The sequence below is a fragment of the Stenotrophomonas sp. TWI1149 genome (assembly GCF_039673155.1).
Lineage (GTDB): Bacteria > Pseudomonadota > Gammaproteobacteria > Xanthomonadales > Xanthomonadaceae > Stenotrophomonas > Stenotrophomonas maltophilia_AA.
In genome coordinates, this window is sequence record NZ_JBDJLB010000008.1 from 114,438 (window position 1) to 220,027 (window position 105,590).

Annotated in this window: 91 protein-coding genes (1 of these 91 only partly in view); 55 read left to right on the plus strand and 36 right to left on the minus strand. The window is 68.2% G+C overall.

From position 1 onward, the window contains the following. Nucleotides 1-602, plus strand: partial view of a 2-dehydro-3-deoxy-D-gluconate 5-dehydrogenase KduD gene (gene kduD / locus ABE424_RS10930; protein ID WP_128095343.1) — the 3' portion only. It extends 154 nt beyond the left edge of the window; only the last 602 of its 756 coding nucleotides appear in the window; its start codon lies off the left edge, out of view; its stop codon occupies nucleotides 600-602. 101 nt (nucleotides 603-703) lie between these two features. Further along, complete coding sequence (locus tag ABE424_RS10935; protein ID WP_346491438.1) at nucleotides 704-1,807, plus strand: GDSL-type esterase/lipase family protein; 1,104 nt, start codon at nucleotides 704-706, stop codon at nucleotides 1,805-1,807. A gap of 111 nt (nucleotides 1,808-1,918) precedes the next feature. On the opposite strand, the gene phhA is transcribed toward ABE424_RS10935, so the two are convergent. Beyond that, nucleotides 1,919-2,815 (minus strand): phenylalanine 4-monooxygenase, encoded by an 897-nt coding sequence (phhA, locus tag ABE424_RS10940; protein ID WP_346491488.1) that lies wholly within the window; start codon nucleotides 2,813-2,815, stop codon nucleotides 1,919-1,921. Nucleotides 2,816-2,942: 127 nt separating this feature from the next. Between phhA and ABE424_RS10945 the strand changes: the two genes are divergently transcribed. Next, nucleotides 2,943-3,425 carry an Lrp/AsnC family transcriptional regulator gene (locus ABE424_RS10945; RefSeq protein WP_123730980.1) on the plus strand — a complete coding sequence of 161 codons (483 nt, stop codon included), beginning with the start codon at nucleotides 2,943-2,945 and terminating at the stop codon, nucleotides 3,423-3,425. Between the two features lie 107 nt (nucleotides 3,426-3,532). On the opposite strand, the gene ABE424_RS10950 is transcribed toward ABE424_RS10945, so the two are convergent. Further along, on the minus strand, nucleotides 3,533-4,531 hold the full coding sequence (locus ABE424_RS10950; protein WP_346491439.1) for a patatin-like phospholipase family protein: 999 nt from the start codon (nucleotides 4,529-4,531) through the stop codon (nucleotides 3,533-3,535). Between the two features lie 239 nt (nucleotides 4,532-4,770). Between ABE424_RS10950 and ABE424_RS10955 the strand changes: the two genes are divergently transcribed. Beyond that, on the plus strand, nucleotides 4,771-7,038 hold the full coding sequence (locus ABE424_RS10955) for a TonB-dependent receptor (RefSeq protein ID WP_346491440.1): 2,268 nt from the start codon (nucleotides 4,771-4,773) through the stop codon (nucleotides 7,036-7,038). A gap of 275 nt (nucleotides 7,039-7,313) precedes the next feature. On the opposite strand, the gene ABE424_RS10960 is transcribed toward ABE424_RS10955, so the two are convergent. Both ABE424_RS10960 and ABE424_RS10965 read right to left on the minus strand, forming a co-directional pair. After that, nucleotides 7,314-8,162, minus strand: coding sequence for a phosphatase PAP2 family protein (locus tag ABE424_RS10960; protein ID WP_346491441.1), 849 nt, complete (start codon nucleotides 8,160-8,162; stop codon nucleotides 7,314-7,316). A gap of 135 nt (nucleotides 8,163-8,297) precedes the next feature. Then, nucleotides 8,298-9,128: an ATP-binding cassette domain-containing protein gene (locus ABE424_RS10965; RefSeq protein WP_346491442.1), complete on the minus strand. Its 831-nt coding sequence runs from the start codon at nucleotides 9,126-9,128 to the stop codon at nucleotides 8,298-8,300. Nucleotides 9,129-9,278: 150 nt separating this feature from the next. Here ABE424_RS10965 and ABE424_RS10970 point away from each other — a divergent pair, with 150 nt between their 5' ends. From ABE424_RS10970 to ABE424_RS10995, 6 genes are all read left to right on the plus strand, one after another. Beyond that, nucleotides 9,279-10,481: a fatty acid desaturase gene (locus tag ABE424_RS10970; protein ID WP_346491443.1), complete on the plus strand. Its 1,203-nt coding sequence runs from the start codon at nucleotides 9,279-9,281 to the stop codon at nucleotides 10,479-10,481. A 3-nt stretch (nucleotides 10,482-10,484) separates the two neighbouring features. Then, nucleotides 10,485-10,862 (plus strand): hypothetical protein, encoded by a 378-nt coding sequence (locus ABE424_RS10975; RefSeq protein WP_346491444.1) that lies wholly within the window; start codon nucleotides 10,485-10,487, stop codon nucleotides 10,860-10,862. 73 nt (nucleotides 10,863-10,935) lie between these two features. Then, on the plus strand, nucleotides 10,936-11,748 hold the full coding sequence (gene mutM / locus ABE424_RS10980; RefSeq protein WP_346488445.1) for a bifunctional DNA-formamidopyrimidine glycosylase/DNA-(apurinic or apyrimidinic site) lyase: 813 nt from the start codon (nucleotides 10,936-10,938) through the stop codon (nucleotides 11,746-11,748). Nucleotides 11,749-11,813: 65 nt separating this feature from the next. Continuing rightward, entirely contained in the window at nucleotides 11,814-12,377 is a 564-nt protein-coding gene (locus ABE424_RS10985) for an ECF-type sigma factor (protein WP_346491445.1), read from the plus strand. Between the two features lie 30 nt (nucleotides 12,378-12,407). Next, complete coding sequence (locus tag ABE424_RS10990; protein ID WP_346491446.1) at nucleotides 12,408-15,239, plus strand: protein kinase; 2,832 nt, start codon at nucleotides 12,408-12,410, stop codon at nucleotides 15,237-15,239. A gap of 92 nt (nucleotides 15,240-15,331) precedes the next feature. After that, nucleotides 15,332-16,933, plus strand: a complete 1,602-nt coding sequence (locus ABE424_RS10995) for a glucan biosynthesis protein D (protein ID WP_176990297.1) — start codon at nucleotides 15,332-15,334, stop codon at nucleotides 16,931-16,933. Here ABE424_RS10995 and ABE424_RS11000 read toward each other — a convergent pair whose 3' ends face one another. Next, nucleotides 16,934-17,554 (minus strand): thymidine kinase, encoded by a 621-nt coding sequence (locus ABE424_RS11000; protein ID WP_176990296.1) that lies wholly within the window; start codon nucleotides 17,552-17,554, stop codon nucleotides 16,934-16,936. Nucleotides 17,555-17,686: 132 nt separating this feature from the next. Here ABE424_RS11000 and ABE424_RS11005 point away from each other — a divergent pair, with 132 nt between their 5' ends. Together ABE424_RS11005 and ABE424_RS11010 are read left to right on the plus strand one after the other, a co-directional pair. Then, nucleotides 17,687-19,663, plus strand: coding sequence for a UvrD-helicase domain-containing protein (locus tag ABE424_RS11005; protein ID WP_176990295.1), 1,977 nt, complete (start codon nucleotides 17,687-17,689; stop codon nucleotides 19,661-19,663). 73 nt (nucleotides 19,664-19,736) lie between these two features. Then, on the plus strand, nucleotides 19,737-20,270 hold the full coding sequence (locus tag ABE424_RS11010) for a GNAT family N-acetyltransferase (protein WP_346491447.1): 534 nt from the start codon (nucleotides 19,737-19,739) through the stop codon (nucleotides 20,268-20,270). Between the two features lie 55 nt (nucleotides 20,271-20,325). Here the strand turns inward: ABE424_RS11010 and ABE424_RS11015 are convergent, their stop codons facing one another. Beyond that, nucleotides 20,326-20,997, minus strand: a complete 672-nt coding sequence (locus ABE424_RS11015; RefSeq protein WP_346491448.1) for a DUF480 domain-containing protein — start codon at nucleotides 20,995-20,997, stop codon at nucleotides 20,326-20,328. Nucleotides 20,998-21,108: 111 nt separating this feature from the next. Here ABE424_RS11015 and ABE424_RS11020 point away from each other — a divergent pair, with 111 nt between their 5' ends. The 4 genes from ABE424_RS11020 (at nucleotide 21,109) to plsB (ending at nucleotide 26,587) form a co-directional block, all read left to right on the plus strand. Further along, nucleotides 21,109-22,032 carry a 5'-nucleotidase, lipoprotein e(P4) family gene (locus ABE424_RS11020; RefSeq protein WP_346491449.1) on the plus strand — a complete coding sequence of 308 codons (924 nt, stop codon included), beginning with the start codon at nucleotides 21,109-21,111 and terminating at the stop codon, nucleotides 22,030-22,032. Continuing rightward, nucleotides 22,029-22,754 (plus strand): orotidine-5'-phosphate decarboxylase, encoded by a 726-nt coding sequence (pyrF, locus tag ABE424_RS11025; protein WP_346491450.1) that lies wholly within the window; start codon nucleotides 22,029-22,031, stop codon nucleotides 22,752-22,754. The genes ABE424_RS11020 and pyrF overlap by 4 nt, the downstream gene beginning before the upstream one ends. Nucleotides 22,755-22,904: 150 nt before the next feature. Beyond that, entirely contained in the window at nucleotides 22,905-23,873 is a 969-nt protein-coding gene (locus ABE424_RS11030; protein WP_346491451.1) for a hypothetical protein, read from the plus strand. Beyond that, nucleotides 23,873-26,587: a glycerol-3-phosphate 1-O-acyltransferase PlsB gene (gene plsB, locus ABE424_RS11035; protein ID WP_346491452.1), complete on the plus strand. Its 2,715-nt coding sequence runs from the start codon at nucleotides 23,873-23,875 to the stop codon at nucleotides 26,585-26,587. The genes ABE424_RS11030 and plsB overlap by 1 nt, the downstream gene beginning before the upstream one ends. Nucleotides 26,588-26,702: 115 nt before the next feature. Here plsB and ABE424_RS11040 read toward each other — a convergent pair whose 3' ends face one another. Continuing rightward, nucleotides 26,703-26,906 (minus strand): DUF465 domain-containing protein, encoded by a 204-nt coding sequence (locus ABE424_RS11040; RefSeq protein ID WP_176990288.1) that lies wholly within the window; start codon nucleotides 26,904-26,906, stop codon nucleotides 26,703-26,705. A gap of 97 nt (nucleotides 26,907-27,003) precedes the next feature. On the opposite strand from ABE424_RS11040, the gene ttcA reads away from it, so the two are divergent. The 3 genes from ttcA to ABE424_RS11055 are packed head-to-tail and all read left to right on the plus strand — an operon-like array spanning nucleotide 27,004 to nucleotide 29,714. Beyond that, a complete protein-coding gene (gene ttcA, locus ABE424_RS11045) occupies nucleotides 27,004-27,912 on the plus strand; it encodes a tRNA 2-thiocytidine(32) synthetase TtcA (protein WP_346491453.1) in 909 nt (302 codons plus the stop codon). Between the two features lie 50 nt (nucleotides 27,913-27,962). Continuing rightward, nucleotides 27,963-28,868 carry a recombination-associated protein RdgC gene (locus ABE424_RS11050; RefSeq protein WP_019184123.1) on the plus strand — a complete coding sequence of 302 codons (906 nt, stop codon included), beginning with the start codon at nucleotides 27,963-27,965 and terminating at the stop codon, nucleotides 28,866-28,868. 57 nt (nucleotides 28,869-28,925) lie between these two features. Beyond that, nucleotides 28,926-29,714 (plus strand): SprT family zinc-dependent metalloprotease, encoded by a 789-nt coding sequence (locus ABE424_RS11055; RefSeq protein WP_346491454.1) that lies wholly within the window; start codon nucleotides 28,926-28,928, stop codon nucleotides 29,712-29,714. A 113-nt stretch (nucleotides 29,715-29,827) separates the two neighbouring features. On the opposite strand, the gene ABE424_RS11060 is transcribed toward ABE424_RS11055, so the two are convergent. Further along, on the minus strand, nucleotides 29,828-30,700 hold the full coding sequence (locus tag ABE424_RS11060) for a methylglyoxal synthase (protein WP_346491455.1): 873 nt from the start codon (nucleotides 30,698-30,700) through the stop codon (nucleotides 29,828-29,830). Between the two features lie 174 nt (nucleotides 30,701-30,874). Between ABE424_RS11060 and ABE424_RS11065 the strand changes: the two genes are divergently transcribed. After that, entirely contained in the window at nucleotides 30,875-31,168 is a 294-nt protein-coding gene (locus tag ABE424_RS11065; protein ID WP_346491456.1) for a hypothetical protein, read from the plus strand. A 6-nt stretch (nucleotides 31,169-31,174) separates the two neighbouring features. On the opposite strand, the gene ABE424_RS11070 is transcribed toward ABE424_RS11065, so the two are convergent. The 3 genes from ABE424_RS11070 to ABE424_RS11080 all read right to left on the minus strand — a co-directional run bounded on the left by ABE424_RS11070 (nucleotide 31,175) and on the right by ABE424_RS11080 (nucleotide 37,732). Further along, on the minus strand, nucleotides 31,175-32,620 hold the full coding sequence (locus ABE424_RS11070; RefSeq protein ID WP_346479595.1) for an FAD-dependent oxidoreductase: 1,446 nt from the start codon (nucleotides 32,618-32,620) through the stop codon (nucleotides 31,175-31,177). Nucleotides 32,621-32,708: 88 nt separating this feature from the next. Next, a complete protein-coding gene (gltB, locus tag ABE424_RS11075; protein WP_346479596.1) occupies nucleotides 32,709-37,163 on the minus strand; it encodes a glutamate synthase large subunit in 4,455 nt (1,484 codons plus the stop codon). Between the two features lie 167 nt (nucleotides 37,164-37,330). Then, complete coding sequence (locus tag ABE424_RS11080; RefSeq protein ID WP_313211184.1) at nucleotides 37,331-37,732, minus strand: I78 family peptidase inhibitor; 402 nt, start codon at nucleotides 37,730-37,732, stop codon at nucleotides 37,331-37,333. A 134-nt stretch (nucleotides 37,733-37,866) separates the two neighbouring features. Here ABE424_RS11080 and ABE424_RS11085 point away from each other — a divergent pair, with 134 nt between their 5' ends. Then, complete coding sequence (locus ABE424_RS11085) at nucleotides 37,867-38,931, plus strand: DNA topoisomerase IB (RefSeq protein WP_176990280.1); 1,065 nt, start codon at nucleotides 37,867-37,869, stop codon at nucleotides 38,929-38,931. A gap of 9 nt (nucleotides 38,932-38,940) precedes the next feature. Here the strand turns inward: ABE424_RS11085 and ABE424_RS11090 are convergent, their stop codons facing one another. Beyond that, a complete protein-coding gene (locus ABE424_RS11090; RefSeq protein WP_176990279.1) occupies nucleotides 38,941-39,282 on the minus strand; it encodes a hypothetical protein in 342 nt (113 codons plus the stop codon). Between the two features lie 207 nt (nucleotides 39,283-39,489). Here ABE424_RS11090 and ABE424_RS11095 point away from each other — a divergent pair, with 207 nt between their 5' ends. After that, nucleotides 39,490-40,599 carry an SDR family oxidoreductase gene (locus ABE424_RS11095; protein ID WP_346491457.1) on the plus strand — a complete coding sequence of 370 codons (1,110 nt, stop codon included), beginning with the start codon at nucleotides 39,490-39,492 and terminating at the stop codon, nucleotides 40,597-40,599. On the opposite strand, the gene ABE424_RS11100 is transcribed toward ABE424_RS11095, so the two are convergent. Then, on the minus strand, nucleotides 40,556-41,701 hold the full coding sequence (locus ABE424_RS11100) for a serine hydrolase domain-containing protein (protein ID WP_346501907.1): 1,146 nt from the start codon (nucleotides 41,699-41,701) through the stop codon (nucleotides 40,556-40,558). The genes ABE424_RS11095 and ABE424_RS11100 overlap by 44 nt on opposite strands. A gap of 207 nt (nucleotides 41,702-41,908) precedes the next feature. Between ABE424_RS11100 and ABE424_RS11105 the strand changes: the two genes are divergently transcribed. Further along, nucleotides 41,909-42,295, plus strand: a complete 387-nt coding sequence (locus ABE424_RS11105) for a BlaI/MecI/CopY family transcriptional regulator (RefSeq protein WP_070472651.1) — start codon at nucleotides 41,909-41,911, stop codon at nucleotides 42,293-42,295. Between the two features lie 15 nt (nucleotides 42,296-42,310). After that, a complete protein-coding gene (locus tag ABE424_RS11110; protein WP_346491459.1) occupies nucleotides 42,311-44,140 on the plus strand; it encodes a M56 family metallopeptidase in 1,830 nt (609 codons plus the stop codon). Between the two features lie 16 nt (nucleotides 44,141-44,156). Here the strand turns inward: ABE424_RS11110 and ABE424_RS11115 are convergent, their stop codons facing one another. Next, a complete protein-coding gene (locus ABE424_RS11115; RefSeq protein WP_176990276.1) occupies nucleotides 44,157-44,492 on the minus strand; it encodes an I78 family peptidase inhibitor in 336 nt (111 codons plus the stop codon). Nucleotides 44,493-44,524: 32 nt separating this feature from the next. Between ABE424_RS11115 and ABE424_RS11120 the strand changes: the two genes are divergently transcribed. Beyond that, complete coding sequence (locus ABE424_RS11120) at nucleotides 44,525-44,965, plus strand: hypothetical protein (protein WP_346491460.1); 441 nt, start codon at nucleotides 44,525-44,527, stop codon at nucleotides 44,963-44,965. 13 nt (nucleotides 44,966-44,978) lie between these two features. Here the strand turns inward: ABE424_RS11120 and ABE424_RS11125 are convergent, their stop codons facing one another. From ABE424_RS11125 to ABE424_RS11135, 3 genes are all read right to left on the minus strand, one after another. Beyond that, nucleotides 44,979-46,073 carry a ribonuclease H-like domain-containing protein gene (locus tag ABE424_RS11125; protein WP_346491461.1) on the minus strand — a complete coding sequence of 365 codons (1,095 nt, stop codon included), beginning with the start codon at nucleotides 46,071-46,073 and terminating at the stop codon, nucleotides 44,979-44,981. Further along, the gene (locus ABE424_RS11130) at nucleotides 46,070-48,550 is read right to left on the minus strand and encodes a DEAD/DEAH box helicase (RefSeq protein ID WP_319210249.1); all 2,481 of its coding nucleotides are present in this window, start codon (nucleotides 48,548-48,550) and stop codon (nucleotides 46,070-46,072) included. Before ABE424_RS11130 ends, ABE424_RS11125 begins: the two co-directional genes overlap by 4 nt. Before the next feature lie 109 nt (nucleotides 48,551-48,659). Further along, nucleotides 48,660-50,768: a hypothetical protein gene (locus ABE424_RS11135; RefSeq protein WP_346491462.1), complete on the minus strand. Its 2,109-nt coding sequence runs from the start codon at nucleotides 50,766-50,768 to the stop codon at nucleotides 48,660-48,662. 361 nt (nucleotides 50,769-51,129) lie between these two features. Between ABE424_RS11135 and ABE424_RS11140 the strand changes: the two genes are divergently transcribed. Then, nucleotides 51,130-51,606, plus strand: a complete 477-nt coding sequence (locus ABE424_RS11140; protein ID WP_346491463.1) for a hypothetical protein — start codon at nucleotides 51,130-51,132, stop codon at nucleotides 51,604-51,606. 19 nt (nucleotides 51,607-51,625) lie between these two features. On the opposite strand, the gene ABE424_RS11145 is transcribed toward ABE424_RS11140, so the two are convergent. The 9 genes from ABE424_RS11145 to ABE424_RS11185 all read right to left on the minus strand — a co-directional run bounded on the left by ABE424_RS11145 (nucleotide 51,626) and on the right by ABE424_RS11185 (nucleotide 64,206). Further along, nucleotides 51,626-53,455 carry a hypothetical protein gene (locus tag ABE424_RS11145; protein WP_346491464.1) on the minus strand — a complete coding sequence of 610 codons (1,830 nt, stop codon included), beginning with the start codon at nucleotides 53,453-53,455 and terminating at the stop codon, nucleotides 51,626-51,628. Next, nucleotides 53,452-55,623 (minus strand): hypothetical protein, encoded by a 2,172-nt coding sequence (locus ABE424_RS11150; protein WP_346491465.1) that lies wholly within the window; start codon nucleotides 55,621-55,623, stop codon nucleotides 53,452-53,454. The genes ABE424_RS11145 and ABE424_RS11150 overlap by 4 nt, the downstream gene beginning before the upstream one ends. Then, nucleotides 55,620-56,738 carry a BatA domain-containing protein gene (locus ABE424_RS11155; RefSeq protein WP_346491466.1) on the minus strand — a complete coding sequence of 373 codons (1,119 nt, stop codon included), beginning with the start codon at nucleotides 56,736-56,738 and terminating at the stop codon, nucleotides 55,620-55,622. The genes ABE424_RS11150 and ABE424_RS11155 overlap by 4 nt, the downstream gene beginning before the upstream one ends. After that, nucleotides 56,735-57,631, minus strand: coding sequence for a DUF58 domain-containing protein (locus ABE424_RS11160; protein WP_346491467.1), 897 nt, complete (start codon nucleotides 57,629-57,631; stop codon nucleotides 56,735-56,737). Before ABE424_RS11160 ends, ABE424_RS11155 begins: the two co-directional genes overlap by 4 nt. A 10-nt stretch (nucleotides 57,632-57,641) precedes the next feature. Then, complete coding sequence (locus tag ABE424_RS11165) at nucleotides 57,642-58,625, minus strand: MoxR family ATPase (protein WP_176990267.1); 984 nt, start codon at nucleotides 58,623-58,625, stop codon at nucleotides 57,642-57,644. A 61-nt stretch (nucleotides 58,626-58,686) separates the two neighbouring features. Next, complete coding sequence (locus ABE424_RS11170; protein ID WP_176990266.1) at nucleotides 58,687-59,388, minus strand: DUF4159 domain-containing protein; 702 nt, start codon at nucleotides 59,386-59,388, stop codon at nucleotides 58,687-58,689. Between the two features lie 67 nt (nucleotides 59,389-59,455). Continuing rightward, entirely contained in the window at nucleotides 59,456-60,790 is a 1,335-nt protein-coding gene (locus ABE424_RS11175) for a TldD/PmbA family protein (protein WP_346491468.1), read from the minus strand. A gap of 20 nt (nucleotides 60,791-60,810) precedes the next feature. Continuing rightward, the gene (locus ABE424_RS11180) at nucleotides 60,811-62,445 is read right to left on the minus strand and encodes a TldD/PmbA family protein (RefSeq protein WP_346491469.1); all 1,635 of its coding nucleotides are present in this window, start codon (nucleotides 62,443-62,445) and stop codon (nucleotides 60,811-60,813) included. Nucleotides 62,446-62,577: 132 nt separating this feature from the next. Next, complete coding sequence (locus tag ABE424_RS11185) at nucleotides 62,578-64,206, minus strand: TldD/PmbA family protein (RefSeq protein WP_346491470.1); 1,629 nt, start codon at nucleotides 64,204-64,206, stop codon at nucleotides 62,578-62,580. Between the two features lie 144 nt (nucleotides 64,207-64,350). Between ABE424_RS11185 and ABE424_RS11190 the strand changes: the two genes are divergently transcribed. The 3 genes from ABE424_RS11190 to ABE424_RS11200 all read left to right on the plus strand — a co-directional run bounded on the left by ABE424_RS11190 (nucleotide 64,351) and on the right by ABE424_RS11200 (nucleotide 66,733). Continuing rightward, entirely contained in the window at nucleotides 64,351-64,974 is a 624-nt protein-coding gene (locus tag ABE424_RS11190; RefSeq protein WP_346491471.1) for a DUF938 domain-containing protein, read from the plus strand. Nucleotides 64,975-65,066: 92 nt separating this feature from the next. Next, complete coding sequence (locus ABE424_RS11195; RefSeq protein WP_346479612.1) at nucleotides 65,067-65,705, plus strand: tetratricopeptide repeat protein; 639 nt, start codon at nucleotides 65,067-65,069, stop codon at nucleotides 65,703-65,705. Between the two features lie 110 nt (nucleotides 65,706-65,815). Further along, nucleotides 65,816-66,733, plus strand: coding sequence for an AEC family transporter (locus tag ABE424_RS11200; RefSeq protein ID WP_346491472.1), 918 nt, complete (start codon nucleotides 65,816-65,818; stop codon nucleotides 66,731-66,733). Between the two features lie 10 nt (nucleotides 66,734-66,743). Here ABE424_RS11200 and ABE424_RS11205 read toward each other — a convergent pair whose 3' ends face one another. Next, the gene (locus ABE424_RS11205) at nucleotides 66,744-68,228 is read right to left on the minus strand and encodes an AAA family ATPase (protein ID WP_346479614.1); all 1,485 of its coding nucleotides are present in this window, start codon (nucleotides 68,226-68,228) and stop codon (nucleotides 66,744-66,746) included. Nucleotides 68,229-68,360: 132 nt separating this feature from the next. Between ABE424_RS11205 and ABE424_RS11210 the strand changes: the two genes are divergently transcribed. The 9 genes from ABE424_RS11210 to ABE424_RS11250 all read left to right on the plus strand — a co-directional run bounded on the left by ABE424_RS11210 (nucleotide 68,361) and on the right by ABE424_RS11250 (nucleotide 77,387). Further along, nucleotides 68,361-68,993: a ParA family protein gene (locus ABE424_RS11210; protein WP_176990258.1), complete on the plus strand. Its 633-nt coding sequence runs from the start codon at nucleotides 68,361-68,363 to the stop codon at nucleotides 68,991-68,993. A 13-nt stretch (nucleotides 68,994-69,006) separates the two neighbouring features. Then, complete coding sequence (locus tag ABE424_RS11215; protein ID WP_176990257.1) at nucleotides 69,007-69,483, plus strand: histidine phosphatase family protein; 477 nt, start codon at nucleotides 69,007-69,009, stop codon at nucleotides 69,481-69,483. A gap of 42 nt (nucleotides 69,484-69,525) precedes the next feature. After that, nucleotides 69,526-70,083, plus strand: coding sequence for a YceI family protein (locus ABE424_RS11220; RefSeq protein ID WP_346479631.1), 558 nt, complete (start codon nucleotides 69,526-69,528; stop codon nucleotides 70,081-70,083). After that, nucleotides 70,080-72,146 (plus strand): phospholipase D family protein, encoded by a 2,067-nt coding sequence (locus ABE424_RS11225; RefSeq protein WP_346491473.1) that lies wholly within the window; start codon nucleotides 70,080-70,082, stop codon nucleotides 72,144-72,146. Before ABE424_RS11220 ends, ABE424_RS11225 begins: the two co-directional genes overlap by 4 nt. A 25-nt stretch (nucleotides 72,147-72,171) precedes the next feature. After that, nucleotides 72,172-72,609 carry a hotdog fold thioesterase gene (locus tag ABE424_RS11230; protein ID WP_346491474.1) on the plus strand — a complete coding sequence of 146 codons (438 nt, stop codon included), beginning with the start codon at nucleotides 72,172-72,174 and terminating at the stop codon, nucleotides 72,607-72,609. A gap of 180 nt (nucleotides 72,610-72,789) precedes the next feature. Then, the gene (locus ABE424_RS11235) at nucleotides 72,790-73,581 is read left to right on the plus strand and encodes a lysophospholipid acyltransferase family protein (RefSeq protein WP_179460572.1); all 792 of its coding nucleotides are present in this window, start codon (nucleotides 72,790-72,792) and stop codon (nucleotides 73,579-73,581) included. A gap of 57 nt (nucleotides 73,582-73,638) precedes the next feature. After that, entirely contained in the window at nucleotides 73,639-74,634 is a 996-nt protein-coding gene (locus tag ABE424_RS11240; protein WP_176990310.1) for an alpha/beta fold hydrolase, read from the plus strand. A gap of 61 nt (nucleotides 74,635-74,695) precedes the next feature. After that, nucleotides 74,696-76,765: a tetratricopeptide repeat protein gene (locus ABE424_RS11245; RefSeq protein ID WP_346491475.1), complete on the plus strand. Its 2,070-nt coding sequence runs from the start codon at nucleotides 74,696-74,698 to the stop codon at nucleotides 76,763-76,765. Between the two features lie 10 nt (nucleotides 76,766-76,775). Then, nucleotides 76,776-77,387: a YbhB/YbcL family Raf kinase inhibitor-like protein gene (locus ABE424_RS11250; protein WP_346491476.1), complete on the plus strand. Its 612-nt coding sequence runs from the start codon at nucleotides 76,776-76,778 to the stop codon at nucleotides 77,385-77,387. Nucleotides 77,388-77,560: 173 nt separating this feature from the next. Here the strand turns inward: ABE424_RS11250 and ABE424_RS11255 are convergent, their stop codons facing one another. Then, complete coding sequence (locus ABE424_RS11255) at nucleotides 77,561-78,385, minus strand: META and DUF4377 domain-containing protein (protein WP_346491477.1); 825 nt, start codon at nucleotides 78,383-78,385, stop codon at nucleotides 77,561-77,563. Nucleotides 78,386-78,456: 71 nt separating this feature from the next. Next, the gene (locus ABE424_RS11260; RefSeq protein ID WP_179460568.1) at nucleotides 78,457-79,251 is read right to left on the minus strand and encodes an undecaprenyl-diphosphate phosphatase; all 795 of its coding nucleotides are present in this window, start codon (nucleotides 79,249-79,251) and stop codon (nucleotides 78,457-78,459) included. A 223-nt stretch (nucleotides 79,252-79,474) separates the two neighbouring features. Between ABE424_RS11260 and glnA the strand changes: the two genes are divergently transcribed. From glnA to ABE424_RS11310, 10 genes are all read left to right on the plus strand, one after another. Beyond that, complete coding sequence (gene glnA, locus ABE424_RS11265; RefSeq protein WP_179460567.1) at nucleotides 79,475-80,884, plus strand: type I glutamate--ammonia ligase; 1,410 nt, start codon at nucleotides 79,475-79,477, stop codon at nucleotides 80,882-80,884. Between the two features lie 365 nt (nucleotides 80,885-81,249). Then, complete coding sequence (locus tag ABE424_RS11270; protein WP_019184907.1) at nucleotides 81,250-81,588, plus strand: P-II family nitrogen regulator; 339 nt, start codon at nucleotides 81,250-81,252, stop codon at nucleotides 81,586-81,588. 18 nt (nucleotides 81,589-81,606) lie between these two features. Beyond that, nucleotides 81,607-83,040, plus strand: a complete 1,434-nt coding sequence (amt, locus tag ABE424_RS11275; protein WP_346491478.1) for an ammonium transporter — start codon at nucleotides 81,607-81,609, stop codon at nucleotides 83,038-83,040. Nucleotides 83,041-83,194: 154 nt separating this feature from the next. Next, complete coding sequence (locus ABE424_RS11280; protein ID WP_346491479.1) at nucleotides 83,195-83,944, plus strand: N-acetylmuramoyl-L-alanine amidase; 750 nt, start codon at nucleotides 83,195-83,197, stop codon at nucleotides 83,942-83,944. 41 nt (nucleotides 83,945-83,985) lie between these two features. Next, on the plus strand, nucleotides 83,986-85,116 hold the full coding sequence (locus tag ABE424_RS11285; protein ID WP_346491489.1) for an MltA domain-containing protein: 1,131 nt from the start codon (nucleotides 83,986-83,988) through the stop codon (nucleotides 85,114-85,116). Nucleotides 85,117-85,177: 61 nt separating this feature from the next. Further along, nucleotides 85,178-85,528 (plus strand): VOC family protein, encoded by a 351-nt coding sequence (locus tag ABE424_RS11290; RefSeq protein ID WP_346491480.1) that lies wholly within the window; start codon nucleotides 85,178-85,180, stop codon nucleotides 85,526-85,528. A gap of 54 nt (nucleotides 85,529-85,582) precedes the next feature. Then, a complete protein-coding gene (locus ABE424_RS11295) occupies nucleotides 85,583-86,641 on the plus strand; it encodes an ATP-binding protein (RefSeq protein ID WP_176990245.1) in 1,059 nt (352 codons plus the stop codon). Continuing rightward, nucleotides 86,634-88,085, plus strand: coding sequence for a nitrogen regulation protein NR(I) (ntrC, locus tag ABE424_RS11300; protein ID WP_346491481.1), 1,452 nt, complete (start codon nucleotides 86,634-86,636; stop codon nucleotides 88,083-88,085). The genes ABE424_RS11295 and ntrC overlap by 8 nt, the downstream gene beginning before the upstream one ends. Before the next feature lie 93 nt (nucleotides 88,086-88,178). Next, nucleotides 88,179-88,745, plus strand: coding sequence for a superoxide dismutase family protein (locus tag ABE424_RS11305; protein ID WP_179460552.1), 567 nt, complete (start codon nucleotides 88,179-88,181; stop codon nucleotides 88,743-88,745). 53 nt (nucleotides 88,746-88,798) lie between these two features. After that, nucleotides 88,799-89,434 (plus strand): superoxide dismutase family protein, encoded by a 636-nt coding sequence (locus ABE424_RS11310; RefSeq protein WP_176990242.1) that lies wholly within the window; start codon nucleotides 88,799-88,801, stop codon nucleotides 89,432-89,434. 113 nt (nucleotides 89,435-89,547) lie between these two features. Here ABE424_RS11310 and ABE424_RS11315 read toward each other — a convergent pair whose 3' ends face one another. Beyond that, the gene (locus ABE424_RS11315; RefSeq protein WP_176990241.1) at nucleotides 89,548-90,435 is read right to left on the minus strand and encodes a hypothetical protein; all 888 of its coding nucleotides are present in this window, start codon (nucleotides 90,433-90,435) and stop codon (nucleotides 89,548-89,550) included. A 92-nt stretch (nucleotides 90,436-90,527) separates the two neighbouring features. Here ABE424_RS11315 and ABE424_RS11320 point away from each other — a divergent pair, with 92 nt between their 5' ends. Beyond that, nucleotides 90,528-91,823, plus strand: coding sequence for an acetyl-CoA C-acetyltransferase (locus ABE424_RS11320; protein WP_346491482.1), 1,296 nt, complete (start codon nucleotides 90,528-90,530; stop codon nucleotides 91,821-91,823). A gap of 100 nt (nucleotides 91,824-91,923) precedes the next feature. Here the strand turns inward: ABE424_RS11320 and ABE424_RS11325 are convergent, their stop codons facing one another. The 3 genes from ABE424_RS11325 to ABE424_RS11335 form a co-directional block, all read right to left on the minus strand. Further along, on the minus strand, nucleotides 91,924-93,288 hold the full coding sequence (locus ABE424_RS11325) for a heme biosynthesis HemY N-terminal domain-containing protein (RefSeq protein ID WP_346491483.1): 1,365 nt from the start codon (nucleotides 93,286-93,288) through the stop codon (nucleotides 91,924-91,926). A gap of 3 nt (nucleotides 93,289-93,291) precedes the next feature. Beyond that, nucleotides 93,292-94,269, minus strand: a complete 978-nt coding sequence (locus ABE424_RS11330) for a uroporphyrinogen-III C-methyltransferase (protein ID WP_346491484.1) — start codon at nucleotides 94,267-94,269, stop codon at nucleotides 93,292-93,294. A gap of 108 nt (nucleotides 94,270-94,377) precedes the next feature. After that, entirely contained in the window at nucleotides 94,378-95,154 is a 777-nt protein-coding gene (locus ABE424_RS11335; RefSeq protein WP_346491485.1) for a uroporphyrinogen-III synthase, read from the minus strand. A gap of 43 nt (nucleotides 95,155-95,197) precedes the next feature. On the opposite strand from ABE424_RS11335, the gene ABE424_RS11340 reads away from it, so the two are divergent. The 5 genes from ABE424_RS11340 (at nucleotide 95,198) to ABE424_RS11360 (ending at nucleotide 98,316) form a co-directional block, all read left to right on the plus strand. Then, nucleotides 95,198-95,668, plus strand: coding sequence for a YiiD C-terminal domain-containing protein (locus tag ABE424_RS11340; protein WP_026070058.1), 471 nt, complete (start codon nucleotides 95,198-95,200; stop codon nucleotides 95,666-95,668). Between the two features lie 30 nt (nucleotides 95,669-95,698). Further along, nucleotides 95,699-96,133, plus strand: coding sequence for a hypothetical protein (locus tag ABE424_RS11345; RefSeq protein WP_176990235.1), 435 nt, complete (start codon nucleotides 95,699-95,701; stop codon nucleotides 96,131-96,133). 78 nt (nucleotides 96,134-96,211) lie between these two features. Beyond that, nucleotides 96,212-96,649: a rhodanese-like domain-containing protein gene (locus ABE424_RS11350; RefSeq protein WP_176990234.1), complete on the plus strand. Its 438-nt coding sequence runs from the start codon at nucleotides 96,212-96,214 to the stop codon at nucleotides 96,647-96,649. Nucleotides 96,650-96,754: 105 nt separating this feature from the next. After that, entirely contained in the window at nucleotides 96,755-97,270 is a 516-nt protein-coding gene (gene secB / locus ABE424_RS11355; RefSeq protein WP_019184891.1) for a protein-export chaperone SecB, read from the plus strand. A 20-nt stretch (nucleotides 97,271-97,290) separates the two neighbouring features. Further along, nucleotides 97,291-98,316, plus strand: a complete 1,026-nt coding sequence (locus tag ABE424_RS11360) for an NAD(P)H-dependent glycerol-3-phosphate dehydrogenase (RefSeq protein WP_088434819.1) — start codon at nucleotides 97,291-97,293, stop codon at nucleotides 98,314-98,316. Nucleotides 98,317-98,521: 205 nt separating this feature from the next. Here ABE424_RS11360 and ABE424_RS11365 read toward each other — a convergent pair whose 3' ends face one another. After that, the gene (locus ABE424_RS11365; protein ID WP_172407593.1) at nucleotides 98,522-99,094 is read right to left on the minus strand and encodes an Ax21 family protein; all 573 of its coding nucleotides are present in this window, start codon (nucleotides 99,092-99,094) and stop codon (nucleotides 98,522-98,524) included. Between the two features lie 1,263 nt (nucleotides 99,095-100,357). Here ABE424_RS11365 and ABE424_RS11370 point away from each other — a divergent pair. Then, nucleotides 100,358-103,864, plus strand: a complete 3,507-nt coding sequence (locus tag ABE424_RS11370) for an autotransporter outer membrane beta-barrel domain-containing protein (protein ID WP_346465370.1) — start codon at nucleotides 100,358-100,360, stop codon at nucleotides 103,862-103,864. Nucleotides 103,865-104,422: 558 nt separating this feature from the next. Here the strand turns inward: ABE424_RS11370 and ABE424_RS11375 are convergent. Next, nucleotides 104,423-105,238, minus strand: a complete 816-nt coding sequence (locus tag ABE424_RS11375) for a hypothetical protein (RefSeq protein WP_346465372.1) — start codon at nucleotides 105,236-105,238, stop codon at nucleotides 104,423-104,425. A gap of 114 nt (nucleotides 105,239-105,352) precedes the next feature. Then, nucleotides 105,353-105,590 (minus strand): DUF1214 domain-containing protein (locus ABE424_RS11380; RefSeq protein WP_346491486.1); only part of this gene is annotated, 238 nt, incomplete at its 5' end.

The following is a 105,590-nucleotide window of genomic DNA, read 5'->3' on the forward strand; positions in this document are numbered from 1 at the left end:
CCGCGCTGGGCCGCCGCTGCCTGGCGATCGAAGCGAACCTGATCAGCATCGAGCCGGTCGAGCGCGTCATCCGCGAAACCATCGAAGGCCTGGGCGGCCTGGACATCCTGGTCAACAACGCCGGCCTGATCCGTCGCGCCGACGCGGTGGATTTCAGCGAGCAGGACTGGGACGACGTGATGAACGTCAACATCAAGTCCGCGTTCTTCATCTCGCAGGCCGCCGGCAGGCATTTCATCGCCCAGGGCCGCGGCAAGATCATCAACATCGCCTCGATGCTGTCCTTCCAGGGCGGTATCCGCGTGCCGTCGTACACGGCCAGCAAGAGCGGCATCGCCGGCATCACCCGCCTGCTCGCCAATGAATGGGCCAGCAAGGGCATCAACGTCAACGCGATCGCCCCGGGCTACATGGCCACCGACAACACCGCCGCGCTGCGCGCCGATGAGGACCGCAACAAGTCCATCCTCGACCGCATCCCGGCCGCACGCTGGGGCACCCCGGAAGACCTCGGCGGCACGGCCGTGTTCCTGGCCTCCAGCGCCTCGGACTACGTCAACGGCGCGGTCCTGCCGGTTGATGGCGGCTGGCTCGCTCGGTAACACCATCGCTACGCGCTGGCGCTCCCACGATCTGCGCTGCAGATCGTGGGCTCCGGTAGTGCCGGCCGCTGGCCGGCAGCTCTCCACCCAGGAGCATGACCATGCTGCGTTTGCTGCTGTCCCTGTCGCTGCTGCTTGCGGCGCCCAGCGCGCTGTGCGCCCCGCACCGCATCTTCATTGCCGGGGATTCCACCGCTGCCGGGTACGGCCCGGAACGCGCGCCACAGGCCGGCTGGGGCCAGGCCCTGCAGAGCTATCTCGATCCCGCTGTGTGGGAGGTCCGCAACCACGCCAAGGGCGGCCGCAGCACGCGCAGCTTCATCGATGAGAAACGCCTGGACGCGATCGCCGCCGAGCTTCAGCGGGGTGACGTGCTGCTGATCCAGTTCGGCCACAACGACGCCAAGTTCGAAGATCCCAGCCGCTATACCGATCCTGCCGTTGCCTACCCGCAGTTCCTGATGCGCTACGTGCAGCTGGCCCGCGACAAGGGCGCCACGCCGGTGCTGATCACGCCGGTGGCGCGGCTGCTGTATGACTTCGGCTCGCTGCTGGATACGCATGGTGTGTACACCCAGGCGGTGAAAGCGCTGGCCACGCGCGAGCAGGTCGCGCTGATCGATCTCAACGACAGTTCCACGCGCTGGATCCGCGGGCTGGGCGAACAGGGCGCCAAGCCGTATTTCCTGTTCGTGCCCGAGCAGAACAAGGCCGATGGCACGCACTTCAGCGTGGCCGGTGCGACGGCGGTGGCGTGCCTGGTGATGCGCGACTGGGTGGCGTTGCAGCCGGCGATGAGGCCTGCGCTGAAGCGCGACATCGACTGCGAGGTACGCAGTGCAGGGCAGGGCGGCGATGGCGCGAAGCCCTCGCGCGTGGTGCACGAGCGCGATATCGCCGTGACCCAGCCGGGTCCGCATGGTGGGGCGGGGCCGACCACGGCGTATCCGTTCTTCGCCGAGGACATGGACATCCCGTTCGTTCTACGCAAGCGCGTGCTGCATAAGGGTGCGGGCATCGGCCTGCATCCGCAGCACAAGGACGAGATCTACTACATCGTCAGCGGGCAGGGCAGCTACGTACTGGATGGAAAGCAGTACGACGTGGCGGCGGGGGATGCGCTGCTGACGCGGGTGGGCAGCTCACATGCGCTGCAGCAGGTGGGGGAGCAGGATCTGGTGGTGCTGTTGGCGTATCCGCGCTGAAAGGCAGCCGGGCATGACCGGGCTGCCTACGTTGATAACCTTCAAAAGCTGAGGAAGCTTTTGAAGGATAGGTGTCCAAACTTCAACAGCCCGGTGAACTGCGTCATGACGTCACACGTCGCCGCCGTCTTCCCAGCCTTCCCCCGTGCCCTTCTGGAACACATGGTCACCGTCCTGCACCTCACCGGCGGGCAGGTGGTCCCTGGCTTCCAGCGCCGCATAGATCGGGGTGAAGTCCGGCGCCGTCGCCTCCATCAGCTGCTCGAAGCTGTCGATGACGAAGTAGGTCTTCTGGAAGGTGTCGATGCGGTAGCGGGTGCGCATGATCCGCTCCAGATCGAAGCCGATCCGGTTCGGCGCCGCCGACTCCAGCGAGTACAGCGATTCGCCCTTCGATGACACGATGCCGGCGCCGTAGATGCGCAGGCCCTCGTCGGTGTTGATCAGGCCGAACTCCACCGTGTACCAGTACAGGCGGGTCAGGTGCTGCAGCGCTTCCGGACCGATCGCATGCGCTTTGACGCCGCCGCGGCCGTAGGCGGCCATGTAGTCGGCGAACACCGGGTTCATGAGCAGCGGCACGTGACCGAACAGGTCATGGAACATGTCCGGCTCGGCGATGTAGTCGATCTGGTCCGGGCGGCGGATCCACCACGTCACCGGGAAGCGGCGGTTGGCCAGGTGGTCGAAGAAATCCAGCTCCGGCAGGAGGCCTTCCACTCCGACCAGGGTCCAGCCGGTGGCGGCGCCCAGCACTTCGTTGAGCTGGTCGAAGCGCGGGATCATGTGCGCGCTCATCCCCATCTCGTCCTGCGCGTGCAGGAATTCCTTGCTGGCACGGCCTTCCAGCAGCGCGCGCTGGCGCTGGTACAGCGTGCTCCAGGTGGCGTGGTCGTCGGCGGTGTAGCTGTCCCAGGGCTGTTCCACGATGGCGGTGGTATAGACCGGCACGTACCCCTTGTCGGTCTGCTGGTGTTCGACGCGGCGGGGGGCGGTGGCGGTTTCCATCGTGGTGGTCTCCTGGGAAGTCATCTGTCGATGCTAGGGCAGGGCGCGCGCAAGAGGTTTGCAAAGTTGCGCGGATATGGCCTTCTGGCGCAAGATCATTGCGTCCACCTCATGTTGCGGGGCAGCAATGACCGGAATTGCCCAGTTCGACCGCACGGATCTGCGCCTGCTGGCGGAAATCCAGCAACACGGCCGCGCGACCAACGCCGAGCTGGCCGCACGGGTGAACCTGTCCCCGTCCGCCTGCCTGCGGCGCGTCCAGCGGCTGGAGAGCGAGGGCGTGATCGCCGGGTATGGCGCGCGCCTGGAACCGCGCCAGATCGGGCTGGGGTTGCAGGCCTTCGTCCGCGTGCAGCTGGAGAAGCACGACCAGCACGCCATCGGCGTGTTCGCCGACAGCGTCCTGATCTGGGATGAGGTGGTGGCCTGCCATGCGCTCACCGGCGACATGGACTATCTGCTGCACATCTATGTGCGCGACCTGGAGCACTTCTCCAGCTTCCTGCTCGACAAGCTGCTCAATGCCGCCGGCGTGGCCGACGTCAATTCCAGCTTCGTGCTGCGCACCGTGAAGGACTTCCGCGCGCTGCCGTTGTCGCAGCTGGAGTGACGCGGATCGCCCTCCCGATCGCACGGTAGAGCCGACCGTTGGTCGGCTTCGTGGAGACCAGAGCCAGGAGCAGCCGACCAACGGTCGGCTCTACCGGTGGCGGGGCTTCAACCCTCGCACTTCTCCTTGCGCCCCATCAGCCGGCCCACGCGCGAGGGCTCATCGCACTTGGGCTTGGCCGGCGGCGGGGCCAGCGCGGCAGCACGCGCCTTCTGCAGCTGCTGGACCTTGGCGCGGATCTGCGGCATCGCCGCCATCGCGGCCTTCTCGCCTTCCAGGATCGCGTTGTTGCGCTGGCCGAAATCGGCGGCACCGATGTCGAGCACCTTGGGCCGGATGATCACGTCCGCGCGTGCCAGCTCCTGTTCGCCCAGCCGCTGGCCCATGATCGAGATCGACTGGTTGACGATCCCGAGCATGCCGGTCGGCGCCTTGCCGCTGGCCTTGCTGGAGATGTCCACGGCAATCACGATGTCCGCGCCGAGCTGGCGCGCCGCATCCACCGGCACCGGGCTGACCACGCCGCCGTCGATGTAGTTGTACTTGCCGATCTTCACCGGTTCGAACACGCCGGGGATGCTGCTGGACGCACGCACCGCCTGGCCGACATTGCCGCGCACGAACACCGTGCGCTCACCGGTTTCCAGCTGGGTGGCGACCGCGGCGAAGGGCTTGCTCAGCTTTTCGGCGGGGCGGTTGTCGACCTGCGCATTGACGTAGTCCTGCAGCTTCTGGCCCTGCACCAGGCCGCCGGAGAACAGGCGCACGTCGCGGATGCTGGCTTCATCCAGGGCAACCGCCCTGGACTGCATCTGGAACGCGTCCATGCCGCTGGCATACAGCGCGCCGACCACGCTGCCGGCGCTGGTGCCGGACACCACCACCGGCTCGAAGCCGTTGGCCTCCAGCATCTTGATCACGCCGATGTGGGCGAAGCCCTTGGCCGCGCCGCCGCCCAGCGCGATGCCGATCTTGACCGGCTTGGCCGGCGTCACCGGAACGGCCGCCGGCGGCGGGGTCGGGCGCACGGGATCACCGCCACAGCCGGCCAGCAGGCCGAGCAGGGCAACGGACAGCGTCAGGCGGGTACGGCGCAGTGAAGTCATCGGCGTGGCAACTGAATGGGCATCGAGGGCCGCCAGCATACCGAAGCGTTGTCGGGACCGGCAGGACAGCGGAGCAGGGCATTCAGGCCGTGACGGGGGATGCCGGGCCGCGACCGCCGTCACAACGCGCGCTCCCGGAAGGGGGTAATGAATAGCGGTTGTTTGCGGCTCTGTTGCTGTACTGCAACAATTGTCTGGTAGCGCCGGTCCACCACCCCTCCCAACACAGCCTAAACGCCATGTTCCCGAACCGCACTGCCCACGGCCGTTTCCCGTCCGTGCACCCGCTCGTTGTCGCTCTTGCCGCCCTGCTGCCATTGACGGCCGCAGCCCAGGATGCCCCCGCCACCAAGGATCCGGTTGCCCTCGATACGCTGCAGGTCACGGCGCAACGCCGCGTCGAAAACGCCAAGGACGTGCCGGTCTCGATCTCGGCGATCCAGGGTGAAAAGCTCGACGTGCTCGGTTCGGCCGGCGATGACATCCGCTTCCTGTCGGCGCGTGTGCCCAGCCTGAACATCGAATCGTCCTACGGCCGTGCCTTCCCGCGTTTCTACATCCGCGGCCTGGGCAATACCGATTTCGACCTCAATGCCTCGCAGCCGGTGTCGCTGGTGTATGACGACGTGGTGCAGGAAAGCCCGCTGCTGAAGGGCTTCCCGCTGTTCGACCTGGCCGGCGTGGAAGTGCTGCGTGGCCCGCAGGGCACGCTGTTCGGCCGCAACACCCCGGCCGGCGTGGTGAAGTTCGATTCGGCGCGTCCCTCGCAGGATGCCGACGGGTACATCAAGGTCGCCTACGGCAGCTACAACACCTGGAATACGCAGGGCGCCTACGGCGGCCCGCTGACCGACCGCTGGTCGGCCCGCGTCTCCGCGCTGTACCAGCGCCGCGACGACTGGGTCACCAACACCCGCCAGGGCGCACCGGCACAGGGCTTCGAAGGCTATGACGAAGCCGCCGCCCGCGTGCAGTTCCTCTACGAAGGCGATGATGTCGAAGCGCTGTTCAACCTGCACAAGCGCAAGCTCAACGGCACCGCGCGCCTGTTCCGCGCCAACATCCTCAAGCCGGGTACCAACCAGCTGGTCGAGAACTTCGACCGCGATGAGGTCTCCACCGATGGCCAGAACTTCTCCGACCTGGAAACCTGGGGCGGCAGCGCGCGCCTGAAGTGGGACCTGGGCCGCGTGACGCTGCACTCGATCACCGGCTACGAGACCGCCGAATCGCTGAACCATGGCGACATTGATGGCGGTTACGGTGCCAGCTTCCTCGGCGCCGACAACTACGGCCCGGGCAACATCCCGTTTGCCTCCGAATCGGCAGATGGCCTGCCGCACCACCGCCAGTGGACCCAGGAATTCCGCGTGGAATCCAATGAATGGGGCCGCTTCGACTGGCAGGCCGGCGTCTTCTACTTCGATGAAGACGTCACCATCGACAGCTTCAACTACGACTCGCTGACCCCGGGCAATCCGCAGACCGGTCACGCCGTGCAGCAGCAGCGCAACAAGGCGTGGGCCGCCTTCGCCTCCGGCGATTTCGACGTGACCGAGCGCTTCAAGCTGCGCGGTGGCGTGCGCTACACGCAGGACAAGAAGGACTTCAGCGCCAGCGTGCTGCAGGCCGTGCCGTTCGGCACCCCGGTCAGCGGCCCGTACATCGCCAAGACCGACGTCAACGACGTCAGCTGGGACCTGAGCGGCGTCTACCAGATCACCGACAACCTCAACGCGTACGCCCGCGTGGCCAAGGGCTTCCGCGCACCGTCGATCCAGGGCCGCCTGGCCTTCGGTGGCGTCTCGCAGGCGGATTCGGAGAAGGTGATCTCGTACGAGGCCGGCATCAAGGCCGACCTGTTCGACCGCCGCGCACGCCTGGGCTTCAACGTGTTCCGCTACAACGTCGACGGCCAGCAGCTGATCGCCGTGGGTGGCACCAACAACACGGCGACCCTGCTCAACGCCGACAAGACCCTCGGCCAGGGCGCCGAGCTCGACTTCGAAGCCTACCTGACCGACCACGTCCTGCTGACCCTGGGCAGCAGCTACAACGACACCGAGATCAAGGACAAGGATCTGGCGGTGGCGATCTGTGGCGGCGGCTGCACCATCACCGACCCGACCACGGTCATCGATGGCGGCACCTACGCACTGGTCAACGGCAACCCGCTGCCGCAGGCGCCGAAGTGGATCCACAACCTGACGCTGCGCGCGGGCTTCCCGGTCAACGATGCCAGCGAGTTCTACGTCTACACCGACTGGGCCTACCGCAGCGAAGTGAACTTCTTCCTGTACGAGTCGCCGGAGTTCCGCAGCCGCTCCTCGCTGGAAGGTGGCCTGCGCCTGGGCTACAACTGGGATTACGGCCAGTACGACGTCGCCGTATACGGCCGCAACCTGACCGACCAGGTCCGCGTGGTCGGCGCGATCGACTTCAACAACCTGACCGGCTTCCTCAACGAGCCGCGCACCTTCGGGCTGGAGTTCACCGCGAAGTTCTGATGCACGTCATGTGGTAGGTGCCCACCGTTGGCGGGCACGCTGTTGAAACAGAAACGGCGCGGAGAAATCCGCGCCGTTTTCTTGTGTGCCGCCATCTTCGCGCCGACCGCCGACCGCCGACCGCCGACCGCCGACCGCCGACCGCTGTATCGCCAATCGGTACCGCCGTATCGGTAGTGCCGGCCGCTGGCCGGCTCTGCACCCTGTTGGGCACCGCGAGGCGCCGGCCAGCGGCCGGCTCTACCCACAATGCCATGCCATCGACAGGTGTCGCCTTACAACGCGCTCGCCGGCCGCACCTTCAACACCGCTTCCTCGGCCGCGCAATCCCGTGCCGAATGCAGCCCCGCCCTGCGTGCCGCGGCGATCTCCTTGCGCGCCGCCAGCAGGTCGCTGTTGAACGCGGCGTTGTCATGCAGGCGTGCCACGGCGGCCGCGCCCATGAAACGGCCTTCCAGGATGTCACTCTGCCAATGCACGTTGCAGACCAGACGGCTTTCGCCGTAGTTGCGGCCGCGTGCCTGGATCGCATCGGCGCGGTCCGGAACGATCTCCGACAGGATCAACGCCCACGCCCAGCCGATCGAGGTGTGGCCGGAGGGATACGAGCCGTTGCCGCGCAGGTCCTGCTCGTCTTCCGGCGAGCAGGTGGGCTCACCATTGACCATGAACGGCCGCGCGCGCTGGTAGTGCTTCTTCGCGGTGCGGGTGGCGGCGCTGGCATCGATCCGGCTGCGTTCCAGCAGGCGGTACAGCGCCGGCGTCTTCACCGCGTCCACATCGACATCGATCGCGCACGAGAACTGGTTGGCGCCGGCCGGGAAGGCGAGTTCGGCGTCGCGGTGTGCCTGCTCGAAGCGCGGGCTGCCGCGCAGGGCACGGGCTTCACGGCTGACCTGTTCGTCCAGCGCGAAGCCGGCCGATCCGGCGGCCGGCGGCGCCGGTACCAGCGCCAGGCTTGCCGGCACGGCAGCGCCCTGCAGGTAGCCGACGGCCTTGGTGGTGACCGAGGCTTCCACCGCCGTGGTGCGCGGCACAGCCGTCGACGAACAGCCGGCGAGGGCGGCGAGCAGGGCGGTCGCCAGCATCGGGCGAACGGCAGCGGAGCGCAGGGACGAGGACATCGGCAGGTCTCGAAGAAGAGGGGAGCGGCATGATCGCAGCTTCATCCTTCAACGACAGCGGCCGTTCGTCATCCGGCCAGATCCGGCATGGCGTGCCCACGTGCACCCCACATGGCCGGCGTGGACCGGGGCTGCTCAGCCCGCGAACGCACTCAACCGGCCGGCCTGCTCCACCACCCGGATCGGGCCGCCGAACAGCTCGGACAACGGCGCATCGCACAGCAGCTCGGCACGCGCGCCATCGGCGAGGATCTTGCCGCCGCGCAGCATCACCACCCGTTCGATCTCGGGAATGATCTCCTCGATGTGGTGGGTCACCAGCACCAGGGTGATGCCCTGGCGGGCGAGATCACGCATGGTGGCGATCAGCTGCTCGCGGGCGATCAGGTCCAGCCCGGTGGAGGGCTCATCCAGCAGCAGGGCCTGCGGCCGATTGACCAGCGCGCGGGCGATCAGCACGCGCCGGGTTTCCCCGGCAGACAGCTCGGCATAGCCACGCTGCAGCAGGGGCAGGGCACCGGTCATGGCCAGGGTTTCACGCGCGCGGTCGCGCATCTCCGCGCTCACTTCACGGAAGGCCGGCACCACGAAGCTGGCGAAGAAGCCGGTCAGCACCGCTTCTTCCACGGTCAGCCTGGGCATGTCGGAGAGATTGCTGCTCAGATCGCCGGTGACGATGCCCAGCTGCGAGCGCAGCCGGTCGACCTGCCAGCGGTTCTGGCCGAGCACGCGCACCGCCACCGTGCCATCGCCATGCGCCAGCGGGTAAAGCTCGCGGGTGATCAGCTTGATGAAGGACGACTTGCCGCAGCCGTTGGGGCCGAGCAGGGCGGTGTGCTGGCCCTGTTCGATGCGCAGGCTGAGATCGTGCAGGACCCGGACCTGGCCGCGGATGACACAGGCGCGGTCGAGCTCGATCAGGGGGACGGGGGAGGCCGGCACCACCGGCGAGGCTGCGACTGTCATGAATGCGGTGGCATGCTCACGAAGGTAAGGGAAGAACTGAATGACTGCGCAAAAATGGCATCAGAGGGATGAAGTTTGCAACGTCAGGCCCCATCATGTCCGAAGGTAGCCCTGTTTCCTTGACGGCCGACTGCGGCCCGGAGTCCTGCGATGTTCGATACGCTCCTCAACTTCCTGACCGGCGGTGTCGTCGGCCTCGGCTGGTGGGGCATGGGCCTGGTGCTGCTGGTGTTCACCCAGCTGACCATCTTCGCCGTGACCCTGTATCTGCACCGCAGCCAGGCGCACCGCGGCGTGGATTTCCACCCGGTCATCGCGCACTTCTTCCGCTTCTGGACCTGGCTGACCACCTCGATGATCACCAAGGAGTGGGTGGCGATCCATCGCAAGCACCACGCCAAGGTGGAGACCGATGAAGACCCGCACAGCCCGGTGACCAAGGGCATCGGCATGGTCTTCTGGCGCGGCGTGGAGCTGTACCGCGAGGCCCGCGCGATGCGCGCGGACATCGAGCAGTACGGCCGTGGTGCCCCGGACGACTGGATCGAGCGCCAACTGTATACCCCGCACGCCAATCTCGGCCCGGTCGCGCTGCTGGTCATCAACAGCGTGCTGTTCGGCCTGCCCGGCGTGGCCCTCTGGGCGATCCAGATGGCGTGGATCCCGTTCTGGGCCGCCGGCGTCATCAATGGCCTGGGCCACTGGTGGGGCTACCGCAACTTCGAATCGGCCGACACCTCCACCAACCTGACGCCGTGGGCGTTCTGGGTGGGCGGTGAAGAACTGCACAACAACCACCACGCCTTCCCGAGCTCGGCGCGCTTCTCGATGCGCCGCTGGGAGTTCGATATCGGCTGGGCGGTGATCCGTGGCCTGCAGGCCCTGCGCCTGGCCAAAGTGCTGCGCGTGGCACCGAGCATGGACGTGCGCCCGAACATCGCCGTGCCCGATGCTGAAACCCTCAAGGCCCTGCTGTCGCACCGCTTCCAGGCGATGACCGACTACCAGCGCAACGTGTTCGTCCCGGCCCTGCGCGAAGAGGCCGCGATGGCCGGCGCCAAGCTGCGCAAGCTGCTGCCGCGTCGCATGCGCCGTGGCCTGGTCAACGACGGCCGCTGGCTCAAGCCGGATTGCCGCGCCCAGCTCAGCACCTGGGTCGAGCAGCGCCCGCGCATCCGCGTGCTGGTCGAACACCGCGCCCGCCTGGCCGCCCTGCTTGAAGCCCGCGGCAACGACGCCGCCGAGCGCCTCAAGCTGCTCCAGGCGTGGTGCCATGAAGCCGAAGCCAGTGGCATCGCCGCGCTGCAGAACTACGCCGCGCGCCTGAAGGGCTACGCACTGACGGCACACTGATCGATGCGCCTCCCGCCCGGGAACGTGTCCGCGAAACGCCGCCTTGTGCGGCGTTCTGCGTGTCTGGGCCTGGCCGTGGGCCTGTTCGGCGCGACGGCCCATGCGCAGGTCACCGACACCGGCAGTTACCTGCAGCGCATGGACACCGACGGCGATGGCCGGGTCAGTGTGGAGGAGTACGTGCAGTGGCTGCTGTACGCCTTCGATCGCATGGACCGCAACGGCGATGGCGTGCTCGGCGCCGATGAGCTGCCCGGTGGCAAGGGCCCGCCGATCACCCGCGAGCAGCAGCGGCAGACGCTGGTCCAGCGGTTCCACAAACAGGATGCCAATGGCGATGGCTATCTGAGTGCGCGCGAACTGGCGGCACCGCCGCGCTGAGCCTCGCTCGGAACGTAGCGGGGCAGCGCGCCGCTCTACCGCGGTTCATCGGGGGACGCCTTAGAATTGCGCCATGCCCGAGCTCCCCGAAGTAGAAACCACCCGCCGCGGCCTTGCGCCGCATCTGGAAGGCCGCCGCGTCCACGGTGTGATCCTGCGTCGCCCGGACCTGCGCTGGCCGATCCCGCCGGAGGTCAGCGAGCAGCTTCCCGGCCAGGCCATCGAGGGCGTGCGCCGCCGCGCCAAATACCTGTTGCTGGATACCGCCGTCGGCAGCGCCGTGCTGCACCTGGGCATGTCCGGCAGCCTGCGGGTGCTGCCCGGCGATACCCCGGTGCGGGCGCACGACCATGTGGACATCAGCCTGGACAACGGCCGGCTGCTGCGCTTCAACGACCCGCGCCGGTTCGGCAGCCTGCTCTGGCAGCCGGCCGGGGAGACCCATCCGCTGCTGGCCGGACTCGGCCCGGAGCCGCTGGATGAGGCGTTCGACGGCGACTATCTGTTCGCCCGCAGCCGCGGCCGCAGCGCCTCGGTGAAGACCTTCCTGATGGACCAGGCCATCGTGGTCGGCGTCGGCAACATCTATGCCGCCGAGAGCCTGTTCATGGCCGGGATCAACCCGCTGCGCGAGGCCGGGCGGATTTCGCGCGAGCGCTACCAGCGCCTGGCCGACGCGGTGAAGCAGATCCTGACCCACGCCATCACCCGCGGGGGCACCACCCTGCGCGATTTCATCAATCCGGACGGGGCGCCGGGGTATTTCGAGCAGGAACTGCTGGTCTACGGGCGTGAAGGCGAGCCCTGCCGCCAGTGCGGCCGGCTGCTCCGCCACGCCACCATCGGCCAGCGTGCCAGCGTCTGGTGCGGGCACTGCCAGCGCTGAATCGTCGCGCGGCTGTCGCTCCCCCGGCGGTATAGTCCGCCCAACATCACCGGCGGGGGTGTGCGATGGACGAAGGACCGGATATCACCGTGTGGCTGGATTCGGCCCGGGCGGGCGACCGCGCCGCGCTCGACCGGGTCCTGACCCTGCTCTATCACGAGCTGCACAGCATGGCCCGCCGGCAGCTGGCCGGGCAGCAGGGACGCACCCTGGATGCCACCTCGCTGGTGCACGAGTCGTACCTGAAGCTGCTCGGCTCCCGCGGCGCGGCCCGCTTCGAGGATCGTGCGCATTTCTTTGCCTATGCGGCCTCGGCGATGCGCAGCGTGGTCGTCGATTACGCACGCAACCGGCTGGCCCGCAAGCGCGGCGGCGATCTCAAACGGGTGGAGCTACCCGAGAACAGCAGCAGCGGCGTGCGCCTGGATGAAGACCTGCTCGCCCTGGATGTCGCGCTGGCACAGCTGCATGCGGTGGATGCGCACCTGGCCAAGGTGGTGGAACTGCGTTATTTCGCCGGCCTCTCCGAGCAGGAGATCGCCGATCTGTGCCAGCGCTCGGAGCGCAGCATCCGCCGCGACTGGCAGAAGGCGCGCATGTTCCTGCTGGCCTGGGTCGGGGAGTCCTGAACAGCCACGCATCGTCCGGGGAGAGGAGCGATGGAGGCGTCACGCTGGCGGCAGCTGTCCTGCCTGCTGGATCAATTGCTGGAACTGCCCGAACCGGCGCGTGAGCAGCGGCTGCTGCGCCTGCGCGCGGAGGATCCCGGCCTGGCCGACGACGTGGAGCGCCTGCTCGTCCACGAGCGCGACAGCCACGAGTTCCTGGCGCAGCCGCTGTGGACCGCCGCGCCCGAAGACAGCCGGGTCGGCACCCGGGTCGGCCCTTACCGGTTGCTGCGTCCGCTTGGTGAGGGTGGCATGGGCGAGGTCTGGCTGGCCGAGCGCGCCGACGGTCTGTACGAGCGCCAGGTCGCCCTGAAGCTGCTGCGCAGCGGCTACGCCGACCCCGGCCTGCGCCAGCGCTTCAGCCGCGAGCGCGAGATCCTGGCCCGGCTGCAGCATCCCAACCTGGCCCAGCTGTTCGATGCGGGCGTGGACCTGCAGGGGCAGCCGTACCTAGCGCTGGCCTATGTCGAAGGCGAGCCGATCACCGACCACTGCCAGCGGCTGGCGCTGCCGCTGGAGCGCCGCCTGCAGCTGATGCTGCAGGTGTGCGCGGTGGTCAGCCACGCGCACGCCAACCTGATCGTGCACCGCGACCTGAAGCCCTCCAACATCCTGGTCACCGCCGATGGCGAGGTGAAGCTGCTGGACTTCGGCATCGCCAAGCTGCTGGACGACGACGACGGCAAGCCGCCCGCGCATCCGCCCACCGAAGCGCGCGCCTTCACCCTGCACTACGCCGCGCCGGAACAGGTGCGTGGCGAGCCGGTCTCCACGCTCACCGATGTCTATTCGCTGGGCGTGGTGCTGTTCGAAGTGATCACCGGCCAGAAACCCTACCGGTTGCGCCGGCACAGCGATGCCGAGTGGGAACGCTCGATCCTGGAGGTGCAGGCACCGCGTGCCTCGTCGGTGATGGCGCGCCTGGCCGCCGCCGGTGGCGAGCACGCGGTGGCCGCCAGGCGCCTGTCACGGCGCCTGCGCGGCGACCTCGACACGATCCTGCTCAAAGCCCTGCAGAAGGAGCCGGCACAGCGCTACCCCTCGGTCGAAGCATTGGCCCAGGATCTGCGCCGTTTCCTCGAAGGCCGGCCGATCCATGCGCGTCCACAGCACGTGGGCTACCGGCTGCGCAAATACCTGGGCCGGCACCGGTGGGGAGTGGCGCTGGGCAGCGTCGCGGTGCTGGCCCTGCTTGGACTGGCACTGACCGCGCTGTGGCAGATGCAGCAGGCGCGCCGCGAGATCGCGCGTGCCCAGGCCATGCAGGATTTCACCGTGGGGTTGTTCGACCGCGCCGCCGGCGTGCGCCACGGCAGCTTCGATCTTCGCCAGCTGCTGGCGACCGGACAGCAACGCGGCGAGGCCGAACTGCGGGATCAGCCGCTGTCGCTGGCCGAGCTGGAAGGGGTGATCGGCCGGCTCCGGATCGGCATGGGCGACTACCAGCTGGCACTGCAGACACTGGACCGCCAGCGCGCGCTGCTGGAAGAGGTCGGCGAGGTGCCGCCGACGCTGCAGCTGGAGGCCGTGACCCAGCGCGGCCGTGCGCTGCGCATGCTCGGCCGCTCGCGCGACTGCGTGACCCACCTCACCCCGATGCAGTCGCTGGCCACGGCGTACCGCCTGCGGCTGCCGGCGGCCGTGGCCGCGTACCACACCCAGCTCGGCCGCTGCCAGCAACTCCTCGGCTACCGCGACAACGCGCGCGCCGCTTTCGGCCAGGCGCTGGTCCTGCGCCGCGACATCCTCCGCGACACGCCCGGCACCGCCGAGAGCCTGGCCGACCTTGCCGCGCTGGACAGCGACGATGGCCGCGCCCCGGCGGCGCTGGCCGGTTACCGGCAGGCGCTGCAGCTGCTGCAGGCCGATGCCACGATGCGGTACCCGCAGCTGATCGCGCTGCGCCGGCACATGGGCGAGAGCCTGGCCGCGCAGGGGGATGTGGACGCCGCCGAGCAGGCACTGCGACTGGCAGCTGCCGATGCAGTGACGCTGTATGGACCGGACCATCCCGAGACCCTCTCGATCCGCCGCGTGCGCGCCCTGCTGGCGATGCAGCGGGGCGACCTCGAGCAGGCACAGGCCGAGCTGCAGCAGATCCATCGCCTCACCCGGCAGGCGCTGGGTGAGCAGCACCGCGATACCGGGCTGACCTGGCACGCGCTGGGCCGGCTGGCCATGGAGCGCGGCGACAGCGCCACCGCCCTCGATGACTTCGCCCGGGCCGTGGCGATCTGGCGGCAGCCCGATTGCGTGGGCCTGCTGCCGCAGGGCCTGTACGACCAGGGCGAGGCCTTGGCCCGGGCCGGGCGTTGGCAGGCCGCCCTGGCCGCCCTGCACGAGGGGCGGCAGTGGCAGGCCGCGCAGCGCGGCGATGACGATGCCTCGGTGCAGCAGGCCGACCGCCGCATGGCCGAGCTGGTCAGTGCGCACGGCGACCCGCGCCAGGCCGGGGAGCAGCTGGCCGCGCTCATGCCCCGGGTGGACCGGGCCGGGTCCGCCGGCCCGGCCCTGCAGCGTGCGCTGCAGCTGGCCTGGGGGCGCAACCTGGGCCGCATGGGCCAGACCGTGGAAGCCCGCCGCGCGCTGGCGCCCCTGCTGGTGGGCGACACGGCCGACCCCGAGAGCCGCGCGCTGCGCTGGCGCGCCCGGGCGGCGATGGCCGAACTCGACTGCCCCGGCGCACCGGCGCGTGCCCGCGAGGCGCTGGGGCAGCTCCACCAGACGCTGAAGGCGCAGTTCCCGCAGGGGGGACAGCTGGTGGCCGAGGTGGAGCGGGCACGCCAGGCCTGCGCATCGGCGCAGGTAGCCGCTGCTCCCTGAGCATGCTGGCTGAACGCTGCGCCGTATTCACTTCGGCGAATTAACGTCTGCGTGCCTATGATGGCCGGCCCTTCCCTGCCATCGCTGCCTGCATGCAACGACGCGACTTCCTCCGCAATGCCTCCGTGGCCCTGGCCGCCTTCGGCCTGCCCGCACTGCCGGCCTGCGCCGCGCAGGGCAACCAGGTCGGCCTGCGCCGGCTCGGCCAGCCGCAGCCGTTCGACTTCGCCTCGCTGAAGGGGCAGGCCCGCGCGCTGTCCCAGGCCGCTTATCAGAGCCACAAGCGCACGCTGCCCGGCCCGGTCGAAGCGCTGGACTGGGACCAGTACCAGTCGATCCAGTACCGCCAGGACCATGCGTTGTGGGCCGACCAGCCCGGCCGCTACCAGGCCAAGTTCTTCCACCTCGGCCTGTACTTCCACTCGCCGGTGCGGATGTTCGACGTGACCGACGGCAAGGCGCAGGAGCTGGCCTATGACGGCGCGGCGTTCGATTACGGCAAGAGCGGCCTGAAGGGCAGCCACCTGCCGGCCGACCTCGGCTTCGCCGGTTTCCGCCTCAACACGCGCAAGGACACCAACCGCGACTTCGCCGCGTTCCTCGGTGCCAGCTATTTCCGCGCGGTCGGCAAGGAAGGCCAGTACGGCCAGTCCGCGCGCGGCCTGGCGATCGACACCGGCATGGGCAAGCCCGAGGAGTTCCCGGACTTCATCGCCTACTACCTGGAGCAGCCGGCGGCGGACTCCGACACGCTGGTGGTGTACGCGCTGCTGGATTCGCCGAGCACCACCGGCGCCTACCGCTTCGCGATCACCAACGGTGACGTGCTGCTGATGGACATCGACTGCGCGCTGTACCCGCGCAAGGCGATCGAGCGGCTGGGCATCGCGCCGTGCACCAGCATGTACCAGGTGGGCGAGAACGACCGCCGCATGGCCTGGGACTGGCGCCCGGAGATCCACGATACCGACGGCCTGTCGATGTGGACCGGGGCCGGGGAATGGATCTGGCGCCCTCTGTGCAACCCATACAACCTGCGCTTCAACATGTTCGTGGACAACAATCCGCGCGGCTTCGGCCTGCTCCAGCGCGACCGCAACTTCGATCACTACCAGGACGACGGCGTCTTCTACGAGAAGCGGCCGTGCCTGTGGGTGGAACCGAAGGGGCAGTGGGGCAAGGGCTCGGTGCAGCTGGTCGAGATCCCGACCGTGGATGAGACCTTCGACAACATCGTGGCGTTCTGGAATCCGGAGGCCAAGCCACAGCCCGGCCAGGAGCTGCTGCTGGGCTACCGCCTGTACTGGGGCGCCGAGCCGCCGGCCCGCACGCCGCTGGCGCACTGCGTGGCCAGCCGTACCGGCCTGGGCGGGGTGATCGGCAAGAAGCGCGCGTATTTCTCATGGCGCTTCGCGGTCGATTTCGAAGGCGGCGAGCTGGCGGCGTTGATCGACAAGGGCGAGGTCGAAGCCGTGGTCCAGGTCAGCCGTGGCCGCACCGAGATCGTCTCGGCGCGTCCACTGCGCGAGATCAAGGGCTACCGCGCCATGTTCGATGTCGTGCCGCCGGAGGATTCCACCGAGCAGATCGACATCCGCCTGTACCTGCGCAGCGGCGGCAAAACGCTCACCGAAACCTGGCTGTACCAGTACAGCCCGCCGCCGAAGGGCGCGCCGGAACGCACGTTGTATTGATCAAAGCGGCAATGGGACCTGTGCCGGGTCGATTCTTCCCTCGCCGCGCGTGATCTTCTTGAACTCCGCGCGGCTCACCGACACGTAGCGCTCGTTGCCGCCGATCTCCACCTGCGGGCCGTCCTGCACCGCGTGGCCGTGCTCGTCCACGCGGACCGTCATCGTGGCCTTCTTGCCGCTGTGGCAGATGGTCTTGATCTCCTGCATCTCGTCGGCCCAGGCCAGCAGGTACTGGCTGCCTTCGAACAGCTCGCCGCGGAAATCGGTGCGCAGGCCGTAGCAGAGCACCGGGATGCGCATCTGGTCGACCACCTCGCTGAGCTGCCAGACCTGGCTGCGGGTCAGGAACTGCGCTTCATCGACCAGTACGCAGCCCAAGGGGCCGTGCGTGCCGATGTCGTCGGCGATCAGCTGCTGCAGGTCGGTGTCCTGCTGGAACGCGATCCCGTCGGCCTTCAGGCCGATCCGCGAGGCGACCACGCCGCGCCCCGCGCGATCATCCAGCCGCGGGGTCAGGATGGCCACGCGCATGCCCCGCTCGCGGTAGTTGTGCGCCGACTGCAGCAGGGTCGTGGTCTTGCCGGCGTTCATCGCCGAATAATAGAAATAGAGCTTGGCCATCGGCCAATTCTAGACGCCCGGCCGCCTCTCGTGGCCGCCGGGCCCCAAAGGAGCGGACGCTTTCGTCCGCTGCCGGCGATCACCACGCTCCGGCCGGGCGGCCCGCTACAATGCCCCTCCCCTGGAGATGGCATGCACGGTCTCAATCCTCCCCAACACGCGGCAGTGATGCACTGCGAAGGTCCTCTGCTGGTGCTCGCGGGCGCGGGCAGCGGCAAGACGCGCGTGATCGTGGAGAAGATCGGCCAGCTGATCGCCAGCAAGCGCTACCCGGCGCGGCGGATCGCGGCGATCACCTTCACCAACAAGTCGGCCAAGGAAATGCGCGAGCGCGTGGCCAAGCGCCTGCGCGGTGACGATGCCGATGAAGTGACGATCTGTACCTTCCACGCGCTGGGCCTGAAGTTCCTGCAGATCGAGCACGCCGCGGTGGGGCTCAAGCGCGGGTTCTCGATCTTCGATGCCGACGATTCGACCGCGCAGGTCAAGGACCTGATGTACGGGGCCAAGCCGGACGACATCGAGGACGTGAAGAACCTGATCTCGCGCGCCAAGAATGCCGGCCTCTCGCCCGAGCAGGCGATGGCGGCCGCGCGCAGCACGCGCGAGAAGGAAGCGGCCAGCGTCTACGAGCGCTACCAGCTGCGCCTGACCGCGTTCAACGCGGTCGATTTCGATGACCTGATCCGGCTGCCGGTGCAGGTGCTGGAAGAGAATCCCGAGATCGCCATCGCCTGGCGCGAACGCATCGGGTATCTGCTGGTCGACGAATGCCAGGACACCAACGATGCGCAGTACCGGCTGCTCAAGCAGCTGGCCGGCAGCAAGGGCAACTTCACCTGCGTGGGCGATGACGATCAGTCGATCTACGCCTGGCGCGGTGCGAATCCGGAAAACCTGCAGCAGATGGCGCGCGATTATCCCGCGCTGGAAATCATCAAGCTGGAGCAGAACTACCGCTGCTCCAACCGCGTGCTGCGCGCGGCCAATGCGTTGATCGCCAACAACCCGCACGAACACCTGAAGAAGCTGTGGAGCGACCAGGCCGACGGCGAGCGCATCCGCGTGTGGGAGTGCCGCAACAGCGAGCACGAGGCCGAAAAAGTAGCGGCGGAAATCTCCTTCCTGGCCACCTCCAAGAAGATTCCGTGGAGCGATTTCTGCATCCTGTTCCGCGGCAATTTCCAGTCGCGGCCGCTGGAAAAGGCGCTGCAGCTGGTGCGCGCGCCGTACCACATCACCGGCGGTACCGCGTTCCTGGAACGGCAGGAGGTCAAGGACACGCTGTCCTGGCTGCGCCTGCTGGTGAACCCGGACGACGATACGGCCTTCATGCGCGCGGTGCAGTCGCCCAAGCGTGAAGTGGGCGCCGGCACGCTGGCCAAGCTGGCCGAGCTGGCGTCGGAAAAAGACCTGCCGATGGCGCATGCCGCCGAAGCGATCGGCGCGCTCTCGCAGCTGCCGCCGCGTGCGGCCAACGGCCTGAGCCGCTTCACCGACATCCTGCGTGACCTGCGCGCGGAGATGCCCAAGCTCAGCTCCGGTGACCTGGTGCGCAAGCTGGTGAAGGACTCCGGGCTGGTCTCGGACCTGCGCAGCGCGTGCAAGGAAGAGTCCGTGTACCAGCGTCGTCTCGGCAACCTGGAAGAACTGGCGCAGTGGTTCGAAGGCGGCCCTCGGGGTGCCTCCACGGCGGATCTTGCCGCGCAGTTGGCGTTGCTGTCGCGCAACGACAAGGACGACGGCGGCAACCAGGTGCGCATGATGACCATGCACGCCTCCAAGGGCCTGGAATTCCCGTACGTGTTCATCATCGGCTGCGAAGACGGCGTGCTCCCGCACCAGGTCAGCCTGGACGAAGGCAACCTGCAGGAAGAGCGGCGCCTGCTGTACGTGGGCATCACCCGCGCCAAGGTGCAGCTCTGGATGAGCTACAGCAAGCTCACCCGCAAGTTCGGCGAGCACGTGCGGCTCAAGCCCAGCCGGTTCTTCGATGAGATACCGGCCGAGGAAATGCAGCGCGATGGTGCCGATCCGGTCGCCGATGCCGCGCGCAAGAAGGAACGCGCGAGCGCCGGGTTGGCGGCGATCCAGGCCCTGTTCGACTGAGCGTCGCCGGGTAGGGCCACCCCATGGGTGGCTCTACGGCACAATCAGGCTATCTCCCTCAGCCGGTACCCGCATGTCCGCCGTGATCCAGACCGACCGCCTGCACCTGCGCCTGATCGACCCCGACCATGACGCGGCCGACATGCTGGCCCTGCTCAACGAGCCCGGCTTCATCCGCAACATCGCCGACCGCGGCGTGCGCACCTTGGCGCAGGCGCGTGACTACACCGCCGAACGCGTGCTGGGCAGCTATACCCTCAACGGCTTCGGCATGTACGCGATCGTCCGCCGCGAAGACGGCGCCTGGCTGGGCAACGCCGGCCTGGTCCGTCGCGACGGACTGCCGGCACCGGATATCGGCTATGCGCTGCTGTCGCAGTACGAGGGCCACGGCTACGCATTCGAAGCCGCGCGCGGGGTGATGCACTATGCGCGCGACGTGCTGGGCTACACCGATCTGTACGGCATCGTTTCGCCGGACAACGTGCGTTCGGCCGCGCTGCTGCGCAAGCTGGGCATGGAGGATCGCGGCGACCTGCTGCTGCCGCCGCCGCATGGCGGCGATGTGGTGCTGCTGTTCGCCACCCCGGGCGCGCCAGCCGTCTGACCCGGTAGAGCCCGGCCGTCTGACCCGGTAGAGCCACGCCATGCGTGGCTGCAGTTCACCCCCCCAACTGCGCGCGCAGCTCCGCCAGCTGCTCCTGCAGCTCGGCCACCGTGGCTTCCAGCTGCTGCACACGCGACTCCAGCGCCGGATGGGCGGCACCGCCACCGCCACCGCCGGACGGCGCCGACCTGTACTGCTCCGCCAACGCCTGCACGTCCACCGGGCCGGCCAGCAGGTGCATGTAGCGGTCTTCGCGCTGGCCGCTGGCGCGTGGCAGCTGGACCGCCATATCGCGCTGGATCATGCGCTCCAGGTGATGGCGCAGTTCGTCCACGTCCTGGAAGCGGACCAGGCGCTCGCTGCGGGTCAGCAGCTCGTTGAGGGTCTGCGGGCCGCGCAGCAGCAACAGGCCCAGGATGGCCAGCTGCTGGCGGGTCAGGTCCAGCGCGGCACCGGCGCGATGCTCGTAGCGCTCGGCGCGCGAGGAGTACTGCTGGCGCGCCAGGCCCAGGGTCTCCAGCTGGCGCAGCGCGTGGTGCACGTCGCCGGCCGACAGCGCCATCACCGGCTCGCGGGCGGTCTTCTGGTTGGCGGCCACCTGGGCGGCGTTGACCGTCAGCGGGTAGGCGTCCGGGGTGGTCGCCTCCTTCTCGATCAGGCAGCCCAACGCGCGGGCCTGGGCCGCGCTGAGCACGGGCAGGGCAGGGGTCTGGGTGTCGTCGGTCATGGGGCGCTCCGCGGTGTTTCAGGGGCGTGCAGCATAGCCGAGCCCCGCCGGCCACATGAATGCCGCGGGACAAGCCGGTAAACTGGCGCGAATCTGTTGCCGGTGAATGCCATGCGTCGTAGTGCTGTTTCCCTGTCCGTGCTTGCCTGTGCCGTGCTGGCACTGAGTGCCTGCAAGCGCACTGAAACCCCGGCCGATGCCGCCCCGCCGGCAGCCGCTGCCGCGGCGAGCGCCCCGGCTGCCACCGGCGATGCCGCCGCGGCCGCCAATGACAATCTCAATGCCGTGCTGTGGATGCAGCGCGCGCAGGAATACCGCGCGATCACCGAGCAGACCTACCGCGCCGCCGCCGATCACCTGGACAAGGCCCTCAAGGAACCCAACTGGGACGCGCTGGTGCCGGACGAACGCGGCAATGCCGCCAAGGGCCTGAAGCCGGCCGTGGTGCTGGACGTGGATGAAACCGTGCTGGACAACTCGCCGTACCAGGCGCGCCTGGTGCGCGATGGCAAGGAATACGACGAACTGAGCTGGGACCAGTGGGTCGCCGAGAAGAAGGCCAAGGCGATTCCGGGCGTGGTCGATTTCGCCAAGGCCGCCAACGCCAAGGGCGTCACCCTGCTGTACATCTCCAACCGCGCCGTGCACCTCAGGGACGCCACGCTTGCCAACCTGCGCGAGCAGGGCCTGCCGGTGGCCGACGACAGCGTGTTCCTCGGCCTGGGCACCGTGGTCGACGGCTGCGAGCAGGCCGGCAGCGAGAAGAACTGCCGCCGCCGCCTGGCCGGCCAGCAGTACCGCGTGCTGATGCAGTTCGGTGACCAGCTGGGCGACTTCGTGGAGGTCACCGCCAACACCAACGATGGCCGTGACGCGCTGCTGCAGCAGTACCACGACTGGTTCGGCGAACGCTGGTGGATGCTGCCCAACCCGACCTACGGCGGCTTCGAGCCGGCCCAGTTCAACAACGACTACAGCCAGTCGCGCCAGGCCCGCCACGACGCCAAGCGTGCCGCGCTGGATTACGCACCGTGAGCCGCGCGCCGCTGCCGCTGCGTGACGAGGAGCGCCTGATCTTCGCGCTCGACGTGCCCGGCCGCGACGACGCGCTGGCCTGGGTCGATCGCCTGGGCGATGCCGTGTCGTTCTACAAGATCGGCATGGAACTGCTGGCCTCCGGCGAGTACTTCGAGGTGCTCGACGCACTCGCCGCGCGCGACAAGCGCGTGTTCGTCGATCTGAAGTTCTTCGACATCCCGGCCACCGCCGCGGCGGTGATCAAGCGCTTGTCGCAGTGGCCGGTGAGCTACGCCACCATCCATGGCTGGCACCCGGCGATGATGGAGGCCTGCGCGGCCGCCAACGGCAGCGACATGCGCCTGCTGGCGGTGACCGTGCTGACCTCGATGGGACGCAGCGACCTGGCCCGGATGGGCATCGACCGCGAGCCGGTGGAGGTGGTGGTCGAACGCGCGCTGGCTGCCCAGGCGGCCGGCATCGATGGCGTGATCGCCTCCGGCCAGGAGGCCGAGCCGATCCGCGCCGCCACGGGTGCCGGCTTCTCGATCGTGTGCCCGGGCATCCGCCCCGGCGGTCCGGTCGGCGATGACCAGAAGCGCACCGTCGGCGTGGCCCAGGCGTTTGCCGACGGCGCCGATGCGATCGTGGTCGGGCGCCCGATCCGGCTGGCCAGCGACCCGCAGGCCGCCGCGCGCGCCATCCAGGCCGAGATCGCTCAGGCCCTGGCCGCGCGCTGAGGCGACGACGGGGCGGAGCCGCCCCGTCACAACCGGTTTTTCTGTACATTCAACGGCTTGCGCATATGGCGCGAGGTCGGCGGGGTTGCCGGCTTGCCGCTGTCACTGAACAGGCCGCAAGATGCGGACCGGTCCGGGGAGTCCGAATTCATGTCCATGTCGTTGAAGCCGTGGCAGTACCGAGGGCAGGCGTTGGCGCTGGCCCTGTGCGGGGTGGTGCTGCTCAGTGCCTGCAAGGACAAGCGGATCGATCCGGATGCACCGGCGTCCGAGCCGGTCGCCGCCCTACAGCAGCTGGCGCAGCGGGTCGCCGACAATGATCTGGTCGGCTACGCCAAGGCGGCGGTGCCACCGGCCCAGTACGCGCGCCTGCAGGGCGCCTGGAACCAGGGCCACAGCCGCTGGCCGTTGACCGAGCTGCCGCTGGATGGGCAGCTGCTGCCGATGCTGGCCGCGCTGTCGCGGCCGGATGCGCCACAGCGGCTGCAGCGCTCGTTCGATACCCAGATCGCCGGCCAGGCCTCCCAGGTCCGCCAGGCGGCCCACTCGATGGGATTGTTCGGCGAGCAGTACCTGCGCAACCAGAGCGAGTACAGCGACAGCGAGCGCGCCCACTACACCCAGGTGGTGAACGCGCTCAGCCGCTGGGCCGCCGCGGCGCCACTGACGGACAAGCAGCGGGCGAAGACGACCATCACCCTGCTCACCGCCACCGCGCGTACCGCCGGGCTGTCCACCGATGCCGAGCTGCAGGCGGCAGGCATGGAAGAGAGCCTGCGTCGGCTGGGCCCCTTCATCAAAGCCTTCAAGACCGCGCTGGCCAGCTACGGGCTGTCGCTGGACGGCGCGTTGACCGAGCTGCGCGGCGAACTGACCTCCGAACTGGGCGACGACGCGGTGGTGCGCATCCAGTACACGCTGGCCGGTGAGCAGATCGAAGCGCAGGTGCGGATGACCCGCCGCGATGGCCACTGGTATGTGACCCGCACGCTGGAAGACACCGATGCGCTGCTGCAGGCCGCCGACGCCGCGCAAGCTGAACATGACGCCCGGCAGGCGGCCGAAGCAGAGGCCGCCGCGACGGTCAAGGACGGTGCTTCTGCACCGGCTAAGCCATAATGAAGCCGATGCCGAACCAGAATCCCCTGCCTTTCCCCGGCGAAGAGCCGCCCAAGACGCCGGACGCCACGTCCTCGTCGCCCGCTACCGTGCCGTCCGACGGTGCCGCCGCCCCGCTCCCGCCGGTCGCTGGCGCGCCTGTGGATGCCGTTGCGGTCGATGCGGAGCCGTCCACCGTCGTGCCGTCCGCGATCGTGCCCGGCACGCGTCCGCCCAGTGGCCGCCCGCCGTGGTGGGCGCGCCTGCTCGGCCGCCTGGTCGAGCCGTGGCTGTCGCTGAAGATCGAACCCGAACACCCCGGCCAGTACAACGACGGCCGCCCGGTGGTCTACGTGCTGGAGGACTACGGTCTGTCCAACGCGCTGATCCTGGACAAGGCCTGCCGAGAAGCCGGCCTGCCCTCGCCGCTGGTGCCGATCGCGGGTGACCCGACCGGGCGCAAGCGCGCCTACCTGGCCCTGTCGCGCCGGAGCAGCAGCAACTCGCTGATTCCCGAGCAGCGCGGCGCCAAGACCCACTCCGACTCGCTGGCCAAGGTCCTGCAGGCGCACCGCGCCCGCGGCGAGCTGGACGTGCACCTGGTGCCGGTGTCGATCTTCGTCGGCCGCGCGCCGGACAAGCAGAGCGGCTGGTTCGCGGTGCTGTTCTCGGAAAACTGGGCCCTGGTGGGTCGTTTCCGTCGCCTGCTGGCGGTGCTGCTCAACGGCCGCAGCACGATCGTGCGCTTCGCCCCGCCGATCTCGCTGCGCACCACGGTCGATGAGGGGCTGGACCCCGAGCGCACCGTGCGCAAGCTGCAGCGCGTGCTGCGCACCCACTTCCGCCGCATCCGCGAGTCGGTGATCGGTCCTGACCTGTCGACCCGTCGCCTGCTGGTGGACAAGGTGCTGGACGCGGACACCGTGCGCGAAGCGATCGCCTCCCAGGCCAAGCGCGACAACTCCAAGCCGGCCGATGCCTGGAAGAAAGCCCACGCCTACGCGTGGGAAATCGCCGCGGACTACTCCAGTCCGGTGGTGCGCTCGGCCAGCTTCATGCTCAGCCATGTCTGGAACCGCATCTATGCCGGCGTGCTGGTCCATCACCTGGACAAGTTCAAGGCGGCCGCGCCCGGGCACGAAGTGGTCTACGTGCCCAGCCACCGCAGCCACATGGATTACCTGCTGCTGTCGTACCTGCTGTACGACCGCGGCATCGTGCCGCCGCACATCGTGGCCGGCATCAATCTCAACCTGCCGGTGGTCGGCACGCTGCTGCGCAAGGGCGGTGCGTTCTTCATCCGCCGCTCGATCCGCGGCAACGCGCTGTACTCGGCGGTGCTCAGCGAATACGTGGCGCAGCTGGTCGCCGGCGGTTACTCGATCGAGTACTTCGTCGAAGGCGGCCGCTCGCGCACCGGGCGCCTGCTGCAGCCCAAGGGCGGCATGATCTCGATGACGCTGCGCGCGTTCCTGCGCCAGCCGCGCAAGCCGGTCCTGTTCCAGCCGGTCTACATCGGCTATGAAAAGCTGATGGAAGGCGGCAGCTACCTGGACGAACTGTCCGGTCGGCCGAAGGAAAAGGAATCGATCTGGTCGCTGCTGTGGTCGATCCCGAAAGTGCTCAAGCAGAACTACGGCCAGGTGGTGGTGAACTTCGGCGAGCCGATCGCGCTCAACGACGTGCTCGCCCAGCGTGCGCCGGACTGGAATGGCCAGCCGGTGGGCGAAGACGAGAAGCCTTCGTGGTTGTCCGGCACGGTGGATCACCTGGCCGAACGCATCCAGGTGCACATCAACGGCGCGGCCGACGTCAATCCGATCAACCTGCTCGCGCTGGCGCTGCTGTCCACGCCCAAGCATGCGATGGGCGAGGCGGACCTGATCGCGCAGATCGAGCTGTGCAAGACCCTGCTGGTCGAGATGCCCTACTCGGACCGGGTGACGGTGACCCCGCACTCGCCGGAGCGGATCATCGCCCACGCCGAGGAGATCAACGTCCTCACCCGCATCAAGCATCCGCTGGGCGATGTGCTCAGCGTCAGTGGCGATACCGCGGTGCTGCTGAGCTACTTCCGCAACAACGTCATCCACCTGTTCACGGCCTCGTCGTGGGTGGCCTGCTGCTTCCAGAACAACCGCCGCATGAGCCGCACCGGGCTGGTCCAGCTGGGCCGCACCGTGTACCCGTTCCTGCAGGCCGAGCTGTTCCTGCCGTGGACGGAAGACGAGTTCGCCCAGCGCATCGAGCAGACCATCAACGTGTTCGTGCGCGAAGGGCTGCTGCAGAACATCAACGATGACGACGGCGGCATCCTGGCGCGCAACACCGGGCAGACCGACGAAGTCTTCCGCCTGCGTGCGATCGGCCATTCGCTGCAGCAGGCGTTCGAGCGCTATTACATCGCGATCTCGGTGCTGGTGAAGAACGGCCCGGGTACGCTGGGTGCGGCCGAGCTGGAAAGCCTATGCCAGCAGGCCGCGCAGCGCCTGAGCCTGCTCTACGCGCCGGCCGCGCCGGAGTTCTTCGACCGCACGCTGTTCCGCGGCTTCATCCAGAAGCTGCGCGAACTGCGCCTGGTGTGGCCGGATGAGAACAGCAAGCTGCTGTTCGACGCGCGCCTGGACGCGTGGGCCAAGGATGCGAAATTCATCCTCGGCCGCGAACTGCGCCACACCATCGAGCGGGTCAGCCCGGAAGCGGCGAAGCCAGAGGAACCGGTAGCCCAGGATTGACGACGGCCCGTCGTCGATCCGACGAATCCGGACGTATCCGGATCTTATTGCGTTCGCCAGCAATTCGTAGGTACCGACCGTTGGTCGGTACCCGCGCGCCAGCGCGGCACAAGGCTCACGCCGGCTCGTCCGGAATCAACATGTCTTCCAGCTTGGCGATGCAGTCCTTCAACTGCAGCTTGCGCCGCTTCAGGCGCTTGGCTTCGAGCTCGTCGTCGCCGTTGGCGGCCATGCGCAGGATCTGGTCATCGAGCGCACGGTGCTCCTGCCGGAGCGTGGCAAGTCGGGCACTGATATCGCTGGGGGTCATGGTTTCCACAGGCTCCGAGCATACACATCCCGGATGACCGCCGGGAGTGAACGCAGTCACCTCACGGGCTCCGTGGCGGCGGGTGCGAGCCGGTAGAATGAACCCCATGAGCGCTGTCATCCGCCTGCCCGATCCCGTCCCGCGCGCCCGCGATCCGCGCGCGCCCGGCGGCGTGCAGGACCGGTTGGCGCGGCAGCTGCGCCGCCAGGTGGGCCAGGCGATCGCCGACTTCGGCATGATCGAGGCCGGCGACAAAGTCATGGTGTGCCTGTCCGGTGGCAAGGACAGCTACACCCTGCTCGACATCCTCCTGCAGCTGCAGAAAAAAGCGCCGGTGCCGTTCGAGCTGGTGGCCGTGAACCTGGACCAGAAGCAGCCCGGCTTTCCCGAGCACGTGCTGCCGACCTACCTGGCCTCGATCGGTGTGCCGTTCCAGATCATCGAGCAGGACACCTATTCGGTGGTCAGCCGGGTGATCCCGGAAGGCCGCACGATGTGTTCGCTGTGCTCGCGCCTGCGCCGTGGCGCGCTGTACCGGCACGCGGCCGAACACGGCTTCACCAGGATCGCGCTGGGCCACCACCGCGATGACAGCGTGGCCACGTTCTTCCTCAATCTGTTCCACCACGCCAAGCTCTCGGCGATGCCGCCCAAGCTGCGCAGCGACGACGGCCAGCACATCGTGATCCGCCCGCTGGCCTACGTGAGCGAAGCGGACATCAGCGCCTACGCCCAGGCACGCGCGTTTCCGATCATTCCCTGCACGCTGTGCGGCAGCCAGGACACCCTGCAGCGCCGCCAGGTGGAGCAGATGCTGCAGCAGTGGGAGCGCGACCAGCCCGGCCGCATCGACCAGATCGCACGCGCGCTGGGCAACATCCATCCCTCGCAGCTGGCCGATCCGGCGCTGTTCGATTTCATGGCACTGGGGCGCGCCGCGGCGGCCCCGTTGCCCGACCCGCCGGCCTGGGCCGGCACTGCCCACGACCCCGGCGACGCCCCCGGCCCGGCCTGAGCCACGCCGGCGCGCCCGCCCTCCCTTTCACGCTCTTACTCTGGACGTCCATGTTCTTTCGCAACCTGACGCTGTTCCGCTTCCCGACCGCCACCGATTTCTCCGACGTAGACACCCTGCTGCCGCAGGTGCTGCTCAAGCCGGTCGGTCCGCTTGAAATGAATTCCCGTGGCTTCATCTCGCCGTTCGGCCGTGAAGAAAAGGCCGTGTTCTCGCACCGCGTCGGCGATGCGCTGTGGCTGACCGTCGGCGGTGAGGACAAGATCCTGCCGGGCGCGGTGGTCAACGACCTGCTCGCGCGCAAGCTCGAGGAAATCGAAGAGAAGGAAGGCCGCAAGCCCGGCGGCCGCGAGCGCAAGCGCATGAAGGACGACCTGCTGCACGAACTGATGCCGCGTGCCTTCGTGAAGAGCTCGCGTACCGACGCGCTGATCGACCTGACCCACGGCTACGTCGCGGTGGACTGCTCGAGCAGCAAGAAGGGCGAGAACATGATGTCCGACATCCGTGGCCTGCTCGGCAGCTTCCCGGCGATGCCGTTGAATGCCGAAGTCGCGCCGCGCTCGATCCTCACCGGCTGGATCGCCGGGGAACCCCTGCCGACCGGGCTGAGCCTGGGCGAAGAGTGCGAGATGAAGGACCCGGCCGAGGGCGGTGCGGTGGTCAAGTGCCAGCACCAGGAACTGCGCTGCGACGAGATCGACAAGCACCTGGATGCCGGCAAGCAGGTGACCAAGCTGGCGCTGGTGTTCGAGGACAACCTGTCCTTCGTGCTCGGCGATGACCTGATCGTGCGCAAGCTGAAGTTCCTGGATGGCGCGCTGGACCAGCTCGAGCATGCCGACGATGACGGCCGCCGCGCCGAACTGGACGCCCGTTTCGCCCTGCAGAGCGGCGAAGTGCGTCGCCTGTTCCTGCTGCTGGAAGAGGCCTTCAAGCTCAGCAAGGCGGACTGACCGGATCCGATCAGTCCCCAGTCATGCGCCGGTCACGGCCGGCGCTATGCTGTACCCATGTCCGGATTCCTCCGCCGCCTGATTTCGCCGGCTGTCAGCACGCTGCAGCGCGATACGGTACGGCTGCGCCTGGAGGATGCCGAGATCGATGTGTTGCGCGTACGCGATCCGCGCGCGCGCCGGATCAAGCTCAGCGTCGATGAGCGCGGCGTGCGCCTGACCCTGCCACCGCGCGCCAGCCTGGTGATGGGCGAGCGCTTCCTGGAGCAGCACCGTGGCTGGTTGTCCGAACAGCTGCGCAGCTACCAAGCGACCAACCTGCCGCCGCCGCTGGTGATCGGCGAGGCGGGCGTGCTGCCGCTGCGCGGTGAGCTGCTGCCGCTGCGCTGGGAAACCGGCCGCTATGCGCATATGGAGATCGACGCCGACGGCGCCTGCCTGCACTGGCCCAGCCGGGGCACCGACGCCACGCTGCGCCGTGCCCTGCGCGAGTTCTACGAAGCACAGACCCGTGCCGATGTCGGCCAGTGGCTGCCGCGCTACCTGCCGGGCCTGCCCCGCGCACCGGCGCGGCTGCGGCTCAAGGTGATGTCCTCGCAATGGGGCTCGCTGGCCCCGGACGGCAGCATGGCGCTGGATCTGGCCCTGGTGCTGGGGCGGCCGTCGGCGTTTGAATACGTGCTGGTGCACGAGCTCTGCCACCTGATCCAGGCCAACCACTCGCCAGCCTTCTGGGCCGAGGTGGAGCAGCGTTTCCCGGCGTGGCACGCCGAGCGGGATTACTTCCAGCTCGAAGGGCGGCGGCTGAAGGCGATGCTGCGGCAGATGCTGACCCCGGCGGGGTAGAGCCGGCTGCTGCCACGCCCGCGACCGGTAGTGCCGGCCGTTGGCCGGCTCCCCATGAACCCCACCCGCGCGCGATTGCCGGCCAGCGGCCGGCACTACCGATGCGGTGTTTCTCAGTTCCCCAGCCGCAACGCCGCCGCCTGCGCCCAGCGCGCCGCCACCCGCGGCGCGGTGATGCACACGGCCTGATCGGTCACGGTGGTGACCGCGCGCTCGAGCAGCTGGATGTCGGCCTCGTGCTGGCGCGCCACGTGCGGATCCTCGAAGAAGATCGCGCGCTGGCAATGGCCTTCCAGTACGCGGTCGGCGATCTGCGCATCGCCGCCCATCGGGCCGCTCTGGTAGCGCATCACCCATTCCTCGCCCTGCGGCCAGCCGCGGCTCCAGGCCAGTTCGTTGAGGCGCTGGCCGGTGGTGCCGGTGCCGACCCGGCTGCGGAAGCGCGACAGCACCTCGAAGTGCTCGTCGGCGAAGGCCAGCATCGCCGGCTTCATCGCGTCATGCGCGATCAGCGCCAGCGTGTGCTGCGCGAAGGCGTGCAGGTCATCGGCGCCCGGGTCCGGGGCCAGGCCGGCGTGCAGGCGCTCCACCTCGACCCAGTCGCGCGCGGTGGCGACGGTGGAGATGAAGGGTTTGCCGTGGATCACGCACTGGCGCTTCAGCGCGGTCGCCTCGGGGAACACCGACGAGGGATCGACCGGGTCCATCAGGTAGATGGCGCCATCCAGGGTGCGCTCGGGCGTGCCCATGCCGACCACCTCGGCGACCAGCTTCATCAGCCCACCCTCGCGGCCGTTCGGGTAGCGCCGCAGCGGGGCGAAGTCCTGCAGGAAGCCCAGCCGCTGGATCGCATCGAAGGTGCGTCCGACCGCGTGCAGCTCCACGCCCAGTTCGCGCAGTCCGGTGTCGCTGGCGCGCAGCCAGCGGAACAGGGCGGCGTGCTTGTCGTGGTGGTGCAGGCGGTTCGCGGCCAGGCCGATGCGCATGGGAGCAGTCCAGAGGGAGACGCGGTCAGTGTAAGTCGTTCAGGTTGCAGCGGCGCCAGCGCTGAACGGTGATGGCGGTCACGCGCCATCACGCATTTTCGTAATTGTTGCATGGTGTCCGGAGGGGGCCATATCCGACAGTAGAGGCCGTCCGTCAATCAGGGAACTCCTGCCATGACCCTCTCCCTTTCTGCCGTTGCCGCCTCGTCCGCATCTGCTCCGGAGGATCCGGGCCCCCGCATCCGCGCGCTGGCCGCGGTGTTGCGGGAGGCCCCGCAGGCCGATGCCGACGTGCTGCTGGCCGGGCTCGCCCGCATGCTCGATGCGCACATGGGCCGCGGCCACGACGATCCGGCGAGCAACCGCCGCATCCGTGACCAGCTCGACAACATCGAGCTGCTGATGGCGCTGGAGATCGAGCGGGCCGGCGTGCGTCACACGCCGTCACCGCTGCCCGCTGCCGCGTAGGCGCGATTACGCCGAAAGCAGCTGCACGATGCTGCCGGCCGCATCGCGGCCCTCGGCCACGGCCGTCACCACCAGGTCCGCGCCGCGTACCGCATCGCCCCCGGCGAACAGGCGCGGATGGGCGGTCTGGAACGGCAGGCGGCCACTGCCACCGGCCACGATGCGGCCATTGTTGCCGGCCTCCACGCCCTGTCCGGTCAGCCAGGCCGGCGCAGTCGGCGAGAAGCCGAAGGCGATGATCACCACGTCCGCTTCCAGCAGCGATTCGCTGCCGGCGATCGGCACCGCATTGCGGCGGCCCTGTGCATCCGGTGCGTCCAGCTGCGTTTCGACCACCATCACCCCGATCACTTCGTCATCCGCACCGGCCTCGATCGACAGCGGCTGGCGATTGAACAGGAAGCGCACGCCTTCCTCGCGCGCATTGGCCACTTCGCGCGCCGAGCCGGGCATGTTGGCCTCGTCGCGGCGGTAGGCGCAGGTCACCTTGGCCGCGCCGAGCCGGATCGCGCTGCGCACGCAGTCCATGCCGGTATCGCCACCGCCCAGCACCACCACGCGCTTGCCTTCGAGGTCGGGCAGGGCGATCTGGTCTTCCCAGCCGGCGATCGGCCGGCCGTGGGCATCGCTGCCACTGACGATGCGGCTGTTCTGCACCAGGAACGGCAGCGCCGGCAGCACGCCCTTGAGGTCCTGGCCGAGCAGGCCACCGTCGGTATAGCGGTAGGCGCCGGTACCCACGAACACCGCGTCGTACTCGGCCAGCAGGTCATCGATGCTCACATCGCGGCCGATCTCCACCCCGAGTCGGAACTGCACGCCCATGCCTTCGAGCACGTTGCGGCGGCGGCTGATCACCGATTTGTCCAGCTTGAAACTGGGGATGCCGAACTGCAGCAGCCCGCCGATCTGTTCGTAGCGGTCATACACCACGGCCTGGATGCCGGCATGCGCCAGCTTGTCGGCGCAGGCTAGCCCGGCCGGGCCGGCGCCGATCACCGCCACGCGCTTGCCGGTGGCTTCCACCGCGCTCATGTCCGGACGCCAGCCGGTGGCCAGCGCGGTATCGACGATGTACTTCTCGACCGCGCCGATGGTCACCGCGCCGAACTCCTCCAGCGTGCAGCTGCCTTCGCACAGGCGGTCCTGCGGACACACCCGGCCGCACACTTCCGGCAGCGGATTGGTCGAATGGCACAGCGTGGCCGCTTCGTGGATGCGGTTTTCCTGCACCAGCTGCAGCCACTGCGGGATGGCGTTGTGCACCGGGCACTTCCAGCTGCAGTACGGGTTGCCGCAATCCAGGCAGCGACCGGCCTGGAACTGCGCGTCCTCCTTGCCGAACTTGCCGTACAGCTCGCCCCAGTCGCCGGAGGTGCGCAGTTCGACCGGGATGCGCTGCGGCATCGTCCGGGGCAGATCGAGGAACTGGAAAGCTTGCTTGCGGCTCATGGGTGGGCCCTGGGATGGTGATCTGCCGGCCAGCGGCCGGCACTACACGTTGAGGGTGCCGGCCAGCGGCCGGCACTACCGGGATGGATCACGCAGCGCGGCGCAGTGAGTCGGTCAGCGATTCGATGCTGGCGGCCTTGGGTTTGACCAGCCAGAACTTGCCGACGTAATCGCGGAACTCATCGAGGATCTGCTGCGCCCAGATGCTGCCGGTCAGTTCGCGGTGGCGGCTGATCAGCGTATGCAGGTGCTGGCGATGGTTCTCGAAGCCCTCGGCCGAGATGCGGTGGATGTCGATCAGTTCGTGGTTGTAGCGGTCCACGAAGTCACGATCGATATCCAGGACGTAGGCCAGGCCGCCGGTGAAGCCGGCGCCGAAGTTCAGCCCGACCTTGCCCAGCACCAGCACGATGCCGTCGGTCATGTACTCGCAGCAGTGGTCACCGGCCCCTTCGATCACCGCCAGCGCGCCGGAGTTGCGCACGCCGAAGCGCTCGCCGGCACGGCCCGCGGCGAACAGCTCGCCACCGGTGGCGCCGTACAGGCAGGTGTTGCCGATGATCGCGGTGTTGCGCGCCTCGAAGCGTGCGCCACGCGGCGGGCGCACCACCAGCCGGCCGCCGGCCATGCCCTTGCCGACGTAATCGTTGGCTTCGCCTTCGACCTCCAGCTGCAGGCCGCCCACGTTGAACGCGCCGAAGCTCTGCCCGGCCGTGCCACGGAAACGCAGGGTCAGCGGTGCATCGGCCATGCCCTGGTTGCCGTGCGTGCGTGCGATCTCGCCGGACAAACGGGTACCGATCGAGCGGTCGGTGTTGTGGATCAGGAAGCGGTGTTCGCCGCCGAGCTTGCCGGCGATCGCCGGGGCCAGCAGCCCGTCCATCTGCGTCGCCAGGCTGTCCGGCGATTCGTACAGACGCTGCGCGGCGCAGTGGCTGCCCGCGTAGTCGGCCGGGTGCAGCAGGCGCGACAGATCCACCTTGACGCCCGGTCGCGGTGAAACCTCCAGCTGCTGCAGCAGGTCGGTACGGCCGACGATCTCCTCCAGCGAGCGCACGCCCAGGTAGGACAGCCAGCCACGGACTTCCTCGGCCAGCAGGCGGAAGAAGTTCTCCACGCGCTCCGGCAGGCCGGTGAAGTACTGCGCACGCAGGCGCTCATCCTGGGTGGCCACGCCGGTGGCGCAGTTGTTGAGGTGGCAGATGCGCAGGTACTTGCAGCCCAGCACGATCATCGGCGCGGTGCCGAAACCGAAGCTGTCCGCACCGAGCAGCGCGGCCTTGATCACGTCCAGGCCGGTCTTCAGGCCACCATCGGTCTGCAGCAGGGTGCGCCCGCGCAGGTCGTTGGCGACCAGTGCCTGGTGCGATTCGGCCACGCCCAGCTCCCACGGCACGCCCGCATAGCGGATCGAACTGACCGGGCTGGCGCCGGTGCCGCCGTCATGGCCGGAGACGGTGATCAGATCGGCGCCGGCCTTGACCACGCCGGCGGCGATGGTGCCGACCCCGGCATGGCTGACCAGCTTCACCGAGACCAGTGCGGTTGGGTTGACCTGCTTGAGGTCGTAGATCAGCTGGGCCAGATCTTCGATCGAGTAGATGTCGTGGTGCGGCGGCGGCGAGATCAGGCCGATGCCCGGCTTGGCATACCGCAGCCGCGCGATCAGTTCGTTGACCTTGTGCCCGGGCAGCTGGCCGCCTTCGCCGGGCTTGGCGCCCTGGGCAACCTTGATCTGCAGCACTTCGGCGTTGACCAGGTACTCGGCGGTGACGCCGAAGCGGCCCGAGGCCACCTGCTTGATCTTGCTGCGCTTCTCGGTGCCATAGCGCACCGGGTCTTCGCCGCCTTCGCCGGAATTGCTGCGGCCGCCGAGCCGGTTCATGGCGATCGCCAGCGCTTCGTGCGCTTCCGGCGACAACGCACCGAGGCTGATCGCGGCGGTGTCGAAGCGGCGGAACAGATCTTCGGCCGGGGCCACTTCGTCCAGCGGCGTCGGCGTGGGCGCGGCCTTGAGCTGCAGCAGGTCGCGCAGCGCCGACACCGGTCGGCCGTGCACGGCCTCGCAGTAGCGCTGCCAGTCCGCGGCATCGCCGCTGCGCGCGGCACGCTGCAGGGTCATGACCACGTCCGGGTTGTACATGTGGTACTCGCCGCCGTGCACGTACTTGAGCACGCCGCCGACATCCGGGCGCAGCAGATCATTCCAGGCGCGCACGGTGAGCTCGCGGGCCTCATCGTCCAGGCGCGCGAAGCCGACCCCGGCCACGCGCGAGGCGGTGTCCGGGAAGCACAGGTCGACCACCTCGTCATCCAGCCCGACGATCTCGAACAGCTGCGCGCCGCGGTAGCTGGCCACGGTACAGATGCCCATCTTGGAGATGATCTTGGACAGGCCCTTGTAGATGCCCTTGCGGTAGCGGCGGCCGATCTGCGACTGCTCGCCGCCCTTGCTCAGCTGCAGGATGCCGCGCCGGCCCAGGTCGAACAGGGTCTGGTAGGCCAGATACGGGTACACCGCGGTGGCACCGAAGCCGAGCAGGCAGGCCATGTGGTGCGGATCGCGCGCGGTGCCGGTTTCCAAAATCAGGTTGACGTCGCAGCGCAGCCCCGCATTGGAGAGATGGTGATGCACCGCGCTGGTGGCCAGCAGGGCGTGCACCATCGGGCGGTCGGCAACCGGGTAACGGTCGCTCAGCAGCAGCATGACGATGCCTTCGCGGGCGGCGGCTTCGGCTTCGGCGCAGATGCGCTCGATGCCGGCCTTCAGGCCTTCGTCCAAGCTGTAGGACAGATCGATCAGCCGGTTCTTGTCGGCGTACTGTTCCATCTTGATCAGCTGACGCAGCTTGCGCTGGCTGAGTACCGGCGAATTGAGGATGACGTGGTTCACCGTCTCCGCGCCGGCATGGAAGATGTTGGTCTCCTTGCCGAGCTGGGTGGACAGCGACATGACGCAGTCTTCGCGCAGCGGATCGATCGGTGGGTTGGTGACCTGCGCGAACGCCTGGCGGAAGTAATCGTAGAGTGGACGGCTGTGCTGGCTCAGCACGGCCATGGGCGTGTCATCGCCCATCGAGCCGGTAGCTTCCTGCTCGGTCTCGGCCAGCGGACGCAGGATCTGCTCCACTTCCTCGGTGCTGAGCTGGAACAGCTTGTGATAGCTGCGCAGGGTGCGCTCGTCGAACGGCTCTTCCACCAGCGACGGATCGATCAGCTCGGTCTGCAGGTAGGTCACGCCCTGCTGCAGCCATTGCTTGTACGGCGCGCGGCCACGGTTGATGCGGTCGATGGCATCCGAGTCGAGCAGGTCGCCGCGCTTCAGGTCGATCGCCATCATCTCGCCCGGGCCGAGCTTGCCCTTGCGCACCACGCGCTCGGCCGGCACTTCCCAGACACCGGCTTCGGAGGCGACCAGGAAGTGGCGGTCGGAGGTCAGCATCCAGCGCGCCGGGCGCAGGCCGTTGCGATCCAGCGTGCAGGCGGCATAGCGGCCGTCGCAGGCGACGATGCCGGCCGGGCCGTCCCAGGGCTCGCTGTTGAGCCCGTAGAACTCGTAGAACGCGGCCAGGTCCGGATCCTTGAACTCCAGCGACTGGGTCGCCGGCGGCACCAGGATGCGCAGCGCCTGGATCAGCTCCATGCCGGCGCTGACCATCAGCTCGAGCATGTTATCCAGACTCTGCGAGTCCGAGCCGTGCATGGAGATGACCGGATTGAATTCGCCGATGTCGAAGCGCGGGGTCTTCCACACCTTGCTGCGCGCCTGCGCCCACCGGCGGTTGCCCTCGATGGTGTTGATCTCGCCGTTGTGCGCGAGCATCCGGAACGGATGCGCCAACGGCCAGCGCGGCAGCGTGTTGGTCGAGAAGCGCTGATGGAACACGATCGCGCTGGAGGCCAGGTCGTTGCGCTGCAGGTCCACGTAGAAGCGGCTCAGCTTGTCCGGCAGCACCATGCCCTTGTAGCTGATCGCATTCGGGCTGAGCGTGGTGACGTAGTAATCGGCGTGCTCGCGCAGCTGCTGTTCGCTGCGGCGGCGGGCCAGGAACAGGGCCAGGGTGAAGGCGGCCTCGTCCTGCGCGGCACCGGCATCGACGAACACCTGCTCGATGTGCGGCAGGGTGTCGCGCGCGAGCTGGCCGCAGACGCTGGGATCGGTGGGTACCACGCGCCAGCCGACAGGCTGGCAACCGGCCTCGCGCAGCTGCTGTTCCAGCGTGTCGCGGCAGGCCTGTGCGGCAACGGTGTCGTGCGGCAGGAACACCACGCCGGCGGCGAAGCGCGCACCCAGCGTGAGACCCGCTTCGGCGGCGAGTGCCTTGAGGAACACGTCGGGACGGCGCAGCAAAAGGCCGCAGCCGTCACCGGTGACACCGTCGGCAGCGACGCCGCCGCGGTGGGTCATGCGCGAGAGTGCGGCGATAGCGGTGTCGACCAGCAGTCGGGACGGCTGGTCGTCGAGCTGGGCGACCATGCCGAAACCACAGGCATCTCGCTCATCTTGCGGGTCGTAAAGCCCTTGGCGGTTGCGGGGGGCCATCTCTGCCTCAATGTCGGGTGAGCGGCGACACTCGTCCCCGCTCAATCCGTTGAGCGCATCTGGAGGCACCGGATGACTCGACTAGAGCATAGTTGCTGCAACGCCGCAATACACGGTTGCAGGCGCAACCAAACCCCTGTGTTTCAGGGGTTTTCTCCGTCGCCTGTTCAGCCGCAGCGGACGCCGGCCACCACGTTCTTGGCATCCACTTCGACGTTCAGGCGCTCGCCGATGAACTCCATCGTGGTCATGTCGTTCGGCTTGAGCACGCGCACGCTGGTGGCGCCGGCATCCTGCTGGGCCTGGCTGCCGAGCTCGGCGGTATAGGGCTGGCCGACCAGGCTCTGCACCTGGGTGGCATCGCAGCTGCCGACCGGCGGCGCTTCGGTCGCCTTGCCGGCTTCGTCGGTCGGTGCGGCGGCGGCTTCGGCCGCCTTCTGCGCATGGGTGGCGACGGCCTCCTGCTCGTCCATCGGCGGGGCGCTGCACGCACCGAGGACCAGCAGGGCGGGGAACAGGGCAATCAGCCCGAAAGAACGCCGCACGCGGCGGAACGACAGGGACGACATCGGTACTCCAGGAAGCGAGCCAGTAAACTCTGGAGGATATCGCCAAGCGCGGCGTGAGGTGTTTGTGTTGCGTTATTGACGCGGCGCCGCACCGGCAGCGGTAACACTGCGTTTCCCTGATCCGCGCCGCGTCCATGAGCCCGAGCCGCACCACCACCCCCGAAGCCGCCGCCGCCCGCCAGGCCGGCCTGCGGTATGTCAGCGATGAACTGCCCGGCATCGCCCGCCGCAAGGCCGGCAAAGGCTTCGCCTACCGCGACGCCGATGGTGCGGCGGTGCGCGATGCCGCCACGTTGGCCCGGATCCGCGCGCTGGCGATCCCGCCGGCGTACACCGATGTGTGGATCTGCGCGCTGCCCAACGGCCACCTGCAGGCGACCGGCCGCGACGCGCGCGGCCGCAAGCAGTACCGCTACCACGCCGATTGGGCGCGGGTGCGGGGCGATGGCAAATTCGATCGCATCATTGCCTTTGGTACCGCCCTGCCCACGCTGCGTCGGCGCCTGCGCCGCGATCTGAAGCTGCCCGGCTTCCCGCGCGACAAGGTGCTGGCGATCGTGGTGGCGTTGCTGGCACAGACGCTGGTGCGCGTTGGCAATGAAGTCTATGCACGTGACAACCGCTCTTACGGGCTGACCACGCTACGTAACCGCCACCTCGCGCTGGTCAAGGGCGGCCGGGCGCAGATGCGCTTCCGGGGCAAGTCCGGGCAGGCGCATGAGGTGGACGTGGATGACCGCGAACTGGTCAAGCTCATCCGCAGCTGCCAGCAGCTGCCCGGGCAGGCGCTGTTCCAGTACCGCGATGACGAGGGCGCGGTGCAACCGGTGGACTCGGGCATGGTCAATGACTATCTGCACGATGCGATGGGCGAGGATTTCAGCGCCAAGGATTTCCGCACCTGGGGCGGCACGCTGGAGGCGATCCGTCAGCTTGCCGCGACCGAGCTGCCCGAACCCTCCAGTGAGCGCGCGCTGGCGGCATTGCAGAAGCAGGTGGTATGCGAGGTGGCCAACCTGCTGGGCAACACACCGTCGGTGTGCCGCAAGGCCTACATCGATCCCTGCGTATTCGATGGCTGGCGGGCCGGCTCATTGAAGGCGCTTGCCGGGCTGCGCGGCGACCGTCAGTGGGAACTGGCCACGCTGAAAGTACTCAAAGCCGCGCGGCGCACCGTCCGGCGCGCCCGCGCGGGATGAGCGCAGCGGTCAGCCGCAGTAGATCGCGGTGATGTTGTTGGTGTTGCCGGTTTCGATGGTGAGCCGTTCGCCACCGCTTTCCGCCCCGGCGCTCGACGGCACCGCACCGCTGGCGGTCGGGCCGCTTTCCTGGCGCTGGCCCCGCAGCACGATGACCTCGAGGCTGTCGCTGTCCACGCGGGCCCGCTCCACGGTAGCCGCCGACGCGGCCAGCCCGGTGGCGCCACGCACCTTGTCGACATGGCACTGGCCGGAAATCACGCCGTCGATCGGCTGGACCTGCGCGACAGGGGTGCTGCTGCAGGCGGACAAAGCAAGGACGGCCACAGCCGCGGACAGGTAACGAAGCATGCGACGCACTCCATGGGAATTGCGCTCAGGGTGCATCGGTGCCCGTATGCGGCGCATGAATCCTCTACACGGTGTGGGCACGCTCCATTCACCATCCCTGGCCGCCGGGTTGACCATAGTGGGGCTGCGCACTCCAGAGCGGCACCGCCCGCGGCGACATGCGCCCGCGTGATATCCACGCATCTGATCCGGCAACAGGAGTCGAACATGGCCACGGCCAAACCCCGTAAGACCACCAAGACCCCCACGTCCCGCAAGGCGGCCCCGGCGGCCGACGCAACCGAACCGCGTACCCGTGCGCCGGTCGTGAAAACCGCGACCCGCAAGGCAGCCGCCACCGATCCGCGCGCTGCGCGCGTGGCGGCGCGCCAGCGCCGTCTGCAGGACCAGGAAAAGGCCAAGGACGCGCGTGCGGCGAAGAAGGCCGCCGCCTCCAGGACCAAGAAGGCTACCCAGGCCGGCACGCGCCGCCAGCCGGAAAAAATGCCGGCCGAGCAGCTGGCCAAACCGGGCAACGAACACGAGATGCAGCTGGCCCCGCGTTTCCTTGCGCCGGACTACCAAGGCAGCGGCAAACTCAAGGGCAAGCGCGCGATCATCACCGGCGCCGACTCCGGCATCGGCCGCGCGGTGGCCGTGCTGTTCGCCCGCGAAGGGGCCGATGTGGCGGTGCTGCACCTGGATGAAAAGAAGGACGCGAAGATCACCCGCGAGCACGTCGAGAAGGAAGGCGGCCGTTGCGTGGTGATCGCCGGCGACGTGCGCGACCCGGCCTTCTGCAACAAGGCGGTGAAGCAGGTGGTCAAGGCGTTCGGCGGGGTCGACATCCTGGTCAACAACGCCGCCTTCCAGCTGCACTGCGACCGCCTGGAAGACCTCGAGGACGACCATCTGCAGGAAACCCTGCAGACCAACATCGGCGGATACATCCAGATGGCGCGCGCGGTGCTCCCGCATCTGGGCGAAGGCGCCAGCATCATCAATACCGGCTCGGAAACCGGACTGTTCGGCAGCAAGTCGCTGGTGGACTACTCGGCCACCAAGGGCGCGATCCATGCCTTCACCAAGGCGCTGGCCAGCCAGCTGCTGCCGCGCGGCATCCGGGTCAACGCGGTCGCCCCGGGACCGGTCTGGACGCCGCTCAATCCGGCCGACAAGAAAGCCCCCGACGTGGCCGAGTTCGGCCAGGACAGCGACATGGGCCGACCGGCGCAGCCGGAAGAACTGTCGCCGGCCTATGTGTTCCTCGCCTCGCCGATCACCGCGAGTTACATCAGCGGCGTGATCCTGCCGGTGATGGGCGGGCCGCGCGGCTGACCGTCGGCACCGGCGCGTCCACGCCGTAGAACGCGGCGATCTGCGGAATGAAGTTCTGCGGGTTGGCCCCGACCAGGTTGGTCAGCACCACGATGGCCAGCCCCTGGTCGGGGTAGACGATGAGGGCCGAGCGCGCGCCACCCATGCCGGCCACCTGGCGTTGCGGGGCGCCCTGCAATACCGCCCAACCGTCTCCCCAGGCGCCCTCGCTGCCATCGTCGAGCCGTTCCGGCGTCCACATCCTGCGGGTACTGGCCGCGTTGATCAGGCGGTTGCCGGACACCGCGACCAGCCACTGCGCGACGTCATCGGCGGTGGTCAGCATGCCGCCGCCGGCCCACAGCCCGGGCGTCATGTCGTAGAACCAGTGCGAGAGACGTGGCGCGGCGTCCGGCGCATCGGTGCGGCGCGGGAACCAGCTGTAGATCGTGGCGCTGTTGGCGACCAGATCGTAGCTGTCGCCGAACGTCGTGGACGGCATCCCGGCGACATCGAACTGATGCGTGGCGACATAGCGGTCGTACGGCATCGCCGACTGCGCGGCGATGATCCGAGCCAGCAGCACGTAGTTGGTCTGGTTGTAGGTGAAGCGCGCGCCGGGGGCGGCCTCCACCGGCAGCCGGGTCACCGCCGCCCAGGCCGCCTGCTCGCTCCCTCCGCCGAGCAGCCCCTGTGCATCGAGGATGTCCGGCAGCCCGGAGGTGTGCGCCAGCAGCTGGCGCACACGAACGCCGCGCCACGCCTCGGGCAGATCGGCGAGATAGGTCGAGATCGGCGCATCCAGGTTCACCTTGCCCGCCTCGGCCAGCTGCATCATCGCCACCCCGGTGAACGATTTCGTCGCCGAGTTGAGCGGGAAACGCGTCGTGCGCGTGGCCGGCAGCCCGTTTTCGACGTTGGCCAGCCCGTGGCTCTCCGAGAGCACCACCTTTCCGTCCTGGATCACGGCGATCTGCAGCCCGGGAATGCGCAGGGCGTCCATGGTCCGGCCGATGAACTGTCGGGTCTGCTGGTTGGCAGTGTCCACATTGCCGGCTCGCGCCTGCGCGCAAAGCGGGAACAGCAGGGCGACCATCAAGATCACGCGGTACGTGGAGCGCATGCAGCAGGTCCTTGGCGAAGGTGACGCGGCGCCAGGGCGGGATGCCGCAGCTCGAAGGCTTGGATGCGGGCCGCGGCGAAAAGGTTTAAGGCCACCGGCAGGGCGATCACGCCCGGCCTACCGTTCGTCGGCACCGACCGTCCGGCACTTGACGACACCTGTAGTCACTGGCACGGTAGCGACACGTGTAGTCATAGGGAGTGCGCCATGCGCGGCAAGACCATCGGGGACCAGGAACTGGCCCTGCTGCAGTACATCGCGGAACAGGACCGTCCCAGCGTCGGCGAAGTCGCCGCCGGGTTCGGCGAGCAGCGCGGGCTGGCACGGTCCACCGTGCTGACCATGATGGAGCGCCTGCGCGCCAAGTCCTACCTGAGCCGCAAGCAGGTGGACGGCGTGTACCGCTATGCCACCACCAGCGGCCAGGACAGCGTGGTGCAGGGCGCGGTGGCCAGCTTCGTGGAGAAGACGCTGCAGGGCTCGGTCTCGCCGTTCGTGGCGTTCATGTCGCACAAGGTGGACGTCAGCGATCAGGAGCTGGCCGAGCTGGAAGCGCTGGTCGCACAGTTGCAGTCACGCAAGCGGGAGGGCTGAGCCATGGACATGATGATGAGCGAACTGCTGATGCGGTTGGGCTGGACCAGCGTGCAGAGTGCGGTGCTGGTGGCGCTGGTCTGGGGCGTATGCCGCCTGCTGCCGCAGCTGCCCTCCGCGACCCGCTGCCGGCTGTGGTGGCTGGTGGCCGCGCAGGCGGTGCTGGGCCTGTTCTGGAGCAGCCCGCTGGAACTGGCGGTGCTGCCTGCACCCGTCGCGCTGACTGCGCCGACCGCCCCGGTAACGGCACTGCCTGCGTTCGATGCCGCCGTGCAGGCCGCGCCGGTCATCCATGCAGCGAGCGCGGCCGAGACGGCGACGATGGCAGTGTCCTGGCCGTCGCTGCTGCTGGCCCTGTGGGCCGCCGGCGTGCTCTTGATGCTGGTGCACAGCCTGCGCGGCTACCGCGCGAGCCGCGCGCTGGTGCGCGGTGCCACCGAGTGCACCGACGCCGGCCTGCAGCAGGCCCTGCAGCTCGCTGCCGAAGCGCATGGCCTGCGCCGCGCGCCGCGCCTGAAGCTCTCCGCACAGATCCGCTCGCCGCAGTTGATCGGCCCGTGGCGGCCCGTGCTGCTGCTGCCGGCGCGCGAACTGCCGGCGATGTCGGCCGATGACCTGGACATGGCGCTGACCCATGAGCTGATCCATCTGCAGCGCCGCGACCTGTGGTGGGGCCTGCTGCCGGCACTGTCGCAGCATCTGTTCTTCTTCCATCCGCTGGTCCACCTGGCCGCGCGCGAATACGCCCTGGCCCGCGAAGAAGCCTGCGATGGTGCGGTGGTGGCCGGGCATGACCATTGCCGGCACGACTATGGTCGCCTGCTGGTGCAGCTGGGTGTCGCACCGCGTCCCGCCGTGGGCGTGGCCAGCGCCTCGCCGAACCTGCGCAGCCTCAAGCGCCGCCTGCTGACCCTGCAGCAGACCCGCAGTTTCCCGCGCGTCGCCGCGCTGGCGATCACCGCGCTGTTTGTGGTCGTCGGCGTGGCGCCGCTGCGGTTGGTGGCTGCGCCGCCGCCGCCGGCGCCCCCGGCCCCGACCGCACCGAACGTACCCACGCCGCCCACGCCGTTGCCTGCGCGCGCCCCGGTCCCCGCGCCGGAGCCGATGCCGGCCCCGGAACCGCCGGCCGCCCCCGCCGCCCCCGCCGCACCGCGTGCGCCGGAGCCGCCGAAGGATCTGGATGACGGGATGTCCTTCGTCACCCATGGCAAGCTCAACATCCGCCAGCAACCCGCCCAGGCGTTCGTGCTGATGGGGCAGGACGACAACTTCGTCGATGCCTCGGTGGCCGATCTCAAGCAGGCGCGCCGCGATGCGGGCGGCGACGAACCGGCGCTGTGGGTACGTCGTGGCCAGGCGCGCTATCTCATCCGCGATCCCGCCGTCCTCAGCCAGCTCAGCCGCAGTCAGTCCGACGTGGCGGCCTTGGGCAACGCGCAGGCCGAGCTGGGCAACCGCCAGGCGGCGATCGGCCAGCAGCTGGCCCAGGTCTCGATGCAGGTCACCGCCGACGCGCTGGCCGCAGTGGATGTCGCGGCGGTGGTCAACCACGCGACGCGCCAAACGGGACTGGATGCGGCCGCCGAGGCCAACCAGGCCGCGCGCCAGTCACGTGCGGCTGCCGCCGGTGCCAGCCAGGCAGCGCGCGAAGCGCGTACCGCCGCGGCCAAGGCGGTGGACGCCCGTCAGATCACCCTGGTCGCGCGCGAGCAGGCCGAGCTGGGCCGGGAGCAGGCGCGCCTGGCGCACCAGCAGAGCCTGGCCTCGGCCCGCGCCGTGCGGGAAGTACGCACGGCCATCGATCAGGCGCTGGCCAGCGGCAAGGCCCAACGCCTGCGCGACTGACCTGCAGGAAGCCTTCTCAACCGCAGTTGGCGCGCACGATCCTGTTCTGCGCGTCCACTTCGATGCTGAGGCGGTCTTCGCGGTAATCCATGGTCATCGCCATGCCCGGCTTGAGCACGCGGGCGTTGCGGGCACCGCTGTCCTTCACTGCTTTCTGGATCACCGCTTCGGTGGCGGTCTGCCCGGTCAGGCCGGTGAGCTTTTCCGGATCGCATTGGCCGCCACTGCCGGCCACCGCGGGCGGCGCGGTCGAGGTCGGGCTGTCGGCGGGTGTTCCCGCCGTCTTGCCGGGATGACTGCAGGCGGCCAGCGGCAGGGCGCAGCCCAGGGCGAACAGAAGGTTCAGACGCATGTGGTGGTCCTCCCACGGAGAGTGCGTGCAGTGTGGAACACGCCTACTTCACGCCGCGTCAAGACATGACGCACCACCTGCCGTCATTATTGGCGGCGTACCTCTCGGGAAGCCATCAGCCACCCTTCTGCAGGCAGCGCCTGCGAGCAAGGTTTGATTTGTCGGAGAAAACAATGAGCGCACCTGATATCACGTGGTTCAGGGGCAATATTCATCCCCATCTGACGGGATTCAACATCACCTACACAGACGAAGGGCGCGGGGACTTCGGAGAGCTGCAGAGAGCGAGTGTTGAAGGAAACAATAAATTCGCGACGATAGATTTCTGGTCCAGCGGCTGGACGTCCGTGGACATCTTTGACTGTCAGGAGGACGCGCAAACCATGAATGAGATGATTCCTCCGGCGGAGGCCCATCGCGTGAATGAACTTCTGTCCCTGATGATTGATCGACTGCGTGCCGGACTGAGCTGAGCCTGCGTTTCCCTCAGGGGGACGGCGAGGACAAAGCCAACGTCTCCCGGTCGCGCTGCTCCTCGGCCACCAGCCGCCGCATCAGCAGCGCCAGGGTCACCACGTCCTGGTGGTTGTGCTCGGCCACCCGGCGCAGGTTCACCGCGCTGCCGCCCCGGAGGTAATTCAGCCACGCCGCAGGGGCTTCCGAGCCGGGCAGATCGTCTTCGCGCACGATCTGCAGCAGCTGGCGCTCGATCGTGGCCAGCCGGCAGTTCTCCCAGGTGCCGCGATAGCGGCGGCGGGTCGGGAACAGCAGGTCGACGTGATCCAGCGGCGTGATCGGGCAGCGCTGCCGGGCCAGCCGATAGCGCGTCTTGAGCAGCGGGGCGTCGTAGCAGCGCCCGTTGTAGCTGGAGAACACCGTGCCCGGCTGCAGCCAGCCGGCAAACTCGCGCAGCATCGCGGCCTCGGCCGCCATCGTGGTCATCAGCAGTTGGCGGATGCGCAGGCCGTCGCCGCGCTCGGGATGGGTGTGCCAGTCCGCCGCGCCGATCATGAAGGCGCGGGTGCCGGTGCCGCCGGCCAGGCCGGTGGTCTCGGTATCGAAGAACAACAGATCCCGCGGCTGCACCTGCTCGCCTTCGCGCTTGGCGAAGGCCAGCGACAACGGTTCGGTGGGGATCGCCTGCGCGACGAACGATTCAATCAGGAACAGGCCGGGTGCGATTTCCTCGCCCGGGACATGGCGATCCGCGGCGTTCCCGCGCGGATTGGCTGTGCTGATGCCGCGTTCGCGCAGGCCAAGCAGACGGCGCAGGCCACCGATCTCGGGTCTGCGCAGCGCGGGCGCGGGGACAGCAACAGGAACAGCGGGAACCGCCGGTGCGGTCTCGCGTGCGGCGGCGCCGGTCGGTTTGTGGCGGATCTCCTGCTCGACCCAGCCGAAAACGGAGGCGGGCGCAGGCGTGCGCGCACGCGCGTCGTTGGCGGCGGCCGGAAGCGGGGCTGCGGGTTCGGTGGGGTGTGCCGGCCAACGGTCGGCACCTACCGGGTTTTCAGGCGCCGCCGCCGTCGCATCACCGGCCTGCCGGCGCAGCAGGCGCAGCTTGTCCAGGCTCAGGCTCACGGGGCGACCACCTCGGCATGCTGGCGCTCACGTTCGGCGGCGGACGGCAGGGCGGCACTGTCGAACAGGTCCAGCACCTTCAACGCCAGCGCCTTCGGCGTGGTGGCATCGTCTTCCTGGCCGGCCAGCACCGGGCCGACGCAGGCCGGGCAGCCGGCCTTGCAGTCGCAGCCCTGCACCAGTTCGCGCGCGCGCAGCAGCAGCTCGGCCTGGCGCACCCACAGCGGCTCGCTCAGGCCAACGCCGCCGGGGAAGTTGTCGTACAGATACACCGTGGGCACGAACTGCTGCTGCAGTTCGATCGCGCTGGCATCGAACTCGGCGCCACGCAGCTGCCCGCGCCCGCTCTGGTCCGCCACCGCGAACCACGCACCGTCACCATTGCCGACGGCCTTCTGCAGGTCGCGCGCATCGGCCATCACCGCCACCGTGGCGACGATGTGCAGCGCGTAGGCGGCGCCGAGGAAACCGTCCAGCGCTTCCTGCTTGCTGTCGAACGCGGTCAGCAGCAGCGCCTGCGGCAACTGCCACCACACCGCCGTGGTGTGCAGCTCCTGGTCGGGCAGGTTGACCGGGCCGTAGCCGATGTTTTCGTGGGTGTAGTAGCGGATCTTCTTGTAGCCGGCCACGCGGCGCACCACGTGCACCTCGCCATGGTGGGAATCGCCGCGCCCGGCGATGCAGCCATCGAAGCGGTCCAGCACCTTGAGCTTGGTGAAGTCGATGCTGTCGGTGTAGTAGTCCACGTGGGTGCGGGTGACATAGGCCTTGCGGCCTTCCCAGTCCAGCCGCTCCACCTGGTAGGGCGTGGACTGCACCATGTGGATGGCGCCTTCGTACAGCGTCAGCGCGGCGGCGGAATAATCCACCTCGGCGATGATCTGCTGCTTCCCGTCGCTGCGGTCCACCACCACGAAGTTGCCATCGGCGACCGAGCGCAGGCTGACCGCGTTGGCCGGATAGCTGTCGGCGATCCACTCCCAGCGGTCGCCTTCGCGATGGACCACCTCGGTTTCGGCCAGCGCTTCCAGGAACACCAGCGGGTCGATCGGGCCGAACGGATCGCCGGCCAGGAACGGCAGCTCGAAGGCGGCGCAGCGGATGTGGTCGAACAGGATCAGCGGCTGGTCCGGCGCGATGCGCGCATGCTCGGGCGAGGCCTCGGCGAAGAAGTCCGGGTGGCGCACCACGTACTGGTCCAGCGGCTGCGAACTGGCCACCATCACGCCCAGCGCGGGCTGCTGGCGGCGACCCGCGCGGCCGAAGCGCTGCCAGGTCGCGGCGACGCTGCCCGGGTAGCCGTTGAGGATGACCACGTCGAGGCTGCCGATATCCACGCCCAGCTCCAGCGCCGAGGTGCTGACGATGCCGTCGATCTGCCCGGCGCGCATGGCGCGTTCGGTCTCGCGGCGCTCGGTGGGCAGGTAGCCGCCGCGGTAGGCGCGGATGCGCGCCGGCTTGCGCGGGTCGTGGTCGAAGATGTCCTTGAGGTACTTGGTGAGCACTTCGACCATCAACCGGCTCTGCGCGAAGATCAGGGTCTTCAGCCCGGATTTGATCGCGATGCGGGCGATGCGGTTGCTCTGCGAACGCGCCGAAGCGCGCAGGCCGAGATCGGCGTTGACCACCGGCGGGTTCCACAGCAGTACATGCTTCGGCCCGCTGGGCGCGCCGGACTCGGTGATCGCCGTCACCGGCGCTTCGATCAGCGCCTCGGCATGCGCCTGCGGGTTGCCGATGGTCGCCGAGCACAGGATGAACTGCGGTTCCACGCCATAGAACGCGCAGATCCGCTTGAGCCGGCGCAGCACGTTGGTGACGTGGCTGCCGAACACGCCGCGGTAGGTGTGCACTTCATCGATGACCACGTAGCGCAGGTTCTCGAAGAACTGCGCCCACTTGGTGTGATGCGGCAGGATCGCCTGGTGCAGCATGTCCGGGTTGGAGACCACGATGTCGCCGTGCAGGCGGATCGCCTGGCGCGCATCGCCCGGCGTATCCCCATCGAAGGTGAAGGCTTTCACGCCCAGATCGCCGGCGCGGTTGAGTTCCAGCAGCTCGGCGACCTGGTCCTGGGCCAGCGCCTTGGTCGGGAACAGGTACAGCGCCTTGGCCTTGCCCTGCATCGCCGCGCTGACCACCGGCAGGGTGTAGCACAGCGACTTGCCGCTGGCGGTCGGGGTCACGATGGCCACGTGCTCGCCGCGCTGGCTGGCCTCCCAGGCCTGCGCCTGGTGGCTGTAGAGCTGCTCGATGCCACGCGCCTTCAGCGCCTGGACCAGGGCGTCGGGCACATCGGCCGGGATCGGCGCGTACTGGCCCTCGCGGGCCGGAATCGTGAAGCTGCCGGTGATGCGGTCGTTGTAGCGGCGCTGCAGGCGCGCGGTCAGCAGCGCGCCATCGCGCGAGGGCAGCCCGTCGGTGGTGGCGAGGCGGCGCTCGGCGTCTTCAGTGCGCTTGGCGAGTTCGTAGGCCATGGTCACAACGGTCTGCAAAGGACGCTATGGGAACACAGCGGCGTCTCAATGTTTGAGACACGATTGGAAGGTGGGGTGAATCGTTCAGCGCACTGCCCTGCGCCTGTCCTCAATCATCCACCCGTGGCGCTGCCGGCGTGCCAAGTGCAGCGGCCACGGACGCCTGCTGGAGCTGTACCTTGCGCCAACAGCGCCACAGCAGGAAACACTGCACTATCAGGAGCAGCAGTGCGAGTACCCGCCAGATGCTGTGGACCAGGGCGATAACGAACGGCGAGTTGCTCGCCCCCGTGTCGATATGCAGGCGCAGCCCGCTGGCATCGTGCTCGAATCCGGTTACCCAGCCGCTGATCGTGAACGGTTGCGGCAAGCTGACCTGGTCGCGAGTCTGCTGCCAATCTTCCAGCGGCGCGTCCAGTATCGCGGGACGCCGAGCCATAGGCGCGTGCGTGTCGATCAGCACCAGTCCAACCGGCGGCGCCAGCACTCCGGTGCTGATGTCGGCCAGCGTCTTGCGGGTGAATGCGCGCACCAGGTCCACCTGGATCTCGTACAACGCCGTGATGCTCGGCTTGGTCAGATACAGCACGTCCTGCTGCATCTGCGGGTCCTGCCGAATCTCATCGGCGAGGCGAGCGCGGAGAACCTCGCCGCTGTCCACGACCGATCCCTTGGGCGCCACCAGCAGCGCCTCCAGCACGCGTCGGCGCAGCGCATCGCAACCGGCAATGCCCCCGCGGCAGGCCAGATCAAGTGTCTCCACCAGAGTTGCCACTCCGTTGACCCGGTTGCGGTTGCTCGCTGCCGAGGCGCTGGGGAAGGGCGACAGCAGCGCGTCCAGCGTTTCTGGAGTGAGCTGTACCGACATCACCTGATCGCGATCGAGCAGGGCTAGCGGCTCAGGTAGCGCAATCGCGGGCGCCACGATTGCCGGGCCTCCCCACAGTGTCTGCCTGCAATCGGATTGTGCCAGCGTGTGGCCGGCCACCTGCAGCGGTGCGGCGCCGCACGTGCCCATGCCCCGCAGGTCCACCCGGTCACCGGGCCGCGGTGGCGCGGACAGCAACGTGGCTGGCGTGGCATCGCTACGCAGCACCGGTACATGTAGGGCCAGGCTGGCCCGGTCGAGGTCGTCCAGGACACCATTGCCAGCATGCAGTGACCACAACGTGGCCAATATCGCTGTGCCGGTCCAGCACAGGTGGCGCCCCCAGTTCACCGGCGGCCATCGATACGTCTGCGCCTGCAAAGCGCCGCATGACAGTGACAGCAGGTGTCGATCTTCGGCGCGGAAGTGGGCGAGCACGCGCTGCCCGACCGGCAGTGCGGGGTGGCTGCACCACGGACGTGGTGTGTAGACGTCGATCCCGCCGATCACCAGCACAGGAGAGTCGGTGTCGACGTGCCCGTTGGGCAGCCGGCGCGGACCTTCAAGAATGCCCTGCGCCATGTTGACCGTCCCCGCAGTGGGCAACGGCCGCTTGCGGGGGCGCGTGAGCAACACGCCGACAACCGCGCTGATGAGGCCGGCCACCAGCATGAGCCCGGCCAGTCCGAGGTTGTGCAGTGTCCCCAACCAGAACAGCAGGCAGGCCAGGAGATAACATCCTGCACTCGGCCACCCCAGCCACGGTCGCTGGCGCAGGGCTCGTTCTTCGGGCGTCTCCACGCGCTGGCCAAGCAGGTATGCACTGGCGCCATCGGTCGAGTGGGTGAGCGAGGCCGTAGCACCATCAGCACATCCGTCTGTAGGGAGGTGACGGTGCGCATTGCGCTGATCGCCGACCCGTTGCGTGTGTGCGGCCTGCTCGCGCGCCCGTCCGGCGACGATGTCGAACCCGTGCATGCGCACAACAATCGCCTGCGAGCGGCCAAGCACCACTTCGGCCGGGTTGTGTTCCGCGACGAAACGGCGTGCGTCGTAAGGCAGCAATACCTCCACCTCGCCCAGCCGTTCGTGCAGGGTCTGACCTCCATCACCCTCAAGGACGTACGGACCGGTGAGTTGGCGGACCTCGCGCGACTCATCCAGCTGCCCAGTCAACCGAAAGGGCTCCAGCGCGGCGAACTCCGCCTCGTTCAGGGAACGGATCACCGGCGACTTGGCCAACACATGGAACGCATGGCGATCATTTCGACGTCGCGCGGCGTAGATGAACACGCCCAGCAGCGACACCAGGGGGAGAAAAATCTTGGCGAACGTCAGGAGTGCAGGCATATACAGTTTTCACGCATGGGTGCACCGCGCAGTATTGCCGGCGCTTTCCTTGCGGCCAATGCAACATGTTGCAATGTGCATCGCCCACGGTCATCGGCGTACCCCAGGTCCTGCCGGGGGGCCGAACGCGGTCCTGGGACGTCGTGCGCGGGCTGGACAACGCCTGCGCCAATCAACGAGTGATGAGGTCGTTGTAGCGGCGCTGCAGGGGCGCGGTCATCAGCGCGCCATTGCGGAGGGCGGTCCATCAATGGTGGCGAGGCGGCGTTCGGCGTCGCCTGGACAGCTGCCATCAACGAAATCTGACGCCGGCCTCCGTATCCTTGAGACCAGCCCGCAACCAAACACGGATGGAGTCGCTGTGGCATTACGTGGACATCAAGGCGCCGCGCTGCTGGCCGGCCTGCTGCTGGGTGCCGCCGCACAGGCCCAGCAGGCCGCCGCACCCGAGCCGGTCGAGCCACCGCCCGCGACAGCGCAGGGGGAGGTCACCACGCTGGGCGAGGTGCGTGCGCTCAAGCCCGACGACGAACCGCTGGATCTGTACCGCTTCAGGAATCCGGTGCAGGTGCAGCCCAATCGCTTCAGCCGCACCTGGAGCGAGCCGCCGTCGCCCGAGCAGGTCAGCATGAGCGGTGGCTACCTGATGATGGGCATCAACCAGGGATTGGCCAAGGCGGCACAGGGCGTGAGCAAGCTCACTGGCGGGCCCGCGCAGATCCAGTCCGCGACCGCCCGCCCTCCGCCGGAACTCACCGAGGAAGAACAGCGTCGCGCGATGGAGGTCTGTGCGCAGCAGGGTGGGTGCCCGACGCCGCTGCCGCCGTTGCCGGAGTAGCGGGCAGGCGGATCTGCTGTCATCGCGTCGGCGCCACTCGCCGCCGCTCCAGCCACCACAGCAGCCCTGCCGCCAGTACGAAGGCCAACAGCCACGGCCAGCGTGCGCCCGGCGTTTCGACCAGGCCCGCCGATGCGGCGGCGGTGCCGCCAGCCAGACGCTGTGCGGTCGCCTCCCGCAGCTGCTGCCGATGCAGCGGTCGCGCAGTGGCCGGATCGAACACGTAGAACGTGTGGCGGTTCTCGCCCTGCTCCAGCTGATGCCAGCCGGCCTGCGCTGGCCAATAGCCCGCGCAGTGCTCCGCACCGCTGGCCGGATCGATCCGCAATGGAATGAACGCGCCATCCGGTGCACGCACCTGCGCGGTCGCCTGCAGGTGGCACAGGGCCATGCGCTCGCCGGCCCAGGGGGTGATGGCATCGATGCGTGGGACCTCTGCGGCGGGAAGCGCGCGCGCGATGCTGGCCAGCACGCTGCTCCACAGCTCGGCATGGCGATCGTCGCGGCCGGCCAGCACCAGCCGATAACTGTCGGTGACCGGCAGCAGCGCGACGCGTCCGCGCCCGAGGGCGCGATAGCCGCCGACCGACGCGCCCTTGTCATCGTGCAGCAGCGGCGTCGTGTCGGCGGTCTGCACGGCCAACCGCTCCAACACCGGCAGCGCGGCCTGGTGCGAGGCGGCGTCGGCTTCCTCGATGTAGGCGGTGGCATCCGATGCGGGTCGCTGTGGGCCACGACGTGCCTGCAGCAACGCGGCGTCGGCATCCGCCGGCAGTGACAGGGGCGCGGCCTGGTTGCCGCCGGTGACGGACAGTCCCCAGCCGCGCAGCACCTGGCGGGCGCCATCACCAACGGGGCCGCTGGTACGAACCAGGACGCCGAGCCCATTGCGGATGGCCTGTTGCAGCGTGCTGCGCTGCGTGGCCGGCAGTGCAGCCAGGCTGCGCTCATCCAGCACCACGACATCGGTTTCGGCCAAGCTGGCCGCGGTGAGCGGGATCGGCGCATCGCCAAGCGATACCCCTCCGCCCGCATTGGCCTGCGCCTGCACGCGCAGCCCGGCATCCGTGGCCCAGCGGCGCAGGTACTTGAGCTCCGGGCCTGGCGCACCGGCCAGGATCAGCAGGCGCGGCGTGGCCGTGGCGACGGTGTCCACGGGTACGGCCAGGGTATCGACCACATGCTGGCCGGCATCCAGCAGGCGCAGGCGGAACACACTCTGCCCGGGGACGCGTGCCACACCGTCCAGGTGCACGCTGCCATCGGCGCCGGGCGTGGCACGGTCGACGACCAGGCCGGCCGGATCCACCAGCTCGGCGCGCGCGTGCGGCACGCCCTGCGCACGCGCGCTGACGGTGAACACCGCACCGGGCGCGGTGACCGGCGGCGGCTGCAGTGACATCCAGCCCTGCGGTGCGCCGGGCGATGCGAGACGCACGCCGCGCGGCAGCGCCACATCGCGATCGCGGGCCGTCAGGCCATCGCCGATCAGCCGCAGGGAGGTTGTACCCGGATGCTGGCGCAGCGCAGTCGCCAGGTCGGGTGCACGCAGGGCATCGGTCGCCGTTGGCGCTTCCGGCAGCGCGACCACGGTCTCGCCGGGCGCGGCCGACCAGCGCACCTGATCGGACGCCGCGGTCAGCACGGTGAGCTGACCGCCGGCCGCGCGCTGCATCGGCGGCACCAGGGTCAGATAGAGCAGCGCGGTGACCGCGATCTGCAACAGCAGCAGGCCGGCGAACACGCCGCGCGCCCGCACCGGCCCACGCCACTGCTGCCAGCACAGGCGTGCGCTGGCCAGCAGCAGCACGGCCAGCAGCGCGATCAGGATCCAGCGCGGTTCGCTCATGGGGTGACCTCCAGGGCATCCAGGTAGCGCTGGCCCATGGCATCGGGTGCGTTGCGACGCGGCACCTGCGGCAGCGGCCGCAGCAGGGCACGCCACAGCTGCGCGCGCAGGGCCTGATGGCAGTCGGCGCAGTCCGGGGTGATGCGCAGCGTTTCGATGGCAGCGGCCAGGCTCAATGGATCCGGCAGCCGCGCTTCATTGCGCCGCAGCCACTGGGTCAGCGCGTCCAGATCGGGCGCGCTGCCGGGGTCGGCCAGCTGCTGCCAGACCTGCACGATGGCCTGGTCGGGTGCGTCCAGCGCACGCAGCGGCAATGCCCTGCTGGCCAGCTCGGCGCGATCGCCGGTCATGCGCCGGCCTTCATCGATCGGGGGCAGCTCCGGACCGACCCGCGCGAGATAGATGCGCTCGGCCTGCTGCACTTCCTTGATGAAACCCAGCGCCTTGTAGGCATAGGGCAGGGCGCGTTCGGGCTGGCCCTGGCGCAGTTCGCCTTCCGACGACCACATCTGGTCGAGCGCCGCCTTCAGCGTGGCGCGCGTCTTGGGATCGAGCAGGGTGGCGGCCTCGGCGTGGTCATGGGTATGGCCATATTCGGAGAGCACATCGGTGGCGCTGCCAAACACGGGTGCGGTGCCGTCGGTTTGTGCGCCATGGTCGTGATCATCGTGGCCGGCCTGCGCCTGGGCCTGTGCAGGCTCGCCATGGTGATCATGATCCTCTTCATGCGGGGTCGCCGGCGTGTCGCTGGTGGGCAGGCTGTCGCTGGTCGGTGGCGGCTTGGCCCCGCCCTCGCTTTCCTCACCGAGGAACTGGCCATAGCGCAGGCGCAGGATGCGCTGGTCCACGCCGATCGCATCGGCGCGTTTGACGAACTCCTCGGCCGGCAGCTGGCGGCGCTGTTTGATCAGCGCCTCGGCGTCGATGATGATCTGGCGCTGGCTGCGGAAGTACGCCGGCAGGGTCTTCTTGACCATGCCCTCCATGTCGGTGCCCTGGATCTCGGCGGCGCTGGGCAGGCGCAGGATGACGCTGCTGCTCTGTGCGCTCTGCGCGGTGGGCGCATGGGTGTCGCGCACGGTCAGCTGCGCGATCACATCGTTGCCTTCGGTGGCACCCAGCGCGCCGAGATCGAGCGTGCGCGCGAAGCGCCGCTGCGTCGCCGGCCCGGTGCCGGACAGGGTGAAGGTCTGCTCGCGGAAGGTGATGTTCTCACCGCTGCCCTGGGCCAACGTGACCTTCAACTGCGCGGTGGCGACCACACCATGGTCGTCAGTGGCCTCGAACTGCAGCGGCCACTGGCGCTGGCCGGGCGTGCCCAGCACGAGGCTGCGGTCCGGGGCGATCACGCGCACCACCGGGGGGCGATCCGGCACCACATCGAGCCGGTACAGACGGGTGTCGCGCAGGGCGGGCTCGGTCACCACGCGGTACAGCGCCGGGCGGGTCGCGGTCCACCGTGCGGTCCAGAGGTCGCCCTCGCGCTGCAGCGCGATGCGCTGGCCATCGTGGAACTGCAGGGCGGCGGTGTGCGGCTGCGCGGAGAAGCGCAGCGACCAGTGCAGGCGGCTGTCCTGCGCCACCTTGCCATCCAGCGCGTTCTGCACGCGCACCGCCTGCCCGGTGTAGGCCGGGGCGATGATCTCCAGCCGCGTCGAACGCAGCTGCGGCGGTTGCGCCGGTGTGGCCGGCGGTGCGCCCGCGCCGGGGAACAGTGGCGCTGCGCTCTGGCCGCGCGGCCAGCCGAAGGCCAGGGCCATGGCCAGCACTGACATCACCGCCGACGCCAGTACCCAGCGCCACGGCCAGCGGGGCCGCAGCTCGGGCAGGCGCGACTGCAGTGCCGCCTCGACATGCGCGCGCTGGCGCCGCTGCAACGGGTTCAACGTGTCGGGGGTCGCGAACAGCAGGTCGGCACTGTCCTGTGCGATCGGGTGTTCATCCAGGCGGCGAACCAGCCACTGGCGATCAAGACGACGTGCGCGCCAGGTGGCCAGCCCGACGCCGACCAGCAACGTCAGCAGCAGGATCACGGTGAACGCATTGAAGCCCGCGACCCGCCATGCAACGGCACTGAGTGCCAGCGCGATCGGTACCGCGAGTACGGCGGTGATCCACCACTGCCGCCGCCGCGCGCGCTGCCAGCCGCGCGGGATGATGGCGTTCATGCGCCTGCTCCCCGCTGCGGCGAGGTGGCCATCATCCGTTCGAGCGCGAACAGCAGCACGATCAGCGCCAGCAGCCACGGCGCAAGCTCACGTGGTGCGGGGAGCGGTGCGGCAGCGCCACGCAACGGTGCCTGTGTGGCCGCAGGTGCGAGGGTGGGTGCGGCCGGTGCCGCGATGACCGCCAGCAATTGGCGCGGGAAGCCGGGATCGCGCAACGCCGGCAGCTCCGTCGGCGACAGCGCTGCGCTGAAGCGCAGCAGACGACCGCTGCCTTCCTGCCGTTGTTCCAGCACCACTGCGCCCTGTGCATCGCGCAGGGCCGGCGTCCAGCCGCACCCTGCAGCACCGGGCGCGACAAGCACACTGCCGCCCCGTTGCACCCACGCCTGCCAGGCGCTGGGCAACGGTCCAGCGGCAAGCCACACGCCGAGCTGGCCGTCGTCCGGGGCGGTGCCCGCGGCGCGGGCGGGCGACAGCGGTTGACTCGACCAGGCGCGCTGGATCGCTGCCAGCACCCGCTGCTCGGCGTCGGCGATGCCGGCGCCGACCTGCACCTCAGGCAGCGTCGCCGCGCGCGTGATGGCGGGCGCCAAGGGCACCGGCCGCCAGGTCACGGCGCGTGACAGGCGCGGACGCTCGCCATCCAGCCCGGGCATCGGGTCGGGAATGTAGACGGTCAGTGGCGTACCGGCGGGCAGGGTCTGGTCCAGCTCGCGCAGCAGGCTGGCCAGCGGTGAGGGGGATGCGGGGACAGCATCGGCCAGTGCCGGGAAACCCGGGGCCAGCCAGCGCCAGTCCCCCGTGGCGTCCCGCCCGCGCAGGGCAGTGCCGTCCAGCCCCGGGGCGACCACCGTGACCGGGTGGGTGTCGGCCGCAGCGTCGTGCAACAACGGGCGTGCCAGCAGCAGGGCCAGTGCGGCGAGCAGCAGCAGTCGCACCAGCAGCAGCGGCCACTCGTCGAAACGGATTTTCTGGCGCGGCCGGATCCGGGCCCGCAGCCAGCGCAGGGCGGCGAAGTCGAGCGGCGCGTACTGATGCCGGCGTGCAAGGTGGATCAGCAGCGGCACCAGCCAGGCAGCCAGTGCCAGCAAGCCAAGTGGATACAGCAGGCTCATGCGCCGCCCCCGGCACCGAGCAGCACACGCAGCGGTTGATCCAGCGGCTGGTCGAGATAACCGGTGGCATGCACGATGCCACTGCTCTGCAGGCGTGCCTGCAATGCGCGCTGCGCCGTGTCGAAGCGGGCCAGGTAATCCGCGCGGATGGCGCGGCCGTCGCCCAGCAGTTCTTCGCCTGTCTCCGGATCGCGGAAGCGGTGGCCTTCAGTGAACGGGAAATCGCGCTCTTCGGCGGTCAGCAGTTGCAGGTGCAGCACCTCGCGGCGCGCAGCGGCGAGCCGCTCCAGCAGCACGATGCCGGCCTCGTCGAAACCGTCGCCCAGCGCGACCAGCAGGTCGCCGGCCTGCACGCGCTCCCAGATCGGTGCCAGTGCCGTGACCGGCGGCCACCTGCCGCTGGCCTGCACCTGGCGCAGCAGCAGATGCACGCGGTCGCGCTGGCGCGGGCCATGGCCGGCCGGCACCAGTTGCACGCCTTCGCCGGTCAGGACGATCACGCCGAAGCGGTCGCTCTGCTGCAGGGCCAGTTCAACCAGGCAGGCGGCGGTGGCGCAGGCGTGGTCCAGCCGCGACCAGTCCGGTCGCGCGCGATCGCTCTGGCCCGCCGAGGCGGTGGCATCAAGCAGTACCCAGAGCGTGATCGGGCTTTCGCGCTCGGATTCGCGGACGAAGAAGCGGTCCGAGCGCGCGTAGAGCTTCCAGTCGATCTGCCGCAGCTCATCGCCGGGCTCATAGGCGCGGTACTGCGCGAACTCCAGCCCGGCGCCGCGACTGCGGCTGGCGTGCTGGCCGATCCCGTGCGCGCCGCGCGCACGGCGCGGCAGCAGCCGCAGTGCCTTCAGGCGGCTGCGGACATCGGCGGGGATCGCGATCGGTGCGTTGCGGCTCACGGCGTGTGGATCAACCCGGGAACGGCACGGCCTGCAGCAGCGCGGCGACCACGTCGTCGGCGCTCTTCTGCTCGGCCTCGGCGGCGAAGGACAACAGCAGGCGATGGCGCATCACCGGGGCCGCCAGCGCCTGCACATCCTCACGGGTTGCGGCGAAACGGCCCTGCAGCAGTGCACGTGCCTTGGCCGCCAGTACCAGCGACTGTCCGGCACGCGGGCCGGCACCCCACTTGATCCATTGGTTCACCGCCGCCGGCGCATCGCTGCCGGGTCGGCTCGCACGCACCAGGCGGGTGATCCAGGTCAGCACGTCCTCGCTGATGTGCACCTGGCGCACGGCCGCCTGCAGGGCCAGCACGTCTTCGGCGTGCATCACCTTGGGCACGCTGCCCGTGGCGCTGCCGGTGGTCTGCAGCAGGATGTCGCGCTCTTCCTGCTCGGTGGGGTAGTCCACCCGCACGTGCAGCAGGAAACGGTCCAGCTGCGCTTCGGGCAGCGGGTAGGTGCCGGCCTGTTCGATCGGGTTCTGCGTGGCCAGCACGAAGAACGGCGCGGGCAGCGCATAGGTCGTGCCGGCGTAGCTGACGGTACGCTCCTGCATCGCTTCCAGCAGCGCGGCCTGGGTCTTGGGCGGCGTGCGGTTGAGCTCGTCGGCCAGCAGCAGGTGGGTGAAGATCGGGCCCTTCTGGAAGCGGAAATGACGGTGGCCAGTGCCGTGGTCTTCCTCCAGCAGCTCGGTGCCAAGGATGTCGCTGGGCATCAGGTCCGGGGTGAACTGCACGCGCCGGAACTGCAGCTCCAGCGCCTGGCCGAGCGAGCGCACCAGCAGGGTCTTGCCCAGGCCCGGTGCCCCTTCCAGCAGGCAGTGGCCGCCGGCCAGCAGGCCGATCAGCAGCTGCTCGACCACGGCGTGCTGGCCGACCACGGCCTGGCCCAGCGCGCTGCGCAGTTGATCCAGTCGGGGCAGGAGGACATCAAGGCTGTCGGTCGTCATAAGGCACTCGCAGAGATCGGTGTAGAGCCACGCCATGCGTGGCTGGAATGCAGGAAGGAACCTAACTGTTCAACGCATACATGATGATGTTGACCGCGAAGCGGGTGTTGTCTTCGGCCAGGAAACGCTTGTTGCGCCAGTCGTAGTCCCACTCGCAGCCGTAGTCCTTGTTGCTGTAGAGCACGCCGAGCCGGCCATCGATCTCGATGCCCTTGAGGTAATCGTGGACCAGGTCGTCGCCCCAGCCATTGAGCTCGAACCCCGTGGCGGGCGGGCCCTCGGGAAAGCGGAAGAAGCTGCGGTACAGCGCGTGGTTGTTCGGCAGCTTGTTCAGCGCCTTCGGCCCGAACAGCTTGGCCATCTGTGCTTCGAAGGACTTGGCGAACAGGCCGTCGATGTCGTGGTTGCAGTCATCGACGAACACGAAGCCGCCGTTGCGCACGTAACGCACGAAGTTCTGCCGCTCGGCGGCATTGAACTCGACCAGCTTGTGCCCGGCCAGATAGCAGAACGGCGCCTCCAGCATGCGCGGATCGGACAGGGCGATCACGTGCTCGGTCGGGTCCACGCGCAGGGAGGTGTAATCGATCAGCGAGGTGATCACGTTGGACGGCATGCGCGCATCCACGTCCCAGTCGCCGGAGTCGTACTTGAGACGGGTGAACCAGAAGTCATAGCGCCCGGCCTGGGCGCGCGCCGGCGCGGGCAATGCCGCGAAGGCGGCACTGCCCAGCATCAGGCGCAGGAACTGTGCGCGGTTCATCGCCACGCACGTTCCCGGGGGCAACCGGCCAGACGGAGAGACGGCCAGCGGCCGTCACGACCGTGCATCAGACCGCGTCGGACAACGAGGTGAAGGTGAAATCGCGCAGTTTCATCGGCGGGATCATCATCACCAGGCTGGATTCGTCACCGGCCACACGCACCGGCTTGCCCAGTTCTTCGATGTTGTTGAGCATGATCACCGGCGATTCGTTGAAGCGGAAGTTCTTCACCGGATGCTTGATCTGGCCGTTCTCGATGTAGAAGGTGCCATCGCGGGTCAGGCCGGTCAGCAGCACGGTCTGCGGGTCCACCATGCGGATGTACCAGGTGCGGGTGACCAGGATGCCCTTCTGGGTACCACGCACCAGCGCGGCGGTGCTCTTGTCGCCACCGGCCATCAGCAGGTTGCCGGGCCGCGCGTTGGCGGTCTTGCCCTGCTTCTGCGCCCAGAAGCGCGAGTAGTTGAGGTTGGCGATCTTGCCGTTCTTGATGATGTCCAGCTTCTCGCGCGGCTGGCCCTCGCTGTCCCACGGCAGCACGGCGGCCTCGGGGTGCCACGGGTCGGCCACCATGTTCACGCGCGGGTCGTAGACCTGTTCGCCGAGCTTGTTGCCGCCGCCCTTCCTGGACAGGAAGCTGCGGCCTTCATCGGCCGAGCGCGCATCGAAGAAGTTCATCATGAAGCTGATCAGGCCCGCCGCGGCGGCCGGCTCCAGGATCACCGTGTACTTGCCCGGCTCCAGCGCCTTGGCTTCGGCCGATTCGGTGGCCTTGCGCATGGCGATGCGGATGTCCTGGTCGGCCTTGAAATCAGCGGCCTCCTTGAGGTTGCGGCCGACCCAGCCCGAACCGCGGCCGTCTTCGGTGCGCACCGTGCAGGTGTAATCGAAGTTGGTGCCGCGCTGGTAACCGAAGTTGCCGTTGCTGTTGGCGGTGGCCTGGAAGCTCTGGCCGTCTTCGAGGAAGCCGGCCGCGATCAGGCCGTTGCCACGGCACGGCGCGATCGAGTCGGCGGCGACCTTGGCGCGGAACGCCGGGTCGATCGCCGCGGTGGATTCGCTGAAGGTCGGGCTGGACCGGTAGGTCTGCTTGCCGATCGCCGGCAGGAACTCCGGGTTTTCCGGGGCCAGGCGGGCCAGATCCTCGGCACGACGCACCACGCGTTCCAGCGCGGCGTCGTCGAACTCGTTGATCGAGGCGGTGCCGACCCGCTTGCCGAAGGCGACCGTGACGGCCAGTTCGGTGTTGTCGACGATGCCGCTGGTGGAGACGTTGTTCAGTGCGAAACGGATGTTGCCATCGATCGAGCCGGCCAGCACGGCGGTGCACTCATCGGCCTTGGAGAGCGCGATGACCTTGTCGAGGATGGCCTTGGCCTGGGCTTCGGTGAAGATACTCATGGATTGGGGCTCCTGACCGGTCAGCCGAGGCTGCGCGCGGTGTTGATGACGTTGATGCCGTTGAAGCGCGCGGTGGACGAACCGTGCGAGACCGCCGAGACCTGGCCGGGCTGGCCCTTGCCATCGAAGAACGAACCGCCCAGGCGGTAGTCGCTTTCATCGGCCACGGCGGTGCAGGCGTTCCAGAATTCCGGCGTGCGGATCTGGTAGGCCACGTCCTCGAGCATGCGGGTGATCTGGCCGTTCTTGATCTCATAGAACAGCTGGCCACCGAACTGCGCGTTGTAGCGCTGCTGATCGATGGAGAACGAGCCGTCGCCGATGATGTAGATGCCGTTCTCGACGTCCTTGACCATGTCGGCCACGCTCAGCTTGGTCTTGCCCGGCGCCAGGGACACATTGGCCATGCGCTGGAACTGCACGCTGGACCACGAATCGGCGTAGCAGCAGCCGTCGGACTCGGTCTTGCCCAGGATGTGGGCCTGGTCGCGGATGGTCTGGTAATCGACCAGCTTGCCTTCGCTGATCAGGTCCCAGCGCTTGGTCCTGACGCCTTCATCGTCGTAACCGACCGCGCCGAGGCTGCCCGGCTGGGTCTTGTCGGCGAAGATGTTGACCTTGTCGCTGCCGTACTGGAAGTGCTGCTCGCGCTTGTCCAGCGTGGCGAAACTGGTGCCGGCGTAGTTGGCTTCGTAGCCGAGCACGCGGTCCAGTTCCAGCGGGTGGCCGACCGACTCGTGGATGGTCAGCCAGGTATGCGACGGATCCAGGATCAGGTCGTACTTGCCCGGCTTCACCGACGGTGCCTTGAGCTTTTCCTGCGCCTGCTTGGCCGCGGCGATCGCATCGGCCTTCATGTCGTAGGAGTTGCGGTAGTTGACCACGCCATTGGGCGAGACCGCCTTGCCGGTGCCGACGCCATCGAGGTATTCGTAGCCCAGGCCCATCGGCGAGGACAGCCCCGAACGGGTGCGGAACTTGCCGGTGCTCTTGTCGATGGCGGTGACCGTCATCGGCGCCCAGATGCGGTGCACGTCCTGGTCGATGTAGGAGCCATCGGTGGACGCGAAGTACTTCTGCTCGTTGACCAGGAACAGCATCGAGTTGACGAAGCTGGCGCCGGCGCCCATCGCGCCTGCATTGACGTCCAGCAGCAGCTCGACCTTCTCCTTGATCGGCACGTCCATCGCGTTCTTGCGGATCGGCGTGCGCCAGGACACTTCGCCCACGCCGGGCGCGGCCGCCAGCTGCACCGGGGCAGTCTGCACGCCGGCGTTGGCCTTGGCGATCGCGGCGGCCTGCTGCGCGGCACGTGCCACATCGGTGGTGCCGAGCTGGTTGGTGGCGGCAAAGCCCCAGGCGCCGTTGACGATCACGCGGATGCCCACGCCGGTCGATTCGGTGTTCACCACGTTCTGGACCTTGTCCTCGCGGGTGATCACGTACTGGCGCAGGTAACGGCCGATGCGTACGTCGCAGTAGGTTGCGCCGGCCTGGCGGGCGGCGGCCAGCGCGGCATCGGCCAGGCGCTTCTTCAGGGCCGGATCGAGCGCGCTCTGCAGCTGTTCGGCGGCAATGACCTTGCCGAAGAACGACGGCACGATCAGTCCGCCGGCGGTAAGCCCGGTCAGGGCGAGGAAGTCACGTCTTTGCAAGGCAGCTCTCCACGTCGGTGTGGGGGTGGCAGGGAAACAGCGACATCAGGGCGACCGCCGCGGCGGCACAGCCGATTCTTGCGGTCATGCGGGCGCCGCGGTAGTGACATTCGGCACGGAGCGGGGACGGGCTCATCCCAGGCTGCGTGCAGTGTTGATGATGTTGATGCCATCGAAGCGCGTGGTCGACGAGCCGTGCGAGACCGCCGAGACCTGGCCCGGCTGGCCCTTGCCATCGAAGAACGAGCCGCCGAAGCGGAAATCGCGCTCGTCGCAGATCGCGCTGCAGGCATTCCAGAACTCCGGCGTGCGGATCTGGTAGGCGGCATCCTCGACCATGCCGGTGATCTCACCGTTCTTGATCTGGTAGTACAGCTGGCCGCCGAACTGCGCGTTGAAGCGCTGCTGGTCGATCGAGTAGGAGCCACGGCCATGGATGTAGATGCCGTTCTCCACGTTCCTGATCATGTCGGCCACGCTGAGCGGCGTCCTGCCCGGCGCCAGCGAGACGTTGGCCATGCGCTGGAACTGCACGCTGGACCACGAATCGGCGTAGCTGCAGCCGTGCGATTCCTTCTCGCCCAGAATGTGCACCTCATCGCGGGTGGCCTGGTAGTTGACCAGGATGCCGTCCTTGACCAGGTCCCAGCGCTTGGTCTTGACGCCTTCATCGTCGTAGCCCACCGCGCCCAGGCTGCCCGGCGCGGTCTTGTCGGCGAAGAAGTTGACGATGTCGCTGCCCCAGCGGAAGCCCGCATCACGCTTGTCCAGCGTGGCGAAGCTGGTGCCGGCGTAGTTGGCTTCGTAGCCGAGCACGCGGTCCAGCTCCAGCGGATGGCCGACGTTCTCGTGGATGGTCAGGAACAGGTTGGACGGGTCCAGCACCAGGTCGTACTTGCCCGGCTTGACCGATGGCGCCTTGAGTTTTTCGCGGGCCTGGCGGGCCGCGGCGATGGCATCTTCGACCGGGTCGTAGGAATCGCGGTAAGCGACCACGCCGCCCGGCAGCGCAATCTTGCCGCGCGCGTCGCCGTCGAGGAATTCGTAGCCCATGCCCATCGGCGAGGACAGCCCGGCGCGGGTGCGGAACTTGCCGCTGGCCTTGTCGATCGCGGTGGCGGTGAACGGCAGCCAGATCCGGTGCACGTCCTGGTCGATGAAGGAGCCATCGCTGGAGGCGAAGAACTTCTGCTCGTTGACCAGGAACAGCGTGGAGTTGATGAAGTCGGCACCGGCATTGAGCGCGGCCGCGTTCAGCGACAGCAGCATGTCGACCTTGTCCTTGATCGGCACCGCCATCGCGTTCGTGCGGATCGGCGTCTTCCAGCTCACATCACCCACCCCGGTGACCGGGGCCAGCTGCACCGGGCGGGTCTGGATGCCGGCGTTGGCGCGGGCAATCGCTGCGGCCTGTACCACCGTGGCCAGCACTGCGGCCGGCGTCTGCTGGTGCGTGGCCGCGAAGCCCCAGGCACCGTTGACGATCACGCGGATGCCGATGCCCGAGGATTCGCTGTTGGTGACGTTCTGGACGTTGCTCTCGCGGGTGATGATCGCCTGGTTGAGGTAACGCCCGATGCGCACGTCGCAGTAACTGGCGCCGGCCCGCTTGGCGGCGGCGAGCGCGGCCTCGGCCAGTGCCTTGCGCCGGCCGACATCGCCCGGTTCGAGCAGCTGCTCGGCGGCGATCAGCCGGCCGTGCGGCAGTACCAGGCCAGCCAGGCCCATTCCAGACAGCGCTAGGAACTCACGACGTTGCACAGCTCACATCCCCCAAGGACGGCCGACGGCACGGAGGCGGCCGGCGTTGGACAAGTCTTCGACTTTCGGTGCCAGCGCACAGTGGCACAAGTGACTGCGGTCATGGTTGGATGGAGATCGATTCCCTGCCGGTGTGACATTCCGATGAGCCAGATACGCTGGTCCGAGGCCTGCGAGCGCAACCGCGCGCCGATCCTGGCGGTGCTGCAGCGCCACTTCGCCGACCGCCGCCGGGTGCTGGAGATCGGCAGCGGCACCGGACAGCATGCCGAACACTTCGCCGGCGCGCTGCCGCACCTGCAGTGGCAGGCCAGCGACCATCCGGATCATCTGCCCGGGATCGCCGCGCGGCTGCAGGCCGCCGGCCTGTCCAACACGCCCGCCCCGTGGCCGCTGCAGGCGGTGCTGTGGCCCGCGCCCGGGCTCGGCCCGCTGCCGGCCGTCGCGCTGGCGTTCGATGCGGTGTTCAGCGCGAACACCCTGCACATCATGAGCTGGGCGCACGTCCAGGCGCTGTTCGCCGGACTGCCCGCGGTCATGGCCGATGACGCCGTGCTGGCGATCTACGGGCCCTTCAATCACCACGGCGCCTTCAGCAGCGACAGCAACCGCCAGTTCGATGCGTGGCTGAAGGCGCGGGATCCGGCCTCGGGCATCCGCGACGCCGAGGCGGTGGATGCGCTGGCCGCCGGGGTGGGCCTGGTGTTGGTCGAAGACGTGGCGATGCCGGCCAACAACCGCCTGCGGGTCTGGCGCCGCGGCCGCTAGCGCCGACCGCCGGTCGGCGGCGCTTGGTGCCGGGCCCGCGCTGCGGTTAGGATCAGGAGGGGAGGTTGTTGTGACAACCTGGGGGAGTTTGCATGGCAGTTGCAAGACAGATGCTGGCCGGCGTGATGCTGGCCATGGGGGCTTGTGTGTTCAACGTGTCGGCGCAATCGCTGCCGGCGGTGCAGGAGTTCTACTTCGACAACGACGCGGCCGCCACGCCGATGGTGGCGGTGACGGGCAGCAGTGCCGACCTGGTCGACCAGTTGATGAAGCAGCGCGAACGCGGCCGCAAGACGCTGGAGGCGACCGTGCAGCTGGCCGGCGTGGCGATCGCGCAGGGGCGGCCGGAACTGGGGCGCAGCCTGTACGAACAGGCCACCTCGACGACCGCCGTCAGCTCGATGCAGGCGCGTTCGGTGCGCTGGAACTACGGCTGGGACCTGTTCCGCATGGGCGATACCGAGGCCGCGCTGGCGCAGTGGACGACGGCCCAGAACGGGCTGCGCGGCAACCCGTCGTGGGTGCCGCCCACGTACGCGCTCGCGCTGTGGACACTGGGCCGCAGGAGCGATGCGGTGCAGTGGTATGCCGCCGCGGTGCGCACCGAGCCGCAGCAGTGGAGCGGGACGGACCGCTACGCCGCCCTGCTGCCGGGCTGGCGCGACAGCGAACGCAGCACGCTGGCCGAAATCCAGCAGGCGTGGGCCGAGAAACCGCCGGCCTGGCCGTGATCGGGCGTCCCTGCCCGCGCGGGCGGGCAGGGACTGTCGGTCGCGCGGGGCGCCGGCACGTCGACCAAGGTCGGGGCGTAGACCGCAGGCGCGTGGGCTAGGCTGTCGCGATGGCTTTCGATGCATTCGCGCTCATCCTGACCATGCTCGGCCTGGGCATGGCGTTCTCGCGCCTGCGCGCGCTGCCGGACAACACCGCCGATGTGCTCAACCGCATCGTGCTGTACGTGTGCCTGCCGGCGGCGGTGCTGATCTACGTCCCGCGGCTGCACCTGGATGCCAGCCTGATCGGACTGGTGGCCACGCCGTGGCTGCTGATGCTCGCCACCCTGGTCCTGGTCAGCCTGGCCACGCGCGCGTTCGGCTTCGCCCGCGACGTGCACGCGGTGCTGCTGATCTGCGTGGCGCTGGCCAATTCCAGTTTCATCGGCTACCCGATGGTGCGCGCGCTGCTCGGCGACCACGCCCTGCCGTATGCGGTGGTCTACGACCAGTTCGGCACCTTCGTGCTGCTGTCGACCTTCGGCCTGTACGTGATCGCACGCTACAGCGGCGATACCCCGCCCACCGCCGCGCAGATCCTGCTGCGGATCGCGAAGTTCCCCCCGCTGTGGGCGCTGCTGTTCGCGTTGAGCCTGATGCCCGAGCAGCCACCGGCCTGGATCGGCACCGGGCTGAAGCAGCTGGCCGATGCGATGCTGCCGCTGGTGATGCTGGCGGTGGGCTTCTCGATCCAGCTGCGGCTGCCCCTGGATGAACTCAAGCCGCTCGGCATCGGCCTGCTGCTCAAGCTGCTGGTGATGCCGGCGCTGGCGCTGCCGATCTCCTGGGCCTTCGGGCTGCAGGGCACGATGCTGCAGGCCAATGTGCTCGAATCGGCGATGCCGACCATGATCACCGCCGCCGCGCTGGCGATGTCCCACCGGCTCGCCCCGCGCCTGGCCGCCGCGCTGGTCGGCTACGGCATCCTGCTGTCGCTGGTGACGCTGCCGGCGTGGGTGTGGGTGCTGCACCAGCTGGCGGGATGAGGCGCGGGCGTCACTCGTCCGCGCTGACCGTGCGCCCCCGGGCCCAGTCGCGCAGTGCGGTGACCTGTTCGGCCATCAACACCGACAACGGCCGGCTGCCGCGGATTTCCTGCATCAACAGCCCGGTATCCAGCGCCCGGGATTCGGCATGCGCGGCGTACAGCCCGGAGACCACGGCCTGTTCGATCTCCGCGCCGGAGAAGCCCTCCGCCGCGGCCGCCAGCGCCGGCAGGGCGAAGTCGTCGGCGTTGAGCTGGCGCTTGCCCAGGTGCAGCCGCAGCAGCTCGACCCGGGTGTTGGGATCGGGCAGGTCGACGAAGAAGATCTCATCGAAGCGGCCCTTGCGCAGCAGCTCGGCCGGCAGCTCGTGCACCTGGTTGGCGGTGGCGACGATGAACACCGTGCTCTTGCGCTCGGCCAGCCAGGTCAGCAGGTGGCCCAGCACGCGGCGGGAGACGCCGCCATCCTCGCCGCCACTGGCCAGGCCCTTCTCGATCTCGTCGATCCACAACACGCAGGGCGCCAGCTGCTCGGCCGAGGCCAGCGCCTCGCGCAGGTTCTTCTCGGTCTCGCCGTGGAACTTGTCGTACAGGCTGCCGAAGTCCAGCCGCAGCAGCGGCACGCCGAAACCGGCAGCGGTCGCCTTGGCCAGCATCGACTTGCCACAGCCCTGCACGCCGAGCAGCAGCATGCCCTTCGGCGGATCCAGGCCGGCCGGGCCGGCACCGCCGAGGAACACCGGGCGGCGCTGGTTGACCCAGCGCTTGAGCCGGTTGGCGCCGGCCACGTCGGCAAAGCGGGTGGTGTCGTATTCGTAGTGCAGGTGCCCGGCGCGGTTGAGCAGCTCGAACTTGAGCCGGGCCAGCTGCGGCAGGTCGTCCTGGCTGAGCGCGCCGTCGGCGAAGATCAGCTGCCGGGCGATCCGCCGGGCATCGACCAGGCTCAGCCCGCGCAGGTTGTGCAGGATTTTCTGGACCGCCTCGTTGTCCACCTCCACGCGCCGTCCGCCGTTCTCGCGGGCATAGGCTTCGGCTTCCTCGCGCAGCATCTTCAGCAGCGCGTTGAGGTCGGGCAGGCGCGGGTTGAAGCGGGTGGCGAGCGCTTCCAGCTCGGCCGGGAGCTCGACCTTGGCCCCGATCAGCACCAGCACGTGCGCCTCGCAGTGCCGCCGCTGGATCAGGTCGCGCAGCGCGCGCTGATGGCTGGCATACCCCAGGTAGGGATGGAAATCGAGCAGCAGGTAGATGCCGCGCTGCTCGGCCTGCCGGATCATCTGCAGCGCCGCGCTGGCATCCGGCGGGCCGACCGGGTCGTCCTCGCGGTCCATGTCGATCCGGCGCAGGCCTTCGGTGATCGACCAGCGGTGCAGGGCACGCCAGACATGCATGAGGGTCTGCCGGAACAGCTCCACCACCCGGCCCTCATCCTGGGTCTCGATGATGATCAGCGGGGTGTTGGCGCGGATCAGCGCGCTGAGGTCCTGTAGTTCGCTCATGCTGGCGGTCAGTCCATTGGAACCATCCACGATAGCAAAGCCACGGCCGTCGGTTCGGGTTCAGCGCTGCGACTATCTCCGTCACAGGCGCCGGTGTAGGCTGCGGAAACGTTCCCCGGAAGCGAGGCTTGCATGAAGACGATCCTGGTGGCCGGTTCCAAGGGCGGGGTGGGCAAGACCACCGTTGCCACCCACCTGGCCGCGCATTCGGCATTGCAGGGCAGACCGACCGTGCTGGCCGATGCCGATCCACAGGGCTCCAGTACCCGTTGGGCACAACGGCGCTCGGTCCTGGAAAGCGCCGTGCTGCCGATCGACGTGTACCGCAAAAAGAGCTGGGAACGACTGATTCCCGACGGCACCGAGGAGGTCATCATCGATGCCCCGGCCGGTGCAATGGCCGACGATATTCCGCATTTCCTTGACGTTGCCGATGCCGTGGTGGTGCCGGTATTGCCTTCGGCGCTGGACATCGAGGCCATCGTCGGCTTCCTCAACAGCCTGTCGCGCGTCCCCCGCGTGCACAACCGCAGCCTGCCGGTCGGCCTGGTGCTCAACCGCACCAAACCCTGGACGCAGACCTCGCAACAGGCGATACAGATGTTGGCCGATTGGCCGTATGAGGTCGTCGCGCAGTTGCGCGACAGCCAGAGCTATGTGGTGATGGTCGGGCTGGGACGGAGTCTGTTCGACTACCGCTCGGCCCAGGTGCGCGAGCACCAGAGTGACTGGGAGCCGCTGTTGAAGTGGCTGAAGAAAGCCTGACACGAGAGATCCCATGCGAGAACTGATACTGCTGCGTCACGCCCATGCCGAAACCGCCAGCACCGGCCAGGCCGATCTGGACCGCCCGCTGTCGCCGGTCGGTCTGGCCGAAGCCGAGGCCGCCGGCCGCTGGCTCAAGGAAAACAACCTGCTGCCCGACTGCGTGCTCTGCTCGCCGTCACGGCGGACCCGCGAAACCCTGGAGGCCGTACTGGGCATCACCGGCTTCGTCGAGAAGCGGCTGGAGGATGCCGTCTACGACGCCACCCCGGGCACCCTGATGGGGTTGATCGATGCGCGCCGCGATGTGGACCGCCTGCTGGTGGTGGGCCACAACCCCGGCCTGGAACAACTGGTGGCCCTGATGAGCGAGGGCACCAGCAGCGACTACCGCGGCATGCCGCCGGGCGGGATCGCGGTATTGGCCTTCGACCGCGAGGCTGCCATCGAGCCCGGCGTGGCCAGCCTGACCGCCTTCTGGTGGCCGTAAGCAGTGTGGGCAGTCCGCGCGGCGTGGTTCGGGCTGCTGTTGATGGCAGGGGCGGTGCATGCCGCCCCGCCGTCGTCGGTACCAGCGCCGACCAGCCATGCCCTGGCCTTCGATACGGCCAGCTCGCGCTTCGGATTTGAGATCCGGACGCGGCTGGGGCAGCGCATGGAGGGGGTATTCCCCCGCTTCGAAGGCAACATCGAGGTGCTCTCCGACGGTCGCCACCAGGTGCACCTGCGGATGTTCACCCGCTATGTCGAGATCCCCGGCAAGCCCCGCTACACCGGCTGGATGCGGGGCGAGGAGTTCTTCGACTCGGCCCGCTACCCGGTGGTCGAGTTCGACTCGCTGCCGTACTGGCCCGAGGTGGTCGACAAGGGCGGCAGCATCGAGGGCCGCCTGATCCTGCGCGGGGTCAGCCACCCGGAGACCCTGCGGGTCGAACCGCCGGCGTGTGCCCGGGCCGGGTATGATTGCGATGTGGTCAGCCGCGGTACCGTCCAGCGTGGCCGGTATGGGATGGACAGCTGGCAGCTTGCCCTGAGTGATCGAGTGACCTTTGTATTGCGTGCGCGTCTGAGCGAGGCGCCGAAACCGTGAACCCATTGCTGCGTCTGTTGGTGCTGGCAACGCTGTTGCTGGGCAGCGGCTGTGCCTCGCTGTCCAACGCCGAGCGCGACCGCGCGGCCGGCATCGCCGTGCAGGCGCGCTCGACCGTGGTCGACTGCGACCAGCCGGACCGCTGCGCGTTGGATTCACCGCTGCGCGCCCTGGGCGGCCGCGCGTTCGCCGAATCCCGGCCGGACCAGCCGCGGCATTACGCCACCATCCTGGACGAGGGCGAGGTCTCCCTGGTCGCGCGGCTGAACCTGATCCGCAGCGCCACCCGCAGCATCGACCTGCAGACCTACATCTTCGACAAGGACGACAGCGCCCGGCTGGTGCTGGACGAACTGCAGGCGGCCGCCCGACGCGGGGTCAAGGTACGGGTGCTGATCGACCAGCTCTCGGCGATCTCCGATCTGGAGATTCTCGGCGCCCTCTCCGGCAGCCATGCCAACTTCGCGCTGCGGGTCTACAACCCGACCTTCGGCAAGGCCCGCCTGAACTACTTCGATTACGCCGCCAGCGTGGTGTGCTGCTTCCGCCGCTTCAACCAGCGCATGCACAACAAGCTGCTGGTGGTGGACGATGCACTCGGCGTGGTCGGCGGACGCAACTACCAGGACGACTATTACGACTGGGACAGCGAATACAACTTCCGCGACCGCGATGTGATCGTGGCCGGCCCAGAGGTACGCGAGATGGCCGCCAACTTCGATGCGTTCTGGCGCGCGCCGCGCAGCGTGCCGGCCGAGCGCCTCAACGATGTCGGGCGCACACTGCTCCGCCAGGGCGTCCCGGCGATGCCGCCGGCCGACTTCCGGCGGCCGGAGCGGGTCGAGCGGGTCAGCGAAGAGGCCGACGATCCCGATTTCGTGCGCCGCACGTTCGTGGATACCGCCCTGCCGGTGGCCTCGGTGCAGTACGTCGCCGATCTGCCGCGCAAGCATCGCCGCGAACGCGCCAGCCAGCCGGCCAACGGCCAGCACGTGACCGAGCCGCAGCTGGACGCGCTGATCGCCAGCGCGCAGTCCGAAGTGCTGCTGCAGACGCCGTATCTGGTGTTGTCCAAGCCGGCGCAGCGCCTGTTCCGCGACCTGCGCAAGCGCGAGCACGCACCGCGCGTGGTGGTGTCGACCAACAGTCTGGCTGCCACCGACAACCCGATCGTCTACGCGCTGTCCTACAAGTACAAACGCCGCAATCTGCGCGAGCTTGCCTTCAACATCTACGAGTTCAAGCCGTTCCCGCTGGACGCGCCGGTGGATTACCGCAATCTGCTGCCCGCCCCGCTGGGAACCGAGGTGCCGGCGTCGCAGGGCAAGCGCAGCAGCCTGCTCGGCGGCAGCGCGGCCGGCAGCAATGCGCGCGGCAGCGGTACTGCCGATGGTCGCCGCGGCCGTGATGCCGGCAGCGATGCGGACAGTGCCAGCGACGCCCGCGTCACGCGCCAGCCCACGCCGGGTCCGTCCGCGCGTCGGCGCACCGATGGCAGCGTGGTCGAGCGCCGCGTGCTGCGAGCCGAAACCCGGCCCTCGTTCCTGGGCACCAAGGCGGTCAACAAACCGCTGCCAGTCACCCGCAAGGGCGCGCGCATGGGCCTGCATGCCAAGTCGATGGTGGTGGATCGCCGCATCGGCGTGATCGGCACGCACAACTTCGATCCGCGCAGCGAGAACTACAACACCGAAGGCGCGGTGATCATCGATGACCCCGTGTTCGCCGAAGCGCTGGCGCAGAGCATCCTGCGTGACATCCATCCGCAGAACTCCTGGGTGGTCGCGCCGCGGGCCAAGCCGCCGGTGCTGTCCGGCCTGAACTACAGTGTCGGCAAGGCCTCCGAAGCGCTGCCGGTGCTCGATTTCTGGCCGTGGCGCTACGCCACCGATTACGAATTCCAGCCGGGGCCCGAGTGCCCGGACCCGCTCAAGCGGCAGGACCCGGCCTTCCACACCTGCTATGTGGCGGTCGGGGACTTCCCCGAGGTCAACGTCGGGCCGAAGTGGCTGCTGGTGCGCATGCTCACCGCCTTCGGCGCCGGGCTGGTCCCGATTCTGTAAGTCTGCAACCCCACGGAGAAGCTGCATGTCCCAGGTATTCCGCGATGCGGTGTCGATCGAAGCCCTCAACGATCTCGGCCGCAACACGCTCATCGAGCATCTGGGCATCACGTTCACCGCCGCCGGCGAGGACTGGATCAGCGCGACCATGCCGGTCGACCCGCGTACCCGCCAGCCGTACGGCATCCTGCACGGTGGCGCCTCGGTGGTGCTGGCGGAAACCCTCGGCAGCAGCGCCGGCAATCTGTGCGTGGATACCGCGCAGCAGGTCTGCGTGGGGCTGGAGATCAACGCCAACCACATCCGCGCCGTGCGCGCCGGCACCGTCACCGGCACCGCGCGTGCGGTGCATGTCGGGCGCAGCACCCAGGTCTGGGACATCCGCATCGAGGACGAGGCCGGCAAGCTGGTCTGCACCTCGCGGCTGACCCTGGCGGTGGTGCCGGCCGTGCGCCCGGGTTGATCGCGCACATGGCACGGATGCTGTGTTGCGCGACCCACGACAGTGCGCCGGCGCATGTCGGACGGCCGTTGTGCCGCCGCTGGCCGTTGGCTTGATCGCTTGCGGCGGCTGGCGTGCGCACGCCATCGATTTGTCCGGATTCCGCTGGCAGAGCCTGCGGCGCTCGGGTATCGTTCGCGGATGAATTCCCCCACTCCGGCCTCACGTGGCGGCGTGGCGCGTGTGTGCCGTTACCTGTACCGCGTACCGCTGCTGCTGGTCCACCTGTTGCTGTTCCTGCCGATGCTGCTGATCGCCATGCTGCCGCTGTGGGCGCGCGTGCGCGTGGGCGAGCGCACGCTCGAGCATGCGGCGGTGAACGTCTGGTCGGCCGGCCTGATGTGGATCTTCGGGTTCCGCCTGCACCGGATCGGCACACCGCTGCCGGGTGCGGTGCTGTTCGTGGCCAACCACGTGAGCTGGGTCGACATCTCGATGCTGCACAGCCAGCGCATGATGGGCTTCGTGGCCAAGCAGGAGATCGCCGGCTGGCCGGTGGTCGGGTGGCTGGCCGCGCGCGGGCAGACCATTTTCCACCAGCGCGGCAGCACTGAATCGCTGGGCGGCGTGATGCAGGAAATGGTCGTGCGCCTGCGCGAGGGCAAGGCCGTGGGTGTGTTCCCGGAAGGGCGTACCCGTGGCGGCCACGACGTGGGCCCGTTCCATGCGCGCATTTTCCAGGCCGCGGTCGAGACCCAGGTGCCGATCCAGCCGGTGGCGTTGCGCTATGGCTGGCGCGGTGATGCGCAGACCATTGTCGCCTTCGGCCCGAAAGAGAGCTTTTTCGCCAACTTCCTGCGTCTGCTGGGGGAGCCGGCACGGCGGGCCGAGGTGCACTTCCTCGCGCCCATTGATACCCATGATCTGGAAGGCCGTCGCCGCATCGCGGAAACCTCGCGTGCGCGCATCCTGGCGGCCATGTCCGCCGAGTAAGCCGGCGGTGTTCCTTCACGCGCCAGCGTCGCAGCCGGGAGCAGGCTCGCGCCCATGTTGACCGCTGCCGACTATCAACCGCCGCGTTGGCTGCGCAATCCGCACCTGCAGTCGATGCTCAGCTCCAGCCGGATGCGCATGCAGCGCGGCCTGGTGCTGCTTGCGGCCACCGGCGCGCACACCGACGAACTCATCCTCGATGGTGGCGAAGGCGTCCGCCTGCAGGGCTGGCACAGCTATATCCAGGGACGCCAGCCGATCGGCATGGCGCTGCTGCTGCATGGCTGGGAAGGCAGCGCCGAATCCAGCTACATGCGCATGACCGCCGCGCGGCTGCTGGAGGAGGGCTATGACGTGGTCCGGCTGAACTTCCGCGACCACGGCAACACCCATCACCTCAATCCCGGCATCTTCCACTCCAACCGCATCGATGAAGTGGTGCAGGCCGCCGGCGACATCGCCCGCCGCTGGCCGGAGCTGCCCCTGGTCGCGGCCGGCTACTCGCTGGGGGGCAACTTCGTGCTGCGCCTGGCACTGCGCGCGCCCTCGGCCGGCGTGCCGCTGCGCCGCGTGGCCTCGGTCTGCCCGGTGCTGGACCCGGCGATCACGATGGAGAGCATCGAGAACGGCCCGGCGATGTACGACTGGTACTTCCGGCGCAAGTGGGCCGGCTCGCTGCGCCGCAAGCGCGATCTGTTCCCCGAGCTGAGCGACTGGGACGACCGCGTGCTGAAGCTGGACATCCGCGCGCTGACCGCCTGGCTGGTCGAGCACCACACCGAGTTCGGCTCGCTGCAGGCCTACTTCGACGGGTACTCGATCGCCGGCGACCGGCTGGCCGGGCTGCAGGTGCCGGCCGACATCCTGATGGCGCAGGACGACCCGGTCATCCCCTTCGCCACCTTCAACGGCTGGCGCCTGCCGGCCCATGCCCACCTGGAAATCGCCCCCTGGGGCGGCCACTGCGGCTTCCTGGAGAACTGGCGCGGCGATGGCTTCTCGGAGCGCTGGGTGGCCCAGCGACTGCGGATCGAGGCGAATACGCCCGCCTGAGCGGCCGCCCAGGCCGGCCGGCCCCGCTACAATCGGGGTTTGCCCTCGAGTTCGGACCGTCATGCAAGACCAGATTCTCCAAGCCCTGCGCCGCAATGCGGTGGACGATGCCGTGCAGCTGGCGCGCGAGTGGACCACGACCGAGCCGGAGCAGCCACAGGCGCACCGCTGGCTGTCGCTGTCGCTGCAGCAGCAGGGCCAGTTCGATGACGCGCTGGCCAGCCTGCAGCAGGCGCTGACGCTGGCCCCGGACAATGCCGACCTGCACCTGCAGCAGGCCGGCCTGCTGCTGGCCCTGCGCCAGTTCGATGCGGCCGGCTCGGCACTGGACCGCACCGCCGAACTCAACCCCAATGAACTGTCCGCCTACGTGATCCAGGCGCATCTGGCGCTGGCCCGCAACGACGTGGACGAAGCCGAGCGGCTGACCCGCATGGCCACCCGCGTGGACGAAGAGCACCCGGAACTGGCCGCGCTCTCGGGCATGGTCGCGCTGCGCCGGGGCGAGGTGGATCGCGCGCTGGCTCTGCTGTCGGCCGCCAGCGAAGCCCTGCCGGGCGATTCGCGGGTGCTGTACGCGCTCGGCTTCGCCTACCTGGGCAAGGACATGCTGGCCTTCGCCGAGCAGGCCTTCCGCCGCGTGCTGGAGGTGAACCCGAGTGTCACCTCGCTGCAGGGCCTGATCGTGCAGCTGGCGCTGCGCCAGGGCCATGTGGATGTGGCCGCGGAGATGATGCGCCAGGTGCTGGCCACGCCGGCCAGTGACACCCCGGCGATGCGCCGCCTGGCCGGTGAGCTGGAGCTGCAGGCCGGGCAGCCGCTGCTGGCGCTGGAGCATCTGCTGCCGGTCCTGAGCCAATGGCCGTCCGATCGCCACACGCTGCAGCTGCTGCTGATGGCCTGGCAGCGCCTGGGCCGCGAAGAGCAGGCCCGCGAGACGCTCGATGCGACCCTGGCCGATCACCCCGAGGTGCACGACCTGTGGATGGCGCGCCTGACCGTCGAGCCGGTGGGAGGCCCGGAAGCGGTGGCCGTCGGCGAGCGCTGGCTGCAGGCCATGCCCGAGCACCTGCCGGCGCTGGAAACGCGCCTGCGCCTGCACGACATGAACAATGAAGAAGACGCGGCCGAAGCGATCGCCGAGCGGATCGTCACCCTGGAGCCGGGCCGCGTCAGTGGCGAAGCGCGCCGGGTCGAAGGCCTGCTGAAGCGGGATCCATCCGCGGCGATCGCGCGCGTGCAGGCCCTGCACGATGGCGCGCCCGAGGCGGCCAGGCCGTCGCTGCGCGCGTGGCTCGGCGCGATCCAGGACCGCGCCGGCCAGTACCGCGATGCGGTCCGGACCTGGGTGGATCTGCACGCTGCCGAAGCGCCCCAGCGCCTGCCGCTGCCGCCGCAGGCCAAGGCGCCGCCGAGCTGGCCGGAGCTGGCATCCGTGCCGGAGGACAACGCCATCGCGCCGATCTTCGTCTGGGGCGCCCCGGGCTCGGGCGTGGAGCGCGTGATCGCCGCCCTGGCCGCGGCCAGCCCGGTGGTCCGCGGCGATCGCTTCGGTGCCACGCCGCCCAACGATGCCTTCCAGAGCTATCACACGCTGCAGGACCTTTCGACCGGCACGCTGACGCCGGAGGCGCTGGTCGCACGCTGGCGCGAACAGCTGCCCGCGCGCGGGATCAACAGTGGCGCCGTGATCGACTGGCTGCTGTGGTGGGACAACGCATTGTTGTGGGCGCTGCGACCGCAGCTGCCGGAAGGCCGCCTGATCGTCGCCCTGCGCGATCCGCGCGACATGCTGCTGGAATGGATCGCCTTCGGTGCGCCGGCGCCGTTCGCGGTGAACTCGGTGCACGAAGCCGCCGAGTGGCTGGCGCGCTCGCTGGCCCAGGTCGCGACGCTGCACGAGCAGGATCTGTACCCGAACGCGCTGGTGCGCATCGATGACATCGGGCACGACGCGCAGGCGATGGCCCAGTACCTGGGCAACCTGTTCGGCATGCGCTTCCCGCCGGCGGCAACGCTGGGCCCGGCCCGGATGGCGCCCGGTCATTGGCGCGATTACCGCGATGAAATGGGCCCCGCGTTCGCGCTGTTGACCTCGGTCGCGGTGCGCCTGGGCTACCCGGAAGAGTGAGGAGAGGCACATGCACCTGAGCAGTGACAGCATCACCAACGGCCAGCCGATCCCCGCCACGTTCGCGGCCGGCAATGCCGAGGGCTTCGCACCCAACCGCAATCCGCAGCTGGCCTGGCACGACGTGCCGGCCGGCACCCGGTCGTTCGCGCTGCTGTGCATCGATCCGGACGTGCCGACCGTGCCGGACACGGTCGGCCGCGAGGATTGCACGGTGCCGCGCGACCAGCCGCGCGCGCACTTCACCCATTGGGCGATGGCCGATATCCCGGGCGACGTGCACGCGTTGGCCGCCGGCAGCTGCAGCGACGGTTTCACGGTGCGCGGCAAGACCCAGCCGGCGGGCCCGGCGGGCAGCCGCCAGGGAGTGAATGATTTCACCGGCTGGTTTGCCGGAAACCCGGACATGGCCGGCCAGTACCTGGGCTATGACGGCCCGTATCCGCCGTTCAACGACGAGCGCGTGCACCGTTATTTCTTCCGCGTGTTCGCGCTGGACGTGGCGCAGCTGGCGCTGCCGAGCCCATTCACCGGGGCGGACGTGCTGCGCGCGATGCACGGGCACGTGCTGGCCGAAGCATCGCTGCATGGCACCTACACGTTGAACCCGGCGTTGGCGTGATCCCCCGGTGGGTACCGACCGTTGGTCGGCGCGACATCCGGTAGGTACCGACCGTTGGTCGGCGCTATATCCGGTAGGTACCGACCGTTGGTCGGTACTGCGCTGTCGGGAGCCGGCCAGCGGCCGGCACTACCTGATGGAGAAGGGCGGCCGGTGGCCGCCCTTCTGCTTTCTTATTTCTTCTCGTTCGCGGACTCGACCACCATGTCCAGCACATACGCATTGGACGAGGCATCGGCCGGCGGGTTGGCGATCGTGTAACGCTTCACGCGCACCACGTTGCGCACGCCGTCTTCGTGGGTATACCCCTCGATGACATCGTAGAAGTTCTCCCACTCGCCCGGCTCGCCCTGCTTGATGCCGTTGGCGTCGTAGCGGATTTCGCGGGTCTGCAGGCACTGCTTGTCGCGGATCATCGGGTGCGGGCACGGCTTTGTCTGCGCGGCCACTTCCAGGAACACGGTCTCGCCTGCGCCGCCGTAGCGGGTTTCCGCGGTCGGCTCCGGGGTGAACACCAGCACATCGCCCTTGGCGGTGCGCAGGGTCAGCTGGCCGGCATCGCCCAGTTCCGTCTTCAGGGCGCCTTCCAGGCGGCTGCCGACGGCCTGGTCCAGCGCCATCAGGTTCTTGTCGGTGCAGGCCATCATGGTCGACGCCATCGGCGAGATCGTCAGCGAACCATCGGCCAGCGTGTAGCCGCCGCCCATGCGGTTGCAGGTATTGCTGATCGCGATGCGGTCGTCCTGGAAGTCCAGCGTGACCGGCTTGTCGGCGCGGGCGAACAGCGCATCGATGCGCTTGCCGCTGGCATCGGTGGCCGAATCCAGGCGCCAATGGCTGCCCTGCAGGCGCTGCACGTCCAGACGGGCCACGGCGGCCTGGTCGGCGGCGGCGGTCGGCGCCGGGGCGAGGTCATCGCGGCCGGCGGGGGCAGTCGAGGGGTTGCTGCAGGCGGCCATCAGGGCCAGCGGCAGGATCAGCATCAGGGTGCGTTTCATGTACATCTCCTTGGGAACCTGGGGAAAAACGCCGGCACCACCACAACGGGGTTACGCCGGCGCCGGGCTGTTCAGTTGCCAGCCGGCAACCAGAGCAGCAATGCCGCGCCCAGTGCGATGCGGTAAATCGCGAACGCAGTGAACCGGTGCGACTTGATGTAGCCCAGCAACCACTTCACTACGACGAAGCCGGTGACGACCGCGGCAAGGAAGGCCACGCCCACATCGGTCCAGTTCTCGCTGGCGAGCTTGCCGTCCTTGGCCAGTTCCAGGAAGGCATAGCCGCTGGCGGCGAACATGGTCGGGATACCCACCAGGAACACGAACTCGGTGGCTTTCGCGCGTCGGCTCAGGCCGAACAGCATCGCGATGAAGATCGCCGCCGCCGAACGCGAGGTGCCGGGAAACACGCCCGCGACCACCTGCGCCACACCCACCAAGACCGCGACCTTCCAGGTCACTTCATCGCGTTCGGGCAGGCGCGCGGTGTAGGCCTCCACCAGGATCATCCAGAGGCCGCCGATGATCAGTGCCCAGGCTACCGGGGTGACCGTCTCGGGCAGTTCCCAGCCGGCCAGGCGGACCGGCAGGCCGACCACGGCCGTCACCAGGAACGCGGTGCCGAGCTTGAGCACGTAGTCGCGGTTGGCGCGCTCGTGCAGGCCGGTCGCCAGGGTCCACAGCCGCTGCCGGAACACCAGCGTGATCGCCAGGATCGCGCCGGCCTGGATGATGATGTTGAAGAAGTCCGAGCGTGCGCCCAACCAGTGCTGGGCGATCAGCAGGTGGCCGGTGCTGGAGATCGGCAGGAATTCGGTGAGGCCTTCAAGAATGCCCAGAAGGAGGGCGGAGAGCAGGTCGGACATCGGGAGTGCTGGGGCTCGGAATGGGTGAAATCGGGAGGCAGCATAAAACATCCGCGTCCCGCACCAAATGTGTGCGTGGTGCAGGGTGTGCACTACTTTGGTGCGGGCGGGCACGCACCGGGTCGTTGCTGAGCCCAGTGAAATCAAGGGGTTGTGAAGTCTGAAAAGTTGGCACGGGGATTGCTCTATCCCCTCAGGCAATCACCCATCTGAGGTTTCACCGATGTCCGTGGAAAATGTTGAGAAGCTGATCAAGGACAACCAGATCGAGTTCGTCGACCTGCGTTTCGTCGATATGCGTGGTATCGAGCAGCACGTCACCTTCCCGGTCAGCATCGTGGAGCCGTCGCTGTTCGAAGAAGGCAAGATGTTCGATGGCAGCTCGATCGCCGGCTGGAAGGGCATCAACGAATCGGACATGGTCCTGCTGCCGGACCCGTCCAGCGCCTACATCGACCCGTTCTACGCCGATCCGACCCTGGTCATCAGCTGCGACATCCTCGATCCGGCCACCATGCAGCCGTACGGCCGCTGCCCGCGCGGCATCGCCAAGCGCGCCGAGGCCTACCTGAAGTCCTCCGGCATCGCCGAGCAGGCCTTCTTCGGCCCGGAGCCGGAATTCTTCATCTTCGATTCGGTCCGCTTCGCCAACGACATGGGCCACACCTTCTTCAAGATCGATTCCGAAGAAGCGGCCTGGAGCACCGGTGACAAGTACGACGGCGCCAACAGCGGCTACCGTCCCGCGGTGAAGGGCGGCTACTTCCCGGTCCCGCCGACCGACTCGCTGCACGACCTGCGCGCGGAAATGTGCAAGACGCTGGAACAGGTCGGCATCGAAGTGGAAGTGCAGCACCACGAAGTGGCCACCGCCGGCCAGTGCGAGATCGGCACCAAGTTCAGCACCCTGGTGCAGAAGGCCGATGAACTGCTGCGCATGAAGCACGTGATCAAGAACGTCGCCCACCGCAACGGCAAGACCGCCACCTTCATGCCCAAGCCGCTGGTCGGCGACAACGGCAGCGGCATGCACGTGCACCAGTCGCTCTCCAAGGGCGGCACCAACCTGTTCTCCGGTGACGGCTACGGCGGCCTGAGCCAGCTGGCGCTGTGGTACATCGGCGGCATCTTCAAGCACGCCAAGGCCATCAACGCCTTTGCCAACTCCGGCACCAACAGCTACAAGCGCCTGGTCCCGGGCTTCGAAGCGCCGGTGATGCTGGCCTACTCGGCCCGCAACCGCTCCGCCTCGTGCCGCATTCCGTGGGTGTCCAACCCGAAGGCGCGCCGCATCGAAATGCGCTTCCCCGATCCGATCCAGTCCGGCTACCTGACCTTCACCGTGCTGATGATGGCCGGCCTGGACGGCATCAAGAACCAGATCGACCCGGGCGCACCGAGCGACAAGGATCTGTACGACCTGCCGCCGGAAGAAGAGAAGCTGATCCCGCAGGTCTGCTCCTCGCTGGACCAGGCCCTGGAAGCGCTGGACAAGGACCGCGAGTTCCTCAAGGCCGGTGGCGTGATGAGCGACGACTTCATCGACGGCTACATCGCGCTGAAGATGCAGGAGGTCACCAGGTTCCGCGCGGCGACCCACCCGCTCGAGTACCAGATGTACTACGCGAACTGAGCAATGGGTGACGATGACGAAGGATTTCCCTCCCACCCTTCGTCATCGTCGCCACCTTTTGCAACCGGGGCCGGGGCGGCCTGCAACGCGCCCCGCACCGCGGTTCAACGGGACAGTGGTAGATGCGCTGCGGCTGGGGAGCCGCGACGCAGGCAGTACGCACCACCAGGGGCATGAGAGACCGGACGCGTGTCATGGGCCCTTCCTCCCTCCCGCGTCACCGCTGGCGTCGCCCTCCGGGCGTCGGCAACGGCGTGGCCCATGCAACGTTCGGCGCAACGACCGGCGGCCATGTGCAAGTGGCCGCCGGTTGACCTGACATCGGCCCCACGCGGGCCGGTTCCATCCACCATCGGGATATGCGCATGAAACTGATCTCCGCCATCATCCGGCCGTTCAAGCTCGACGAGGTCCGCGAGGCCCTCTCCGACGCTGGCGTGTCGGGCATCACCGTGACCGAAGTCAAAGGCTTCGGCCGCCAGAAGGGCCACACCGAGTTGTATCGCGGCGCGGAGTACGTCGTGGATTTCCTGCCGAAGATCAAGATCGAGACCGTCGTGACCGACGATCGCCTGGAGGCCGTGGTCGAGGCCATCCAGACCGCGGCCGGCACCGGCAAGATCGGCGACGGCAAGATCTTTGTCACCGCGGTCGAACAGGTCGTCCGCATCCGCACCGGCGAAATCGGCGCTGACGCGCTCTAACCCCACTCGGAGCCCACAATGAAGACCTCTTTGTTCACCGGGTGGCAAGCCCGGTTCCATGCCGTGTGCCTGATGATGCTGCTCAGCGCGCTGGCCGTTGGTGCCTTCTCCAGCAGTGCGCATGCCCAGGCCCAGGTCACCCCCGTGCCGTCGGAAACGGTCGCGGTCGAGCCGCTGCCGACCACGCCGGAGGCCACGGCTGCCCCGGCCGCCGAAGCCGCCGCTGCACCTGCCTTCGACCACGGTGACGTGGCCTGGATGCTCACCTCCACCCTGCTGGTGCTGTTGATGGTGGTGCCGGGCCTGGCGCTGTTCTATGGCGGCCTGGTGCGCTCCAAGAACGTGCTCTCCATCCTCAGCCAGATCCTGGTGGTGTTCTCGCTGGTGCTGATGCTGTGGGTGGCCTATGGCTACAGCGCGGTGTTCAGTGAAGGCAACGCCTTCTTCGGCTCGTTCACCCAGTTCGCCTTCCTCAAGGGCTTCGGGCCGGATACCGTCGGCAACACGCCGATCGCCGGCCTGCCGGACTATCTGTTCGTCGCCTTCCAGTCGACCTTCGCCGGCATCACCACCGCACTGATCGTCGGTGCGTTCGCCGAGCGCATCAAGTTCAAGGCCGTGCTGCTGTTCTCGGCCCTGTGGTTCACCCTGAGCTACATCCCGATGGCGCACATCGTGTGGGGCGGCGGTTATCTGGCCGAGCTCGGCGCGATCGACTTCGCCGGTGGCACCGTGGTCCACATCAATGCCGGCGTGGCCGGCCTGGTGGGCGCGTACTTCGTCGGCAAGCGCATCGGCTACGGCCAGACCGCACTGAAGCCGCACAACGTGCCGTTCACCTATATCGGCGCGATGCTGCTGTGGGTGGGCTGGTTCGGCTTCAACGCCGGCTCGGCCGCCGCCGCCGACACCGTCGCCTCGCTGGCCTTCATCAACACCCTCCTTGCCACCGCCGCCGCGGTGCTGGGCTGGACCCTGGTCGAAGCGGTCAGCAAGGGCAAGCCGTCCGCGCTGGGCGCTGCTTCTGGCGCCGTGGCCGGCCTGGTCGGCATCACCCCGGCCTGCGGCACCGTGGGCCCGCTGGGCGCGATCGTGATCGGCCTGGTCGCCGGCGTGGTCTGCGTCTGGGGCGTCACCGGCCTCAAGCGCCTGCTCAAGGTCGATGACACCGCCGACGTCTTCGGTGTGCACGGCATCGGTGGCATCGTCGGTGCGCTGCTCACCGGTGTGTTCAGCGCGCAATCGCTGGGCGGCACCAAGGCCGACCTGGACATCGGCCACCAGGTCTGGGTGCAGCTGGTCAGCGTCGGCTTCACCATCGTCTGGTGCGCCTTGGCCACCGTGCTGATCCTGCTGGTGGTGCGCATGGTGTTCGGCCTGCGCGTCACCGAAGAAGCAGAGCGCACCGGTCTGGATGTCACCTCGCACGGCGAGTCGGCCTACGAGGCCTGAGCCGCGCGATACCGCATTAGAAACGAGAGAGAGATGCTTCACCTTCGCCGGCGGCCTTCGGGTCGCCGGCTTTTTTATCGGGCTGCTTTCAACGACGACCGCGCGATTCACGCCGCGCCCGGCAACCGCGCGCCAGATCACGCACAATGCGGTCATGCGCCAGATCCGCTTCCTGCTTCCGCTGCTCGCCTGCCTGCTGTTCGCTGCCTGCGCCAGTACCGGGGTCCGCAGCCCGCTCGCCACCTGGGTGCCGTCACCGAACCACAACGCGCGCGCGCCGGTGGTGATCGTGCTGCACCACACCGATCAGCACTCCGTGCAGGAGAGCCTGGACACGCTGCGCAGCGCCAACAGCGGCGGCAAGGTCAGCTCCCACTATCTGGTCGGCGCCGACGGCCACATCTACCAGCTGGTCGGCGATGACCGCCGCGCGTGGCATGCCGGTCCCGGGCGCTGGGGCACGATCACCGATCTCAACTCGGCCTCGATCGGCATCGAGATCGACAATGACGGCGACACGCCGTTCGCACCGGCGCAGATCGCCGCCCTGATCCGCCTGCTCGAGGACCTGTGCGCGCGCCTGCGCATCCCACCCAGCCAGATCATCGCGCATGCCGACCTGGCGCCGTCGCGCAAGCAGGATCCCAGCCGTTTCTTCCCGTGGCAGACCCTGGCCGAGGCCGGCTTCGGCGTATGGCCGCGCGCCGCCGATGGCCCGGCCCCGCCCGGCTTCGATGCCTGGCTGGCGCTGCAGGCGTTCGGCTATCCGATGGACGAACGGGCTGCCGCAGTCGGTGCCTTCCATCGCCGCTTCCGCGGTCGTGACGATCTCTCCGCAGATCTCGATGCCGAAGACGCCCGCATCCTGCACTCGCTGCTGTTGCAACAGGAACGCCGCCCATGAAGTTCACGCCCCTCCTCCCCGCACTCAAACACGCCGCGTTGATGGGCATCGCGTCGGCGCTGCTGAGTGCGTGTGCGGTCGCGCCGCAGCGCCCCGCATCACAAGCGCCTGTGCAAACCAGCACTTACGCGAAGGCGAATTGGAACGCATTGCCTGCCGTCGCAGACGCCGATCTGCAGGCTGGCTTCGCGGCCTGGCGCAGTGCCTGCCCGCGCCTGAAGACGGAGGCCAGCTGGGCGTCCACCTGCGCCGCAGCGGCCAACGTCGCCACCACGCCGGACGCCATCCGCCAGTTCCTGCAGGCGAATCTCGACGTCTATGCGCTGCGCGCGGGTGGCAGCCGGTCGGACGGATTGATCACCGGCTACTACGAGCCGATCTATGCCGGCAGCCTCACCCGTACCGCCAAGGCATCGGTGCCGGTGTACGGCGTGCCGGGCGACATGGTCAGCGTCCAGCTCGACAGCCTCTACCCCGAACTCAAGGGCAAGCGCCTGCGCGGCCGCGTGGAGGGGCGCGTGCTCAAGCCCTATGACGATGCCGCGCGGATCGCCGCGAACGGCGTCAAGGCACCGGTGCTGGCCTGGCTGACCAGCCCGATGGACCTGCAGTTCCTGCAGATCCAGGGCTCGGGGCGCGTGCAGTTGGCCGACGGCCGCCAGCTTCGGATCGCCTACGCCGACCAGAACGGTCATCCCTACCGCCCGATCGGCCGCTGGCTGGTGGAGCAGGGCGAGCTGAAGCAGGCCGACGTGAGCATGGCCGCCATCCGCGCCTGGGCCGATGCCCATCCCGCGCGCGTTCCCGAGCTGCTCGCCAGCAACCCCAGCTATGTGTTCTTCACCCGCGGCCCCGACAGCGACGACGGCCCGCGTGGCTCGTTGAACGTGCCGCTCACCGCCGGCTACAGCGTCGCCGTGGACCGCAACGTGGTGCCGCTGGGCAGCCTGCTGTGGCTGTCCACCACGCGCCCGGACGGCACCGCGCTGGTGCGCCCGGTCGCCGCGCAGGATACCGGCGGTGCCATCACCGGCGAGGTCCGCGCGGACCTGTTCTGGGGCACCGGCGCTGCGGCCGGCGAGCTGGCGGGGCACATGAAGCAGAAGGGCACGATCTGGATGCTGTGGCCGAAGGGCGTGGCGTTGCCGAAGGCGCCGGTCGCGGCGAACTGACGACGCGCGGATCTGGTGGGGGCGGGTATACGTGCGGTTGTTGCAGCGCCCGGGAGGACTCATGAAGGTCATACGCATCCTCGCCAACATCCCCGCGTCCGATCCGGCCGCCGCGGACAGTTTCTATCGGGACATCCTTGGCCTGGAACTGGCCATGGATCACGGTTGGATCCGCACCTATGCGGGATCTGCCGAAATGAAGGTCCAGGTGAGTGTGGCGTCCGAAGGCGGCTCCGGTACCACCGTGCCTGATCTCTCCATCGAGGTCGACGATCTGGACGAAGTGCTGCGTCGGGTGCACGCGGCCAACCTTCCGATCACGTACGGCCCGGTCCACGAACCGTGGGGTGTGCGTCGGTTCTACCTCCGCGATCCGTTGGGCCGGCTGGTCAACATCCTGCAGCATGCGTGAGCGAGGCAGGAAACCGGGATCAACAGGCCTGCCGTTTTGCACTACATTGGTGCAATGACCACCGCGCTACCGCCCCCTGCCCTCGACGCCCTCGGCACCCCGGTCGCCTGGGCCGATGCCAGCGGCCGCCTGGTGGGCTGCAATCCCGCCTTCGCGCGCTGGCTGGGCGTGAGCGTGCGGCGCCTGCTGGGCCAGCCGCTGGCCTCGCTGGAGGCCCAGGGCGACGCCTTGGCCCACTTCCTGGCGCGTGACGAGCGCGACACCCTGCGACTGCACCGGCTGGCCCTGGCGCTGCCGGGCGATGCACCGCGCTTTGCCGAGGGCTGGCTGAGCCGCTGGGATGAGGGTGGCTGGCTGCTGGAGGCGCATCCGGTCGATGAGTTCCCGGGGTTGGATCCCACCCAGGCGCTGCCCAGCGCGCTCAGTGCCGCGCTCAAGGGCTTGGCGCATGAGCTGCGCAACCCGCTGGCCGGGTTGAAGGGCGCGGCCCAGCTGCTGGCACGCCGCAACGCGCAGCGTGATCCGGACGAGCGTGAACTGATCGAGCTGATCGGTTCGGAGATCGAACGCCTCAACGGCCTGCTCGAGCAACTGCTGTCGCCGGCACCGGCCGCGCCGCATGCACCGCTCAACATCCATGCCTCGCTGGAGCGCGTGCTGCGCCTGGCCGAGAGCGAGGGTGGCTGGGCCGTCCGGATGCAGCGCGATTACGACCCCAGCATTCCCGAGTTCGATGGCGACGCCGACCGTCTCACCCAGGCGGTGTGGAACCTGGTCCGCAATGCGATCCAGGCCGGTGCCGGCACGGTGACCCTGCGCACGCGGGTGGAGCACGGTGTGCGCATCACGGATCAACTGCACCCGCTGGCGCTGCGGCTGGAAATCGCCGATGACGGCCGTGGCGTGCCCGAAGACCTGGCCGAGCATCTGTTCCTGCCGCTGGTCAGTGGCCGCGCCGAGGGCACCGGGCTGGGCCTGGCGCTGGCCCAGCAGGTGGCGCGCGAGCATCGCGGCACCCTGACCTACCGCTCGCGCCCGGGCCATACCGTATTCACCGTGCTCCTGCCGATCGGGCAGGGCACCCCCGCCGAGGACACCGCCGCCCATGGCTGACCAGGTCGATACCACCGCCCAGCGCGTCTGGGTGGTCGACGATGACCGCGCGGTGCGCTTCGTGCTGTGCACTGCGCTGCGCGAGGCCGGCTACCGTGTCGAAGGCTTCGACGGCGCAGCTGCGGCGCTGGCGATGCTGGCCGATCAGCCGCCACCGGACCTGCTGTTCACCGATGTGCGCATGCCCGGCGATGATGGGCTGGTGCTGCTGGACAAGCTCAAGGCCGCGCATCCACAGCTGCCGGTGATCGTGATGTCGGCCTACACCGATGTGGCCAGCACGGCCGGCGCCTTCCGCGGCGGTGCGCAGGAGTTCCTGTCCAAGCCCTTCGATCTGGACGATGCGGTCGCCCTGGCGCAGCGCGTGCTGCCGGCCCCGGATGTGCCCCTGGCCGAGCCGAGCGAGACCGCCAGCGCCACGCCGCCGGACCAGCGCCCGCAGCTGGTCGGCGATACGCCGGCGATGCGTGCGCTGTTCCGCGCGATCGGGCGCTTGGCGCAGGCGCCGCTGTCGGTACTGATCAATGGCGAGACCGGCACAGGCAAGGAACTGGTCGCGCATGCGCTGCACCACGAATCGCCGCGCGTGCAGGGCCCGTTCGTCGCACTCAATACCGCGGCCATTCCCTCCGAACTGCTGGAAAGCGAGCTGTTCGGCCACGAAGCCGGCGCGTTCACCGGGGCGCAGCGTCGCCATATCGGCCGCTTCGAGCAGGCCAACGGCGGCACGCTGTTCCTCGATGAAATCGGCGACATGCCGTTGCCGCTGCAGACGCGCCTGCTGCGCGTGCTGGCCGAGGGTGAGTTCTTCCGTGTCGGCGGACGCGAACTGATCCGCGTCGATGTGCGCGTGATCGCCGCGACCCACCAGGACCTGGAAAGCCTGGTCGCGCAGGGGCGCTTCCGCGCGGACCTGCTGCATCGGCTGGATGTCGTTCGGCTGCGGCTGCCGCCGCTGCGCGAGCGTCGCGACGATATCGCCCAGCTCGCCGAGACCTTCCTTGCGGCCGCCTCACACAAACTGGACACGCCCCCCAAGCGGCTGACCGCGGCGGCGCTGCAGGCACTGCGCGAACACGATTGGCCGGGCAACGTGCGTGAGCTGGAGAATGTGTGCTGGCGCATGGCCGCGCTCGCTGCGGCCGACAGCATCGGTGTGGCCGACGTGGACAGCGCGCTGCATCGGGGCGCGGGTGCGCCGCGCTCGCGCAGCGCCGGCGATCCGGGCCAGTGGGAAACGCTGCTGTCGGCGTGGGCGCGCCAGCGGCTGGCCGAAGGCGCCGAAGGCCTGCACGCACAGGTGCGTGAACGCGTCGACCACGCACTGCTCGAGGCCGCGCTGCAGATCACCCACGGCCGCCGTGCCGAGGCCGCCGCGCGGCTGGGCATGGGCCGCAACACCCTCACCCGCAAGCTCGGCGCCGGGCGCCGCCGCGGCGGATGAACCGCATGTCCACACCGCGTGTGCGCCGTGTCCCGGCCGCTTTCATGGCCTGTGGACGAGCGCACCGTTAGTTTGCAACCAAGGAGTCTTCCCATGCGCAGTTCCCCTGTCGTCCTCGCTGCGGTGATCGCGGTCGGCCTGGCCGCCTGCGGCAGCACGCCGCCGCCGCGCCCCGTGGCACCCGTCGTGCCGGTGGTCAGCACCGCGCAGATGGCCGAAGCCAATCTGTCGCCGGCCTCGGCCAGCCTGGTCAGCGGGCGCCTTGCGCTGGTCCCGGACACGCGCGGCGTGCATATCACCGGCGTCATCGGCGGCCTGCAGCCCCTGCAGGTGGCCGGATTCCACGTCCATGAGCGCGGCGACTGCAGTGCGGTCGATGCGAGCAGCGCCGGTGCGCATTTCAATCCGGCCGGCCAGCCGCACGGCCGCAACAGCGCCGGTGCGCATCACGCCGGTGACATGGACAACCTGCGTGCCGACGCGCAGGGGCGCGTCAACGTCGACATCCGCCTGCCAGCGGTTACCCTTGGCGGCGGCGCAGCCACCGATATCGCAGGACGTGCACTGATCGTGCATGCCAACGCCGACGATTACCGCAGCCAGCCCGCCGGCAACGCCGGCGCCAGAATCGCCTGCGGCGTCATTCGGGTCGTGCGCTGATCGCGCAGGCCCCCGACGTCGCTTCTTCCAACGCTACCCGCAAGGAGATCCACATGCGCCTGATCCACACCTCGTTGTTCGCCGCCATCGCCGCGCTCGGCCTGACCGCCTGCAACAAGCCGGCCGACACCACCCCGGAAGCCACCCCGGCCGCTGAAGCCACCGCGGCCCAGCCGACCGCCGAAGCGACCCCGGAAGCCCCGCCGGCAATGACCAGCGAAGCCCATGCCAACCACACCGCCAGTGCCGATCTCGCCGCGACCCAAGGCAACGACGTCAAGGGCAACGTGACCTTCAGCATCGTCGACGGCAAGGTCCACGTGAAAGGCCAGGTCAGCGGCCTGAAGCCCAACAGCGAGCATGGCTTCCACATCCATGAGAAGGGCGACTGCAGCGCGCCGGACGGCGCCAGCGCCGGCGGCCACTTCAACCCGGGCAAGGAAGACCACGGCAGCGTTGCCACCGCACCGCACCACGGCGGTGACATGCCCAACATCAAGGCCGACGCCCAGGGCAATGCCGTGGTCGACGCTCCGGTCTCGACCAACGTCAACATCGGCAAGGGCGACGACTTCGACATCATCGGCCGCGGCCTGATCGTCCACGCCGACGCGGACGACTACAAGACCCAGCCGACCGGCAACGCCGGCGCACGCCTGGCCTGCGCGGTGATCAAAGCGGCTCCGTAATCCGGGCCGTGGTTGACGAAAAAACGCCGGCATTCGCCGGCGTTTTTTTTGAATAACGGTGAATAACGGGGACGGAGGTAGTTAAGCCGCCGGCTTAACTACCTCCGTCCCTATTAACGGGCCAGCAGCGCGCGCGCGTCCTGCCCGGCTTCGCAATGCACGAACAGCACCGGCAGTCCATGCGCTTCCAGCACGGCGGCCATCTGCCGCTGGCGGATCAGGTACTGGTCGTAGATGGCCTGCAGGCGATCGCAGTCACCGGTGCCGTGGTTGTAGTACGCACACCAGCCGGCAGGGTCGAACAGCGCCATACGCACTTCGCCGTCAGCGTATCGAAGCAGCGGCTCCGGCGCGGCATCCAGCCACTCTTCCACGTGCGGTGCCATCAACGCGGTTTCGATCAGCGGCCACAGGATCGCCAGGCCCTGGTTGTCGTACTGCATCGACATCATCGCGGCGAGATCGTTCACCGTGAAATAGCGGGCATGCTCGATCTGCGCGCCGAACGCGTTCTGCGCCTGCAGGGCGGTATCGGGCTGCGCCATGCCCTGGGCCAGCAGCACCTCTTCCAGTGCTTCGGCCACGGCCTGGGTCTGCGCGACTTCGGTGCCGGTCAGCAGGAACGGCACCACCCGCAGGCCGCCACCGGTGAGGGTGGCATCGGCCTGGAACGGCAGCGGCACATCGCCGTCGGCGCCGGCACCGAACGCCAGCACGCGCGGGCCCTGGCTGCGGCCCGGGGCACGCATCTGCAGCTCTTCCAGGCGCCGGTGTACCGGCCAGCCCGGACGCAGCACTTCGGCCGGATCGAAATGGGCGCCGGCGAACACGAAGTCCAGCCCGCTGACGCCGGGCACCAGCTTGGCCAGATCGCGGCCGACACGTTCGGCCAGTTCACCAGCCTGTTCAGAGGACAGCGCGGCATGGCGCGGGGCGTCGCCGCCGGCCAGTTCCAATGCCAGTACGCCAATGGCATTCATGCCGTGGTCGGGTTTGCTCATGGTTTCACGGTTGGCCCATCACAGGGCGGCAGCTACACTTGGCCCCATTATGCCTGCTCCTTCGTGCAGGCCATGTTGCAGACACCCCTCCCATGCCAGGTATCTCCATGCCCAACGCCCGTCCCGTCGCCATCCTCGGCGGCGTCCGCATCCCGTTCTGTCGCCAGAACACGGCTTATTCGGACGTCGGCAACCTCGGTATGTCGGTACGCACGCTCGGGGCGCTGGTGGAGCGCTTCGGCCTGCACGGCCAGCAGCTGGGCGAAGTGGCGATGGGCGCGGTGATCAAGCACTCCAGCGACTGGAACCTGGGCCGCGAAGCGACGCTGTCCTCGGGCCTGTCCCCGCTGACCCCGGGCATCACCATGCAGCGTGCCTGCGGCACCTCGCTGGACACCATCATCGCGGTGGCCAACAAGATCGCGCTGGGCCAGATCGACTCGGGCATCGGCGGCGGCTCCGATACCACGTCCGACGTGCCGATCGTCTACGGCAAGAAGCTGCGCGCACGCCTGCTGGCCGCCAACCGCGCCAAGAGCACCGGCGACAAGCTCAAGGCGCTGACCCGGGGGTTCAAGCTGAGCGAACTCAAGCCGGAATTCCCGGGCGTGGCCGAGCCGCGCACCGGCAAGAGCATGGGTGATCACTGCGAGGACATGGCCAAGGAGTGGAACATCTCCCGCGATTCGCAGGACGAGTGGGCGGTGTCCTCGCACAAGAAGCTCGCCGCTGCTTACGAGCGCGGGTTCTTCAACGAGCTGATCGCCCCGTTCCGTGGCGTGGAGCGCGACAACATTCTGCGTGCCGATACCTCGCTGGAAAAGCTGGCCACGCTGAAGCCGGCCTTCGACAAGGTCTCCGGCCGCGGCACGCTGACCGCCGCCAACTCGACCCCGCTCACCGATGGTGCCTCGGCGGTGCTGCTGGCCAGTGAAGAATGGGCGCGCGCGCACGGCCACGAACCGCTGGCGTATCTGCGTGATTCGCAGGTGGCCGCGGTTGATTTCGTGCACGGCGAAGGCCTGCTGATGGCACCGACGATCGCCGTGCCGGAGATGCTCAAGCGCAACGGCCTGACCCTGCAGGATTTCGACATCTACGAAATCCACGAAGCGTTCGCCGCCCAGGTGCTGTGCACGCTGCGCGCGTGGGAGAGCGAAGACTATTGCCGCAACCGCCTCGGCCTGGATGCGCCGCTGGGCAGGATCGACCCGGCCAAGATCAACCCGCTGGGTTCGTCGCTGGCCACCGGCCACCCGTTCGCCGCCACCGGTGCCCGCGTGATCGCCACGGCGGCCAAGCAGCTGGCCGAGCGCGGCGGTGGCCGCGCGCTGGTCTCGATCTGCACCGCCGGCGGGATGGGCGTGGTGGCGATCGTCGAGCGCTGATCGCCGACGCAGGAAATGAAGAAGGCCGCCCAAGGGCGGCCTTCTTCATTTCCGGGTAGATCCACGCCATGCGTGGATGTGCCAGGTGCCGCGCCGCCCTTTACGGCAGGCGCGGATTGCCGAACTCGTCGCGTTCCACGTGCAGGCGATCTTCTTCGACGTGCATGCGGCCCGGCTCCCCGTGCAGGCGATCCTGCACCGGCGCCGGCCCGCCCATCAGCGACTGCTCTTCGATGGTCGCGCGTTCGGGCACGATCGGGTCCAGTGGGGTCGCGGTCGAGGCACGGGCCAGCGCCACGCTGTCATCGCCGCGCTGCTGGCGCAGCGCATTGGCGAAGCACTGCGAGGCCAGCGCGGTCTCGCCACGGTCGAGGAACACTTCGCCCAGCGCTTCCCACGCGGCCGGGCCGGCACCGGCAGCGATCGCGCGATGCAGGTAATCCTCGGCCAGCGTGTGCTGGCGCTGACGGGCGGCGATGCGACCCAGCGCCAGCAGCAATGCGGGGCTGGAAGGCTGCGTGGTCAACCAGCGCTGCAGGTTGGCCTGGCGGGTGGCCAGTTTCTCCACCGGCATCTGGCCATAGAGCGTCACCACCGATTCGTCCCAGCGCGTGTCCAGTGCCTGCTCGAGGTTGAGCAGGGCCGGTTCGTCCCAGTCCAGGGCCACTGCGCGCAGCGCATAGGCGGAGACGACATCGGGATCGCTGCGCAATGCCTTCGGCGTGGCTTCCCACTGAGCGGCCAACGCGTTCACGTCACCGGCTTCGAGCAGCGACTGCGCGGCCAGGCGGATTTCCAGTTCGGCCACGGCGGCATCGGGCAGCACTTTCTGCTTGCGCAGCGCGCCCAGCTGGCCATACGCCTCGTGCGCGCGATCGGCACGGGCCAGTGCTTCGGTCCGCAGCCACAGGCCGCGCGGCGGCAGCGGCTGGATCGCGGCCACGTCGAGCACGTTGATCGCATCGACCGGGCGTTCCTGGGCCAGCAGGCGTTCGGCCAGCAGCAGGGCATGGCTGGTGGCATCTTCGGTGGCCAGGCGCTGCAGGTACTGATTGACCGCAGCATCGTCATCGCGCGCCTGCGCACTGCGCACCGCGGTCACCATGGCGACCGCGCTCACTTCCTTGTCTTCAGCAGCACTGGTCAGCAGCTTTTCCGCACGCTGCCAGTGGCCGTGTTCGTGCGCCTGCAGGCCTTCGGTCAGGCGGGCGCGGCCCTGCTTGCGGCGGTAGCGGCCCCACGCGCGGAACGGCGAGGCCAGCAGGCTCCACAGCAGCCACAGCACCAGCAGCCCGACCAGCACCATCAGGGCGACCTGCGGCACGGTGGAGCGGTAGTCGGTACCGCCGTAGCGATAGATCACTTCACCGAACTGGCGCAGCTGCTCGGTGCCTAGCCACTGCGAGGCGATCACGCCCAGGGCCACGGCCAGCAGCAGGACCACTAGAGATTGAAACGGCTTCATCGATTAACTCCCAGTACGCATCGTGCGCAGTTGCTGCAGGGTGCTGCCCAGTTCGGGCAACGATGGACGCAGCTCACGGGCGCGTAGTTGGTGCAGTTCAGCACGACGCTCGCGCAGAGCAGGTGAATCCGGCCACAGCCGCGGCAGCCACAGCGCCACCCGGTCCAGCGCCTGGACATAGCCGGCCTGGTCGCCGCGCTCCACGGCGGCGCGCGCCAGGGTCAGCTCCAGCTGCAGCGAATCCCAGGCCGCCACACGCTCGGCCTCGGTCAACGGGCCCTGCAGGCGGGTGGGGGTGATGGTCACGAACGGGGCGAGCACCTGGTGCCACCACGGCGTCTCCGCCGTGGCGTCGACCGCTGCGTCGATCTGCTCGGGCAGTGCGGTCAATGCAGCGGCGAACCGCGCCAGCGCGGCCTGTGCCTGGGCACGCGCGCCCGGGCCGAGGGCATCCACCGCGTTGCGCTCCTGCATCAGCGCCTGCCGCAGGTTCAGATACTCATTGCCCTGCACATCGTCCAGCGAGGTGGCCGCCAACGCGTACAAACGCTTGGCCCCCTCGACGTCGTCGGCATAGGCCAGCCGTTGCCCGGCCTGGCTCAGCAGCAGCTCGGCCTCTTCCAGCTGCAGCGCCTGGGCGCCGTGGCGGGTGCTGTCGGCGAGCTTGGCCAGGTTCTCTTCGAGCAGGACGTTGCGTTGGCTCAGGCCCAGCATTTCATCGCGCAGCACGCGGTTGGTCGCGGCGGCATCCTGCACGCGCTGGGACGTCGAACGCTGGTCACGGCGCAGTGCCTCGACGCTGTCCAGCAGGCCCTGCACCTGCAGCTGGGCGTTCTCCAGCCGCAACTGCTCCTGGGCCTGCCGCGCCTGCCACTGCGTCCAGCCCCATGCCCCGGCCCCGACCAATACGGTCAACGCCGCGATCGGCACGATCCAGCGCAGGGGGCGGTTCGAAGAGGGGGGCGAAACCGGGTCGTTCATACGGGCATCCTTGTCGCGCGCGCCGGGCAGTCCGCTGGCTGGCGAGCGACGTGGCGCACAGCATCGCCCGACGCCCGAGCCCCCTGCAAGGCCGCGCGCCCTCCCTGTTCAGGAAGACGCCGGGTGCATGAGCGCGGCGTGTGCAGCGCTGACCAGCTGCGCCGGCAACGGGCCGGCGGCCAGGGTCACGTTGAGGAAGCCGGCAGCCCGTGCCTGCGTTGCCAGTCGCTCGCTGGCCGCGGCCACGGATGCGGTGCGCAGGCGAACCTGCAGGTCTGCAGGGAGCTGCTCCAACAGCAGCGACAGGGCCTCGCCACTGCTCAAGGCCAGCGCCCACGGGGCGGCCGACCGCCGCAGCCGTTGCAGCGTGCGCGCTGCCAGCGGCAGGGGCTGGCGCGCATACACGTTGGCCCGCAGCAGCTGGGCGCCGCGTTGCTGGAGGGTGTCGGCGATCACGCCACGGCCGCCGGGTGCCGTCACCAACCCCGCACGCAGGCCACGCAGGTCCGCCAACGCAGGCAGCGCCAGCAGGCCTTCGCTGTCCATCCGCCCCGGGGCGAGCACATCGCGCGCGCCATGCCGCGCCAGGGCGGCGGCCGTCCCTGCGCCGACCGCCAGCCACTGGCCGGCGTGCGGGGCATCCAGCGCGGTCAGCCGCGCGGCGGCATGCACGGCGGCCGGACTGCTGAAGACGACCCGCTCGGCCGCCAGCGCAGCGGCGAGGTCGACGCAGGTGGCCGCATCCCTGCGTGCCTGCAGCGCCCACGGCGACAGCGCGATGAGGGTTGCGCCGGTGCCCTTGGCCGCGCGCCGCAGCGGCGCATGCTGGCCACGCGGGCGCAGCGAGATCAGGGTCCAGCGCGCGACTTTCGTTTCGGTGTTCATTGCGGGCATTATGCGAGCCCTTCGATGTGACGTGACCAGCCAGATGTCCGCAACCGATTCCCTGCCGGCGCAGCTGTCCGCGCTGCAGCATGTCCTGGATGCCATGCCGCCGGTGGCGGCCATGCAGATCCGTGTCCACGACTATCGCGACGGCGTCCTGCACATCCATGCCCCGCTGGCCGCCAACGTCAACGACAAGGGCAACGCCTTCGGCGGCAGCCTGGCCTCGGCCCTGACCCTGTCCGGCTGGGCCCTGGTGACGCTGCGTCTGCGCCTGGCCGGGTTCGATGCGGATGTCTACGTGGCCGACAGCCACATCCGCTACCTCGCGCCGGTGTACGGCGATCTGCATGCGCAGGCCCAGGCCGATGCGGAAACCGACTGGGACAGCTTCCTGGCCACCTTCGCCCAGCGCGGCAAGGCGCGCATCAGCCTCACCGCCCGCCAGCCGGGCGAGGGCGACAAGGCGGCCGCTGAACTGAGCGGCCGTTTCGTGGCCTTCGCCAGGCGGTAGGATGGGCGCCTTGCCTAGTGGGGAATTCGCATGCGCCGTACGCTTCAGATCCTGCTGATCGCCCTGTTCGCGCTGACCAGCGTGACCGCGCTGGCCGCCGAGCAGAAGACCACCAGGAAACAGCGCAAGGCGCTGGAGGAAACCCAGGTCAAGTACGACGCCACGATGCGCTGGGGCACCGTCGAGGATGCCTTGCCGTACCTGGATCCGGAATACGCCAAGGCCCACCCGATGACCGATCTGGAGCTGCGCCGCTTCGAGCAGGTCAAAATCTCCAGCTATCGCGCCAGCGACAACGTGCCCATGCCCGACGGTCGGGTCGGGCGCACGGCCGAGGTGCGGGTGATCAACAACAACACCCAGTCCGAGCGGACGGTGCGGGTGCGGGAGATCTGGCGCTGGGACGCCGAGGACAAGCGCTGGCTCCAGGCCAACGGCCTGCCGGACCTCTGGCAGGACCGCTGAGGCCCGCCCGCACGGGGCTGGACGCCGATTCGCCCGCATGTGCGACAATCGGCGCCCGCTTATCGACCCGTGATCTTAGTGAATTACGAAGAGTTGCTGGCCTTTGCCGGCCGAAACCCGATGTTGTCGATGGCCCTGGTCGGCCTGACCGTGGCCATCATCGTGACCGAAGTCCGCCGCCTGTTCCGTGGCTTCAAGTCGCTCAAGCCGGCTGAACTGACCCAGCTGATGAATGCCGGTGGCGCCATCGTGGTCGACCTGTCCTCGAGCAGCGATTTCGAGAAGGGCCACATCGCCGGCAGCCGCAACGTGCAGCCGGCCCAGTTCGGCCCGGAGCACAAGCTGGTGGCCAAGGCGCAGCAGAGCCCGGTGGTGCTGGTCTGCCGCAGCGGCAATGCCTCCGAGACCGCGGCCAAGGCACTCAAGAAGGCCGGTTTCACCCAGGTCAGCGTGCTCGACGGTGGCATCCCGGCGTGGCAGCAGGCCGAGCTGCCGCTGGTCAAGGGCCGCAACTGATTCCCCTCGGAGTGAAGCGCACGCCTTGTGCGCGGCGCACAGCGCCCCCATCGCAGGGCATGTAACAATCCGTTTTTACAGCATTCATTTTTGGAGCAACAGGAAATGTCCGAAGAGAACACCAACGGCGCCGTCGCGCCGGTCGACGCCGCTACCGGTCCCTCGTTCACCGTCGAGAAGATCTACGTCAAGGACGTTTCGTTCGAATCGCCGAACGCTCCGGCCGTCTTCAATGACGCCGTGCAGCCGGAACTGCAGCTCAACTTGAACCAGCGCGTGCAGCGCCTGGGCGAGAGCGCCTTCGAAGTCGTGCTGGCCGTGACCCTGACCTGCAAGGCCGGCGAGAAGACCGCCTATGTGGCCGAAGTGCAGCAGGCCGGCGTGTTCGGCCTGGTCGGCCTGGACCCGCAGTCGATCGATGTGCTGCTCGGCACCCAGTGCCCGAACATCCTGTTCCCGTACGTGCGTTCGCTGGTGAGCGAGCTGATCCAGGCCGGCGGCTTCCCGCCGTTCTTCCTGCAGCCGATCAACTTCGAAGGCCTGTACGCCGAAACCCTGCGCCAGCGCCAGGAACAGGGCGAGACCTCGCTCGCCGATTCCGAGCCGGCCGGCAACGCCTGATCGGCGCTGCGGTCGTACGGATGAGCAACCACGCAGACAAAATCGCGGTTCTCGGCGCCGGCTCCTGGGGCACCGCTCTGGCGAGCCTGCTTGCGCGGCACGGTCACCCGACCGTGCTGTGGGGGCGCGATGCGGCGATGGTCGAGGCCATCGACCAGCGCCACGAGAACACCCGTTATCTGCCGGGCATCCCGCTGCCCGAGTCGCTGCGCGCGACCACCGACCTCGCCGCTGCCGTCAAGGACGCGGCCTGGGTGCTGGTGGTGGTGCCGTCGCACGCTTTCGGTGAAACCGTGCGTGCGCTGGCACCGCTGCGGCCGGCCGATGCCGGCGTGGCGTGGGCGACCAAGGGCTTCGAACCCGGCTCCGGTCGGTTCCTGCACGAAGTAGCACGTGAGGTCCTCGGGCCGGACGTGCCGCTGGCGGTGGTGACCGGCCCGTCGTTCGCCAAGGAAGTCACCCAGGGCCTGCCGACCGCGATCACCGTGCACGGTGACGCGCCGGACTTCGCCCAGCAGGTGGCCGATGCGATGCACGGCCCGGCGTTCCGCGCCTATACCGGCGATGACATGGTCGGTGCCGAGCTCGGCGGTGCGATGAAGAACGTACTGGCGGTGGCCACCGGCGTCGCCGATGGCATGCAGCTGGGCCTCAACGCCCGTGCCGGCCTGATCACCCGTGGCCTCAATGAAATGCTGCGGCTGGCCGCCGCGATCGGGGCCAAGCCGGAAACCCTGATGGGGTTGGCCGGCCTGGGCGATCTGGTGCTGACCTGCACCGGCGATCTTTCGCGCAACCGTCGGCTGGGCCTGGCCCTGGGCCGCGGGCAATCGTTGAACGATGCCGTGCGCGAGATCGGCCAGGTGGTGGAGTCGGTGCAGACCGCCGATGAAGTGATGCGCCAGGCGCGGCGTCACGGCATCGACCTGCCCATCTCCGACCGGGTGCGCGCCGTGCTGCACGGTGAGCAGACCCCGGAAGAAGGATTGCGTGCGCTGTTGGCACGCGAACAGAAGCCGGAGTATCCGGACACGCTGTTCAAGTGACGCATGAAAAACCCCGGCAGGCGCCGGGGTTTTTTTTCAGCGCCAGAACGAAACAACCCGGCACGTGGCCGGGTTGTTTCGTGGCGTACCGACGAGGGTGTCGCCAGGTGCTGCATAAAAGAAGCCCGGCGTAAGCCGGGCTTCATGGCGCAGGGGAGAGAGACCGCGCCATCCAACAACGTACCGCGGTGTTGCGTATCGCGTATTACCAGGTGAAGCGCGGACCGACGAACCATTCCTTGTCGCCGCCCTTGGCCAGCTTCACTTCGCCAGCCAGGCCCCAGTTCTGGTTGAGCTTGGCCTGGGCGCCGACGCGGCCGTAGAACTCGCCGTCCGGGTTGATGCCGTGCTTCTTGCTGTAATCCTCGTAACCGGCCATCACGTAGCCTTCGAAGTTCGGGGTGAACGCGCTGCGCACGCCGACTTCGGTCGAGTAGCCGTTGAAGTCCAGGCCGTGCTTCGGATCGAACTTCTGGTAAGCAACGCGGGCGACCAGATCGGTGGTCGGGGCGATGCCGTAGTTGTAGCCGACACCGACCTTCCACTGGTCCACATCATTGCTGCCGCGCTTGGTTTCCTGCGCGTTGTAATCACCGAAGACGTGGAAGTTCGGCGCCACGGCGACCGAGCCCTTCACCGCCCAGCCATCGGCGTCGCCGCCCTTGGCATCGGTGTTCACGTAGCCGCCTTCAACATAGTTGTACGACAGGCCGTCGGTTGCCGAAGCAGCGAACGGCAGTGCAGCGAGCAGACCCAGGGCAAGCAGGGAAGTCTTCATCATCGGGGACACCTTTTTATTTTTTGGTTTTGTCCGCCAGCAGAGGGGAGGGGAAATCGCTGCTGGCGACAGGTGTGAATTATCCGTTAGTCACCCCAATTAGCCCTGAATATCAAACTGAGCAGTACATAAATACAAGGGTATTTCAAGGAACTTTATCGGCGGCATCTTAGCCATGACCCCATAGTTCGTGCGGATTGGACAAACTATGGGGGAGCGAGCCTGCACAGACTATGGGGGAGCGAACCCTAGCCTGAACGCGGGCTTGCTACTGCCCTAGGTTTGAGCAAGCTCCACATGGCTGGTCTGGCCGCTGCAGTGGTTTGCTCCATCGAGGCTCCTGATGAGTGGACGCGGCAGCTTCAATCATCGTTAGCAGCTTTCGTAGGCCACTTTGTCGCATAACGCGCTTTAGCGCGTCGCCGCGGTCGTCTTCTGCGCTTGGGTGGGCGACTTGCTTCGGACCGGCTATATGAGCGAACGACCAGTAGGACCACGATCACTACAGAAACCGGAAACGACAAGACGATGCCAGCAACGATGCTCATCTGAGCAAAGGTGCTCAAGTTCTCCATTTGCCTCTGCCTCAATGAGAGTGGTGCAGCCCAAATCAACGAAGGACCATGTTCGGTAGGCTTGGCAGGTGCCGAATTCATTTCGAGCAACCGCTACGCTAAAAAGGCGAGAGCAGGTAGCCTGGTCATTGCAAGGTATTCATTGCGAGTGACTGGAGACCGGACAACAGCTCCAGCCTCATAGCTCAGCCACTGACAATGTTACCGAAGGCAAAGGCGCACAACTGCGGGCGTTATAGCTACATCGTGAAGAAATAGCACACTCAACAGGTCAAACGCGCCACTTTTGCGGGCAGGGTGGCTGCATCGTCACTGAGTTCGTGGCGAAAATCGAACCATTACCAGTGAGCCTGTCGCTCTGACCAGTGATCCTCCCCGGCGGGCGGCGGGCGGCGGGCGGCGGGCGGGGATCCGCGAACCAGCTCAACTTGCACTTGATCTACGTCACTGTTCCTACTGAGCCAAATCTTGTGCACGTCGTCTCTTGGCCGAAAGCGGATATGCGGTCGTCGTGGGTGATTAGGGATCGTTATCATGGCTAGGGTGCTCACGATTCGTCTCTGAGTGGCGTGTAGGAGCTGGTTGGCACACCGGAAATCAGTAAACATACTGGCGAATAACCGGCAGTTGTGCGGATGCGCGTGGCGGGAGGCAAAAATAGACTCGATGTTCCCAAGTGGAGCTCGACATGTCATCTAAGCCGATGGGTATGGCAATAGGGACGGGGGATGTCCGGGGGCGCTCTCGAGAGGCGTTGCGGCTGACCGCGTTGGCATCCGCGTGCTTCATGAGCTACGCAACATTCGCGGCCCCGCCCCCGGACGATGGTTTGGAGCCTTTGCCGACGCTGTCGGGAACGACGCTGCTGACCGCACCGTCAGAGGGGGTTGGCTGTCAAGGCATCCAGACCACCCCCCGCGTGGTATCGCTGTGCGATGGAGCCGCTCACGAGCTACCCGATGCAACAATCCCCGGGACGACCTGGGACGTGGTCCGGGTGGGGTATGGCACCACGGCCACATTCAACGGTTACAACATCGTGGCCGAGATACCGACCGGCGGCGCGGGCTTCTTCAGCCCAATCACCGTGTTCAGTGGGCCAGATGGCGCCTATGCGGTCGCAACCGGCACGTTCACCAACACCACGATCTACATGGCACCCCAATCCCTGGCCAACGCCATCGCGACCACGGGGGGCGTGCTCAACCTGGGGGCGGGGACGGTAGTGGGCCTCAATCCCGCCAACACCTACTCGCCGACCATGACCCTCGCAGCGCTGACGGCGTTCGGAGGCGGTGTGGTCAACGCCAACGGCACGGTGGTCAACCTGCCCACCACGTTGGCCACCGCGTTCCAGATCACCAACTCCGGACCTGGGGGCGGTCTGCCGGGTCAAAGTGCTCTGGGCCAGATCAATGCGTCGAACATGACCGTCACGTTGGGCGATGGAATCGCTGGCACCGGCCGGACCCGTGGAGCGTTGGTCGGGGGCGAGGCCGAGTTGAACCTGACCGACAGCACGATTACCGCAGGCAGCTACTCGCTCGGCATCTACAACTACTTCGCCGGGTCCTACACAGGCGCCATCGCAGGCTCCCGATCAAATGTCCTCCGCAGCTCGATCACGCTCGGCAATGACAGCGTGGGGTGGTGGGGCAATGGCGCACTCGCACCGGCCCGCCTCACCGCCACCGACAGCCAGTTCAAGGTCGGCACCGGAAGCTGGGGCCTGTTCATGGCCACGGGCGCTGTCGGGCGCCTTACGAACACGACGGTTTCAGCGGGCGCGAACAGCTTTGGTGCCCTGATGCATGACGGCACCAGCCTGACCATCGATGGAACCAGTGCTATCACTGCGACCGGAGCAGGGTCTGTCGGCATTCGGAACGACTCTGGAGACGTCGTGTTTGGCCCGGGCACTCCGGACATCACGGGCGGTGATCTCGGCTTGAACGGCATCGCCGCAAGCACCTTCGAACTTCAGTCCGGGAGCACGCTTCGGGTAGGCGTCGGACAAAACGCGGCGACGGCCATCCAGTTGGATGCAAGCACGTTTACTGGTGCCGGGGGTTCGTCATTGGCCGTCTCGGCAAGTGGCTCAACGGGCACCGGCATCTCCCTCACCAATGCTGCTGTCTTCAACCATGCGGGCAGCATCGCCGTCTCCGGTCCCGGCACCGCTCTCTCGGCGAACGGCAGCGGCACGAGCGCAGTGCTGTCGGGTGGAGGGACTGCCAGCGGTGGTGGGGCGGGCGCCCCGGTAATCCAGGTCAGCGATGCAGCAACCCTGGACGCGACCAACGTGGTGGTGAACTCTGCGGCTACTGGTGCTGCCGTGCCTGCGCTGTTGCTCACGGGAGCAGATGCCTCAGTCCGGTTCGCCCGCGGGAGCCTGGGCAATGCCCAAGGCGGCACGGTGACCATAGACGGGACTGGGGCGTTGGTTGATCTAAGCGATACCCAGGTAGGTGGCAGTGGGCAATGGCTGGACGTGGGCCCCGCTGCCGGCGGCTCCGCGGCGGCCGATGGCATCCTGACCATCGCCCGCTCCACGCTGACAGGCTCCGCTCAGACTGCCCTTGGCAGCACGTCCTCAGTCACGCTCATCGACAGCACGTGGTTCCTCACCGGCTCGTCGGTGCTGACCGACCTGGTCAACGACCCCAGCGTGATCGATTTCGCTCCCCCTGTCGGCTCACCCACATTGGCCAGCAGCTACAAGACGCTTACCGTGAACCGCTATGCCGGCGATGGGACGCTGGCGATGAACGCTTGGCTCGCTGCCGATGACTCGCCCTCTGATCGCCTGGTCATCCTCGATGGCACAGGGACGGGGCCGGGCACCATCCAGGTGCGAAACACCGGCGGGGTAGGCGCGCTTACCGCCGCTGACGGCATCTTGTTGGTCCAAGCGATCAACGCGACCACAGCCGCTGACACATTCGCACTTTCGGCCCCGGTCGTGGCCGGGCCGTATGAGTATTTCCTTTACCGCGGAGGTGCCAGTGGCGTCGGCTCGGCCGACAACCAGAACAGCTGGTTCCTGCGGTCGACAATCGACTGCGCCGCCCCCGGTGCTCCGGTCCCGCCGTGCCCGGCACCGCCAGACCCTCCGCCCGTTCCGCCGCCGACACCCCCTATGCCACCGGTGCCACCGACGCCTGCATATCGGCAAGAGGTGTCGCTTGCCGCCGCCTTGCCGGTCATGTCCGCGCTGTATGGCCGGGCGCTGGTGGACACCCTGCACGAGCGCGTCGGTGACCAACACCTGCTGAGGCAGCGCACCGATCTGGACGAAGACCGGACCGGCTTGAATGGCGCATGGGTGAGAGTGCTGGCCCACGACGGCGAGCGGGACGGCGGGAACCAGGGAATCTACGGAAACCGTGGCCCGGGCTTCGATTACCGATTCCAAGCGCTTCAAATCGGGCTGGACTTCTACCGCTCCATCGACTCGGAGGGCAACCGTCAGCACGCAGGTGGCTACCTGGCCTACGGCAAGGGCAAGGGAGACGTTCGCCACAACATCCTGGATCATGACTTCCACGCCGGCAGCGACGAGTTCGATGCCCGCACGATCGGCGCCTACTGGACCGGGTTCAACGCCCGCGGCGGCTACTTGGATGCCGTGGCCCAATACACGTCATATGACCTGCGCGCGCGATCGACACGGTTGCCCGACACCTTCACCAACGGCAATGGCACGGTTCTTTCGTTGGAGGGCGGGTGGCCCTTCGCCCTGGGTTCGGGTGACACCGCGGAAGATCTGACCGGTTGGAGAATCGGACCCCAGGCGCAGGTGATCTGGCAGCGCGTGGACGTCGACGACCTGGTCGATGACATCGCGCGCGTACGCTACAGTGACGGCGATTCCACGGTGGGCAGGTTGGGCATCCGGCTCAACCGCATCGGCAGTGGCCAGGGCCGCAACGGCGGCGCCCGGGCCAGCGATGCGTGGCTTCGCCTGAACGCCTGGCACGAGTTCAACGGATCGCCCAGGACAGAGTTCTCCAGCGCGACAGGGTATGTGCCTTTTACGGCTGATCTCGGCGACAGCTGGGGCGAGGTCGGCCTGGGGGGTACGTGGCAGGTAAGTGATACCGGCTACCTGTTCGCGGACGTGGATTACACGTGGAGCTTCAACGGCGCTGAGACATCTTGGAACAGCAAGGTGGGCATGCGTTGGAACTGGTGACGAAGACGGAGAGCGCATGTCGGGAGTTTGCAGCGCCGCTACCAAGCCCGCGTCGTGTTTGCCGTGGACATCAGGCGGCTCTGGACTTACAGCGATCGTCGCCTGAGGATGTCATACAAGAAGCAGTACCTCACCGCACTGCGCCTCGATGAAAACACCGGCTTTGATCGCACTTTTCTTCTCCATCTGCTTCAGCCTCGCCGGATCCATCGCCCCTTCGCATAAAAGCGCATGTTTATGTGATTGCCGAGATGACCCGCCGCACGTCCCGACTCTCACTCATCTGGCGGCTCCCCGCAGTGACGCAGGGATTAGCAATTGCCCCGCTGTGCAAAAGCGGGCGCTCTAGCTGCTACTTATGAGCGGCGGGGCCTGAGAGCCTGATCGACACGAAGGCCCCAACTTGGGGGCCTTCGTGTCTCAGCGGAAGCCTTCCACGCTTGGGTCGGCGGTGCGCCAAGTACCGACAAGGCTACGGGCAGTCTACTCAACAGCTAGGACACCCAGAGAGCCCCCAAGTCGCTGGGACGGTAGCAGAACACAACGGAGCGACGTCGGTTACTCGGGGAAAACAAGAGTGACCGAAAAGCGCCCTGTCCATCGACTGGCGTACTGCGGACGGTCCACGTTGTAGAACCCGCCTATGCCCAGGCTTACCGGGGTGTGCCCGAAGCGCAGAACCTTGGAAACGGTGGCGCCTAATGGAACGGTCCACGCATCGCCACTGGCGGCTTTCCAGTTGTAATTGGTCTCCGATGTGAAACTGAGCGACCAGCCATCGGGCAGGTTACGGGTAACGAAGGGCTGCACGCTGGTACTGCTGACATCGTCGCGGTCACTATCGCCACCAATCGACCAGATGTGGTTGGCCAGTGCGCCTACCGTCCACGATTTGGTCTTGTGGACGACGATAAACGCTGGTCCCAGTGAGTACTTTCCGGTGCCCAGACTGTTGTGTGAGGCAGTATCGAGCAACGCGGCGGCACCAAAACCGAACTCTGTGCCACCCGCCTCGGCGGCGGTCTTGGGGATGTAATATCCCTGCACGAACAAATCGCCGGTGCCGTGTTTGTCTTCGGGGAACTGGTTCCAGCTCAGCGGCAGTATAGGCCGTAGGATGAATTTGCCGTTCTCCCCAACGAAGGGTATCACTGGCTGGATCTTCAGCTGCTGGTTGTGAAAGTCCCCTCCCGGGCCCACCGAGCCCAGGTAGTTGTACTGGAAGGGTACGGAGATCAATGCCGCGCCGGGATCTGCTAGCTTGCGGGCGATGTCGTCGCTGGACGCTCCTACATCAGGAGCTGCACTCTGCGCGGCAGCTTCGGCGGCTAGGAGCACACAGCCGAGGACCATCAGCTTTGCTATGACGGTCATGAGAGGGTCTCCTGATTGGTGATGGCATAAGAAAGCTCGAGCGCCATAGAATCCGATCCTGGCAATGCTGGAGGGGTAGTTCTGCTATGCTCGCCTCGCTGCAGATGAGCGCAATTACTGCTTGGTGCCGTCCGGCGTCTTGATCACTTCGGGTATGGTCCAGCGGCCGTCCAGCAACTCCGGCTTGGGACGGTAGTAGCGCATGAACATCACGAACGGTCCCTTGGGCGCGGGCAACCAATTGGCCTGCCTCTCCTTGCCGGGCGAATCCGCCTGGATGTAGATCGTCAGCCCACCGTCAGGATCCTTCTTCAATCCAGCCAGCATCGGCGAGTTGATCAGATAGCGGTTG

Excerpts from the sequence above, each read along its gene's own strand:
- ABE424_RS10935 (WP_346491438.1), top strand. The coding sequence starts at position 704 with ATGCTGCGTTTGCTGCTGTCCCTGTCGCTGCTGCTTGCGGCGCCCAGC.
- phhA (WP_346491488.1), bottom strand. The coding sequence starts at position 2,815 with ATGGAAACCGCCACCGCCCCCCGCCGCGTCGAACACCAGCAGACCGAC.
- ABE424_RS10945 (WP_123730980.1), top strand. The coding sequence starts at position 2,943 with ATGACCGGAATTGCCCAGTTCGACCGCACGGATCTGCGCCTGCTGGCG.
- ABE424_RS10950 (WP_346491439.1), bottom strand. The coding sequence starts at position 4,531 with ATGACTTCACTGCGCCGTACCCGCCTGACGCTGTCCGTTGCCCTGCTC.
- ABE424_RS10955 (WP_346491440.1), top strand. The coding sequence starts at position 4,771 with ATGTTCCCGAACCGCACTGCCCACGGCCGTTTCCCGTCCGTGCACCCG.
- ABE424_RS10960 (WP_346491441.1), bottom strand. The coding sequence starts at position 8,162 with ATGTCCTCGTCCCTGCGCTCCGCTGCCGTTCGCCCGATGCTGGCGACC.
- ABE424_RS10965 (WP_346491442.1), bottom strand. The coding sequence starts at position 9,128 with ATGACAGTCGCAGCCTCGCCGGTGGTGCCGGCCTCCCCCGTCCCCCTG.
- ABE424_RS10970 (WP_346491443.1), top strand. The coding sequence starts at position 9,279 with ATGTTCGATACGCTCCTCAACTTCCTGACCGGCGGTGTCGTCGGCCTC.
- ABE424_RS10975 (WP_346491444.1), top strand. The coding sequence starts at position 10,485 with ATGCGCCTCCCGCCCGGGAACGTGTCCGCGAAACGCCGCCTTGTGCGG.
- mutM (WP_346488445.1), top strand. The coding sequence starts at position 10,936 with ATGCCCGAGCTCCCCGAAGTAGAAACCACCCGCCGCGGCCTTGCGCCG.
- ABE424_RS10985 (WP_346491445.1), top strand. The coding sequence starts at position 11,814 with ATGGACGAAGGACCGGATATCACCGTGTGGCTGGATTCGGCCCGGGCG.
- ABE424_RS10990 (WP_346491446.1), top strand. The coding sequence starts at position 12,408 with ATGGAGGCGTCACGCTGGCGGCAGCTGTCCTGCCTGCTGGATCAATTG.
- ABE424_RS10995 (WP_176990297.1), top strand. The coding sequence starts at position 15,332 with ATGCAACGACGCGACTTCCTCCGCAATGCCTCCGTGGCCCTGGCCGCC.
- ABE424_RS11000 (WP_176990296.1), bottom strand. The coding sequence starts at position 17,554 with ATGGCCAAGCTCTATTTCTATTATTCGGCGATGAACGCCGGCAAGACC.
- ABE424_RS11005 (WP_176990295.1), top strand. The coding sequence starts at position 17,687 with ATGCACGGTCTCAATCCTCCCCAACACGCGGCAGTGATGCACTGCGAA.
- ABE424_RS11010 (WP_346491447.1), top strand. The coding sequence starts at position 19,737 with ATGTCCGCCGTGATCCAGACCGACCGCCTGCACCTGCGCCTGATCGAC.
- ABE424_RS11015 (WP_346491448.1), bottom strand. The coding sequence starts at position 20,997 with ATGACCGACGACACCCAGACCCCTGCCCTGCCCGTGCTCAGCGCGGCC.
- ABE424_RS11020 (WP_346491449.1), top strand. The coding sequence starts at position 21,109 with ATGCGTCGTAGTGCTGTTTCCCTGTCCGTGCTTGCCTGTGCCGTGCTG.
- ABE424_RS11030 (WP_346491451.1), top strand. The coding sequence starts at position 22,905 with ATGTCCATGTCGTTGAAGCCGTGGCAGTACCGAGGGCAGGCGTTGGCG.
- plsB (WP_346491452.1), top strand. The coding sequence starts at position 23,873 with ATGAAGCCGATGCCGAACCAGAATCCCCTGCCTTTCCCCGGCGAAGAG.
- ttcA (WP_346491453.1), top strand. The coding sequence starts at position 27,004 with ATGAGCGCTGTCATCCGCCTGCCCGATCCCGTCCCGCGCGCCCGCGAT.
- ABE424_RS11050 (WP_019184123.1), top strand. The coding sequence starts at position 27,963 with ATGTTCTTTCGCAACCTGACGCTGTTCCGCTTCCCGACCGCCACCGAT.
- ABE424_RS11055 (WP_346491454.1), top strand. The coding sequence starts at position 28,926 with ATGTCCGGATTCCTCCGCCGCCTGATTTCGCCGGCTGTCAGCACGCTG.
- ABE424_RS11060 (WP_346491455.1), bottom strand. The coding sequence starts at position 30,700 with ATGCGCATCGGCCTGGCCGCGAACCGCCTGCACCACCACGACAAGCAC.
- ABE424_RS11065 (WP_346491456.1), top strand. The coding sequence starts at position 30,875 with ATGACCCTCTCCCTTTCTGCCGTTGCCGCCTCGTCCGCATCTGCTCCG.
- ABE424_RS11070 (WP_346479595.1), bottom strand. The coding sequence starts at position 32,620 with ATGAGCCGCAAGCAAGCTTTCCAGTTCCTCGATCTGCCCCGGACGATG.
- gltB (WP_346479596.1), bottom strand. The coding sequence starts at position 37,163 with ATGGCCCCCCGCAACCGCCAAGGGCTTTACGACCCGCAAGATGAGCGA.
- ABE424_RS11080 (WP_313211184.1), bottom strand. The coding sequence starts at position 37,732 with ATGTCGTCCCTGTCGTTCCGCCGCGTGCGGCGTTCTTTCGGGCTGATT.
- ABE424_RS11085 (WP_176990280.1), top strand. The coding sequence starts at position 37,867 with ATGAGCCCGAGCCGCACCACCACCCCCGAAGCCGCCGCCGCCCGCCAG.
- ABE424_RS11090 (WP_176990279.1), bottom strand. The coding sequence starts at position 39,282 with ATGCTTCGTTACCTGTCCGCGGCTGTGGCCGTCCTTGCTTTGTCCGCC.
- ABE424_RS11095 (WP_346491457.1), top strand. The coding sequence starts at position 39,490 with ATGGCCACGGCCAAACCCCGTAAGACCACCAAGACCCCCACGTCCCGC.
- ABE424_RS11100 (WP_346501907.1), bottom strand. The coding sequence starts at position 41,701 with ATGCGCTCCACGTACCGCGTGATCTTGATGGTCGCCCTGCTGTTCCCG.
- ABE424_RS11105 (WP_070472651.1), top strand. The coding sequence starts at position 41,909 with ATGCGCGGCAAGACCATCGGGGACCAGGAACTGGCCCTGCTGCAGTAC.
- ABE424_RS11110 (WP_346491459.1), top strand. The coding sequence starts at position 42,311 with ATGAGCGAACTGCTGATGCGGTTGGGCTGGACCAGCGTGCAGAGTGCG.
- ABE424_RS11115 (WP_176990276.1), bottom strand. The coding sequence starts at position 44,492 with ATGCGTCTGAACCTTCTGTTCGCCCTGGGCTGCGCCCTGCCGCTGGCC.
- ABE424_RS11130 (WP_319210249.1), bottom strand. The coding sequence starts at position 48,550 with ATGGCCTACGAACTCGCCAAGCGCACTGAAGACGCCGAGCGCCGCCTC.
- ABE424_RS11135 (WP_346491462.1), bottom strand. The coding sequence starts at position 50,768 with ATGCCTGCACTCCTGACGTTCGCCAAGATTTTTCTCCCCCTGGTGTCG.
- ABE424_RS11145 (WP_346491464.1), bottom strand. The coding sequence starts at position 53,455 with ATGAGCGAACCGCGCTGGATCCTGATCGCGCTGCTGGCCGTGCTGCTG.
- ABE424_RS11150 (WP_346491465.1), bottom strand. The coding sequence starts at position 55,623 with ATGAACGCCATCATCCCGCGCGGCTGGCAGCGCGCGCGGCGGCGGCAG.
- ABE424_RS11155 (WP_346491466.1), bottom strand. The coding sequence starts at position 56,738 with ATGAGCCTGCTGTATCCACTTGGCTTGCTGGCACTGGCTGCCTGGCTG.
- ABE424_RS11165 (WP_176990267.1), bottom strand. The coding sequence starts at position 58,625 with ATGACGACCGACAGCCTTGATGTCCTCCTGCCCCGACTGGATCAACTG.
- ABE424_RS11170 (WP_176990266.1), bottom strand. The coding sequence starts at position 59,388 with ATGAACCGCGCACAGTTCCTGCGCCTGATGCTGGGCAGTGCCGCCTTC.
- ABE424_RS11175 (WP_346491468.1), bottom strand. The coding sequence starts at position 60,790 with ATGAGTATCTTCACCGAAGCCCAGGCCAAGGCCATCCTCGACAAGGTC.
- ABE424_RS11190 (WP_346491471.1), top strand. The coding sequence starts at position 64,351 with ATGAGCCAGATACGCTGGTCCGAGGCCTGCGAGCGCAACCGCGCGCCG.
- ABE424_RS11195 (WP_346479612.1), top strand. The coding sequence starts at position 65,067 with ATGGCAGTTGCAAGACAGATGCTGGCCGGCGTGATGCTGGCCATGGGG.
- ABE424_RS11200 (WP_346491472.1), top strand. The coding sequence starts at position 65,816 with ATGGCTTTCGATGCATTCGCGCTCATCCTGACCATGCTCGGCCTGGGC.
- ABE424_RS11205 (WP_346479614.1), bottom strand. The coding sequence starts at position 68,228 with ATGAGCGAACTACAGGACCTCAGCGCGCTGATCCGCGCCAACACCCCG.
- ABE424_RS11210 (WP_176990258.1), top strand. The coding sequence starts at position 68,361 with ATGAAGACGATCCTGGTGGCCGGTTCCAAGGGCGGGGTGGGCAAGACC.
- ABE424_RS11215 (WP_176990257.1), top strand. The coding sequence starts at position 69,007 with ATGCGAGAACTGATACTGCTGCGTCACGCCCATGCCGAAACCGCCAGC.
- ABE424_RS11220 (WP_346479631.1), top strand. The coding sequence starts at position 69,526 with ATGGCAGGGGCGGTGCATGCCGCCCCGCCGTCGTCGGTACCAGCGCCG.
- ABE424_RS11230 (WP_346491474.1), top strand. The coding sequence starts at position 72,172 with ATGTCCCAGGTATTCCGCGATGCGGTGTCGATCGAAGCCCTCAACGAT.
- ABE424_RS11235 (WP_179460572.1), top strand. The coding sequence starts at position 72,790 with ATGAATTCCCCCACTCCGGCCTCACGTGGCGGCGTGGCGCGTGTGTGC.
- ABE424_RS11245 (WP_346491475.1), top strand. The coding sequence starts at position 74,696 with ATGCAAGACCAGATTCTCCAAGCCCTGCGCCGCAATGCGGTGGACGAT.
- ABE424_RS11250 (WP_346491476.1), top strand. The coding sequence starts at position 76,776 with ATGCACCTGAGCAGTGACAGCATCACCAACGGCCAGCCGATCCCCGCC.
- ABE424_RS11255 (WP_346491477.1), bottom strand. The coding sequence starts at position 78,385 with ATGAAACGCACCCTGATGCTGATCCTGCCGCTGGCCCTGATGGCCGCC.
- ABE424_RS11260 (WP_179460568.1), bottom strand. The coding sequence starts at position 79,251 with ATGTCCGACCTGCTCTCCGCCCTCCTTCTGGGCATTCTTGAAGGCCTC.
- glnA (WP_179460567.1), top strand. The coding sequence starts at position 79,475 with ATGTCCGTGGAAAATGTTGAGAAGCTGATCAAGGACAACCAGATCGAG.
- ABE424_RS11270 (WP_019184907.1), top strand. The coding sequence starts at position 81,250 with ATGAAACTGATCTCCGCCATCATCCGGCCGTTCAAGCTCGACGAGGTC.
- amt (WP_346491478.1), top strand. The coding sequence starts at position 81,607 with ATGAAGACCTCTTTGTTCACCGGGTGGCAAGCCCGGTTCCATGCCGTG.
- ABE424_RS11280 (WP_346491479.1), top strand. The coding sequence starts at position 83,195 with ATGCGCCAGATCCGCTTCCTGCTTCCGCTGCTCGCCTGCCTGCTGTTC.
- ABE424_RS11285 (WP_346491489.1), top strand. The coding sequence starts at position 83,986 with ATGGGCATCGCGTCGGCGCTGCTGAGTGCGTGTGCGGTCGCGCCGCAG.
- ABE424_RS11290 (WP_346491480.1), top strand. The coding sequence starts at position 85,178 with ATGAAGGTCATACGCATCCTCGCCAACATCCCCGCGTCCGATCCGGCC.
- ABE424_RS11295 (WP_176990245.1), top strand. The coding sequence starts at position 85,583 with ATGACCACCGCGCTACCGCCCCCTGCCCTCGACGCCCTCGGCACCCCG.
- ntrC (WP_346491481.1), top strand. The coding sequence starts at position 86,634 with ATGGCTGACCAGGTCGATACCACCGCCCAGCGCGTCTGGGTGGTCGAC.
- ABE424_RS11305 (WP_179460552.1), top strand. The coding sequence starts at position 88,179 with ATGCGCAGTTCCCCTGTCGTCCTCGCTGCGGTGATCGCGGTCGGCCTG.
- ABE424_RS11310 (WP_176990242.1), top strand. The coding sequence starts at position 88,799 with ATGCGCCTGATCCACACCTCGTTGTTCGCCGCCATCGCCGCGCTCGGC.
- ABE424_RS11315 (WP_176990241.1), bottom strand. The coding sequence starts at position 90,435 with ATGAGCAAACCCGACCACGGCATGAATGCCATTGGCGTACTGGCATTG.
- ABE424_RS11320 (WP_346491482.1), top strand. The coding sequence starts at position 90,528 with ATGCCAGGTATCTCCATGCCCAACGCCCGTCCCGTCGCCATCCTCGGC.
- ABE424_RS11325 (WP_346491483.1), bottom strand. The coding sequence starts at position 93,288 with ATGAAGCCGTTTCAATCTCTAGTGGTCCTGCTGCTGGCCGTGGCCCTG.
- ABE424_RS11330 (WP_346491484.1), bottom strand. The coding sequence starts at position 94,269 with ATGAACGACCCGGTTTCGCCCCCCTCTTCGAACCGCCCCCTGCGCTGG.
- ABE424_RS11335 (WP_346491485.1), bottom strand. The coding sequence starts at position 95,154 with ATGAACACCGAAACGAAAGTCGCGCGCTGGACCCTGATCTCGCTGCGC.
- ABE424_RS11340 (WP_026070058.1), top strand. The coding sequence starts at position 95,198 with ATGTCCGCAACCGATTCCCTGCCGGCGCAGCTGTCCGCGCTGCAGCAT.
- ABE424_RS11345 (WP_176990235.1), top strand. The coding sequence starts at position 95,699 with ATGCGCCGTACGCTTCAGATCCTGCTGATCGCCCTGTTCGCGCTGACC.
- secB (WP_019184891.1), top strand. The coding sequence starts at position 96,755 with ATGTCCGAAGAGAACACCAACGGCGCCGTCGCGCCGGTCGACGCCGCT.
- ABE424_RS11360 (WP_088434819.1), top strand. The coding sequence starts at position 97,291 with ATGAGCAACCACGCAGACAAAATCGCGGTTCTCGGCGCCGGCTCCTGG.
- ABE424_RS11365 (WP_172407593.1), bottom strand. The coding sequence starts at position 99,094 with ATGAAGACTTCCCTGCTTGCCCTGGGTCTGCTCGCTGCACTGCCGTTC.
- ABE424_RS11370 (WP_346465370.1), top strand. The coding sequence starts at position 100,358 with ATGTCATCTAAGCCGATGGGTATGGCAATAGGGACGGGGGATGTCCGG.
- ABE424_RS11375 (WP_346465372.1), bottom strand. The coding sequence starts at position 105,238 with ATGACCGTCATAGCAAAGCTGATGGTCCTCGGCTGTGTGCTCCTAGCC.